Origin of the sequence: Hyphomonas sp., assembly GCF_036964145.1 — a bacterium.
Lineage (GTDB): Bacteria > Pseudomonadota > Alphaproteobacteria > Caulobacterales > Hyphomonadaceae > Hyphomonas.
Window position 1 is genome coordinate 55,229 of the sequence record NZ_JBALUC010000005.1, and the last position, 106,874, is coordinate 162,102.

At 61.2% G+C, this 106,874-nt stretch carries 124 protein-coding genes, 3 tRNA genes and 1 riboswitch (2 of these 128 running past the window's edge); of the genes, 74 read left to right on the top strand and 53 right to left on the bottom strand.

Annotation, left to right across the window (positions count from 1 at the left end; all coding sequences use genetic code 11):
• Together V7660_RS14490 and V7660_RS14495 are read right to left on the bottom strand one after the other, a co-directional pair.
• Positions 1-45, bottom strand: partial view of a M3 family metallopeptidase gene (locus V7660_RS14490; protein ID WP_335603767.1) — the start only. The gene continues 2,154 nt to the left of window position 1, outside the view; only the first 45 of its 2,199 coding nucleotides appear in the window; the start codon lies at positions 43-45; its stop codon lies beyond the left edge, outside the window.
• Between the two features lie 156 nt (positions 46-201).
• Positions 202-1,470 (bottom strand): Y-family DNA polymerase, encoded by a 1,269-nt coding sequence (locus tag V7660_RS14495; protein WP_335603768.1) that lies wholly within the window; start codon positions 1,468-1,470, stop codon positions 202-204.
• An 89-nt stretch (positions 1,471-1,559) separates the two neighbouring features.
• Between V7660_RS14495 and V7660_RS14500 the strand changes: the two genes are divergently transcribed.
• From V7660_RS14500 to rpoN, 7 genes are all read left to right on the top strand, one after another.
• A complete protein-coding gene (locus V7660_RS14500) occupies positions 1,560-2,012 on the top strand; it encodes a GNAT family N-acetyltransferase (RefSeq protein ID WP_335603769.1) in 453 nt (150 codons plus the stop codon).
• Positions 2,013-2,018: 6 nt separating this feature from the next.
• Positions 2,019-2,501: a YaiI/YqxD family protein gene (locus V7660_RS14505; RefSeq protein WP_335603770.1), complete on the top strand. Its 483-nt coding sequence runs from the start codon at positions 2,019-2,021 to the stop codon at positions 2,499-2,501.
• 57 nt (positions 2,502-2,558) lie between these two features.
• Positions 2,559-3,173, top strand: a complete 615-nt coding sequence (locus tag V7660_RS14510; RefSeq protein ID WP_335603771.1) for a ribonuclease D — start codon at positions 2,559-2,561, stop codon at positions 3,171-3,173.
• 88 nt (positions 3,174-3,261) lie between these two features.
• The gene (lptC, locus tag V7660_RS14515; protein WP_335603772.1) at positions 3,262-3,936 is read left to right on the top strand and encodes an LPS export ABC transporter periplasmic protein LptC; all 675 of its coding nucleotides are present in this window, start codon (positions 3,262-3,264) and stop codon (positions 3,934-3,936) included.
• Entirely contained in the window at positions 3,923-4,447 is a 525-nt protein-coding gene (locus V7660_RS14520) for an LptA/OstA family protein (RefSeq protein ID WP_335603773.1), read from the top strand. Before lptC ends, V7660_RS14520 begins: the two co-directional genes overlap by 14 nt.
• A 98-nt stretch (positions 4,448-4,545) precedes the next feature.
• Entirely contained in the window at positions 4,546-5,280 is a 735-nt protein-coding gene (gene lptB, locus V7660_RS14525) for an LPS export ABC transporter ATP-binding protein (protein WP_335603774.1), read from the top strand.
• Positions 5,281-5,300: 20 nt separating this feature from the next.
• Complete coding sequence (rpoN, locus tag V7660_RS14530) at positions 5,301-6,791, top strand: RNA polymerase factor sigma-54 (protein ID WP_335603775.1); 1,491 nt, start codon at positions 5,301-5,303, stop codon at positions 6,789-6,791.
• A gap of 3 nt (positions 6,792-6,794) precedes the next feature.
• On the opposite strand, the gene V7660_RS14535 is transcribed toward rpoN, so the two are convergent.
• From V7660_RS14535 to V7660_RS14545, 3 genes are all read right to left on the bottom strand, one after another.
• On the bottom strand, positions 6,795-7,598 hold the full coding sequence (locus V7660_RS14535; protein ID WP_335603776.1) for a S1/P1 nuclease: 804 nt from the start codon (positions 7,596-7,598) through the stop codon (positions 6,795-6,797).
• 86 nt (positions 7,599-7,684) lie between these two features.
• The gene (locus V7660_RS14540) at positions 7,685-8,521 is read right to left on the bottom strand and encodes a ribokinase (protein WP_335603777.1); all 837 of its coding nucleotides are present in this window, start codon (positions 8,519-8,521) and stop codon (positions 7,685-7,687) included.
• Positions 8,518-9,441, bottom strand: a complete 924-nt coding sequence (locus V7660_RS14545; protein WP_335603778.1) for a nucleoside hydrolase — start codon at positions 9,439-9,441, stop codon at positions 8,518-8,520. Before V7660_RS14545 ends, V7660_RS14540 begins: the two co-directional genes overlap by 4 nt.
• A gap of 86 nt (positions 9,442-9,527) precedes the next feature.
• Here V7660_RS14545 and cdd point away from each other — a divergent pair, with 86 nt between their 5' ends.
• A complete protein-coding gene (cdd, locus tag V7660_RS14550; RefSeq protein ID WP_335603779.1) occupies positions 9,528-9,935 on the top strand; it encodes a cytidine deaminase in 408 nt (135 codons plus the stop codon).
• Here cdd and V7660_RS14555 read toward each other — a convergent pair.
• Positions 9,932-10,477, bottom strand: a complete 546-nt coding sequence (locus V7660_RS14555) for a thioesterase family protein (protein WP_335603780.1) — start codon at positions 10,475-10,477, stop codon at positions 9,932-9,934. The genes cdd and V7660_RS14555 overlap by 4 nt on opposite strands.
• Before the next feature lie 281 nt (positions 10,478-10,758).
• A complete protein-coding gene (locus V7660_RS14560; protein WP_335603781.1) occupies positions 10,759-11,940 on the bottom strand; it encodes a hypothetical protein in 1,182 nt (393 codons plus the stop codon).
• Between the two features lie 223 nt (positions 11,941-12,163).
• On the opposite strand from V7660_RS14560, the gene V7660_RS14565 reads away from it, so the two are divergent.
• Both V7660_RS14565 and V7660_RS14570 read left to right on the top strand, forming a co-directional pair.
• The gene (locus V7660_RS14565) at positions 12,164-13,057 is read left to right on the top strand and encodes an acyl-CoA desaturase (RefSeq protein WP_335603782.1); all 894 of its coding nucleotides are present in this window, start codon (positions 12,164-12,166) and stop codon (positions 13,055-13,057) included.
• 195 nt (positions 13,058-13,252) lie between these two features.
• Positions 13,253-14,014 (top strand): VWA domain-containing protein, encoded by a 762-nt coding sequence (locus V7660_RS14570; RefSeq protein ID WP_335603783.1) that lies wholly within the window; start codon positions 13,253-13,255, stop codon positions 14,012-14,014.
• Positions 14,015-14,132: 118 nt separating this feature from the next.
• On the opposite strand, the gene V7660_RS14575 is transcribed toward V7660_RS14570, so the two are convergent.
• Entirely contained in the window at positions 14,133-14,912 is a 780-nt protein-coding gene (locus tag V7660_RS14575; RefSeq protein ID WP_335603784.1) for an SDR family NAD(P)-dependent oxidoreductase, read from the bottom strand.
• Positions 14,913-14,977: 65 nt separating this feature from the next.
• Here V7660_RS14575 and V7660_RS14580 point away from each other — a divergent pair, with 65 nt between their 5' ends.
• Both V7660_RS14580 and V7660_RS14585 read left to right on the top strand, forming a co-directional pair.
• Positions 14,978-15,376, top strand: coding sequence for a YkvA family protein (locus V7660_RS14580; protein WP_335603785.1), 399 nt, complete (start codon positions 14,978-14,980; stop codon positions 15,374-15,376).
• Between the two features lie 7 nt (positions 15,377-15,383).
• A complete protein-coding gene (locus tag V7660_RS14585) occupies positions 15,384-16,034 on the top strand; it encodes a lysoplasmalogenase (RefSeq protein WP_335603786.1) in 651 nt (216 codons plus the stop codon).
• Here V7660_RS14585 and V7660_RS14590 read toward each other — a convergent pair.
• Positions 16,031-16,867 carry a TauD/TfdA dioxygenase family protein gene (locus V7660_RS14590; protein ID WP_335603787.1) on the bottom strand — a complete coding sequence of 279 codons (837 nt, stop codon included), beginning with the start codon at positions 16,865-16,867 and terminating at the stop codon, positions 16,031-16,033. The genes V7660_RS14585 and V7660_RS14590 overlap by 4 nt on opposite strands.
• A 136-nt stretch (positions 16,868-17,003) precedes the next feature.
• On the opposite strand from V7660_RS14590, the gene V7660_RS14595 reads away from it, so the two are divergent.
• The 6 genes from V7660_RS14595 to V7660_RS14620 all read left to right on the top strand — a co-directional run bounded on the left by V7660_RS14595 (position 17,004) and on the right by V7660_RS14620 (position 23,198).
• On the top strand, positions 17,004-18,167 hold the full coding sequence (locus V7660_RS14595; RefSeq protein WP_335603788.1) for a phosphoserine transaminase: 1,164 nt from the start codon (positions 17,004-17,006) through the stop codon (positions 18,165-18,167).
• A 31-nt stretch (positions 18,168-18,198) separates the two neighbouring features.
• A complete protein-coding gene (gene serA / locus V7660_RS14600) occupies positions 18,199-19,794 on the top strand; it encodes a phosphoglycerate dehydrogenase (RefSeq protein WP_335603789.1) in 1,596 nt (531 codons plus the stop codon).
• A gap of 111 nt (positions 19,795-19,905) precedes the next feature.
• Positions 19,906-20,493 (top strand): flavodoxin family protein, encoded by a 588-nt coding sequence (locus V7660_RS14605; RefSeq protein ID WP_335603790.1) that lies wholly within the window; start codon positions 19,906-19,908, stop codon positions 20,491-20,493.
• Between the two features lie 66 nt (positions 20,494-20,559).
• Positions 20,560-21,141 carry an acyloxyacyl hydrolase gene (locus V7660_RS14610; protein WP_335603791.1) on the top strand — a complete coding sequence of 194 codons (582 nt, stop codon included), beginning with the start codon at positions 20,560-20,562 and terminating at the stop codon, positions 21,139-21,141.
• Positions 21,142-21,219: 78 nt separating this feature from the next.
• Positions 21,220-22,686: a flavin-containing monooxygenase gene (locus V7660_RS14615; RefSeq protein ID WP_335603792.1), complete on the top strand. Its 1,467-nt coding sequence runs from the start codon at positions 21,220-21,222 to the stop codon at positions 22,684-22,686.
• A gap of 263 nt (positions 22,687-22,949) precedes the next feature.
• The gene (locus V7660_RS14620; protein WP_335603793.1) at positions 22,950-23,198 is read left to right on the top strand and encodes a DUF1902 domain-containing protein; all 249 of its coding nucleotides are present in this window, start codon (positions 22,950-22,952) and stop codon (positions 23,196-23,198) included.
• Here the strand turns inward: V7660_RS14620 and V7660_RS14625 are convergent.
• Positions 23,195-23,389: a type II toxin-antitoxin system HicA family toxin gene (locus tag V7660_RS14625; protein WP_335603794.1), complete on the bottom strand. Its 195-nt coding sequence runs from the start codon at positions 23,387-23,389 to the stop codon at positions 23,195-23,197. The genes V7660_RS14620 and V7660_RS14625 overlap by 4 nt on opposite strands.
• Before the next feature lie 152 nt (positions 23,390-23,541).
• The gene (locus V7660_RS14630) at positions 23,542-24,246 is read right to left on the bottom strand and encodes a DUF5343 domain-containing protein (protein WP_335603795.1); all 705 of its coding nucleotides are present in this window, start codon (positions 24,244-24,246) and stop codon (positions 23,542-23,544) included.
• A 326-nt stretch (positions 24,247-24,572) separates the two neighbouring features.
• On the opposite strand from V7660_RS14630, the gene V7660_RS14635 reads away from it, so the two are divergent.
• From V7660_RS14635 to V7660_RS14650, 4 genes are all read left to right on the top strand, one after another.
• Positions 24,573-25,193 (top strand): hypothetical protein, encoded by a 621-nt coding sequence (locus V7660_RS14635; RefSeq protein ID WP_335603796.1) that lies wholly within the window; start codon positions 24,573-24,575, stop codon positions 25,191-25,193.
• Positions 25,194-25,351: 158 nt separating this feature from the next.
• A complete protein-coding gene (locus V7660_RS14640) occupies positions 25,352-26,644 on the top strand; it encodes an adenylosuccinate synthase (RefSeq protein WP_335603797.1) in 1,293 nt (430 codons plus the stop codon).
• Between the two features lie 87 nt (positions 26,645-26,731).
• A complete protein-coding gene (locus V7660_RS14645) occupies positions 26,732-27,178 on the top strand; it encodes a PA2169 family four-helix-bundle protein (RefSeq protein WP_335603798.1) in 447 nt (148 codons plus the stop codon).
• A 156-nt stretch (positions 27,179-27,334) separates the two neighbouring features.
• The gene (locus tag V7660_RS14650) at positions 27,335-29,422 is read left to right on the top strand and encodes a catalase (protein ID WP_335603799.1); all 2,088 of its coding nucleotides are present in this window, start codon (positions 27,335-27,337) and stop codon (positions 29,420-29,422) included.
• A 63-nt stretch (positions 29,423-29,485) separates the two neighbouring features.
• Here V7660_RS14650 and V7660_RS14655 read toward each other — a convergent pair whose 3' ends face one another.
• From V7660_RS14655 to cpdR, 4 genes are all read right to left on the bottom strand, one after another.
• Positions 29,486-29,761, bottom strand: coding sequence for a hypothetical protein (locus V7660_RS14655; RefSeq protein WP_335603800.1), 276 nt, complete (start codon positions 29,759-29,761; stop codon positions 29,486-29,488).
• Positions 29,762-29,825: 64 nt separating this feature from the next.
• Positions 29,826-29,900: transfer RNA gene (locus V7660_RS14660), tRNA-Val, on the bottom strand.
• 44 nt (positions 29,901-29,944) lie between these two features.
• The gene (locus V7660_RS14665) at positions 29,945-30,265 is read right to left on the bottom strand and encodes a hypothetical protein (RefSeq protein WP_335603801.1); all 321 of its coding nucleotides are present in this window, start codon (positions 30,263-30,265) and stop codon (positions 29,945-29,947) included.
• On the bottom strand, positions 30,265-30,624 hold the full coding sequence (gene cpdR, locus V7660_RS14670) for a cell cycle two-component system response regulator CpdR (protein WP_035554241.1): 360 nt from the start codon (positions 30,622-30,624) through the stop codon (positions 30,265-30,267). Before cpdR ends, V7660_RS14665 begins: the two co-directional genes overlap by 1 nt.
• A gap of 160 nt (positions 30,625-30,784) precedes the next feature.
• On the opposite strand from cpdR, the gene V7660_RS14675 reads away from it, so the two are divergent.
• The 3 genes from V7660_RS14675 (at position 30,785) to hisN (ending at position 33,248) form a co-directional block, all read left to right on the top strand.
• Positions 30,785-31,714, top strand: a complete 930-nt coding sequence (locus V7660_RS14675) for an N-formylglutamate amidohydrolase (RefSeq protein WP_335603802.1) — start codon at positions 30,785-30,787, stop codon at positions 31,712-31,714.
• A 289-nt stretch (positions 31,715-32,003) separates the two neighbouring features.
• Positions 32,004-32,399 (top strand): helix-turn-helix domain-containing protein, encoded by a 396-nt coding sequence (locus tag V7660_RS14680; protein ID WP_034816976.1) that lies wholly within the window; start codon positions 32,004-32,006, stop codon positions 32,397-32,399.
• A gap of 33 nt (positions 32,400-32,432) precedes the next feature.
• On the top strand, positions 32,433-33,248 hold the full coding sequence (gene hisN / locus V7660_RS14685) for a histidinol-phosphatase (protein WP_335603803.1): 816 nt from the start codon (positions 32,433-32,435) through the stop codon (positions 33,246-33,248).
• A 4-nt stretch (positions 33,249-33,252) separates the two neighbouring features.
• Here the strand turns inward: hisN and V7660_RS14690 are convergent, their stop codons facing one another.
• On the bottom strand, positions 33,253-34,254 hold the full coding sequence (locus tag V7660_RS14690; RefSeq protein ID WP_335603804.1) for a TraB/GumN family protein: 1,002 nt from the start codon (positions 34,252-34,254) through the stop codon (positions 33,253-33,255).
• Positions 34,255-34,385: 131 nt separating this feature from the next.
• Between V7660_RS14690 and V7660_RS14695 the strand changes: the two genes are divergently transcribed.
• Positions 34,386-34,462: transfer RNA gene (locus V7660_RS14695), tRNA-Arg, on the top strand.
• Positions 34,463-34,497: 35 nt separating this feature from the next.
• On the opposite strand, the gene V7660_RS14700 is transcribed toward V7660_RS14695, so the two are convergent.
• From V7660_RS14700 to V7660_RS14710, 3 genes are all read right to left on the bottom strand, one after another.
• Positions 34,498-34,968: a MarR family winged helix-turn-helix transcriptional regulator gene (locus tag V7660_RS14700; protein WP_335603805.1), complete on the bottom strand. Its 471-nt coding sequence runs from the start codon at positions 34,966-34,968 to the stop codon at positions 34,498-34,500.
• A gap of 10 nt (positions 34,969-34,978) precedes the next feature.
• On the bottom strand, positions 34,979-36,970 hold the full coding sequence (locus V7660_RS14705; protein WP_335603806.1) for a tetratricopeptide repeat-containing sulfotransferase family protein: 1,992 nt from the start codon (positions 36,968-36,970) through the stop codon (positions 34,979-34,981).
• Between the two features lie 86 nt (positions 36,971-37,056).
• A complete protein-coding gene (locus V7660_RS14710; RefSeq protein ID WP_335603807.1) occupies positions 37,057-39,627 on the bottom strand; it encodes a TonB-dependent receptor in 2,571 nt (856 codons plus the stop codon).
• A gap of 252 nt (positions 39,628-39,879) precedes the next feature.
• Between V7660_RS14710 and V7660_RS14715 the strand changes: the two genes are divergently transcribed.
• A complete protein-coding gene (locus tag V7660_RS14715) occupies positions 39,880-41,514 on the top strand; it encodes a BCCT family transporter (RefSeq protein WP_335603808.1) in 1,635 nt (544 codons plus the stop codon).
• Positions 41,515-41,591: 77 nt separating this feature from the next.
• Here V7660_RS14715 and V7660_RS14720 read toward each other — a convergent pair.
• The 3 genes from V7660_RS14720 to V7660_RS14730 all read right to left on the bottom strand — a co-directional run bounded on the left by V7660_RS14720 (position 41,592) and on the right by V7660_RS14730 (position 43,682).
• A tRNA-Arg gene (locus V7660_RS14720) sits at positions 41,592-41,668 on the bottom strand.
• A 68-nt stretch (positions 41,669-41,736) separates the two neighbouring features.
• Positions 41,737-42,690, bottom strand: coding sequence for a serine protease (locus V7660_RS14725; RefSeq protein ID WP_335603809.1), 954 nt, complete (start codon positions 42,688-42,690; stop codon positions 41,737-41,739).
• Between the two features lie 11 nt (positions 42,691-42,701).
• Entirely contained in the window at positions 42,702-43,682 is a 981-nt protein-coding gene (locus V7660_RS14730; protein WP_335603810.1) for a P1 family peptidase, read from the bottom strand.
• Positions 43,683-43,762: 80 nt separating this feature from the next.
• Here V7660_RS14730 and ggt point away from each other — a divergent pair, with 80 nt between their 5' ends.
• Both ggt and V7660_RS14740 read left to right on the top strand, forming a co-directional pair.
• Positions 43,763-45,586, top strand: a complete 1,824-nt coding sequence (gene ggt, locus V7660_RS14735) for a gamma-glutamyltransferase (RefSeq protein ID WP_335603811.1) — start codon at positions 43,763-43,765, stop codon at positions 45,584-45,586.
• Positions 45,587-45,591: 5 nt separating this feature from the next.
• A complete protein-coding gene (locus V7660_RS14740) occupies positions 45,592-46,191 on the top strand; it encodes a thymidine kinase (protein WP_335603812.1) in 600 nt (199 codons plus the stop codon).
• Here V7660_RS14740 and hemW read toward each other — a convergent pair.
• Positions 46,183-47,355 carry a radical SAM family heme chaperone HemW gene (gene hemW, locus V7660_RS14745; protein ID WP_335603813.1) on the bottom strand — a complete coding sequence of 391 codons (1,173 nt, stop codon included), beginning with the start codon at positions 47,353-47,355 and terminating at the stop codon, positions 46,183-46,185. The genes V7660_RS14740 and hemW overlap by 9 nt on opposite strands.
• Entirely contained in the window at positions 47,352-47,960 is a 609-nt protein-coding gene (rdgB, locus tag V7660_RS14750) for an RdgB/HAM1 family non-canonical purine NTP pyrophosphatase (RefSeq protein WP_348210611.1), read from the bottom strand. The genes hemW and rdgB overlap by 4 nt, the downstream gene beginning before the upstream one ends.
• A gap of 133 nt (positions 47,961-48,093) precedes the next feature.
• On the opposite strand from rdgB, the gene V7660_RS14755 reads away from it, so the two are divergent.
• The 5 genes from V7660_RS14755 to V7660_RS14775 all read left to right on the top strand — a co-directional run bounded on the left by V7660_RS14755 (position 48,094) and on the right by V7660_RS14775 (position 50,298).
• Complete coding sequence (locus V7660_RS14755) at positions 48,094-48,615, top strand: DUF2975 domain-containing protein (protein ID WP_335603815.1); 522 nt, start codon at positions 48,094-48,096, stop codon at positions 48,613-48,615.
• Positions 48,616-48,626: 11 nt separating this feature from the next.
• Positions 48,627-48,866, top strand: a complete 240-nt coding sequence (locus tag V7660_RS14760; protein ID WP_335603816.1) for a helix-turn-helix domain-containing protein — start codon at positions 48,627-48,629, stop codon at positions 48,864-48,866.
• Positions 48,867-49,253, top strand: a complete 387-nt coding sequence (locus tag V7660_RS14765; protein WP_335603817.1) for a hypothetical protein — start codon at positions 48,867-48,869, stop codon at positions 49,251-49,253.
• 42 nt (positions 49,254-49,295) lie between these two features.
• On the top strand, positions 49,296-49,793 hold the full coding sequence (locus V7660_RS14770; RefSeq protein WP_335603818.1) for a CreA family protein: 498 nt from the start codon (positions 49,296-49,298) through the stop codon (positions 49,791-49,793).
• A 76-nt stretch (positions 49,794-49,869) separates the two neighbouring features.
• Positions 49,870-50,298, top strand: coding sequence for a group III truncated hemoglobin (locus tag V7660_RS14775; protein ID WP_335603819.1), 429 nt, complete (start codon positions 49,870-49,872; stop codon positions 50,296-50,298).
• Here the strand turns inward: V7660_RS14775 and rph are convergent.
• The gene (gene rph / locus V7660_RS14780) at positions 50,295-51,020 is read right to left on the bottom strand and encodes a ribonuclease PH (protein WP_442910052.1); all 726 of its coding nucleotides are present in this window, start codon (positions 51,018-51,020) and stop codon (positions 50,295-50,297) included. The two genes, V7660_RS14775 and rph, sit on opposite strands and share 4 nt — an antisense overlap.
• An 88-nt stretch (positions 51,021-51,108) precedes the next feature.
• Between rph and V7660_RS14785 the strand changes: the two genes are divergently transcribed.
• The 3 genes from V7660_RS14785 to V7660_RS14795 all read left to right on the top strand — a co-directional run bounded on the left by V7660_RS14785 (position 51,109) and on the right by V7660_RS14795 (position 54,547).
• Positions 51,109-52,779, top strand: coding sequence for a formate--tetrahydrofolate ligase (locus V7660_RS14785; RefSeq protein ID WP_442910056.1), 1,671 nt, complete (start codon positions 51,109-51,111; stop codon positions 52,777-52,779).
• Between the two features lie 65 nt (positions 52,780-52,844).
• Positions 52,845-53,936 carry a heat-inducible transcriptional repressor HrcA gene (hrcA, locus tag V7660_RS14790; RefSeq protein WP_335603821.1) on the top strand — a complete coding sequence of 364 codons (1,092 nt, stop codon included), beginning with the start codon at positions 52,845-52,847 and terminating at the stop codon, positions 53,934-53,936.
• On the top strand, positions 53,933-54,547 hold the full coding sequence (locus V7660_RS14795; protein ID WP_335603822.1) for a nucleotide exchange factor GrpE: 615 nt from the start codon (positions 53,933-53,935) through the stop codon (positions 54,545-54,547). Before hrcA ends, V7660_RS14795 begins: the two co-directional genes overlap by 4 nt.
• On the opposite strand, the gene V7660_RS14800 is transcribed toward V7660_RS14795, so the two are convergent.
• On the bottom strand, positions 54,548-55,393 hold the full coding sequence (locus V7660_RS14800; protein WP_335603823.1) for a hypothetical protein: 846 nt from the start codon (positions 55,391-55,393) through the stop codon (positions 54,548-54,550).
• Positions 55,394-55,465: 72 nt separating this feature from the next.
• Positions 55,466-55,678, bottom strand: coding sequence for a DUF2061 domain-containing protein (locus V7660_RS14805; RefSeq protein ID WP_335603824.1), 213 nt, complete (start codon positions 55,676-55,678; stop codon positions 55,466-55,468).
• Positions 55,679-55,982: 304 nt separating this feature from the next.
• Between V7660_RS14805 and dnaK the strand changes: the two genes are divergently transcribed.
• Positions 55,983-57,896: a molecular chaperone DnaK gene (dnaK, locus tag V7660_RS14810; RefSeq protein ID WP_335603825.1), complete on the top strand. Its 1,914-nt coding sequence runs from the start codon at positions 55,983-55,985 to the stop codon at positions 57,894-57,896.
• Between the two features lie 73 nt (positions 57,897-57,969).
• Here the strand turns inward: dnaK and V7660_RS14815 are convergent, their stop codons facing one another.
• The 3 genes from V7660_RS14815 to V7660_RS14825 all read right to left on the bottom strand — a co-directional run bounded on the left by V7660_RS14815 (position 57,970) and on the right by V7660_RS14825 (position 59,772).
• Positions 57,970-58,278 (bottom strand): PilZ domain-containing protein, encoded by a 309-nt coding sequence (locus V7660_RS14815; protein WP_335603826.1) that lies wholly within the window; start codon positions 58,276-58,278, stop codon positions 57,970-57,972.
• 129 nt (positions 58,279-58,407) lie between these two features.
• Complete coding sequence (locus V7660_RS14820) at positions 58,408-58,707, bottom strand: PilZ domain-containing protein (protein ID WP_335603827.1); 300 nt, start codon at positions 58,705-58,707, stop codon at positions 58,408-58,410.
• Positions 58,708-58,782: 75 nt separating this feature from the next.
• Positions 58,783-59,772: an NADPH:quinone oxidoreductase family protein gene (locus tag V7660_RS14825; protein WP_290501670.1), complete on the bottom strand. Its 990-nt coding sequence runs from the start codon at positions 59,770-59,772 to the stop codon at positions 58,783-58,785.
• Between the two features lie 99 nt (positions 59,773-59,871).
• Between V7660_RS14825 and V7660_RS14830 the strand changes: the two genes are divergently transcribed.
• From V7660_RS14830 to V7660_RS14840, 3 genes are read left to right on the top strand one after another with little or no spacing between them, the layout of a single operon-like run.
• Positions 59,872-60,744 (top strand): isoaspartyl peptidase/L-asparaginase family protein, encoded by an 873-nt coding sequence (locus V7660_RS14830; protein WP_335603828.1) that lies wholly within the window; start codon positions 59,872-59,874, stop codon positions 60,742-60,744.
• On the top strand, positions 60,744-61,064 hold the full coding sequence (locus V7660_RS14835) for a hypothetical protein (protein ID WP_335603829.1): 321 nt from the start codon (positions 60,744-60,746) through the stop codon (positions 61,062-61,064). Before V7660_RS14830 ends, V7660_RS14835 begins: the two co-directional genes overlap by 1 nt.
• 1 nt (position 61,065) lies before the next feature.
• Positions 61,066-61,590 carry an RNA methyltransferase gene (locus V7660_RS14840; protein WP_290501676.1) on the top strand — a complete coding sequence of 175 codons (525 nt, stop codon included), beginning with the start codon at positions 61,066-61,068 and terminating at the stop codon, positions 61,588-61,590.
• Here the strand turns inward: V7660_RS14840 and V7660_RS14845 are convergent, their stop codons facing one another.
• Both V7660_RS14845 and V7660_RS14850 read right to left on the bottom strand, forming a co-directional pair.
• Complete coding sequence (locus tag V7660_RS14845; protein WP_335603830.1) at positions 61,591-62,250, bottom strand: ChrR family anti-sigma-E factor; 660 nt, start codon at positions 62,248-62,250, stop codon at positions 61,591-61,593. It lies immediately after the preceding gene.
• Positions 62,250-62,804 carry a sigma-70 family RNA polymerase sigma factor gene (locus tag V7660_RS14850; protein ID WP_335603831.1) on the bottom strand — a complete coding sequence of 185 codons (555 nt, stop codon included), beginning with the start codon at positions 62,802-62,804 and terminating at the stop codon, positions 62,250-62,252. The genes V7660_RS14845 and V7660_RS14850 overlap by 1 nt, the downstream gene beginning before the upstream one ends.
• 238 nt (positions 62,805-63,042) lie before the next feature.
• Between V7660_RS14850 and V7660_RS14855 the strand changes: the two genes are divergently transcribed.
• Complete coding sequence (locus V7660_RS14855; protein ID WP_290501681.1) at positions 63,043-63,558, top strand: invasion associated locus B family protein; 516 nt, start codon at positions 63,043-63,045, stop codon at positions 63,556-63,558.
• Here the strand turns inward: V7660_RS14855 and V7660_RS14860 are convergent.
• Entirely contained in the window at positions 63,498-64,328 is an 831-nt protein-coding gene (locus V7660_RS14860; RefSeq protein WP_335603832.1) for a 1-acyl-sn-glycerol-3-phosphate acyltransferase, read from the bottom strand. The two genes, V7660_RS14855 and V7660_RS14860, sit on opposite strands and share 61 nt — an antisense overlap.
• 24 nt (positions 64,329-64,352) lie before the next feature.
• Between V7660_RS14860 and V7660_RS14865 the strand changes: the two genes are divergently transcribed.
• The gene (locus tag V7660_RS14865) at positions 64,353-65,009 is read left to right on the top strand and encodes a DJ-1/PfpI family protein (RefSeq protein WP_335603833.1); all 657 of its coding nucleotides are present in this window, start codon (positions 64,353-64,355) and stop codon (positions 65,007-65,009) included.
• Here the strand turns inward: V7660_RS14865 and V7660_RS14870 are convergent.
• Positions 65,006-65,650 carry an OmpA family protein gene (locus V7660_RS14870; RefSeq protein ID WP_290501685.1) on the bottom strand — a complete coding sequence of 215 codons (645 nt, stop codon included), beginning with the start codon at positions 65,648-65,650 and terminating at the stop codon, positions 65,006-65,008. The genes V7660_RS14865 and V7660_RS14870 overlap by 4 nt on opposite strands.
• Positions 65,651-65,824: 174 nt before the next feature.
• Between V7660_RS14870 and rlmN the strand changes: the two genes are divergently transcribed.
• Positions 65,825-66,985: a 23S rRNA (adenine(2503)-C(2))-methyltransferase RlmN gene (gene rlmN / locus V7660_RS14875; RefSeq protein ID WP_335603834.1), complete on the top strand. Its 1,161-nt coding sequence runs from the start codon at positions 65,825-65,827 to the stop codon at positions 66,983-66,985.
• Positions 66,986-67,037: 52 nt separating this feature from the next.
• Here rlmN and V7660_RS14880 read toward each other — a convergent pair whose 3' ends face one another.
• Positions 67,038-67,553 (bottom strand): PadR family transcriptional regulator, encoded by a 516-nt coding sequence (locus V7660_RS14880; RefSeq protein WP_335603835.1) that lies wholly within the window; start codon positions 67,551-67,553, stop codon positions 67,038-67,040.
• Positions 67,554-67,865: 312 nt separating this feature from the next.
• Here V7660_RS14880 and V7660_RS14885 point away from each other — a divergent pair, with 312 nt between their 5' ends.
• The 6 genes from V7660_RS14885 (at position 67,866) to V7660_RS14910 (ending at position 72,751) form a co-directional block, all read left to right on the top strand.
• On the top strand, positions 67,866-69,992 hold the full coding sequence (locus V7660_RS14885) for a spermidine synthase (RefSeq protein WP_335603836.1): 2,127 nt from the start codon (positions 67,866-67,868) through the stop codon (positions 69,990-69,992).
• Between the two features lie 44 nt (positions 69,993-70,036).
• On the top strand, positions 70,037-70,792 hold the full coding sequence (locus tag V7660_RS14890) for a phosphodiester glycosidase family protein (protein WP_335603837.1): 756 nt from the start codon (positions 70,037-70,039) through the stop codon (positions 70,790-70,792).
• A 51-nt stretch (positions 70,793-70,843) separates the two neighbouring features.
• Complete coding sequence (locus tag V7660_RS14895; protein WP_335603838.1) at positions 70,844-71,224, top strand: hypothetical protein; 381 nt, start codon at positions 70,844-70,846, stop codon at positions 71,222-71,224.
• Between the two features lie 31 nt (positions 71,225-71,255).
• Positions 71,256-71,612, top strand: coding sequence for an ArsC/Spx/MgsR family protein (locus V7660_RS14900; RefSeq protein ID WP_335603839.1), 357 nt, complete (start codon positions 71,256-71,258; stop codon positions 71,610-71,612).
• Complete coding sequence (locus tag V7660_RS14905) at positions 71,576-71,971, top strand: MmcQ/YjbR family DNA-binding protein (protein ID WP_335603840.1); 396 nt, start codon at positions 71,576-71,578, stop codon at positions 71,969-71,971. The genes V7660_RS14900 and V7660_RS14905 overlap by 37 nt, the downstream gene beginning before the upstream one ends.
• A 69-nt stretch (positions 71,972-72,040) precedes the next feature.
• Complete coding sequence (locus V7660_RS14910; protein ID WP_335603841.1) at positions 72,041-72,751, top strand: hypothetical protein; 711 nt, start codon at positions 72,041-72,043, stop codon at positions 72,749-72,751.
• Positions 72,752-72,755: 4 nt separating this feature from the next.
• On the opposite strand, the gene V7660_RS14915 is transcribed toward V7660_RS14910, so the two are convergent.
• Entirely contained in the window at positions 72,756-73,559 is an 804-nt protein-coding gene (locus V7660_RS14915; RefSeq protein WP_290501701.1) for a hypothetical protein, read from the bottom strand.
• A gap of 147 nt (positions 73,560-73,706) precedes the next feature.
• Positions 73,707-74,684 (bottom strand): acyl-CoA thioester hydrolase/BAAT C-terminal domain-containing protein, encoded by a 978-nt coding sequence (locus V7660_RS14920; protein WP_335603842.1) that lies wholly within the window; start codon positions 74,682-74,684, stop codon positions 73,707-73,709.
• A 113-nt stretch (positions 74,685-74,797) separates the two neighbouring features.
• Positions 74,798-74,909, top strand: a riboswitch (TPP riboswitch).
• Positions 74,910-74,973: 64 nt separating this feature from the next.
• Here V7660_RS14920 and thiC point away from each other — a divergent pair.
• The 13 genes from thiC to V7660_RS14985 all read left to right on the top strand — a co-directional run bounded on the left by thiC (position 74,974) and on the right by V7660_RS14985 (position 83,685).
• Positions 74,974-76,860: a phosphomethylpyrimidine synthase ThiC gene (gene thiC, locus V7660_RS14925; protein WP_335603843.1), complete on the top strand. Its 1,887-nt coding sequence runs from the start codon at positions 74,974-74,976 to the stop codon at positions 76,858-76,860.
• A gap of 18 nt (positions 76,861-76,878) precedes the next feature.
• Positions 76,879-77,721 (top strand): hypothetical protein, encoded by an 843-nt coding sequence (locus V7660_RS14930; protein WP_335603844.1) that lies wholly within the window; start codon positions 76,879-76,881, stop codon positions 77,719-77,721.
• Between the two features lie 310 nt (positions 77,722-78,031).
• Positions 78,032-78,262 carry a SlyX family protein gene (locus tag V7660_RS14935; protein WP_335603845.1) on the top strand — a complete coding sequence of 77 codons (231 nt, stop codon included), beginning with the start codon at positions 78,032-78,034 and terminating at the stop codon, positions 78,260-78,262.
• A 60-nt stretch (positions 78,263-78,322) separates the two neighbouring features.
• On the top strand, positions 78,323-78,793 hold the full coding sequence (locus V7660_RS14940) for a phage tail protein (RefSeq protein ID WP_335603846.1): 471 nt from the start codon (positions 78,323-78,325) through the stop codon (positions 78,791-78,793).
• Positions 78,794-78,913: 120 nt separating this feature from the next.
• The gene (locus V7660_RS14945; protein WP_335603847.1) at positions 78,914-79,441 is read left to right on the top strand and encodes a hypothetical protein; all 528 of its coding nucleotides are present in this window, start codon (positions 78,914-78,916) and stop codon (positions 79,439-79,441) included.
• 147 nt (positions 79,442-79,588) lie between these two features.
• Positions 79,589-79,885 carry a hypothetical protein gene (locus tag V7660_RS14950; protein WP_335603848.1) on the top strand — a complete coding sequence of 99 codons (297 nt, stop codon included), beginning with the start codon at positions 79,589-79,591 and terminating at the stop codon, positions 79,883-79,885.
• 204 nt (positions 79,886-80,089) lie between these two features.
• Entirely contained in the window at positions 80,090-80,713 is a 624-nt protein-coding gene (locus V7660_RS14955) for a fasciclin domain-containing protein (protein ID WP_335603849.1), read from the top strand.
• A gap of 78 nt (positions 80,714-80,791) precedes the next feature.
• Positions 80,792-81,295, top strand: coding sequence for a crossover junction endodeoxyribonuclease RuvC (gene ruvC, locus V7660_RS14960; RefSeq protein ID WP_335603850.1), 504 nt, complete (start codon positions 80,792-80,794; stop codon positions 81,293-81,295).
• Positions 81,292-81,915 carry a Holliday junction branch migration protein RuvA gene (ruvA, locus tag V7660_RS14965; protein WP_335603851.1) on the top strand — a complete coding sequence of 208 codons (624 nt, stop codon included), beginning with the start codon at positions 81,292-81,294 and terminating at the stop codon, positions 81,913-81,915. The genes ruvC and ruvA overlap by 4 nt, the downstream gene beginning before the upstream one ends.
• Positions 81,912-82,940: a Holliday junction branch migration DNA helicase RuvB gene (gene ruvB, locus V7660_RS14970; RefSeq protein WP_335603852.1), complete on the top strand. Its 1,029-nt coding sequence runs from the start codon at positions 81,912-81,914 to the stop codon at positions 82,938-82,940. The genes ruvA and ruvB overlap by 4 nt, the downstream gene beginning before the upstream one ends.
• A 97-nt stretch (positions 82,941-83,037) precedes the next feature.
• Positions 83,038-83,280: a YdcH family protein gene (locus V7660_RS14975; RefSeq protein ID WP_335603853.1), complete on the top strand. Its 243-nt coding sequence runs from the start codon at positions 83,038-83,040 to the stop codon at positions 83,278-83,280.
• A 22-nt stretch (positions 83,281-83,302) separates the two neighbouring features.
• Positions 83,303-83,431 carry a hypothetical protein gene (locus V7660_RS14980; RefSeq protein ID WP_335603854.1) on the top strand — a complete coding sequence of 43 codons (129 nt, stop codon included), beginning with the start codon at positions 83,303-83,305 and terminating at the stop codon, positions 83,429-83,431.
• Between the two features lie 14 nt (positions 83,432-83,445).
• Positions 83,446-83,685, top strand: coding sequence for a hypothetical protein (locus V7660_RS14985; protein WP_335603855.1), 240 nt, complete (start codon positions 83,446-83,448; stop codon positions 83,683-83,685).
• A gap of 1,057 nt (positions 83,686-84,742) precedes the next feature.
• Here V7660_RS14985 and V7660_RS14990 read toward each other — a convergent pair.
• Both V7660_RS14990 and V7660_RS14995 read right to left on the bottom strand, forming a co-directional pair.
• Complete coding sequence (locus V7660_RS14990; protein WP_335603856.1) at positions 84,743-85,045, bottom strand: GIY-YIG nuclease family protein; 303 nt, start codon at positions 85,043-85,045, stop codon at positions 84,743-84,745.
• A gap of 308 nt (positions 85,046-85,353) precedes the next feature.
• A complete protein-coding gene (locus V7660_RS14995) occupies positions 85,354-86,451 on the bottom strand; it encodes an aromatic ring-hydroxylating dioxygenase subunit alpha (RefSeq protein WP_335603857.1) in 1,098 nt (365 codons plus the stop codon).
• Between the two features lie 165 nt (positions 86,452-86,616).
• Between V7660_RS14995 and V7660_RS15000 the strand changes: the two genes are divergently transcribed.
• Positions 86,617-88,206, top strand: a complete 1,590-nt coding sequence (locus V7660_RS15000) for an AbgT family transporter (protein WP_335603858.1) — start codon at positions 86,617-86,619, stop codon at positions 88,204-88,206.
• Between the two features lie 118 nt (positions 88,207-88,324).
• Here the strand turns inward: V7660_RS15000 and V7660_RS15005 are convergent, their stop codons facing one another.
• Positions 88,325-88,819 carry a YciE/YciF ferroxidase family protein gene (locus tag V7660_RS15005; protein ID WP_335603859.1) on the bottom strand — a complete coding sequence of 165 codons (495 nt, stop codon included), beginning with the start codon at positions 88,817-88,819 and terminating at the stop codon, positions 88,325-88,327.
• Between the two features lie 183 nt (positions 88,820-89,002).
• Here V7660_RS15005 and lepA point away from each other — a divergent pair, with 183 nt between their 5' ends.
• The gene (lepA, locus tag V7660_RS15010; protein ID WP_335603860.1) at positions 89,003-90,808 is read left to right on the top strand and encodes a translation elongation factor 4; all 1,806 of its coding nucleotides are present in this window, start codon (positions 89,003-89,005) and stop codon (positions 90,806-90,808) included.
• Here the strand turns inward: lepA and V7660_RS15015 are convergent.
• The gene (locus V7660_RS15015) at positions 90,805-91,233 is read right to left on the bottom strand and encodes a helix-turn-helix domain-containing protein (protein WP_335603861.1); all 429 of its coding nucleotides are present in this window, start codon (positions 91,231-91,233) and stop codon (positions 90,805-90,807) included. The two genes, lepA and V7660_RS15015, sit on opposite strands and share 4 nt — an antisense overlap.
• Positions 91,234-91,271: 38 nt before the next feature.
• Between V7660_RS15015 and V7660_RS15020 the strand changes: the two genes are divergently transcribed.
• Positions 91,272-92,147, top strand: a complete 876-nt coding sequence (locus V7660_RS15020) for a class I SAM-dependent methyltransferase (protein WP_335603862.1) — start codon at positions 91,272-91,274, stop codon at positions 92,145-92,147.
• Positions 92,148-92,169: 22 nt separating this feature from the next.
• On the opposite strand, the gene V7660_RS15025 is transcribed toward V7660_RS15020, so the two are convergent.
• From V7660_RS15025 to V7660_RS15045, 5 genes are all read right to left on the bottom strand, one after another.
• On the bottom strand, positions 92,170-92,472 hold the full coding sequence (locus V7660_RS15025; RefSeq protein ID WP_335603863.1) for a hypothetical protein: 303 nt from the start codon (positions 92,470-92,472) through the stop codon (positions 92,170-92,172).
• 179 nt (positions 92,473-92,651) lie between these two features.
• Entirely contained in the window at positions 92,652-92,789 is a 138-nt protein-coding gene (locus tag V7660_RS15030; RefSeq protein ID WP_335603864.1) for a hypothetical protein, read from the bottom strand.
• Between the two features lie 167 nt (positions 92,790-92,956).
• Positions 92,957-93,637: a hypothetical protein gene (locus V7660_RS15035; RefSeq protein WP_335603865.1), complete on the bottom strand. Its 681-nt coding sequence runs from the start codon at positions 93,635-93,637 to the stop codon at positions 92,957-92,959.
• A gap of 240 nt (positions 93,638-93,877) precedes the next feature.
• Positions 93,878-94,279, bottom strand: coding sequence for a globin (locus V7660_RS15040; protein ID WP_335603866.1), 402 nt, complete (start codon positions 94,277-94,279; stop codon positions 93,878-93,880).
• 37 nt (positions 94,280-94,316) lie between these two features.
• Complete coding sequence (locus V7660_RS15045; protein WP_335603867.1) at positions 94,317-95,174, bottom strand: hypothetical protein; 858 nt, start codon at positions 95,172-95,174, stop codon at positions 94,317-94,319.
• 75 nt (positions 95,175-95,249) lie between these two features.
• Here V7660_RS15045 and tsaD point away from each other — a divergent pair, with 75 nt between their 5' ends.
• Positions 95,250-96,359: a tRNA (adenosine(37)-N6)-threonylcarbamoyltransferase complex transferase subunit TsaD gene (gene tsaD, locus V7660_RS15050; protein WP_335603868.1), complete on the top strand. Its 1,110-nt coding sequence runs from the start codon at positions 95,250-95,252 to the stop codon at positions 96,357-96,359.
• A gap of 233 nt (positions 96,360-96,592) precedes the next feature.
• On the opposite strand, the gene V7660_RS15055 is transcribed toward tsaD, so the two are convergent.
• Entirely contained in the window at positions 96,593-97,207 is a 615-nt protein-coding gene (locus V7660_RS15055) for a TetR/AcrR family transcriptional regulator (RefSeq protein WP_335603869.1), read from the bottom strand.
• Between the two features lie 137 nt (positions 97,208-97,344).
• On the opposite strand from V7660_RS15055, the gene V7660_RS15060 reads away from it, so the two are divergent.
• Together V7660_RS15060 and V7660_RS15065 are read left to right on the top strand one after the other, a co-directional pair.
• Positions 97,345-97,641 (top strand): YciI family protein, encoded by a 297-nt coding sequence (locus tag V7660_RS15060; RefSeq protein WP_335603870.1) that lies wholly within the window; start codon positions 97,345-97,347, stop codon positions 97,639-97,641.
• Positions 97,638-98,318 (top strand): glutathione S-transferase, encoded by a 681-nt coding sequence (locus V7660_RS15065; RefSeq protein WP_335603871.1) that lies wholly within the window; start codon positions 97,638-97,640, stop codon positions 98,316-98,318. Before V7660_RS15060 ends, V7660_RS15065 begins: the two co-directional genes overlap by 4 nt.
• Here V7660_RS15065 and V7660_RS15070 read toward each other — a convergent pair.
• The 6 genes from V7660_RS15070 to V7660_RS15095 form a co-directional block, all read right to left on the bottom strand.
• The gene (locus tag V7660_RS15070) at positions 98,302-99,126 is read right to left on the bottom strand and encodes a sulfotransferase domain-containing protein (RefSeq protein ID WP_335603872.1); all 825 of its coding nucleotides are present in this window, start codon (positions 99,124-99,126) and stop codon (positions 98,302-98,304) included. The two genes, V7660_RS15065 and V7660_RS15070, sit on opposite strands and share 17 nt — an antisense overlap.
• A 59-nt stretch (positions 99,127-99,185) precedes the next feature.
• The gene (locus V7660_RS15075; RefSeq protein ID WP_335603873.1) at positions 99,186-99,725 is read right to left on the bottom strand and encodes a hypothetical protein; all 540 of its coding nucleotides are present in this window, start codon (positions 99,723-99,725) and stop codon (positions 99,186-99,188) included.
• 48 nt (positions 99,726-99,773) lie between these two features.
• Complete coding sequence (locus V7660_RS15080; RefSeq protein WP_335603874.1) at positions 99,774-101,930, bottom strand: PQQ-dependent dehydrogenase, methanol/ethanol family; 2,157 nt, start codon at positions 101,928-101,930, stop codon at positions 99,774-99,776.
• A gap of 99 nt (positions 101,931-102,029) precedes the next feature.
• Positions 102,030-102,929 carry an orotidine-5'-phosphate decarboxylase gene (gene pyrF, locus V7660_RS15085; protein ID WP_335603875.1) on the bottom strand — a complete coding sequence of 300 codons (900 nt, stop codon included), beginning with the start codon at positions 102,927-102,929 and terminating at the stop codon, positions 102,030-102,032.
• Entirely contained in the window at positions 102,926-103,747 is an 822-nt protein-coding gene (locus V7660_RS15090; protein ID WP_335604084.1) for a S1 family peptidase, read from the bottom strand. Before V7660_RS15090 ends, pyrF begins: the two co-directional genes overlap by 4 nt.
• A gap of 19 nt (positions 103,748-103,766) precedes the next feature.
• Positions 103,767-104,198, bottom strand: coding sequence for a DUF350 domain-containing protein (locus V7660_RS15095; protein WP_335603876.1), 432 nt, complete (start codon positions 104,196-104,198; stop codon positions 103,767-103,769).
• Positions 104,199-104,291: 93 nt separating this feature from the next.
• Here V7660_RS15095 and V7660_RS15100 point away from each other — a divergent pair, with 93 nt between their 5' ends.
• The 5 genes in view from V7660_RS15100 to V7660_RS15120 are tightly spaced (at most 54 nt apart) and all read left to right on the top strand, a layout consistent with a single transcriptional unit that may run on beyond the window.
• A complete protein-coding gene (locus tag V7660_RS15100; RefSeq protein WP_335603877.1) occupies positions 104,292-105,074 on the top strand; it encodes a 3-hydroxybutyrate dehydrogenase in 783 nt (260 codons plus the stop codon).
• 54 nt (positions 105,075-105,128) lie between these two features.
• Complete coding sequence (locus V7660_RS15105; protein ID WP_335603878.1) at positions 105,129-105,485, top strand: hypothetical protein; 357 nt, start codon at positions 105,129-105,131, stop codon at positions 105,483-105,485.
• Between the two features lie 47 nt (positions 105,486-105,532).
• Positions 105,533-106,180, top strand: a complete 648-nt coding sequence (locus tag V7660_RS15110) for a hypothetical protein (protein WP_335603879.1) — start codon at positions 105,533-105,535, stop codon at positions 106,178-106,180.
• Positions 106,181-106,199: 19 nt separating this feature from the next.
• Positions 106,200-106,589: a heavy-metal-associated domain-containing protein gene (locus V7660_RS15115; protein ID WP_335603880.1), complete on the top strand. Its 390-nt coding sequence runs from the start codon at positions 106,200-106,202 to the stop codon at positions 106,587-106,589.
• Positions 106,586-106,874 carry the 5' portion of a hypothetical protein gene (locus tag V7660_RS15120; protein ID WP_335603881.1) on the top strand. It continues 98 nt past the right edge of the window, so 289 of the gene's 387 nt are visible here — the first part of the coding sequence; its start codon is at positions 106,586-106,588; its stop codon lies beyond the right edge, outside the window. Before V7660_RS15115 ends, V7660_RS15120 begins: the two co-directional genes overlap by 4 nt.

Here is a 106,874-nt window from a genome sequence, read left to right on the forward strand (position 1 = left end):
CGCGATCGCCGCAGCGCCGCCTGACAGGAGATATTTTATCTGCATAATGTCCTCGTGAGTTGTTTCATACCGTTTAGCGATAAAATGCAGCAAGAACCAGTCACCAATTCCCCTCCTTCTGGAAGATATTACGCATTCGCACGATACTTGGCCGTCCCGCGCTGATCTTGGGCGCCCCATGAGCCCCTGACCTGGCGGCCCCTATCGGTCGGTGCGGACAACAAGGAAGTCATCGAGATCGGGCACCCGGCCGAAGGCAATCTTTGCGCCTGCATACCCGCCGGGCGGCTCTTTCCGCGGGCCAAGCGACACAACACACCCGCCATTGCGGGAATTCAGGACATCCATGGCATCCGTCACACGCTCCCACCGGGAGCGTTCAGCGGCCTTGTTGGCGTGCTCGAAGAGATCTGCACTGACCTCGCCGGGCTGACTGATATGGTGGAGCATCACAGAGACCTTCTTCAGGCGTCGCCCCTCCAGTGCCCTGATTCCGGCATCGTAAACTTCGCAGGCCTTCCGGAGAAAGGTGTGATCGTCCCGCGCCGGAAAGAAGGTCGTCTCTCCTCCCCAGCGCATCCCGTCCTGTGTGCCGATGGAAACGTGCAGCGCGCTGGCCAGATACCCTTCCCGGCGCAGGCGTCGGGCCGCCTTGGCCGTCAGCAATCGCAGGCAGTCACGGGCATTTTCCGGCTGGCGCCAATCCGATGAAAGGATACGCCCGTGCCCGAACATGCGGCGCACGGTTTCCGGCCGTGCCACCGCATAGCCTCGCAACTGGGCCCACATACGCTCACCCTCCACGCTGTTCCAGATGGCGCGCGCCTGCTTGGGCGAGAGGTTCCAGAGCTGTTCGACCGTATAGATCCCGGCGCGCTCAAGCCGGGCATGCATGCGGCCTGAAATACCGGGAAGGTCTTGCAGTTCCAGTTCGAACAACCGGCCTGGCAGGTCTTCCGGGCGCAGCATGACGAACCCTTCTGGCTTGTTCATTTCTGCCGCGACTTTCGCCAGGAACTGGTTTGGCGCGAGGCCGATGGAGGCGGTCAGGCAAGGTCCGACATTCTCCTTGAGGCCCCGGCGGATATTCGCGGCGATCTCCTCCCCCCGCCCCCGCTCGGACCCGATCAGGGTGCATTCCATTTCATCGACAGACCAGACTTTCCGGACCGGGACATGCCGGTCGAGCTCTTCAAGGATCTTGTGGTGAAGCTTCACATACTCATCATGCCGGGCGACCGGCAGGGCGATCTCCGGGCACAGCGCGCGGGCCTCCTTTACGGATGTCCCACGCTTCAGGCCAAACGCCTTGGCCAGATAGCACCGGGCAATCAGGCTCGTATGGTCTGACGCCAGCGGCACCACCCCGACAGGACGGCCGCGCAGCTCAGGGCGCAGGTGTTTTTCCGCATTTGCAAAAAAGGCATCAAAGTCGATATAGAGAGACTCAATCTCTGTCGGCAAACGCATGGCTATATCCCGGACACAAAAGTGAACATAAAGAGAACATTTGCCCGGTCAGAGTCAAGCGACATCCGCGCCCCGAAAGGATTTCCGGCATGATCCTGAGACCGCCCAATGCGGACGAGCTGCAGTCCCTGTCGGACATGTGCCTCCGGTCGAAATCGGTCTGGAACTATGACGATGCCATGCTCGACGCGTTTCGCAGTGAACTCACCCTGACCGAAGAGGATCTGGAAAAAGACGCCATCGTCGTGGCCGAGGACCGGCGCGGCGTGGCCGGGCTGGCCGAGATCTCTGTCGATGAGACTGGCAGGAGCCATCTCGACAAATTGTTCGTGGAGCCGACCCGGCTTGGGGAAGGCACGGGCAAGATGCTGTATGTCTGGGCCTGCCGCTTTGCGCAGGGCCTCGGCGCATATGAATTGGTGATCGACGCGGACCCGGACGCAGCGCCCTTCTACATCCATATGGGCGCCGAACAGACTGGCGAAACCGAGTCCGGCTCCATTCCGGGACGCTACCTGCCCCGGCTGGTTCACAGGCTGTAGGAACGGATGACCGACCCCCACGCGCCCCTGCCCCAGATCCTGGTTGATGCGGATGCCTGCCCGGTCAAGGACGAGGTCTACAAGGTCGCGCTGCGCCATGATGTGCCGGTGGTGATCGTCGCCAATTCCTATATCCGCATCCCCGAGCACCGGCTCGTCAGCCGCAAGATCGTCTCCGACGGGTTCGATGCGGCGGATGACTGGATCGCGGAAGCCTCCACGCCGGAGTCCGTGGTCATCACGGCGGACATCCTGCTGGCGGACCGGTCCCTGAAAGCGGGCGCCACCGTTATCTCGCCCACAGGCAAGCCGTTCACCGATGCGTCCATCGGCAATGCCGTCGCGGTGCGGGCCATTCATTCCGACCTGCGCGCTGGTCTGGGGGACGGCATTGCGCGCGGCCCTGCCCCCTTCTCCAAGGCGGATCGGTCGCGGTTTCTCTCCGCGCTGGATGTGGCGCTGGTCGCCCTGAAGAAAGCCCATCGCTGATCGCGTGCAGCGTGCTGAGACACTTGCCCTTAACGCCTGAAGTGCTACAGCCTCGCCATGAACGGCATTACTCTTCACAAGGGCGACCTGCCCGCTGGTATCGACTTTGGCCCGGTTGTGGCGGTCGACACCGAGGCCATGGGCCTGAACCTGTTGCGCGACAATCTCACGCTCGTCCAGCTCTCGTCCGGCGACGGCACGGCGCATCTGGTGCAGCTGGATCGTGATTATGACTGTCCGAACCTCAAAAGAATCCTGACCGATCCCGACGTGCTGAAACTGTTTCATTTCGCCCGCTTTGACGTGGCGATGATGAAACGCTGGATGGGCATTGATTGCGCGCCGATCTGGTGCACCAAGATCGCCTCCAAACTGGCGCGCACCTATACCGACCGTCATGGACTGAAGGATGTGGCGCGCGAGATCGCCGGCGCCGACATGTCCAAGGCCCAGCAGAGCTCCGATTGGGGATCGCGCGAATTGTCCGATGCGCAGCTCCAATATGCCGCGTCCGACGTGCTCTACCTGCACAAGATCAAGGATGGTCTGGAGGCAATGCTGAAACGCGAAGGCCGGCTCGACTTGGCCGAGGCCTGTTTCGCGTTCCTGCCGATCCGTGCAGCGCTTGATCTGTCGGGCTGGGGCGAAACGGATATTTTCGCGCACAGCTGACGCGCTCGCCATGCCTTCGCCGCTTTTGTTTCAGAGGCTGGTCCGCTAAACGTCCCCGTGTAGTTACAGAAGCAGGCCCCTCTTATTCATGGACGCCGTCAAGCATCACGATCCGGCATCATTATGGGCTCCGCGGCGCCAGCTGACACTGGCCCAGGCGCGCAAGCGGTCGCAGGGTGTGCGTCTCCTGCGCCTCGCCTTCTCGGCCTGCGCAGCGATTTCGATCGGCCTGTTCCTCGGTTACATCGTGCGCAGCGCCATCGCGAAGGATGCAACCCCGGTCCAGGTGGCGCAGGGCGAAACCGTTACCATGCTGAACCCGCGCTTTTCCGGGCGGGATTCCGTTGGCCAGAGCTTCAACATCACGGCAGATGCCGCGCGGCGGCGCCAGACCACCGGCACACTGGTCGACCTGGTGAATCCCATCCTTACGGACCAGACAGGCAGCGAGATCCGCGCGCCCTCCGGCATGTATGATCGCGACGCCGGCATTCTGGAACTCTATGAGGATGTCCGCATTTCGGATGCGAACGGGTTCACCTTCATGACATCCGGCGCGCGCGTCTTCGTCGATGAAGGCCGCGTCGAGGGTCTATCGCCGCTGCAAGGCAGAGGCCCCCTTGGCGATATCAGCTGTGACTCGTATGAAGTTCTGGAGGATGGCAACCGCGTCATCTGCAAAGGTAATGTCAAAACGGTGCTGTATCCTGCCCCGGCAGACACAAATGAAACGAATGAAGGTGAGACAGATGGCTCTCAATAAGGTTCTTGTTTCGCTGGCCGCCCTGGCAGCCTTCACGCTGCCGGCGATGGCGCAAATCTCGTCGGAAGGCGGTCCGATCTATATCAATTCGGAGCGTACCGAGAGCCTTGAGCGCGAACGCAAAGTGCTGCTGATCGGCAATGTCGACATCCAACAGGGCGATGCCCGGCTGCGCGCCGACACGGTCACCATGATCTTTGCCGAGAGACCGGCGGGCGCCACGCAGACCACCAGCGTCGGCGGCGGCTTTGGCCAGGTCCAGACCATGATCGCAGAGGGCAACGTCTTCTACATCACCGCCGACATGAAGGCGAAGGGTGATCGCGGCGTCTATGACGCGGCCAGCGACATCATCACCATGACCGGAAATGTGGCCCTGTTGCGCGAGCGTGACGTGGCCGAGGGCGCTGTCCTGCGGGTCGAGATCGGCAACCGCCGAACCACGCTGGATGGCGGCGATGGCCGCACCCGCATGGTGATCGATCCGGACAATCAGCCCGCAAACAACTGAATAAATTTTAGCGGGATCGTGAAGCCGATCTTAAGTATGTAAGGGTATGCCTGTTTCCGGGTGGCAAAATCCCAGTGGATTGAGGGAATTTAGCAGAGATGACGGATTCGGCCGAAGGCCTTGTCGTTAACAATATTGCCAAGTCATTTGGCAAGCGACAGGTCGTGCGAGACGTATCTCTGAGCCTTCAACGCGGGGAAATTGTCGGCCTGCTTGGACCCAATGGGGCCGGCAAGACGACCTGCTTTTACATGATCATGGGCCTCATCAGCGCAGATTCGGGAACGATCTCGATTGATGGGGAAGACGTAACCCGTCTGCCCATGTACCAACGCGCACGCCTCGGCGTGGGCTATCTTCCTCAGGAAGCCTCGATTTTTCGGGGCATGACGGTGGAAGAAAATGTGATGGCCGTTGCGGAACTGGTCGAAAAAGACCGGGCGAAGCGAATGGCTCAGGTCGATAGCCTGCTCAGCGAATTGCACGTGGAACACCTTCGTGGCCAAGCGGCCACATCCCTGTCCGGAGGCGAACGCCGCCGGGTGGAGATTGCCCGTGCGCTCGCATCCCGTCCGAGCTTCATGCTACTGGATGAACCGTTCACCGGTATCGACCCGCTCGCCATTTCCGACATTTCCGATCTTGTCCGCTATCTGAAGCAACGCGGCCTGGGTGTCCTGATCACGGACCACCAGGTGCGCGAAACCTTGCAGATCGTCGACAAGGCCTATGTGATGTATGAAGGTGAAGTCCTGTTTGATGGTACGCCGGAAGACGTGCTGACGAATGAAGACGTGCGCAGGGTCTATCTGGGTGAACAGTTCGCCGCTTGAGGAAAGGCGCGGGCTTGGGAATGAAACAGTCACTCGACATGCGCCAGGGCCAGTCCCTGGTTATGACGCCGCAGCTCCAGCAGGCGATCAAGCTGTTGCAGCTTTCCAATCAGGAACTCACCGAATTCGTTGAAGCGGAGATTGAGCGCAATCCCCTGCTGAACAAGGCCGAGGAAGACACGTCCAGCGAGTCCGAAAGCCCGAAGGCGGACAATCGTGAACAACTCTCACTGGATGAATCCTCCGGTCTGGGCGCCGCGCGCGACCAGCTTGATGCGCCGGGCGAGGACGTCTACGAACCGGGCACAGGCTCTGACGCCGCAATGCCCGCCGGCAGTTCCGGCCCATCCGCCAAAACCGACTGGTCAGGCGCCAGCGGGGGGGGCTCCGGCGAGGATTTCGACTACACGGCCAATGTCAGCTCCGAAATATCCCTGCACGAACATCTGCACACGCAGCTGAACCTTGCCGGCCTGTCCGCAGCTGACCGCCTGATCGCGGCGCGCCTGATCGACGAGACAGACGATACCGGCTATTTGCGCGCCGACCTTGATGAAGTGGCCACGGCGCTCGGCGCCGACATCGCGAATGTCGAGGCAGTGCTGAATATCTGCCAGGGCTTTGACCCGACCGGCGTGATGGCCCGTTCAATTCCGGAATGCCTCGGCCTGCAGCTGAAAGAGCTCGGCCGCTACGATCCGGCCATGGAAGCCATGGTCAAGAATTTGCAGCTTGTCGCCAAGCACGATCTCAAGGGCCTTGCCGAGATCTGCGGTGTCGACAAGGAAGACCTGCTCGACATGATGACCGAGCTGCGCCAGCTGTCGCCCAAGCCGGGATCGAATTTTGCGGGCGATGCCTCCGTGGCGGTGACGCCGGACGTGTTTGTGCGGGAAATGCCGAATGGCATGTACGCGGTGGAGCTGAATTCCGAAAACCTTCCGCGTGTCCTGATGGACAAGGCCTATTACGCGGAAGTCACGGCCCTGCCGATGCGCGACAAGGAGAAGGAATTCATTTCCGAATGTGCCGCCTCCGCCACCTGGCTGATCAAGTCGCTCGACCAGCGCGCACGTACCATTCTGAAAGTGGCCAGCGAGATTGTGCGCCAGCAGGACGCCTTCTTCGCGCATGGCGTTGCGCATTTGCGTCCGCTGAACCTGAAACAGGTGGCTGATGCCATCGAGATGCATGAATCCACGGTCAGCCGTGTGACGACGAACAAATACATGTCGACCCCGCGCGGCCTGTTCGAGCTGAAATACTTCTTCTCCGCCTCGATTCCGGCAACGGGTGGCGGCGAGGCCCACTCGGCCGAGGCCGTCCGCCACCGGATCAAGATGCTGATCGACAGTGAAGAGCCGGACAATGTGCTCTCCGACGACCAGATTGTGGAAATCCTCACCGGCTATGGTGTCGATATCGCCCGCCGGACGGTGGCAAAGTATCGCGAGAGCCTGAACATTCCCTCCAGCGTCCAGCGCCGTCGCATCAACCGCGCCAGCGCCTAGGCCCTATTCTGCCTTTGGCACCTCTGTCATCGCCGGATCAAACATCGCATTGAGATATGCGGCGAGACGAACGCCGCCCTTGCTCATCTGCTGGTTCAGGATTGGCCGGGCCATATAGGCATAATCATAGGACAGGATTTCGGACTCTGGATAGATGGTGTCGCGAATGGCCGCGCTCTCGTCGGCCCACTGCGCTGGCATGGCAGCGCCCCACTCTCCAAGATTCGCCGGGGTGATTTTCTGGATCAGCCAGTTGGCCCATTCGGTATAGGAGAGCTCTTCATACTGAATGAGCTTTTCGTCCCAGACCTCGTGCAAATTCGACATTTCTTCAAAGAAGACGACATCGACCCAGTTCCCGCCCCGGTCGGTGCCGTTGCCGGCGTGAAGTGGTTGCTGGAGATCCCCGACAAGGTGCACGATGAACCGCAGCGCCAGCTGGCGCTCCTCAAGGGACGCGGCAGGATCGAGCACAGTGGCCCGGAAATTCGCGAGCGCCGTGATGGCGTCTCCGTTCGCGGGGGGCGTCACATCCGCATAGGTCTGCCCTTCCGGGATCGTGACATAATGCCAGGGATTGGCTTCCGAGCGCCAGAAGGAGTCGGGATTGGAACGCATATAGTCTGGCCAGTCGGCAGCTTCGGCGAGCCCTTCCGGCCCGAGAATGTCTTCGATGGCTGTTGCAGCGGGTTCGCTGAGATAGGTCGTGGCGACCTCTCCCACGATCCGGTGGCCAGTCTTGCCCCAGGCCGATGCCGGAAGGGCGAGCGCCGTCACAGCCAGCGCGCTGACAATCAATCGAAACATGGGAATCCTCCAACCTTCAAAACCAAATCCCAGAAAGCCCTAGCGGGGGCATACGTCAATTGCATGAAGGCGCCTGCGCCTGATCCTCAGAGATAGGGGTCGAGATCGAGGCGCTTCGGCAGACTGGGTTGTGCGCCGGGCCTGGTGCAGGCCACGGCCCCCGCAGCAACCGCAAAGGCGAGCGCCTCCTGAGGAGACTGGCCTTCAATCAGGCCGACCGTGAGGGCTGCGGTAAACGTGTCCCCTGCCCCGACCGTATCGACCACAGTCACTTTCGGCGGAGTTGCCCGGGCAATCTCCTTACCCTTTCGCCAGAGCGTCGCGCCTTCGCTGCCGAGCGAGATGGCGATGCAGGCCTCAAGCTGATGCAGCGCGCCGCCATAAAAGGCGGCTTCGGTCTCATTCACGCTGATCAGGTCAGCTTCGGCGAGCAATTCCTCCGGCACCTCCATGGCGGGCGCGAGGTTCAGGCTGACAAAGCCCGTGGCCTTGCGCGCCGCAGCGAGCAGCGTGTCCGCGCTGACCTCAAGCACGCCCATCATGTGTTCGGTCTCCACGAATTCGACATCTGCCGGGCGCAAGACGGCATTCGCGCCGGGGCAGACCACGATCTGGTTCTCGCCATCCATGGACACAGCGATCAGGGCAACGCCGGTTGTCTCCCCATTCACGTGCTGGACGCTGGACAGGTCAACGCCGCCTGCCTGCAGGAGTTTCAGCGCCTCCCCGGCCATCTCGTCAGCGCCAACCGCCCCCACGAGGCGAACATCTGCGCCAAGCCGCCGCGCGGCCAGCGCCTGGTTCGCGCCCTTCCCGCCCGGATGGCGCGCAAGCTTTGCGCCTGTCACGGTCTCGCCCGGCCGGGGCAGTTTCGGCCCGGTGGCCACGATATCGAGATTGATGGACCCAACGACGGTAATCATGACGCCTCCAGCAAATTCTTCACCAGCGCAAAGAAGCCATCCGCGTCTGCCTTGGTGATCCAGGTATGGCGACCGGCTTCAAGTCTGGACGGACGCGTCTGACCAAACCGCGCCCCGGACTCCGTTTCGACCGTCACATCTGCCTTGCGGCCCTCAAACAGATGCGGCGCGAGCAGGTAGGCAATGGTCGAAGGATCATGCATCGGAGTGCGCTTGCCCTTCCATTTCTGTTCCAGGGCATTCGCGGCCTCCAGCAGCTGGACCATGATGCGCGGCCGGTCGCCATCCAGTGTGCGGAAGGGGGCCAGATGGGAGTCGAGCGCCCGAACCTGATGCGTCACATCCAGAGAGAGAATTGTGGCTGACGCCTCACTCCCCAGAACAACAGCCGCCGCATGGGGGTCTGCAAAGACATTGAATTCGGCAAAGGGCGTGATGTTGCCGCCCTCGCTGTCAGCGCCGCCCATCAGGACCAGTTGGTCGATATTCGCCGCAATATCCGGCGCCATGATGAGCGCCGTCGCGAGATTGGTCATCGGCCCCGTCATCACAATCGACAGGCCCTTCGGCCCGGCGGCGCGGAGCAGATCGATCAGCGCGTTGACGGCATGCGCTTCGGCAAGCGGCGTTTCCGGCTCAAACGGTTCAAGCCCGGCAATCCCGCTTTCACCATGGAAATCCTCCGCAGTGACCGGCGTGCGCACCATCGGACGCGGGCACCCGGCATGGACCGGAATCTCCTTGCGGCCCATCAGGTCGCACATCATGCGCGCATTCCGGCTGGTCAGGTGCAGCGGGACATTGCCCGCCACCGCCGTGATCGCGCGTACATCGAGATCGGGGCTGGCCAGCGCCATCATCAGCATGACGGCATCATCCACACCAGGATCACAATCAATTATAAGAGGAATACGAGACATCTGGCTCCGAGGGATCAGGCAATCGAGTGACAAGACTGACGACAATGCCTAAGCAGGAAGCCCGCACTTGGCCAGAGGATACCTGCGTGACCAACCCCTCCCCTTTCCTGATCGAGCGGCTGCAGGCCGCCGCCAGTGCTGCACGCGAACACGCCCATGCCCCCTATTCCAAATTCAAGGTTGGCGCCGCCGTCCTTGATGATCAGGGGCGCGTTTTCGCGGGATGCAATATGGAGAATGCGGCCTATCCGCTTGGCACCTGCGCCGAAGCTGTCGCGCTGGGCGCCATGGTGGTGGCGGGCGGCAAGACCTGCACACATGTGCTCGTCATCGGCGGCGAGGGCGACCTGTCCCCCTGCGGCGGTTGCCGCCAGCGGATCGCCGAATTGTGCAGCCCGGACTGCGTTGTGTACGCGCTTGCCGCGGACGGAACGGCGCTCAAGGAATGGAAAATGGCAGACCTGCTGCCACACGCCTTTGAGCTTGATCGCTAGATGTTTTCGGCTTCCCGTTCGGCGTCGCGCGCCTGAAGGTCTGCGATGGCGTCAAGGTAACGCTGGCTGAGCTCCGGGCTTTCCAGGTCCAGTCCCATCGCCTCCAGCGCCATTTGCGTCGTCACCTTCTGCCGCCGCCGTCCCATGAGACGCGCCACCATACGGCTTTCCGCGATGAGTTTGCCCTTGCTGTGAAAGCGATGGCGGAAGCAGATGTAGCAATCCTGCCAGCCCACCAGCTGGGTCGTCAGCTCGAATTTCTGCGGGAATTTCATCATCCGGTAGAAGGTGATGGATTCATGCTGGATGATCGGGCTCCAGCCGCGCTTGCGGTAGGTCATCAGCGCGCCCGTCCGGCCCATATAATTCATGGTCCCCAGATCGGTGAAGGACGAATAGCGCGAATTCGTCATATGCCCCAACGGATCCTGATCGCCGATCCAGACGGCCGACCGGATCGTGTGCACATCCATCAGCCCCGTCCGGTTCTTCGTGAAGAAGGCGGGAAGAAATATACGAAGAAACCTGAAGAACAGATTCATGGACTTACTCTACCTCGTGCACACCAGATCATGGTAAACAGAGATTTCGTCCTGAAGCATCAGATCACGCTGCGTCATTGGGATCCCCTCGTCTTGCGCGCTCACCTGTAACGGAGTGAGCCGGCACAGAGGGCCTCAGCAAGTCGCGGGCCAGAATTGCAGTAAACATTACGCAAGGCAGAAAAAAACCGGCACATTCTGTGCCGGTTTCAGTCTTGATGGAGAAGCACCAGAGCGTTGCTTCATTTAGTCTATGCGTGAGAGGCCTCCCGGTTCCTTTTTCAGGAAATGCCTTGGTTAACGGGCCCCTCGCCGGCATTAACACGCGACCGGCCATACAGGATCAGGAGCGCAACCAGCCCGATGGAAGTGCCCTGACTGGAAAAAAGTTCGAGCATGAGCGCGAAGAACCAGCCGGGAATGGAGGTGCGTGTCTGGGCCTCGACGAGGATGTCACCCGTGCCGGTGCCGAGCAGTTCGGCATTGGCTGTTTCGATCCGAACCAGGAGGTCGTCGCGTCGGCGCGCCAGACCCAACTCGTTCTGGGCATCCCGATAAGGCTTCTGGTGTGTCCGCCCCACGCGCTCGACTTCCTCAATATAGGCTTCCAGCCCCTCAACCGAGCGCGTTTCGGGCGGTATGCCCTCCAGCTGACGCCGCCAGTCGGCGATCTGTGTTTGAAGAACGTCCCGGTTTGACCCGGCACGTACCAGCTCCGCCTCGGCCGCCTGATTGTTCGCGGCGATGTACATTTGCGTTCCGACAATGGACGTCCCGCCACCAGCAAGCGCAAACAACAGCGCGCGCACGCCTTCTTTCATCCGGTGATTGGCGCTGTGCCAGTAGAAGAAGGTGAAGCCGCCGAACGAGATGATCGCCGCAATCACGCCGGTCCATCCCCACACGCCCGACTGGAGCGGATCCGCGACCGATTGGGAAAAGGCCTGGTAGTTTGCAAAGCCGGACAGGGCAGCCGCAGCGAGGCCCGCCCCCAGGAAGACAAGCGCCAAGAGCGTAATGATAATTCGCTCGCCCATATTACGGCCCTCGCGGGCTGCCTTGCGCGCCTGCTTTTCCTCCTGCCGCATTTCCTTTTCGGACCGGACCCGCTGCCCTTCCCCCAGATGCATCACCTTGGGCTCAGCCCGCACCACGGCCTGGGTCGCGCGAACAGGCGCTTCGGAGAACTCGGCATCGAGTATGGCCGGTGCCTGGGCTTCATGCGCCAGGTCACCGCTCTCCAATGCGCGGACAAGGTCGCGGAACGAGCCGGACTGTCCGCAATTGCTGCAATGGAATCTTTCGGTTCGCTGGTTCAGCGTGAGGCTGTTGTCGCCAGCCTCGATACAGTCCTGCGTCAGACGGCAGACGCTTTTCAGCTCGGCCTCATCCTGGCTGGAATCCAGATCCAGCCCGAGGTCGCGGAGCCGTTGCAGATCAAATTGGCGACGGTCGTCCGCCATGCAGCGCCTCCCACAATAGCCCGGCACATGTTCCCGACGTGTTCTAGCGGGTTCAGGGCCGGTTCGTCACCCCCGGACCGCACGTTCCGGTCACGACTGCGTCAACGATGAGGTTCCATCTTTACGACAACCGTCTTGCGGCTTTAAGTCTGTGTTAATCCGGCCCGCCGGACATTTCTAAAAAACCAGGGCCCGCACAAGTGAGCTTTCAGGAGGAACTTCAATGACACTGCCGCGCTCGCTCGCCATTCCAAAGACATGGAAGAATTTCAACCATGCGAGCTTCTTTTCGGCCTTTGGCTATCCGGCGCTCGGCCTCGCCCTGTTCATCACCATGGTCGTGCTCGGCCTTGCCCTGACACAGCTGACCTTCCACTGGTGGTACGTTCCGCTGGCCATCGCCGTGATCGGCGCCTCGATCTTCGTTTGCAATGCCGGCATCGGACCGCTTCACCGCATCCTGCAGCATCGCGCAGGCGAACTGGCAATGCCCGGCCAGATCGTGACCATGCTGAATCTCGTTATCGCCATGCAGGGCAATGTGAAGGACTGGGTGAACTATCACTCCCAGCACCATCGCTTTTCAGACAAGCCGGGCGATCCGCACAATCCGTTCGAGTCCAAGCGCTGGGCATGGGTCGGCTGGATCCTTTGGCGTGACCACCGCGACACCCAGCGCCCTCTGGCAATGTGGTTGAAGAACCAGCCTGCTGTAGTGTGGATGGACCGCTTCTATAATGAGATCAGCCTCGTCGTTCATCTTGTGATCCCGGCCGCGATCTATCTGATCGTCTGGGCCGCTGGTGGCTCATTGCTGCTAACTGCACTGATCCATGCGTCGGTTGTGATTGGCCGCGCCATTCAGTTCCATGCCACCGTTTATGGCATCAACGTGCTGGGCCATCTGAAAACCCCAATCTGGGCTGACCATATGATGGCGCTGTTGACAGGCGGCGAAGCCTTCCACGACCATCACCACGACCAGCCCATCAGCGCGCTACACCGTCCGCGCCGCGGCGTCTGGAACCGGATTGTCGACTATAATGGCACGATCCTTCTGGTCATGGAAAAGATCGGATGGGTGCGAAATCTGAAAATCGCGCCCCAGTTCGCCTGACTCGTCGATCCTGAAATTTCAGGTCAGGGCAGCGAAAATGAACAGCTGCTCATATTCACCGGGTGCGGACAGTCGTTCGCACCCGATTTCCTTTCTAACAACGCGTTAATGCCACATGTGCGCCTGATTTCGCCCGGAGATTAACTTGCATCAGGCCGGGTGGCCCGATGTAGATTTCTGGACAGGGACGCACGCATGAAAAAGCTCATCACAACACTCGCCGCCGGCGCAGCCGCCATCGCCCTGATGGGGCCGGCTTCGGCCAAGATACCTGCCCCGGAGCCGGATGATGATCCGGGGGCGGTGCATTCCTACATCCTGCTCGACCGCACCGGCTCGATGAGCAGCATCTGGGACGAAGCCCTCACTTCGGTGAATGCCTACGCAGCCAGCGTCGGTGAGGCCGAAGAAGGGGAGATCGAGGGCAGCGACATCGAAACCGATGTAACGCTCGCCGTTTTCGATTTCCAGGACGGGATGCAATTCGATGTCCTGCGTGAAAAGGTCATCGCCGAGGACTGGAGCGATGTCACCAATGAGGAAGCCAATCCGCGCGGCATGACGCCGCTCTTCGATGCCATCGGGCGCATGGTGTCGCTGGCGGAAGCCGACGATCCAGAGAAGGCCGTCATCGTCATCATGACGGACGGGCTGGAAAACTCCTCTCGCGAATTGACCCGGGACGGCGTGAAGGCCGCACTCGACCGCGCCGAAGCCAAGGGCTGGGAAGTCGTTTTTCTCGGCGCCGAGTTTGCCCGCTTTGACGATGCCGAAGCCGTTGGGGTCTCCGCCTCGAAAACCATGGCCGTCGGCCAGGGCTCGATGCAGGATTCCATGTCGGCGCTGGCCAAGAAATCCCGCGCCTATGGCAAGGGCGAGGAAGCAGAGATCATCTTCAATGACGAAGATCGCGCGATTGCTGACGAGGAAGGCGTAAAACAACGCAAGGGACAGTAAAGGGGACGACCGGGAGCCGGGCTCCCTTTCCGTCCTCGTAGCCCGCTTCCATTAAAGAGGCCCGCCCCCGAGAACCGGGAGCGGGCCTTTGAAGCGTTTCTGAAACGGCGTGAACCGATCAGCGCGGAGCCATGCGAATGGAACCGTCGAGGCGCACGTCTTCGCCGTTGAAGTAGCCATTGGTGATCATCTCGCAGGCGAGCGATGCATACTCGTCCGGATTGCCGAGACGGGCCGGGTTTGGCACCGAGGCGGCCAGCGCCTGTTTCACATTGTCCGGTGCGCCCTGCATCAGCGGGGTGTTGAAGATGCCCGGCAGGATCGTGTTGACGCGGATCAGTTCGCGGGCAAGATCGCGCGCGATTGGCAGGGTCATGCCGACCACACCGCCCTTGGAAGCCGAGTAGGATGCCTGTCCCATCTGGCCGTCTTCCGCGGCAACAGACGCCGTGTTCACGATTGCGCCGCGCTCGCCTTCAATTGGATCCAGCGTCATCATGCCAGCCGCAGACTTTGCGATGCAGCGGAATGTGCCGACAAGGTTGATCTGAATAATCATGTTGAACTTGTCGAGCGGGAAGTGGGTGATCTCGCCTGTCTCGCGGTTGCGGCTGGCCGTCTTGATGGCGTTGCCCGTGCCGGCACAATTGACGAGGATGCGTTCCTGGCCGATGGCGGCGCGGGATTTGGCAAAACCGGCGTCTACAGACTCTTCATCTGTGACGTTCACCTTGCAGAAGACACCACCGAGTTCCTTGGCGAGAGCTTCGCCCTTCTCTTCATTGAGATCGAAAAGAGCGACTTTGACGCCCTGCGAAGCCAGTTTACGAGCGGTTGCAGCACCGAGGCCGGACGCGCCACCTGTAATAACGGCAGAGATATTCGAGTTCAGTTCCATGGGCTGCTGCCCTCCCTTGTTTTTGTTGATACACTGTTGGTCTATAGTGCTGACAGGAGTTCGCAATGTCTGACGCAGCGGAAATTATCAACATGGTTCAGGATGCCGAGGGACGGTTCACGCCGCAATCGGTTGAGCGCATGGAACGTCGCACGAAAGGTCTCGTGCCCAAGCTGCTGCGCGTTGCCGGAAAGATCCCGTTCGCGGATGACCTTGCGGCAGCCTATTTTGCTGCGCGCGATCCGAGCACGCCGCTGAAGGCCAAAGGCGTGCTGTTTGCCGCCGGCGCCTATTTCGTGATGCCCGTCGATTTGCTGCCGGATTTCCTGGCCGGGCTCGGCTTCACCGATGATGCGACCGTGTTGGCCACCGCCCTCGGCATTGTCGGTATGCATGTCAAAGACAGGCATCGCGGCATGGCGAGACGCCTGCTCCGCTTGCCGGAACCGATAAAGCAGGACTGATTTCCTTATGACCCCCGACTTTCTTGCGCTGGCAGGCGCCATCGCGCTTGGCGTGCTTTTCTGGGTCTTCTGGTGCTGGCGCGACGGAAGCAGCATTCCGCGCGTGGTCGTGAAGACAGGCTCGACGACTCTTCTGGCCCTGTTCGCGTATCTGGCCGGGGGACCACTCCTGCTCGTAGCGGCGCTGGCGCTCTCATCGCTTGGGGATGCGTTTCTCGCTCTGGACGGTGAGAAATGGCTGAAGCCCGGCATGGCGGCGTTCTTCCTCGCACATGTCGCCTATGTTGTCCTTTTCTGGGGCCTGCCCCTGGCGGAGAAGAACTGGCTCGTTCCTGCGGCGCAGTTCGGGCTTGCGCTTGGCGGCGTGGCCTATGTGCGCTGGCTGTCCCCTTCCCTGGGCGACATGCGCATCCCGGTATTTGCCTATACGGGCATCATCCTGCTGATGGGTGTGCTCGCGCTCCGGCTGGACCCGCAATACTTGCTGGTGACGATTGGCGCGATGATGTTCGTCGCCTCCGACACGATCCTCGCGCGGCAGCTGTTCACGCGGCCCGAAGGCGCGCCGCCACAGCTCGTTTCGTCGCTTCTGGTCTGGGGACTTTATTTCTTTGGTCAGGCCCTGATCGCCTGGGGCATGATTGCCGTAGCAGCCTAACGCGGCTTGTCGCCATTGATCGTGGCCCGGCGCATGTGGCGGCGGTGGCCGTGATAATCATTCAGCGCATAATGCCAGACACAGCGATTGTCCCACATCGTCACGTCGCCTTCCTGCCAGCGCACGCGGCAGGTGTTGCGCTCTTCCCGTGACAGGTCGAACAAATAATTGAGCAGCGCCCGGCTTTCCTTGCGGCTCCAGCCGGCAAAGCGCAGCGTGAAAGCCGGGTTGATGAACAGGCCCTTGCGGCCCGTCTCCGGATGCGTGCGGATGACGGGGTGTTCGTATTCCGGCGCATCGGGGGCGGCTTTGGCATCCATCGACTGGCGCACGGCGGCGGAATAGCCATCGGCGCCGTATTCCTTGCTGGCCGTATGGATGGCGGTCATCCCTTCGAGGGTCTTCTTCAAGCCATCGGACAGACGGTCATAGGCGGCCTGCTGGTCAGCGAATAATGTGTCCCCACCATAGGGCGGCACGTCGATGGCATGCAGGACCGAGCCGAGCGCTGGCTCCTCAAGGAAGCTCATGTCGGAATGCCAGCCACCGCCAAAATTGGTTTTCTCGTCCGGTTCCTTGATGATTTCCATCAGTTCCGGATGGTCGTCCATGCCCTTCACATAGGGGTGGATGTTCAGCGTGCCGAACCGACGAGCAAACGCCTTCTGCTGGTCTGGCGTCAGGCCATTCTGCCCGCGCAGGACGATCACCTTGTGATCGAGAAAGGCCTGATGGATTTCATCAAAGGCCGCGTTGGAGAGATCGCCGATGAGGTCAGCCCCATGGATTTCTGCGCCGAGTGTGCCCGACAGGCGGTGAATGGTGAGGGTCATGAGCTGAAATGAAGCACCCCGCTGCGCGGGACGCAATAATGTCATTTGCGCCCTCCATGGAAATGTGAGACAGACGCGGCGGGCCAGGCGCCCCCAACGGCGCCCAGCCTATCTGTGAGGATAGGAGTAAAAACAGATGACGAATGTCGCCAAACCCGGCGTGCTGCCAGCATGCCCGCACTTTTCTTCCGGCCCGACCGCTAAGCGTCCCGGATTTTCACTCGAAAAACTCGAAACTGCCGCTCTTGGCCGCTCGCACCGTTCCGGCGATGCGAAGAAGAAGCTGAAGGCCGCGATTGACCGGTCCAAAGCCATTCTCGGCATTCCGGACGACTATCGCGTGGCCATCGTGCCTGCGTCTGACACCGGCGCCGTCGAAATGTGCATGTGGTCCATGCTGGGCGCGAAGCCCGTGGACGTGTTCGCCTGGGAAAGCTTTGGCCAGGACTGGGTCACCGATGCCACCAAGCAATTGAAGCTGCCTGAGTGCGAAACATATGGCGCCGACTATGGCGAGCTGCCGGATTTCTCCAAGGCGCGCGATGATGCGGACATCATCTTCACGTGGAACGGCACGACCTCTGGCGTGCGCGTGCCGAACGCCGACTGGATCAAGCCGAACCCCGACCGCGTCGTGATCTGCGATGCGACTTCGGCCGCCTTCGCGCAGGATATCGAATGGGCCAAGCTCGATGTCGTGACCTATTCCTGGCAGAAATGCCTCGGCGGTGAAGCGGCCCACGGCATGCTGATCCTGTCACCGAACGCCGTGCGCCGTCTCGAAACCTATACGCCGGACCGGGCCCTGCCGAAGCTGTTCCGCATGACCAAGGGCGGCAAGCTGAACGAAGACCTCTTCGCTGGCGCCACGATCAACACGCCCAGCATGCTGTGCGTGGAAGACTATCTGCAGGCGCTCGACTGGTGCGAAAGCCTGGGCGGCTGGAAGGGCATGAAAGCCCGCTCCGATGAGAGCCTTGCACATCTCACGGACTGGGTCGCCAAGACCGACTGGGTCGATTTCCTCTGTCCGGATGCGGATGTCCGCTCCAATACGGGCGTGACCTTCAAGATCGTTGATCCCCGCGTGGCCGGTCTCGACGAGGACGCCCAGCGCGCCTTCGTGAAGGCGATGATGAAACGGCTGGAAGCCGAGAATGCCTGCTTTGACGCGGCCGGATACGCAAAGGCTCCTCCGGGACTGCGCATCTGGTGTGGTGGTTCCGTTGAGCCGTCCGACGTCGCCAAGCTGACGCCGTGGCTCGACTGGGCCTTCGCCCAGGAAGCTGCAACGCTCTAGCCCGCGCACCTATTCAAAAGAGATACTGAACATGACCAAAGTTCTGATTGCTGACAAACTCAGCCCCGCCGCCGTGGACATCTTCAAGGCCCGTGGCATCGAAACCGACATCAAGGTCGGCCTGTCCAAGGACGAGCTGATCGAAATCATCCCGCAATATGACGGCCTCGCCGTGCGGTCGGCCTGCAAGCCGGACGCCGACGTGATCGCCGCCGCCGACAAGCTGAAAGTCATCGGCCGCGCCGGGATCGGCGTCGACAATATCGACATCAAGGCGGCCACCGCCAAGGGCGTGGTCGTGATGAACACGCCGTTTGGCAACGCCATCACGACGGCCGAGCACGCCATTGCGATGATGTTCGCCGCTGCCCGCCAGATCCCTGCCGCGAATGCCGAGACGCAAGAGGGCAAATGGCCGAAGTCTGGCTATATGGGTACGGAGGTCTCCTACAAGACCCTCGGCCTGATCGGCTGCGGAAACATCGGCAGCCGCGTCGCCGAGCGCGCCATCGGCCTGAAGATGAAGGTCGCCGCCTATGATCCGTTCCTGACGGATGAACGCGCCGTGGAACTGGGGGTCGAAAAGGTCGAACTCGAAGACCTCCTCGCCCGCGCAGACGTCATCACACTGCACGTTCCGCTGACGGAGCAGACCAGGAATGTCCTTTCCCGCGAAGCGCTGGAGACCACAAAGAAGGGCCTGATCCTGGTCAATTGCGCACGCGGTGGTCTCGTCGACGAGGAAGCCGTGAAGGACCTGCTGGAAAGCGGGCATATCCAAGCCGCTGCCTTTGACGTGTTCGCTGTAGAACCCGCCAAGGACAATGTTCTGTTCGGCACGAAGAACTTCATCGCCACGCCGCACCTTGGCGCGGCCACGGCCGAGGCGCAGGAGAATGTTGCCCTGCAGGTCGCCGAACAGATGTCGGACTATCTTCTCTCCGGCGCGGTGACCAATGCGCTGAACATGCCGTCGATCACCGCCGAGGAAGCCCCCCGCATCAAGCCGTTTGCAGCGCTGGCGGAAAAGCTCGGCAGCTTTGCCGGACAGATTTCGGATTTCGGCTATGATGAAGTCGTCATCGAATATGAAGGCGAAGTCGCCGACCTGAACCGCAAGCCACTCACGGCGGCCTTGCTGGCCGGCATGCTGCGCGCCTCGCGCGGTGATGTGAACATGGTGTCCGCCCCGGCGATCCTTGCCGACAGCGGCGTCAAGCTGACCGAGACCAAGACCGAGGACAGCCCGGTCTATGACAGCCTGATACGCGTCAAGGTGAAGACCAAGGCCACGAAGAACGCCCCCGAGGGCGGCTGGCGCACACTGGCCGGCACGATCATCGCCGGACAGCCCCGCATTGTCGAAGTGAAGGGCATGGCGCTGGAAGGCGATTTCTCGCCGGTCACGCTCTACGTCAACAATCTCGACAAGCCGGGCTTCATCGGCGCGCTCGGCCAGTTGCTGGGCGAATCCGGCATCAATATCGCCACCTTCCATCTGGGCCGCACGGCGGCCGGCGAAGAAGCCATTGCGCTGATTGGCATTGATGCGGCGCCGCCCGCAGACATGATGGAAACGCTCGAGGCCCTGCCCCAGGTCCGTTATGCGAAAGTGCTGACCTTCTAGGGCTTCACGCCGCGTTTCATACCGGACGCGCATAAATCCTATTCAATCAGAGCGGGCTGTTCCACGGAATGGCCCGCCTTATTTGCTCCTTTCAACATGAAAGGGTTTCCCATGGCGAAGATCGCAATCGTTTATCATTCCGGCTATGGCCATACGGCCAAAGTCACCGAACATGTCCGCAAGGGCGCTGCAGAGGCCGGGTCAGACGTCACCCTCTACAAGGCAGAGGATCTGGCTTCCCCGGAGAGCGGCCCCTGGGATGAGCTCGCAGCCGCCGACGCCATCATCTTTGGCGCGCCAACCTATATGGGCTCCGCCTCTGCCCCGATGAAACAATTCATGGACGCCTCCTCCAAGGCCTGGTTCACGGATGCCTGGAAAGACAAGATCGCCGCAGGCTTTACCAATTCCGGCTCTCTGGCCGGCGACAAGTCCGGTACGCTCGCCCAGTTCGCCACCCTCGCCGCCCAGCAAGGCATGATCTGGGTGAATTTCGGCATGAAGTCCGGCTTCAATGCCTCCAGCCACCAATTCGGTGAAGCGCTCAACCGCGCCGGTCACTCCAACGGTCTCGCCACTCAGGCCCTGACCGATCTGTCGGCCGAGGACGGCCCCGACGCCGCCGACCTGAAAACCGCTGAACTGTTTGGCGAGCGTGTCGCAAAAGCCACCCTTCGCTGGGTTCGTGGCAAGGCGTAACGGAACGCGCTTGACGGCGCGGCGTTGACTTCCATCTTGGGGATTAACCTTACAAAGGGGTAATGAATGAACCGCGCCGTCACTTTCCTTCTCTCGACACTTGCCTTCACCGCCGGAACCGCACAGGCAGACATTGTCAGCGAGGCCCGGCTGGGCGTCATGCAGGAGAATATCTGCGTCCTCGACTGCGACAATGCCGACAAGGAGCCGGGCCAGAATATCAGCGCCGAACTCCTGTTCGCCTCCCCCGATTTTCTCGACCTCATCTGGAGCCCGAAGCCTTATGTCATGGGCAGCCTGAACACGCAGGGCGATACGAGTTTCGGGGGCTTTGGCCTTCACTGGTCGTTCCAATTTGCGGACAAATGGGCCTTCGAGCCAAGCTTTGGCTATGTCGTGCATGACGGGGAACTGGCGAGCCCCTTCCCCCAAGGCGATCCTCAAGGCGACGCCTTCACCGAAGAGCATGTTCTGTTTGGCTCGCGCGACCTGTTCCGGACAACCTTCGGCCTCCACTACGACATCAACGAGACCTGGGGCACGGAACTCATGTATGAGCATCTGAGTCATGGCCAGGTCCTCGGAAACGGCCGCAACCAGGGCATCGACAATATCGGTGTCCGGGTGTCCTACACGTTTGACGATTAGGGCTCGCGCTGCGGAACCCCTTGTGAAACGCAGGCATCGTGACACTCTCTCCCCAAAATATAATGGGAGAGAACACGCATGCCGGATAAGCATATTGTCATCATCGGGGCTGGCCTTGGCGGCCTGACTGCGGCCATCAAGCTGCAGGAGGCCGGCTACGCCTACACGATCCTGGAACAGGCAGACCGCGTCGGCGGGACGTGGGCGCAGAATACGTATCCCGGATGCGCCTGTGACGTGCCGGTGGCCGCCTACCAGCTCTCCTTCGCGCAATCCATGAACTGGACGCGCGTCTTCCCGCAACAGGCGGAAATCCAGGCCTATGCCGAAGAAATCACCGACCGCTACCAGCTGCGCCCGAACCTCCGCCTGAACGAGTCCGCAGAGGAAGCCGTCTGGAATGAAGATACAAAGACATGGAGCGTCACGACCTCCAAGGGGGACACGATCGAAGCGGACGCTGTCATCGGCGCGCTCGGCCAGCTGAACCGCCCCTTCTGGCCGGACATTCCCGGCAAGGACAGTTTCAACGGCCCGGTCATGCATTCGGCTGAATGGGACCATTCGGTCGACCTTGAGGGCAAGCGTATCGCCATTATCGGTTCAGCGGCCAGCGCGGTTCAGATCATTCCGGAAGTCGCCAAGACCTGCGCCAAGGTCGGCGTGTTCCAGCGCTCGCCCAATTGGGTGATCCCGCGCAATGACCGCTTCATTGCCCCGGAAGAAATGGCGCTGATGTTCACCATTCCGGAAAAGGCGATGGAATTCGCTGAAATGAACCGCAAGCTGATCTACGAGAATGCCGACTATTTCTTCTGGCAAGCCTTCCAGTGGACCCCCGAAGGCCGGGCGCACTTCACGCGCCTTGCAACCGACCATCTGCACGAACAGGTGCCAGACGAGGCATTGCGCAAGAAGCTGACCCCGGATTACCCCGTCGGCTGCCGCCGCATCCTGATTTCGGACGATTACTTCACCACGCTGATGGAGCCGAATGTCGAGCTGATCACCGAGCACATCGCGGAGATCGTGCCGGAGGGCATCAAGACCGTGGACGGCAAAGTGCATGAGTATGACGTGATCGCCTTTGCCACCGGGTTCGAAACGACCGGCTGGCGCTGGTCGGTGGATGTGGTCGGGCGGAAGGGCCAATCCATCGCCGATGCGTGGGAAGACGGTCCGGAGGCTTATCTTGGCATCACCGTGAACGGGTTTCCGAACCTCTTTGTCCTCTATGGCCCGAACACCAATCTCGGCCACAACTCCATCACCTTCATGCTGGAACGTCAGGTCGAATACACGATCAAGGCCCTGCAGGCGCTCGACGAGAAAGGCGCCGCCGCCCTCGTTCCGACCGAAGCGGCGCAGGAGGCCTTCAACAAGGATCTGCAGGAAAAGCTCTCGAAAACGGTCTGGGCCGATCCCGCCTGCAACAGCTGGTACAAGACCGGCTCCGGCAAGATCACCCAGAACTGGGGCGGCCACACCCGCGCCTATGCCGACGCCGTCGCCGAGGTGAAGCTGAAGGATTATGAACTGGTGTGAGGGGCTTACGAGAGGTTTGTTTCTTCACCTCCGGGAAGACAGTACAAAATAGGAGATGGCGTAATGAATTCGCCTTACAAGCTCCGCTCGTACACTTCGGAAAATCGCCCAATAAACTAATTTTGTTGCAACTGGGTTCACAAATAGGCGTTTAAGGTTGCATAGAAAGCCACAATATGACGGCATAGTCGTCATCAGATGGAAACTATTGGTTCCCATTATCGGAATTGCCGATATATTGGAAACGTGAAGGAGCACACCCAATGTCATCGCAAGAATACGTAGTTCTCACCCAATGGGACGAAGAGGAAGGCGTATGGTTTGTTAAAACTAGCAACATCCCCGGCCTAGTTGTCGAAGCTGAGACATTGGAGCAATTCCGGCAAGTCGTTTGCGATGTCGCAGCAGAACTGATCGACGCTGCGGATGGAGATGATGGCTGTGGCGATATTCCTATCCAGGTTAAGGCTGAGGCGGTTGCCTGCGCTCCCCGCAAAGCGGTTGCAGCTTAGATCTTTTCTTTGATTTTCGCTTGTTTCAATGCGTCGTTTGCGGTCGCCCTGCGTTTAACGTTGGACGGGAATGATATTTTCCGCCCATCTAGGCCGATCCACATTTCATGGCTGCCTTTGCACTGCCGGTGAAATTCCCAGCCATGTTTTTTGAGAATTCCGGTTAATGGTTTGTAAAAGCCCTTGGCCATGATGGCCCTCGTAGTTGCATATGAAACGGTCTAGCAAGCGTTTGCTATTCTTCGCGGTGTACGCGAATTGCTCTCGCACTTGGCGCTCTGGCCCCCTAAAGTGCGTGCCGACCCAGCAGAAGTGTGATCTCAACCGGGGTGAAATATTTAAATCATTCTTCGGCCTCCCCGTTTACTTCCCGTGTCTGCAGCCAAGTGATTACGGTTACGATGGCGCTCATAACTTGAGTGTCACCAGCGGCCTCCTTCATCAGATCGACTAATCGGTACTCCAAAGCCTTCTCTGTAATTACGTTTGCCGCTGGCGAAGAAGGCGGCGGGGGCTGCAAAGCTGCGTCATCATCCCCGCCTTTTTTGCGCTGCCTCGAACTCTTACGGGAGCTAGGCGAGGAGTATGCGGCCTTCCTTTTGGCAATATGGGGGGAAATCTCAATTCCGGAGAATTTCGCCGCGCCGATGAAGAAGGTCGCCACCTTGTCAACGGTAGACCCCTGAATTTCAAACTGGGTGCGCAGATGCTCATCAAATTCACCTGAAGTGGCCTTTGTCAGGTCGATTCCATCCGCAAAGAGAGTAGGATAGCCGGCCTTTATGATGCTGGCCAGTATTGCGGGTCGCTCATCATCTGATGCGCTCGCAAATGCCTTGAACCGGTCATCGGGTTTGCCTTCTTCATCAATCAGCTTGAGGTACTTTAAGGCAGCAAGCACACTATAGATGATGCTGCCGGAGGCGTTGCCGAAGACCGATGGATCAATCCGACTGGGCACACCAGATTCTTTTAACTTATTGAAAATATTTATAAAAGAGCTGAAAGAGGCGTAAGGCGGAGAGATTGAGGGGGACTTGTCAGACATCGACTCTTCTTTCTGTGTGGCGTTGCGTGGCGACTTTGTATGATATCGCCACACAGAGGTCAACAGAGAAGTATCGCAGCGGCGCAGAATCTCAAAAGCCTCATCCGCGTCGGGCGGATGGGCTGGGCGCTTTCACGCGTATGTCCGCATGGACGAGGGCGTCGCCCTCGTTTGCCTTTTGCGCCGTATAAAGATGTGGAGAATCAGACTGTCGAGTTTTCCATGAGGGGGGAGCCTCGCGATGTGGTAATGAATGGAGTCCTTCCTCCCGTGAGATAAGCACCCCCCCAATTCGTCTGACGCACATCGCCCTCACACTTGGGCCCATGAGTGTTGACCGGTCTTTCCTCAGCATGGGGCTGGAAGTTGCCGAGCGCGCGCTGACCGATCTGGTCGCGCGGGACAATCTGCATCTGCGGCCCGAAAAGATGCCGCGCACGCGCCGTGCCAAGGCAAATGGCCGCCTGAAACAAATTGAACAGATCGTCCGGCGGCTGCTCACCCTCATGGCGCTCAGCCTGCACATCGTGTTCGCGCCGCCGCGCAAGCGCGCCCCGGCCCCCGGCCTGCCGGAGGGCGTCGAACTTGTCACCTTCCCCGGTGTGGCAGACTCCTGTTTCGCGCTGCTGCCCCGTGCTGGCGGCCCATTTCCGTCTGGACCAGTTATGGACACTTTCGGGACCTCTTATGGACCACAAGGACCGGTCCCGACCGCAAGACTGCTCGCACGCATCCAGGCGATCCGCCGCGTCCTGAAATCCCCGGACAGCGCCGCCAAGCGCCTTGCCCGGTTCATCCAGCGCCTCAAGGCCAGGGGCGAACCGAGGCCCATGGCAGGACATGCGCACAGCGCGTTCCGGCTGTCCCCGGAACTCGGGGCGCTGTCCACGGCGCTGCCGGGGCTCCTCAATGCCTCGCTTGAGGCAACATGGGAGGAGTCCGGCTGAGCCCGCGCCACATGCAGACCGATTGCCGGAGCGCAGGCCGCGTGTCCGGATAGGGGCGCATCCGCGCCCGCCTGCGACAAAGGGATTTCATTCCCCCCTCTTGCAATTGGTGGCCAAATCCTGCCCATGTCGCCGCGGACTTTGCAGGAGCAGGAATCATGGCCGGAGTAGTGGTTGTCGGGGCCCAATGGGGCGACGAAGGCAAGGGCAAGATCGTCGACTGGCTGTCCAGCCGCGCCGATGTGGTCGTCCGCTTTCAGGGCGGTCACAATGCCGGCCACACGCTGGTCATTGACGGCAAGGTTTTCAAGCTGGCCCTGCTCCCCTCCGGCCTCGTGCGCGGCGGCAAGCTCTCGGTCATCGGCAATGGCGTCGTGGTTGATCCGTGGCACATGCTGGAAGAGATAAAGGGCATCCAGGCCCAGGGCGTCGAAGTGACACCTGAGACGCTTGTGCTCGCCGACAATGCCTCCCTCATCCTCCCCTGGCACAAGGATATTGACGCGGCCCGCGAAGGCGCGCTCGGCGCCAGCCAGATCGGCACCACGAAGCGCGGCATCGGCCCGGCCTATGAAGACCGCGTCGGCCGCCGCGCCATCCGCGTCGCAGACCTTGCAGACCCCGCCGCCCTCGACATGAAGATCGAGCGCCTGCTGGCCCACCACAAGCCGCTGCGCATCGGTGTCGGCCTGCCGGAGCCGGACGGGGAAGCCCTGAAGGCCGAACTCCTGAAGATCGCGGACCAGATCCTGGCCTATGCCAAACCCGTCTGGAAACTGCTCGACGAACAGGTCCGCGCCGGCAAGCGCATCCTGTTCGAAGGCGCGCAAGGCGTGATGCTGGATGTCGACCACGGCACCTATCCCTTCGTCACATCGTCCAATGTGGTGGCTGGTAATGCCTCTGCCGGGTCAGGTGTCGGTCCCGGCGCGATCTCCTATGTGCTGGGCCTCGCCAAAGCCTACACGACGCGCGTCGGCTCAGGCCCCTTCCCCACCGAACAGGATAATGAGATCGGCGACCGCCTCGGCACCGTCGGCCGCGAAGTCGGCGTGAACACAGGCCGCGCCCGCCGGTGCGGCTGGTTCGACAGCGTCATGGTGCGTCAGGCCTGCGCGACCTCCGGCGTTACCGGCCTCGCCCTGACCAAGCTCGACGTGCTGGACGGCTTTGACGAGATCAAGGTCTGCGTCGCCTACAGGCTGAATGGCGAGACGATTGACCACTACCCTGCCGGCCTGACCGATCAGGCCGCTGTGGAGCCCGTCTATGAGACGCTTCAGGGCTGGAAAGGCTCAACGGCTGGCGCGCGCTCCTGGGCCGACCTTCCGGCTGAAGCGGTCAAATATGTTCGCCGCCTCGAAGAACTGGTCGGCAAACCCTGCGCCCTCGTCTCCACCTCACCGGAGCGCGAGGACGTGATCCTGATGAAGGACCCGTTCGAGGGCTAGCAGACGGTTGCCATCTTTTTAGGTAGCCCAGCTGGAACTGACACGCCGCGACCTTGTTGATCAGGACAGACAACAAGGAGACCGGACATGTCCGACACTATGAACAAGACTGAAATCGACGCCCTCAATGACGTCACCAAAGTGCTGATCGATAGCCAAAAGGGCTACGAGAAGTGCGCTGATCTCACGGACGAAAGCTTCGGCTTTCGCGCGCAGTTCCAGCAACGCGCCAGTGACCGCGCGGCCCTGATCAGCCGCTTCCAGCAGCAGGTGCAGACACTTGGCGGCGAGCCTCAGACAGATGGTGGCGCCATGGGCGCACTGCATCGCGGCTTCACGGACTTCTCTTCCCTGTTCCGCGATGACAAGAAGGCAGCGCTCTCAGCCATTGATGATGGCGAAGAGCACCTCGCAAAGGCGATCAAGGACCGGCTGGAAAAGTCCGAAGTTCAGGGCCAGGCCCGCGCGCTGCTCGAAGAAGCGTATTCAAGCGCGCGTGAAGGCGAGAGCTTTGCTGACAGCATGACCTCATAAGAGGCCAAATGCAGCAGAAATATCGGGGCGGCCCCTTTTCGGGGCTGCCCCTTTTTGTTTTTCAGAGGGTAACTCAGAAAGCCGCCTGCCATGAGGAACCAACCGCGCCTTGGCGCCGTTAGAAATAGTATTCCTCTTAACCAACGGGATTCTCTCATGTCAGACAAACCAGACCTTCACCTCGACGAGGGTGGCGCACCTCATCAGACGACTGAGGATGGCCACGAAACCATGACCACCCAGCAAGGCGTCCCAATCGCCGACGACCAGAACCATTTGAAGGCTGGTGCGCGCGGGCCGATGCTGACCGAAGATTTCATCTTCCGTGAAAAGATTTTCCACTTTGATCATGAGCGCATTCCTGAACGTGTCGTGCATGCCCGAGGCTATGGCGCGCACGGCTATTTCGAGACGCTTGACACGTTGGAAGACATCACCACGGCAGACATTTTCCAGAGAAAGGGTGAGAAGACGAATGTCTTTGCCCGTTTCTCCACGGTGGCTGGCAACAAGGGCTCGCCCGATGTGGCGCGCGATGTGCGTGGGTTTGCCGTGAAATTCTACACGAAGGAAGGCAACTGGGATATTGTCGGCAACAACATCCCCGTCTTCTTTATCCAGGATGCCATCAAGTTTCCGGATTTGATCCATGCAGCCAAGCCTGCCCCGGATCGCGGCTTCCCGCAGGCCCAGACGGCGCATGACAATTTCTGGGATTTCATCTCCCTGTCGCCGGAATCCATGAACATGGTGATGTGGATCATGTCAGACCGAACCATTCCGCGTTCATTCCGGTTCATGGAAGGCTTCGGCGTCCACACATTCCGGTTTGTGAATGCAGACGGCAAAGCGACCTTTGTGAAGTTCCACTGGAAACCAAAACAGGGCCTCCAATCGGTGGCCTGGAACGAAGCGCTCAAGATCAATGGCGCCGACCCGGATTTCCACCGCCGAGACCTGTGGGATGCCATCCAGATGGGTGACTATCCTGAGTGGGAGCTCGGCGTGCAACTGTTCGACGAGGAATTTGCCGAGAATTTCGAGTTCGACGTGCTCGACGCGACCAAGATCATACCCGAAGAACAAGTGCCGGTTCGCATTGTCGGGCGTATGGTCTTGAACCGTGTCGTCGATAATTTCTTCGCCGAGACCGAACAGGTCGCCTTCTGTACCCAGAACATTGTGCCCGGCGTCGACTTCACGGCCGACCCGCTGCTGCAGGGCCGCAACTTTTCCTATCTGGACACCCAGTTGAAGCGCCTTGGCGGTCCGAACTTCACGCATATCCCGATCAACCGTCCGCAATGCCCGATGCGCCACTTCCAGCAGGATGGACATATGGCGATGGAGAACCCCAAGAGCCGCGCCAATTACGAGCCCAACAGCTGGGGACCGGAAGAAGGCGGCCCGCGCGAAGATCCGGCCAAGGGATACCGGTCCTACGCCGAGTCCGTCGGCGGAGAAAAGACACGCCTGCGTCCGGAATCTTTTGCCGATCATTACAGCCAGGCCCGCCAATTCTATGTCAGCCAGACCAAGGTCGAGCAAAAGCACATGGCAGATGCCCTGACCTTCGAGCTCAGCAAGGTTCAGAAGATGGAAATCCGTCTTCGCATGCTGTCGCACCTGCTGAACATTGATGAGGATCTGGCAAAGAAAGTGGCGGATGGCCTCGGCGTGTCCGACATGCCACCAGCAGCTGACCCGGCGAGCCCGCCCATCACGGATCTACCTGCCTCCGATCCCCTGAGCATCCTGAAGAATGCTCCGGGCAGTTTCGCTGGCCGCAAGCTGGGGATCTTTGCCACTGACGGCGCGGATGCAGACCTTCTGAACGCGCTGAAAGAGGAAGTCACCTCGGCAGGCGGAATGACGATGCTGATCAGCCCGAAAGTGGGCGGGATCACGCTCAGTGACGGATCCCACATGGCGGCCGACGAAAAGATCGATGGTGGTCCATCAGTGCTCTTCGATGCCGTCGCCCTGCTGATCTCAGAAGACGGCGCGGACATGGTGAAGAACGACGCCCCCAGCCGGGATTTCGTGGCGGATGCGTTCGCGCATTGCAAATTCATCGGCTATGTCGAAACGGCCCAGCCTCTCATGGAGAAGGCCAGCGTCTGGGATGCCAAGGATGAGGGCTGTATCGCACTCAGCAAGACCGGAGATGTACCTGGTTTCGTGAAGACACTCGGCAAGCTCCGCCATTGGGATCGCGAACCGATGGTTGACCTTGACGGCTAGGGCAAGGCCCAGCCCTGGAATTGAAACGAACATCAAGGAAGGCGGCCAGGTCGCCTTCCTTTTTTATGTGTCCATTACACGGCGGACCCATTTCGTGGTGCCTTCTTCCATGCCTTTGAATTTGGGCAGGGAGTCCAGGCGACCAACGAACAGGGCGTCCGGCTGGGCGAGGCGTTTGACGTGGTGGTAGAGCCTGGCCTGCGTCTCCGGCGTTGAAACAAGAAACAGACGTTCATCCAGCTTCCGGGTCATCAGAGAGATATTGGAGGCCTGCAGCATTTTCCCGCCCGTGTAATAGACGACAAACATATCGGCGTCCGGCAAATCTGGATCAATCATGGAAACATCCCGTCATTTTTGAAATAACGCGGCAGGCTTCAGGAGGTTTCGAAAGACTTCGGAATGGTGGGCGGTACAAGGTTCGAACTTGTGACCCCTACGATGTCAACGTAGTGCTCTACCACTGAGCTAACCGCCCGATCCATTCGGAAGCAGGGGTAATGGATAATTCGGCGCGCGCCGTCAAGACGGGTTTGGCGGTGTAACGACGCAGAGGGCAATTTTCTGCAGTATTGGCTCCGGCGTTTCGGGATCTTCAGCGAAAAACCAGACCTCCCCAAACGGGTCATTTGCAGAAAATGCATGCTCTTCCAACTGGAATGAAAACCAGTGGCCAAGTTCCGAGGGCGTCAGGGAGACGATGTTCAGACCCTCAAGGGTGGAAAGGCGCAAAATGCAGTCGTCGAGGCTCATGGCTGCTGGCGCATCGAAGAAATGCCGGCCAGCATCATGGGATATGGATTTCAGCAGCTTGGGAGGCTCAATGTCAGAGCCCTCCCCCATCAGGCCGCCATCACCTTGTCGACTTCGTCGACGATCTCGCGAAGATGGAACGGCTTTGACAGCACCTTGGCGCCAGCAGGGGTCGGCGCCCCGGAGGACAGTGCCACGGCCGCAAATCCCGTGATGAAGACGATCTTCATGGCCGGGTCCAGTTCGGCGCCGCGGCGCGCGAGTTCGATGCCATCCAGGCCCGGCATGACGATATCGGTCAGCAGCAGGTCGAAGACTTCCCGTTCGAGCGCAGACAGGGCACTTTCACCGTCGGCATAGTCCTGGATTTCGTGCCCGGCGCGGCGCAGGGCAGCGGCCAGGAACATGCGCATGGAGTCATCATCTTCGGCCAGCAATATCTTGGTCACGCGGAAAGCCCTCTTCTCGGTAGAACCCTAAGCATAAAGACCTAGTTCGGTAAATCAGGCGTGAATACGCAGCCGGGCAAAGCCGTAAATTTGCGCCGCAACTGTCCGGTGATCGGCAAAAAGGCTTGACCTTCAGGCAAACAGGGAAACGATGTGGTGGATGACAGACGCCCCCCAATTTCTTGACAGGCCTGAACATTTTGAGCGGTCGCCCCTTCTGCCGGAGAGCGCGTCGACGATGGTTGGGTATGAAATCCCCTATCGGCTAGAAATACCGGAAAAAATGTCTGCGCCGGTTGTTTTTGCGTCGCCGCATTCCGGCAGCCTCTATCCGGGCGACATGCGCGAGGCCCTCTGTGTGCCCCTCGAGACCGTTCGCCGGACGGAAGATGCGTTTGTAGATGAGCTGTTTCGCGCAGTCCCTCACAAGGGCGGCATCCTTGTTGCGGCGAAATACGCCCGCACGGTCGCAGACCTCAACCGGGACCCAAGGGAACTGGACCCGGACATGTTCAGCGACGGCGTCCCTCGCCCATGCGGCATGCCGACCGCCCGGGTCGATGCCGGGCTGGGCTGCCTGCCCCGCGTCGCGGCCCGGGGAGAAACCATTTATGGCCGCCGCCTCACCCGCGCGGAGGGCGAAGCGCGCCTGTCCGGCATCCACGACCTCTACCATCAATGCCTCGCGACAGAGCTTGGCAGTCTGAAAGAACGCAATGGCCGCGCTTTCCTGATCGACTGTCACTCCATGCCCAGCGTCCAGCCCGGACGACGAAACCTGGCAGACATCGTGCTGGGCGATCGGTTCGGCTCCAGCTGTGACCCACGCCTGACCGGACGGATTGAGCGGGCATTCCGGGCGCACGGATTCAGCGTGGCGCGCAATGCCCCCTATGCCGGCGGCTATACGACACGCCGCTATGGTCGGCCCAAACGCGACTTCCATGCTGTCCAGATCGAGATCAATCGCGGTCTCTATATGGATGAGCAGGCCGTGGCGACGAATTCGGGCTTTGAGCAGTTGCAGCAGACCCTGGCCGGCATTGTCGACGAGATCCTCTCAGTGGCAGACCAGATCGGCCAACGTTGATCTGACGGACCCCCACCTACTCCAATGCCTTGTTTTCAAAAAAAAGGCCGCGCTACGAGAGCGCGGCCAAGGTCAAAGGGAGGAAACGCCAGAGGCGTCTGCACCGGAGTGCATGACCAGATTTATGTTGCGGCGCACAAAACGCAACAGTTGAATTCGTAAAAGTCTGCATTTTTGAAAACCAGCCCAAATTTTAGGCAAATCTGCTTATCGGCACGCCGTTTGCGTAGGACCAGTCCGAACATCCCGTTTTGGGACTGATACCGGTCCCATGCGCAAGGAGCTGAACATGGCTGATGAAACAGACCTGCACGTGGGCAAACGCCTTCGCCGCCGCCGCCGACTGCTTGGCATGACCCAGCAGGACCTTGCGAGCCAGGTGGGTGTGCGTTTCCAACAGATCCAGAAATATGAGTGCGGCGCGAACCGCATTACGGCATCTCGCCTCTACGAATTGGCCAAGGCCATGAACGTATCGGTGCAGTATTTCTTTGATGGCATTCCCGCTGCCGACGCTCCGGACGCCGCCAATGATGCCGAACGCATGGAAGGCGACATCCTCTCACAGAAAGAGACGCTGGAACTGGTCCGCGCCTATTACCGCCTCGGCGAACGCCCGCGCAAACGCCTGCTGGAACTGGCCAAGGCGCTGGAAGGCGACACGAGCAGTACAGGCGTCGCTTGACGACCTCTGCCGGGCGGGGCAAGCCCTGCCCGGATGACAAATTCCTTCTCCCTTGAAGATGAGCTGGCCTTCGCAGGCCGTCTCGCAGATGCGGCCTGGACAGCCATCCGGCCGCATTTTCGTGCGCTGGATGCGGTCGACAACAAGATCACCACCGCCCAAGCCATGTTTGACCCGGTCACGGCCGCCGATACGGGCGCCGAAACCGCTATGCGCGCCCTGATCGAGGCGGAGCGGCCTGATCATGGCATCATCGGCGAGGAATTTCCCGCTAAACCCTCGAAGAACGGGTTCACCTGGCTGCTCGACCCGATTGATGGCACGCGCGCCTTCGTGGGCGGGTTGCCGACCTGGACGACGCTGATCGCCTTGTGTGACGAAGCCGGCACGCCCCTCATCGGCATCATTGACCAGCCGGTTCTGGACGAGCGTTATCTCGGCTGGCCGGGCGGCGCAGCTCTTCAGCATGCGGGCGAGCAAAGCCCGATCCGGGTGTCTGATTGCCGCGATCTGCGCGAAGCGGTCATCTCCACGACGGATCCATTCATCCTGAACCCGGCCGAACAGGGCGCCTGGACGCATTTGCGTGCCACCGCCCGGATCAGCCGCTATGGCCTTGATGCCTATGCCTATGCCCGGCTCGCCGCTGGCACGATCGATCTTGTGGCGGAAAGCAGCCTGAAGGCATGGGATGTGGCCGCGCTGATCCCCGTGGTACGCGGCGCAGGCGGCCTCGCTACAGATTGGCGCGGCAATCCGCCGAAGCTCGGGGGCCAGATCGTCTGCTGCGCCAGCGCGGAAATCCTCGAACAGGCCCTGCTGGCGCTCCGGCGATCCGCCGACACTTGAGCGCCTAGGGGCCCTCGACCTCATATCCTTTGGCTTCCAGCATCTCGATGACGCTGTCTTCACCCGCCAGATGGCCAGCGCCCACCGCGATCAACCGCGTGCCGGGCTCATCCAGCATGGCTTCGATCTTTCCGACCCAAACTTCGTTGCGCGATTTCAACAACGCCTCATAAACCTCGTCTGAGCCCATCATGTCCGGATTGGACATGAGCAGGCCAATGCCATGCACATCGCCATCGACCCATTCGGAGACCAGCGTGTCGAGCACGTCGCCGCCTTCCTCGATCGACTCCGCAGAGCTGACCAGAAAATCCACTTGAACGTCGGTCGGCATGTTGGCAAGCCGGCCAAGCTGCTCGTCAATCGTCTCCAGATAGGCAAATGACTTGCCCGCCGCGCGCGCCTCAGCGCCCAGCACGGTCTCAACGCCGGAATTCGGGTCGAAGCCCTCTTTCTTGATCTGCAGCACGGACAGATTGACCGCCGCCCACCAGGGCCGGAACGGCTCTATCGCGCCGAGCGGCAGGCCGACATGGTCCAGCGCCTTCTGCAATTCGGCACGCTCCAACTCGCTGAGCAGGCTCGACAATTGCTGGCCGCCTTCGAGCATACCTTCGTTCGAAATGAATTTCATCATTTCGGAAGCGGCCGCCTGGCTCGTTACATCTGCTTCAAACACGATTGTGTCGGCCTCGGCAAAGGCGGAATCCATCTCGTCACTGCGCCAATCCAGATCCGGGCGAAGCAAATGCACTGTGCCGAAAATATAGAGCGTCGTGTCTTCGTCACTGAGCGTCCAGAGCGCGGGCTCCCCTGCCCCGCGAGACGCCTCGGCTTCAGCCAGGGCGTCTTCATAGGCGGCTTTCTGGGCTTCCAGCTGCGCGGCGCGGTCGGCGCCCTCGTCTCGCGAAATTGGCTTTTCGGCCCCTTCATCAGGCCCACAGGCCGTAACGCCGAGCAGCAGCGCCATCGCTGCCCCTGTCATGACAGTGGAAAACTTCCGCATCTCTGACTCCTGAAATTATGTCTGTTCCAGACCTATCCCAATCGGACCGAGGCGCAAGCGCCGAGCGCCACGCAAACCGCATTCCGGCGTTGCACTCGGCGGCAGCTTGCCGTATTCACCGGCTTCGGTTTGCACCCATAGCTCAGCTGGATAGAGCGCTGCCCTCCGAAGGCAGAGGTCAGAGGTTCGAATCCTCTTGGGTGCGCCATATTCCCGGTTAATTGTTCGCACCCACGGTCTCGATCAGCCCAATTCCCCAACATCCAGATATGGTGCGGCATCAAGCGCCTCGGCGTCGAGGAGGCCCGCGGCGCGTTCGAGGGCGGCGACGAGCATGGCTTGTTCCCAGTCTGGCAGCGTGTCGAAACGCACTGCAAAGGTCTCGTGCAGCGGGTCCGGCGCGACAGACAGCGCCTCCTTTCCCTCCGGCAAGAGGTTCAGCCAGACCCGGCGGCGATCCGTGTCACAGCGGCGCCGGGCAATCAGGCCGCGCGCTTCCAGTTTGTCGACGAGGCTGGTGATGGTGGCGTGCTTGAGCTGAGTTCCCTCCGCGACATGGCCGGCGGAGACCTCCCCCTGCTCGTCCAGCATACGCAACACCGTCAATTGCGACGGGGTCAGCCCGGCCGTCTGGGCAAGGCGTTTGGAGGCGAGTTCGGTCATGCGCTGGATCTTGCGCAGCGCAATCAAGGCATCATCGGACCGTGTGCTCACATGAGAAACCCTATTCAGGCGCGAGGTCTGGCCCCAGCGCGGCTTTCAGAGGCTGAAGGTGTGCCTCATAGGGGCGCCATTGTTCAAGTCCGCTCTTGTTGATCGGGCGGCGTACCTGTTCGGAGCTCGCCGTGCGCACAGCCCGGTCAGTCTTGTGAAAGTCGACACAGGCCCGGTCGAAGGGCAGGCCGCAATAGTCGAGGATACGCCGTACCTGGCCTTCGAGGTCATCGAGCACGTCTTCATGCTGGACCCGCAGGATGCGCCCCTCTGGCAGGACGCTGTCCCAATGCGCCATCAGGTCGACATAGCCGCGATAATAATTGCCGATATCGTCCAGGCTGTAAGTGAATTCCTGGCCTTCCGCGAACAGCTGCTTGAAGCCGGACCAGCAGCAATCCATCGGGTTGCGCCGGGCGTCGATGATCCTGGCATTTGGCAGGATCAGATGGATCAGGCCGATATGCCGGAAATTGTTCGGCATCTTGTCGGTGAAGAAGGCCGCGCCCTGACGGTGGATGCGCGTCGTTTCGATATATTCCTCGCCAAGCGCCTTGAACTCCTCCGCTGGCAGTTCATGCAGGATGCGGGGATAGCGTTCCCGATCCGTCAGCTGCTTGCGCCCGCGCAGGCGGTGGGCGAGCGACAGGATATTGGGCAGCTCCAGCGTTCCGTCCACGTCGGGATGCGAGGCAAGAATCTGTTCGATCAGGGTTGAGCCGGCGCGCGGCAGACCGAGAATGAAGATCGGGTCCGGTGCAGCGCACCCTTTCCCGCCCTGGGCCTCGAACAGATCGGCCGTGCAGATGGCTTTCTGCGCGTCGAACTCGGCATGCATCTGCTCGGTCGTGTAGCGCACCGTCTGGTGCTTCAGTGCATTGCCTTGTGCATAGGCCGTAAAGGCGGCGTCATGATTGCCGCGATCTTCCTGCGCCTTGCCAAGGGCAAAGGCGATGTGGATGCGGGACATGTGGTCAATGTCCGGCGCCGCGAACTGAGCCTCGAGCCGGGAAAGTTCATCATCGCCGAATGTATAGGTCTTCAAATTTGCGAGACCATACCAGGCATCCCCCTGCCCCGGCGCAATCTCGGTTGCAGCCTGGTAGGAGGCGATCGCATCCTCCGTACGCCCATAGGTCTTCAGGGCATGTCCGCGTGAGACAAGCGTGGCCGGATCGTTCGGAATTTTCTCGAGAACGCGCTCAAAATAATCCAGCGCCGTTTCATAGTCGCCCGCCTGCATGCTTTCGATAGCAAAGTGCGACTGGAACAAGGGATTGTCCGGGTCGCGCGCCATCAGCACTTTGGCCTGCTCAAGCGCCTCGGCGAATTTCTGCCGCTTGCGCAGCACCTGGATATAGTCGAGCCGGAGCTGGATATTATCGGGATCGAGATCGACGGCACTTTCCAGCAGGAAGTCTGCATCTTCCTGGACGCCTAGACGCGAGCCGATATCAGCCAGCAAACGCATGCCCTCGACATGGGTCGGGTGACGCTGAAGAAACGCACGCGCGATTTCCTCGGCGCGAAAGACGCGGCCTTCATGAATATGATTGGTCACGGCTTGCAGGTCACGCGGCAGAGCGCGGACTCGCTCAGTCTGCGCGCGGGCATTGCTGGCTGCGTCGTTATTGCCCGCCTGCTGGTACAAGTCGCCCAGCGCAGACCAGCTGGCAATGAGCGCCGGGTTGTAGCGCGTTGCGCGCTCATATGCGCCGATGGCACCGGGCATATCTCCGAGCTTTCGTTTGAGGTGACCTTCTTCCTGATAGGCCCGGCCGAAATCCGGAGATACCGCCTTCAGGGTTGCAAGATGTGCAAGAGCGTCGGCGCTACGGCCCTCATAGCGCGCGCAGACCGCCGCCATGTATAGCGCATCCTTGTGAGTGGGATCGCCTGCCAGAATTGTATCGGTGATCCGCGCGGCGGCAGCGAAGTCGCCTGCCTGAATGGCTTTTTGCGCGTCCCGAAGGGCGAGGTCCGGATCGGCCGTGGCGGTCATGGCGTGGCGTAAAGCTCCAGTCAAAATGAAAACAGCGCCCTGAACCTGTCAGGGCGCTGTGTCTGTATCAAGTAGGCGCCTGTGTCCTAGTAGTCGTAGGAGACGCGGATCCCGATCGTGCGCGGGCGCATCGGCGTGATGCGTTCGCGGTCATAAACGAAGCTGCCGCTGAGCTCGGCATATTCATTCGTCAGGTTCGAGGCGAAGATCTCCGCGCCCCAATTGTCGCCCGTAACGCCCATAGAGCCGCCCAGGGTGACATAGCCATCAAGGTCCATCTTGTTGATCTCGATGACATCGCTGACGGAGTCGTCGGAGAACACGATCTGCGGCATGACATGCGCGGTGAGGCGCTGACCGGCCACTTCCTGCTCGAGGTCCCATTCATACCGAACCCGCAGATTGCCCTGATAGGCCGGCGCGAAGGCAAGGTCGGACCCCTCCACGACATCATCTGTCGGAACGAGCACTTCGGTGATTTCCGTATCCAGCAACGAGAACGCGCCCGCAATGGTCAGGCCGTCAACCGAGGCCGGTGCCCAGGTGAAATCGCCTTCGAGGCCCTGGATCTCGGCATTGGCCGCATTGTCGGAGAAGAACAGATTCACGATCGAGGGGTCGAAGATTGTGGTCTGCAGACCTTCGATGTCTACGAAGAAAGCCGATCCGTTGAAGCGCAGCGAATTGTCGAACAGTTCGGTTTTCCAGCCGAGTTCGTAATTCTTCACTTCGTCCGTATCGACCGCATATGGCACTGTGTAGCTGCCTGGGCCGGATGCACCGCCTGGACGGTTCAGCAGGCCGGCACGGAAGCCTTCGGAATACGTGGCGTAGAACATGACGTCATCGGTTGGCGTCCATTCCCCGGTCATCTTGTAGATCATGCCGTCGGTCGAGGCCTTGTCCGGCGCCTCTGCAGGACCGTCCGGGCCATAGATGAACGAAATGTTCGTTCCGAAGACCTGCTGGTCGCTTTCCGTGAACAGATTGTAGAAGGACGAATTGGCGCTGCCTTCCAGATCGACTTCGACATCATAATAGCGCGCACCAACCGTAAGGGCGAACTGATCGGAAATGTCGAACGTCGTTTCCCCGAACAGACCCATCTGCTGATCGGTCCGCAGGATATCATTGCGGAAGATCACGCCTTCCGGGAACGGACCGGCATCGCTGTAATAGCCAGGATACACGCTTCCGATCTGACCGACAGCATCCACATTTGTCAGTGGATAGTTTGGCGCAAAGCCAATTGTGCCATCCGTATAGGCAACTTGCGTTGAGCCCGGATAGGTAAAGTCGTTGCGCTCCGCCAGTTCCAGATCGCTGTAGAAGGCGCCGAAGGTGGCGCGCCAGCGATTCTCGCTGGGCGTGTTGAAGCGCAGCTCATGCGTCTGCACCTTCGTCTCACTGTGCGAATTCACGAACAGGTTCGGCGCATAGCAATTGCCCGTCGGCGCACCGGCCGGATAGGTGACCGAGTAGTCACAGATATAGTAAGGCAGGTACTGGCCGACGAAGAGATAGTCGGAATAGTCGACCGTCTGGTCCGTAGTGCGGTCCGTGTACGCGCCTGTATAGAGCGCTTCGAGCGCGCCGAGGCGGCCTTCCAGCGTCCACGAGGTGTTGTGGAACTTGTCTTCGATGTTCTCAGGCGTGAAGCGGACAATATCGTAATCATCCAGCTCTGGATCGGCGGCGAAGACACCATCGGATTCGATCTGCTGCTGAGCATGCGTAATCAGCAGGTCCCAGTCTTCATTGATCTCGTACATGCCGCTCAGGCGGAAGCCCTGATAGGTGACATCATTGATGTCATTTTCGACAATGTTGCTGTTGTTGGCGTCGATAAAGTTGACGCCGGACAGGTCCGCGCCTGCCTGGAAACCCTCGCGCTGCGCGCTGACTGGAACGCCATTGGCCCGAACGGTGCCCTCAGAGCGGAAACGGGCAGAATCCCGAACCGACAGCATGCCACCGACATTGTCGATATAGCCGCCCTGGGTGTCATTATAGACGACACCGCGCAGGGCCAGCTTGTCATTGACGGGAACGTTGATCATCGCTTCGACGCTGTTGCTCATCTCGCCGCCATCGGTGAATGATGTCGACGCGCTGAAACCCGCATCAAAGCCGCTGAAGGATGGCTTGTTCGTGATCATGCGGACCGTACCGGCCTGCGAGCTGGAGCCGAACAGCGTGCCCTGAGGCCCGGACAGGACCTCGACGCGCTCGATATCGGCGGCATAGACATCCAAATTCCGGCCCGGCTGGGCCAGCGGCTGTTCGTCGAGATAGAAGCTGACATTTGGCGCGAGACCGGCGACGCCGGCAACCGTCAGGTTTGGCGTCGTTGAGGCGAGGCCGCGAATATAGATCGTGTTCTGGCCGGGGCCGGATCCGCCTGCCGTGACCCCCGGCAGCTGGACCAGATAATCGGAGAAATTCTTCACGCCGAGTTCGCGGAGCTGCTGTTCGCCAAGTGCCGTAACAGCAACCGGCACGTCCTGCGCGCTTTCTGTCCGCTTGGTGGCGGTAATGGTCACCGTTTGAAGGCGTTTTGCGCTTGCCGGCTCCGCCGGAGCGTCCTGCGCCAGAGCAAGCGGCGCAACGAGTCCGGCCATCGCAATCAGCGAGGCCCCGTACTTGAGTTTGTTCATAGGTCTTCCCTTTGGGTCGTCTCCAGCCATGGCGCGCCAGGAATTGCGGCGCAGCTCGGAACTAATGGCTGCTCGATGCGTCCGGCCTACTAGGTTATTTCGATCATAGAAAGGTTTTGCCCGGTCATTGAACTGTCACGCACGCCAAACTCGTAGAATGTGTTGCATCAAGAGCGCACTTCTTGCTTCGGACGCGCAGATTTCCTCAGATCAATGCTTTGATAATCGACGGATTTGCGGCAGAAGCCCGGCATGGACACAGATACTTCCGACACGCCTTCTGCCCTTATCACCGAGGATGAAGAGGCTCTTTTCGTATACGAAACCGACTACGAAATCGGACAGGACAATATCGAAGTCGCCGGGCTCAACATTCATAATCCGGTCTTTTTCCTGAGCGCGGGCCTGATCATTGTCTTTTCAGGCATCAGCCTCCTGTTTCCGCACATTTCTTCCGAATACCTGACCGCCGCCCGCACATGGACACTGCAAAGCGCGGACTGGCTCTTCGCCCTGACGGCTGTCCTCGTCTTCTTCTTCTGCATCGCCCTGACCATCAGTCCGCTCGGCAAGATCCGGCTGGGCGGGCCGACGGCGACACCGGATTTCACCATCATGTCCTGGGTGGCCATGCTGTTCGCCGCAGGCGTAGGCGTCGGATTCATGTTCTATGGCGCGGCTGAGCCGCTCGCCTATTATACTGACTGGTACGGCATGCCGCTGGATGCCGACCCCCTTTCAGCCGAAGCGGAACGCCTTGCCTATAGCGCAACCATCTTCCATTGGGGCCTCGCCCCCTGGGCTATCTATGCCATTGTCGGTCTCGCGCTCGGTTTCTTTGCCCACAATAAAGGCCTGCCGCTCAGCATCCGGTCGGCCTTCTATCCCCTTCTGGGAGAGCGCGTCTGGGGCTGGCCGGGACACATCATCGACCTGTTCGCCGTCGTCTCGACGGTTTTCGGGCTCGCCACGACAATTGGGATCGGGGCCACGCAGGCCACCAGCGGCCTCGCCTATCTGCTCGGCTTCGAACCGAATGTGGGCATCCAGATCCTGCTGATCGCCGTGATGACAGGGCTTGCGGTCCTGTCCGTGCTGCGCGGCCTGGATGGCGGCGTGAAGCTGCTCAGCAATATCAATATGGGCATCGCTTTTGCCCTCTTGCTGTTCGTGATCATTGCCGGCCCGACCATCCTGATCTTTACCGGGATGGGCGAAAACCTTCTCGCCTACATGACCGACACACCGGCGCTGACCAATTGGGTGCGCCGTACCGACATCGCCTGGTTCCATGACTGGACCATTTTCTACTGGGCCTGGTGGATTTCCTGGTCGCCTTTCGTCGGCATGTTCATTGCGCGCATCTCGAAGGGCCGGACGGTCCGGGAGTATTTCGCGGTCGTCCTGTTTGCGCCTGTCACCATCGGCATCATCTGGTTCACGGCATTCGGAAAGACAGCGATCGCCCAGTTCAAGACCGGCGAGGGCGAACTCGGCGAGGGCATGAGCAGCGCCTCGCTTGTCCTGTTCCAGATGCTCGCCGATCTGCCGCTTTCCGCCATCACATCCACGGCGGCCATTCTGCTTCTGGTCGTGTTCATCGTGACCTCGGCCGATTCCGGCGCATTGGTCGTCGACACGATCACCAGCGGAGGCAAGACCGATTCTCCCCGCCGCCAGCGTGTGTTCTGGGCCTGCCTGATCGGCCTGACGGCTTCGGCCCTGCTCTATGGCGGCGGCACAGACGTGCTGCAGTCGCTACAAGCGGGCACGATCACCGCCGCCCTGCCCTTCACGCTGATCCTGCTGACCTGTTGCCTCAGCCTCTATATTGGCATGCGGGACGAATATCGCAGCATGAATGAGAGCGACGCCACCGGGCTTTAGACCAGTCATGGCATCATACGCCACGTGCTCTAGGGGCGCGGATCAGGTCTGTTTTGGGAACAAATCAAGGGAAGAGATGGCACACCCGGAGCGATTCGAACGCCCGACCCCCAGATTCGTAGTCTGGTGCTCTATCCAGCTGAGCTACGGGTGCCTGCCTTGATGAAGGCGGACACATACAGTGAGGAATCGGGGGATGCAAGCCTGTTTGCCACGGAACTGTCATTCCTCTGCAGTGGGCTTTCCAGCAACCGGCGCAATGCCCGTAACCGTGCTGATCCAGCCTGAATATGCACTGACCCGCATATAGATTCCGGGGCTGTCCGGACGGGCACATCCCAGCCCCCAACTGACCACTCCGATCTGGACAGGACCGTCCTCATAATTGCGGAGCATGAGGGGGCCGCCGCTGTCCCCCTGGCACGAATCCACGCCGCCCGCGCCAGCACAAATCTGCGTCGCCGGATCGACCGCCACCCCGGCAAGATCATCCTCAAGTCCATAATCCGCGATGCGGGCAGCAGTCTGCTTCTGGCAATCCTCCACGTCGACCAACGGCACATACCCCTCTTGCAGGATCAGGCTCGGCGCCGTCACGTGGCGTCCGGTACGGCTCGTCCCGTCTTCGCTCTGCGCGGTCTCGCCGATTTTGCCATATCCGGCCACCAGCGTGTCAGCATAGGATCCGGTCGTATCGACCGCCCCCGCCGTCAGCCCCTCCAGTGGCGCGACCTCCCCATCCCAGCGACCTTCGATGCGCAACAGCGCCAGATCATGTCCCCGCTCAGGATTGCCGGAATCATAGTCCGGATGCAGGACAACCTCGGACACAGGGAACAGGGCCCTGGAAGGAACATCCATCAGGGAGCCGCGACCAATGGCAAGCCCGACAGGGCCAAACCGCTCCATCGTCCGTCCCGTCGCATCGGGGAAATACTGCGCAGCGCGCCCATTGCTCTCGACGCGGATGCCTTCAACGCAATGTCCGGCTGTGATCGCCCATTCCGGAGAAATCATGGTCGCGCCACACTCGTGATAGACCGACCGGCCTTGCAGCGCCTGTAGTGAGGCCATGCCCGGCCAATCCGCCGGGTCTGCATCTTCGCCGCCGACCACACAGGCCGTGGCAAGCGCCAACAGCCCCGCACCGAGTCCAATTTTCCACCCCAGCCCCATATCGTCCCCCGTCAGCGATTGGCTTCAAACACGCCCCGTGCGATTGCCCGGGAAAGCGTGGAGGCCGCCAATTCTCCGATCCTTGCGACAAGTATGGCACGCTTCTCCTGCGAGGCAATCCGGCCCGACGACATCACGAAAAGTGCGTCCCCGTCAAAGGGTGCGAAGACAGGCCGGATGGCGCGGGAGAAGCCGGACAAGGCCATCTGCGCGACCCGCTTGGCTTCACTGGCCGTCAGGATGACGTCTGTGGCAACGCAGGCAATTGTCGTGTTCTGACCGAGCGCTGGATTGGCCTTGGCGGCCCCCCAATCCTCGGCGTCGGCAGCATAATCTTCCGGCGGGCGCTTGCCGCCGAATTCGCCATCGACCTCGAAGGGCCAGGCCCAGAAAGCGTCCGTTCCGGGCATGTAAGCCGACCCGAAACAGTTCACACCCGCAAGTGCCCCGACCGTGATGCCGTCATGCGTCACGATGCTGGCAGAACCCGTCCCGCCGGCAAAGGCCCCTGCCCGGGCGCCATAGCCCGCGCCCGTCCGGCCAAGCGGCACATCCGTTCCACGCGCGCGATAAGCGGTGAGACCAAGCGCCGCATAAGGAGAGACGTCGCCCCAGGATTTATCGCCACCATTGGCGAGGTCGTAGAGGATCGCCGCAGGCACAATGGGCGTCCGCGGCACGCTGGTCAGGGGGACGAGCGCAAAGCCTCGGCCTTCCTGTTTCAGCCCGGATGCGACACCGTCCGCAGCCGCCAGCCCAAAGGCGCTACCGCCTGACAGGCAGATGGCATCGATGCCATCGACCAGCATGCCGGCAGACAGGAGGTCCGTTTCGCGCGTACCCGGTCCCCCACCGGAGACGGCCACAGCTGCAATCGCTGGCGCGTCCGGCACAATCACGCTGACGCCTGTGCGGACGCTGGCATCCTCTGCCTGCCCAACCTTTATGCCCGGCACGTCGGCAATGGTGTTTCTTGCGCCTGGTTTCGCCATAAGCTGTCGCCCTACCTTTCCCTCATGAGGGATGTTTCATAAGGTCTGCCGCAACACACGCCAAGCCGAAGGGGCACCTTATGAGACGTTTGCCGATTCTCCTCACCTGTATTGGACTCTCCGCCTGCGCGCCGGGCGGCGATGGCCAGTTCAATGCAACCGAAGAGGCTAGACGAGCGGCCGAAGCCGCCGAGCAGGCCAGATCAGCCGAAGAAGGTGTGGCTGAGGTCGACCAGCCAGCCCAAGAGGCCTGGACCAAGGGCGCCATGGTCGCCGCAGCAGACCCACGGGCCGTCGAGGCCGGTCTCGAGATGTTGCGTCAGGGCGGATCAGCGATTGATGCGGCCATCGCGGTGCATTCCGTACTGGGTCTCGTCGAGCCGCAAAGCTCCGGCCTCGGCGGTGGGGCCTTCATGGTCTATTACGACCATGCCAGCGATGAGATCACGGTCTTCGATGGCCGGGAAGTTGCGCCCGCCTCCACCACGCCCGACCATTTCATGAAGGATGGCAAGCCACTGGGCTTCCTCGAAGCCTGGCAGTCCGGCAAGGCCGTCGGCGTGCCGGGCCAAATTGCCCTCTACAAGACGTCTCACGAGGCCGCCGGCAAACTCGATTGGGAAACCCTGTTCCAGCCCGCCATCAAGCTGGCCGAAGACGGGTTCGAAGTTTCGCCGCGCCTTGCCGAGCTTCTGGCAAATCCGCGCCTGCGCGGTGTGGTGCGGCTGGACGATCTGGCCGTGTCCTCTGAATATTTCTATCCGGGCGGCGAACCGCTTCCCGCAGGCTTCAACCGGACCAATCCGGACTATGCGGCCACGCTGACAGCCATCGCGGCGGAAGGGCCTTCCGCTTTTTATGAAGGCGAAATCGCGCAGGCGATTGTTGATGCCGTGAATAGTGATGCGACGCCCGGCAATATGAGCCTTGAGGATCTCTCCGCGTATTCGGTGAAAATCCGCCCTGCCCTGTGCGGTGATCGGGCGGATGGCTACCGCATCTGTTCTGCCCCGCCCCCCTCTTCCGGCGGCGTGACGCAGAACATGATCATGGGACTTTACGACCTGCTTGAGCCAACGACTGAGGCCGATATGACCGAAGAGGGCTATTTGAAGGCCTTTGTTGACGCCCAGCGTCTCACCTATGCCGACCGGGACCATTATGTTGCGGACGCCGACTTCGTGCCGGTGCCGTCAAAGGATCTGATCAACCCGGCCTATCTCCGCGTCCGCGCAAAAGAAGCCTTCGCCCCCGATGCGGCGAGCTTCCCCGGCGATCCGGGGGTTGCGCTTGGCCGCGATCCGATCCGCCCGCTCTGGGGTGAGGACGCCACCGAGCATGCGCCGGGCACGACGCATATCTCGATCGTGGATACAGAAGGCAACGCGGTCTCCATGACCGCGACAGTCGAAGCGGCCTTCGGCACCTCCCTCATGGTGCACGGCTTCATGCTAAACAATGAGCTGACGGACTTTTCGCGCGAGCCCACCAAGGGTACCAAGCCGGTGGCCAATGCGCCCGGCCCGCTGAAACGCCCTCGCAGCTCGATGTCGCCCACCATCGTTTTTGATCCTGACGGCGATCTGTTCATGGTCACCGGCTCGCCGGGCGGCAATTCCATCGTGGCCTATGTCTCAAAGACTCTGGTCGGAGTGCTGGAATGGGGCAAGACGGCACAGGAAGCGATCAATCTGCCGAACATCATCGCGCGCGGGGACACTGTCGGGGTCGAGATCGACGTGCCGGGCGGTATGGAAGCCGCCGACGCCTTACGCGAAATGGGCTATGATGTGGAAGAACGAGAGGGCGAAAATTCCGGTCTGCACGTCATCATCGTGCGGGAAGACGGCCTCGAAGGCGGCGCCGACCCACGCCGGGAAGGGGTTGCGAAGCCTCTGGAATAGGTCTCATGGCCAAGCTCTATTTTTCCTATGCCGCCATGAATGCGGGCAAATCGACGATCCTGCTGCAAGCGGCCCACAATTATCGCGAGCGGGGGATGGAGGTCCTGTTGCTGACCTCCGCCCTCTACAAGGATGACGCGGACGGGCACATCTCTTCCCGGATCGGGATTGGCGCTGATGCCATTCTCTATACGGAGAAGACAGATTTGTACGCCCTCGTCAGCGACGCGATCAGCAATCACAAGATCAGCGCCGTTTTCGTGGATGAAGCCCAGTTTCTGACCAACGGACAGGCCTGGCAACTGGCCCGCATCGCAGATCATCTGAACGTGCCGGTGCTGTCCTATGGCCTGCGCACCGATTTCCGGGGCGAATTGTTCCAGGGCTCAGCGGCCCTGCTGGCCATCGCCGACTCCTTGCGCGAAATCCGGACGATCTGCGAATGCGGTCGCAAGGCCACGATGGTAGTAAGGCTGGGCCCGGACGGTAAAGCCCTGACCGAAGGCGAACAGGTCAGCATCGCGAAGGCGACCTATCTGTCCCTTTGCCGGCGTCATTGGGAGGAGCGGATGGGCCGCTTCCCCCCCGCCCCTGTGTCAGGGTGACAGTTCCGCCGTCAGGGCGTCGGCCAGCAGCCGCCCTTTCGCGGTAAGAGCGATCCGCGACCCGTCCTGCACCATCCAGCCTTCATCGACGAACACATCGATCTTCGCCTGCGGCAGCGCTCGGTCAGCCACGGTTTCGATCCGACGTCGGTCTATTCCGGTGGCCGGCCTCAATCCCATCGCCAGCAATTCCCGCGCATTGTCGATTGGATAGAGCTTTGAGGCATCGGACCAGCCCGACGCCAGCGCCTGCACATTCGCGATATAGGCAGCCGGCTGGCGCTCCGCTTCCGACGCATACCGGTTGCCGCCCACGCTGAGCCGCCCGTGCGCGCCTGGACCCACCCCGATCCAGTCCCCGCCATTCCAGTATGTCTTGTTATGCCGGGACTGGTACGCCTCGGACACGGCATGATTGGACACTTCATAAGCGGGCAGGCCGGCAGACGACAGCACATCCTGCGTCAGCTCATACAAATCGGCCTGGTCGTCATCTTCCATCGGCGTCATCTGGCCCCGGGCCGCCGCCTTGCCGAACGCGGTCCGTTCCTCAATGGTCAATTCGTACAAGGATATATGCGGCGCGCCAAAATCCAGAATTTCTTCCAACTCGGCCTGCCACTCATCATGTGACTGGCCGGGGCGGGCATAGATCAGGTCGATTGAACTGTTCCGGAACACTTTCATCGCGCGCGTCATGGCCATGCGTGCGATTTCGCTGTCATGGTCGCGGCCAAGGAAGGCCAGGGCGTGGTCCCGAAGAGACTGCACACCGATGGACAAGCGGTTGACACCAGCCGCCTTCAGCCCTTCCAGATCCATCCGCAGGATGTCGTTCGGATTGGCTTCGAGGGTGATCTCGGCGTCCGGCTTCAGGCCAAAGCTGTTCTCTGCGGCGGTCACAAGGCCCGCAATGTCGTCTGGTGCCAGCAGGGATGGCGTCCCGCCCCCCAGATAGAGACTGTCGGCCTTGCCATGCTCCGGCATGCGCGGGCGGTGGATCTCGAGATCCTTCCGGATGGCGCTGAGCAGAGGGGAATTGTCCCGATCCTTGGCGGCATACACATTGAAGTCGCAGTAAGGGCAGATCTTCGTACAGTACGGCCAGTGGACGTAGATGCCAAATCCATATTCCGGACCGAAAGGGTTGGGCGCCTGACTCATGAAAGCAGCGCGGCTTTCAGCTTGGCGACAGCATTCGCGCGGTGGCTCATGGCGTGCTTCCGCTGCGGCTCCATCTCTCCGAATGTGATGGATTCGCCATCTGCAATAAAAACCGGATCATAGCCGAACCCCTTGTCGCCACGCGGCGGCCAGGTCAGTTCACCATGCACTTCCCCCTCGAAGACTTCGGCATGACCATCCGGCCAGACCACGGCCAGCGCGCAGACGAATTTGGCTGACCGGTCGGCGGTGCCAATGTCATCCAGCTCACGCTGGACCTTCTCCATGGCGCGGCTGAAATCGCGCGGCTGTCCCGCCCATCGGGCGGAGTAGATGCCGGGCGCGCCGCCCAAAGCTGTAACAGACAGGCCAGAATCGTCCGATAAGGCCGGGGCGCCGGTGGCCTCGGCCGCCGCGCGCGCCTTGAGAATGGCATTGCCGGCAAAGGTGGCTTCAGTCTCTTCCGGTTCGGGCAGATCCAGTTCAATGGCCGAGACAACATCAAAGCCGAGCGGCTCGAACAGATCCTTCAGTTCCGACACCTTGCCCTGATTATGGGTCGCTGCGACCAGCCGCCCGGGCGAGAGCCTTCGAATCATGCTAATTTCACCCATTCTGTAATGGCCCTATTCTTGCTTTTGTCAGTAATGTATATATCGTTATTCGGTAAGCCCTGCGTCTTTAGCGATAAAGTTAACGGGGTCCAAGTCAACAAGGCCGGAAGGTAGATAGAGACGCATGAGTACAAACGCGGGAAATTCCATGGCCGCCATCATGACCGTGCTGGTGACGATTGTCATGTGGATGACTGCCCTCATCGGCGCAATCGTTATCCTCGCAGGCGGGGTGGAATTAATTTCCATGCTGTCCGGCAATCCGATCAGCATCGGCGCCGTCAAGATCGACGACCATGATATCACCCTTCAGGAGCTCAGCGCTGGCCTGCTGGGCGCCATCGTGGTCGTCGCAGCCGTCATTTTCGTCTGCCTTGAACTGCGCAAGATCCTGGCAACGCTCACGGCTGGCGACCCTTTCGTACCGGATAATGCCGTCCGATTGACGCGAATCGCCATCGCGATTGCGGTGACGCAATTGATGCGCTACGCGATCGCGCTGGTAATTGGACTGTCCGTCGAAGGGGCCAAGATACAACTCTCCTTCGACCTTATCGCATGGGCATCGGTTGCGGCGCTCTTCATCCTGTCCCAAGTCTTCCGGGAGGGCACACGCCTTCGCGACGAAGAAAAAATGACCATATAGGAGCACAGGATATGTCCATACGCGTGACCCTCGACCGAGTGCTTCTTGACCGCCGCATGTCCCTGACAGAGCTGTCGGAACGCGTCGGCGTAACGCTCGCCAATCTCTCAATCCTGAAAACCGGCAAGGCAAAGGCCGTTCGGTTCTCGACGCTTGAAGCGCTCTGCCGCGAGCTGGAGTGTCAGCCGGGTGACCTGCTCACCTTCGATGACGAAGATTCAGCCGACCATGAACAGGTCGCGGCCGAGTAGATGGACCGCCGGCGCGCCCTGCCCTTCAATCCGGGCGATGTGGTCTCAGTCAGGTTTGGCGCGGTCCTGTCGCATTATGGCGTGGTAACGTCCCGCGGAACCATCATCAGTAATTCCCGCCTGCATGATGGCGTGATCGAACAGCGCCCGGAAGACTTCGCCACGGGCCGCACCATTCGCCTGCATCGCCGCTATAGCTCGCTCGACGGCCATCTCGTGGAGGGCCGCGCTCGCCGCCAGCTTGGCCGTGATTACGATCTGTTCGGCTCCAATTGCGGCCATCTCGTCCGCCACGCGCATCGCCGCAGGCCGACGCCCCTGCAGATTGGCGCGGCGACTGTGCGGGCGCTCGGCGACATGCTATCCAGCACACGCAATCCTTACTGAACCAGACGGGGAACGCGGGCGAGAGCCCGGCGTAACTGCTGCATGACCCACAAAATTGCCTGCGCGATGCTCGCCCTGATTCTTCCCCTCACAGCCTGCGGTGGGGACAAGGAAGTCGGCGAATTCAAGAATGACTGGCTCGGCAATGAGATCAAGATAAAGCAATTGGAGGATCCGAAGATTGAAGGCGTCGTCTGTCATCTCTCCTATTTCGATCGCGGCGTCTGGGACCGGATCGGCAAGGGCAACTGGTTCGAAAACCCCTCCAATTCCTCAATCTCCTGCCTGCAGTCTGGCCCGATCCGCATCGGCCGGATTGATCTCGACAAATCGGGCGAGGAAGTGTTCGACCAGAATCAAAGCCTCGTTTTCAAGCAGCTCGCCGTGCGCCGCATCTATGATGCGGACTCCGACAGCCTGATGTACGTTTCCTACAGCCGCAAGATCGTGGACGGCTCGGCCAAGATGAGCCTGTCGACCGTGCCCCTGTTTGACCGCGACGTGACCTGGCAGAACGGGAAGCCGGCTTCCGGCGACTAGGCCGTTCCGGTCCAAATCGCAGCCTTTCGGATTTCACGTATGGACGCCGCCCGATCAGGCGGCCATCTGGCAAGGCATGACCCTTCGTATTCGATCCGCAGAAGATCGCCGCCGCGAGATTCAGGAAAATGCCGCCCGTCTTGGCATCGACGAGGCGTTCATCTCGGACCTTGTCGATGCTTTCTATACGCGCGTGCGACCCCATCCGCTGCTCGGCCCCGTCTTCGAGGGCGAGATCGGGGACCATTGGGGCCCGCATCTCGCCACGATGAAGGATTTCTGGTCGTCCGTCGCGATGAATACCGGGCGGTATTCCGGAAAGCCCTTCCCGGCACATATGAAATTGACGGGCATCACGCCCGCCCATTTCAATATCTGGCTCGCTCTGTTCAGGCTGACCCTGGAAGACCTGACCAGCAATGCCGAAACGGTCGACTATTTCATGGAACGCGCCAACCGGATTGCCCGCAGCTTCCAGCTCGGCATGTTCGAACTGGGCACCTAGCCCAGCGCGGCCCGCTGGGCCTCGAACAATTCCATGCAGCCCTTTTCGGCAAGGCGCAGCATTTCATCCAGTTCCACGCGCGTCATTGGGCGCTCTTCGCCAGTGCCCTGGACCTCGATGAACCCGCCATCGGAACTCATGACGACATTCATGTCGGCTTCGCCGCGTGAGTCTTCCGGATAGTCCACATCCAGGACCGGATTGTCCTGATAGATGCCGACCGAAATGGCCGCCGCCTGCTTGGCGATCGGGTTCGCCGAGATGACGCCTTCAGCGCGCAGATAGCGACACGCCATCGCCAGGGCCACAAAACCGCCGGTGATTGAGGCTGTCCGCGTGCCGCCATCGGCCTGCAACACGTCACAATCGATCGTGATCTGGTTTTCGCCGAGCGCCTTGAGGTCACAAACCGACCGCAGGGAACGCCCAATCAGGCGCTGGATTTCCTGCGTGCGGCCGGATTGTTTGCCGGAGGCGGCTTCCCGGCGACCACGTGTATGCGTCGCGCGGGGCAGCATGCCGTATTCCGCCGTAACCCAGCCCTTGCCCTGCCCTTTCAGCCAGGGCGGCACACTCTTTTCCCAGCTGGCCGTGCACAGGACATGCGTATTGCCGAATTTGGCGAGACATGATCCCTCGGCATAGCGGGTCACATTGGTCTCCAGCGTCACCTCGCGGAGCTGGTCAAAAGCGCGTCCGGACGGACGGATAAGCGTGCTCATCTTGAAATCCTCTTTGCTGCCCTGCCTGATTGCGGGTTTTGGCGCGCCTGTCTACACCGGGAAAGAGGTTCACTACTGGTGGGGAAACATGCCGACAGATATCGAGATTGCCCGGAACGCGAAGAAGCGGCCCATCCACGAACTGGCCGAGGCGCTCGAAATCGATGTGGCCAACCTTATCCCCTATGGGCACGACAAGGCGAAGATCGCCGGCGATCATCTCGCCGCGATCAAGTCAAAGCCCGATGGCAAGCTGATCCTGGTCACTGCCGTCAATCCCACGCCCGCCGGCGAAGGCAAGACCACCACCAGCATCGGCCTGACTGATGCAATGAACCGGATTGGTGAACGGACCCTGCTCTGCCTGCGCGAGCCTTCCTTGGGCCCCTGCTTCGGGATGAAAGGCGGCGCGACAGGCGGCGGACAGGCACAAGTGGTGCCGATGGAGGACATCAACCTCCATTTCACCGGCGACTTCCACGCCATTACATCCGCCCACAATTTGCTGGCGGCCATGATCGACAATCATGTTCACTGGGGCGGGGAAAGCGGCATCGATCCCACACGGATCAGCTGGCGGCGCGTCATGGACATGAATGACCGCAACCTCCGCAATGTCGTCACCGGCCTGGGCGGCAGCCCGAATGGCACGCCGATGGAAACGGGGTTTGACATCACTGTTGCCTCGGAGATCATGGCCATCCTCTGCCTCGCCAAAGATGCCCACGACCTTCAGGACCGGCTGGAACGCATGGTCATCGGCTATCGCCGCGGGCGCGTGGCGGTCACAGCCAAGGAAATGAACGCCGTCGGCGCCATGATGGCCTTGCTGAAAGACGCCATGCTGCCAAACCTCGTCCAGACCCTGGAAGGCAACCCCGCGCTGATCCATGGCGGCCCGTTCGCCAATATTGCGCATGGCTGCAGCTCGGTCATCGCGACACAGGCCGCGCTCAAGATGGCGGATTTCGTCGTCACCGAAGCCGGCTTCGGCGCGGATCTTGGCGCCGAGAAATTCTTCAACATCAAATGCCGGCAGGCAGGCCTCGCGCCCAGCGCAGCCGTGCTCGTCGCCACCGTCCGCGCGCTCAAGATGCATGGCGGCGTGTCCAAGGAAGACGCCGGAACGGTCAGCTATGACTCGCTGGAAAGAGGCCTCGCCAATCTCGGCCGCCACATCGAGAATGTGAAACAGTTCAATGTTCCGGTCGTGGTCGCCATCAATCGGTTCACCTCCGACACCTCCGGAGAGATTGCAGCCATCGAAGCCTATTGCGCCCAGCAGGACGTGCCCGTGTCCATCTGCACGCACTGGGCCGAGGGCGGCCACGGCGCCGAGGAACTTGCCCGCACGGTTACCCGCCTCGCGAACGACACGCCCTCCAGCTTCGAGCCTCTCTATCCGTCGGACATGCCCCTGTTCGAAAAGATCGAGACGGTCGCCCGCCGCATCTACCGCGCAAGTCATGTCGAAGCAGCTCCCAGAGTCCGCAACCAGCTCGAACGCTGGGAAAAGGCAGGCTTTGGTCAGTTCCCGGTCTGCATGGCGAAAACGCCCTACAGTTTCTCAAGCGATGCAAAACTGGTCGGCGCTCCAGAGGATCATGTGCTCCATCTGCGCGATGTGCGCCTGTCGGCGGGTGCCGGCTTTGTGGTGGGTATTTGCGGCGACATTGTCACCATGCCGGGCCTGCCGCGCCAGCCCGCCGCCGAAGGCATGCACCTGAACAGCAGCGGCCAGATCGAAGGCCTCTCCTGATCGGCACTCAGTATGGGATGTGAAACCTGTTGAACGCGGGGCGACGCGCGCCTAATCAATAAGGGATGATCCAGCCACTCGACACGCACTCCCTGTTGCAGCGCCTCGACCAGCGCTCGCGCGACATTTTCCGGGAGATTGTCGAAGGCTACCTGACCACGGGCGAACCGGTCGGCTCCCGCACGCTGTCGAAAAGCGGTATTGCCCTGTCCCCTGCGTCCATCCGCAATGTGATGGCAGATCTGACCGAACTCGGCCTGCTGGAATCGCCCCACATCTCTGCCGGACGCGCCCCCACCCATACCGGCCTGCGCCTGTTCGTGGACGGCTTCCTCGAAATCGGCGAGCCGAGCCGCGACGACCGGATGGAAATCGACGACCGGCTGAAATCCGCAGGCACCGACATCGAAGCCGTCATGGGCGAAGCCTCGAACATCCTCTCCGGCCTGACCGGGGGCGCGGGCCTCGTCTCGTCCCCGACCCGCGACGCGGTGGTAAGGCACGCCGAATTCGTGCCGCTCGGCGGACGCGAAGCGCTGTGCGTGATTGTCACCGAGGATGGAGATGTCGAGAACCGCATCGTCGAAGTGCCCGAGGGCCTGCCAGCCACCACACTGATCGAGGCCGGCAATTATCTCTCGACTCGCGTGCGCGGCCGGACCCTGTCGGAAGTCGCCAGCGATATCCGTCTGGAATTGCGCTCTCATCGCGCCGCGCTGGACCAGGCCGCCTCTTCCCTTGTCGAACAGGGGCTCGCGCAATGGAGCGGTGATGCGCCCGGACGGGGACGCTCCCTGATCGTGCGGGGCCGCGCGAATTTGCTCGAAGATGCACAGGCCGCGGAAGACCTTGACCGGGTGCGCCAGCTGTTCAACGAACTTGAACGCCAGCAAAGCCTGCTTGATATCCTCGATACGACCCGCGAAGCCGATGGGGTTCGCCTTTTCATCGGGGCGGAGAACCAGCTTTTCCCGCTATCGGGTTCAAGTGTGATTGTAGCTCCCTATATGGGAGGCGGAAAACAGGTTATCGGCGCACTTGGCGTGATTGGCCCCACCAGGCTGAATTATGCCCGCGTGATACCCATGGTGGATTATACGGCGAAAGTGGTCGGGCAGCTCCTGTCCACACGCCGCAAGAAGGAAACAAATGGATGAGCGACGAAACCAAACCCGGCGAAACCGCTGAAATCGATTCCAATGCCTCCAAGGCAGACCTGAAAGCGGCTGCGGACGATATCCTGAAGTCTGCGCCCAAACAGGCGGATGAACCTGAAACGACGGCGGACATTGATCCTGTGCAGCGACTTGAAATCGAGAAAGAAGAGCTGCGCGAGCAATTGTTGCGCACGCTGGCTGACCTAGACAACACGCGCAAGCGCGCCGAGCGTCAGGTTGCGGATGCCCGCATCTACGCTATCGAAAAATTTGCCGGCGACCTGCTCAGCGTGTCGGACAACCTTTCCCGCGCCCTCGCAGCCTTGACGGATGACGACCGCGCCGCCCTGTCAGAGGCGGGCCGGAACCTGTTCGAAGGCATCGAGATGACGGAAAAGGAGCTTCACACAGCCCTCGCCCGTCATGGCGTCACGGTGATTGCCGCCCTGCCCGGCGACACATTCGATCCGAATTTGCATCAGGCCGTTGCAAACATTCCGTCTGACCAGCCAAACGGCACCATAGCGTCCTGCTTCCAGCCCGGCTGGAAGATCGGCGAACGCACCCTGCGCGCCGCCATGGTGGCCGTTAGCGCCGGCGCGGCGAACTGATCAACGACTGACTTTCCAGACAGTCACTGTATTCTGCCCCCAATTGGGTACGATCACTGTATCGCCGATCACGGTGAGGTCATTCTGCATGACCTCACCATCGACCAATGTCGTGACGACGCCGTCCTTACCGACATAATGGATCTGGCCGGGCCACGAAGAAACCAGGTAGCCGCCGCCGGGGACGAGTCCGATCCCGTCGGCATTCTTCATGCCGGACGCAATTTCGGTCAATTCGCCTTCCGCGGTCACGCTGAACAGACTGCCGGTGGTCATGGTAGAAACAAGCATCCGGTCACCCTCGCCCAGAAGGCCGTTCACGCCTGCGAGCCGCTCGTCCTGCAGCCAGAGCTCAGCCGCGCCGTCTGAAATCCGGTAGATCGCGGCGTCGCCGGAATCCGAAACATAGATCGCGCCATCCCAGGGCGTGGCATCATTCAGGAATTTGGCGCCCTCGATGCGTACTTTTCCGAGACGCTTGCCGTCGGCGACCCCGAACATGACCACATTATCGATATCAGTCGCGTATAGCGCGCCATCCAGCACAGCCATGCCTTTCGGGGCATCCAGCTTCGCGGCCCAGTAGCGCTTGGTGATGACGCCGTCATGCGAGAGGTGCGCGATATAGCCATCTCCATCCTTTACGCTCCCCTCCCCGACCACATTGGAGATGAAATATCCGCCATCCGGGGCAGCAGCCACGCCTTCGGGACTTTCAAAGCCCTCGGCACTCCAGGCTTGCTCAATATTGGGGATCGACAGAGCAGCCGCTTCGGGCTCGGCCGGTGCTTGCACGCAGCCCGCCGCAAGCAGGATGGCTGTTATCGGAAGAAATCTGCGTAACATCTGTCGTCCCCTCTTTGCTTTTGGGCACTATGCCCAATGGGAGACAGGAACGTCCAGCCTTTCCGAGGCCCCTCAGCCCATAGGTTCAAGCGCGTTGCGTCTGCGACCCGGCAGGCGGGCCCACAGCCGCTCATGGAAGGTGTAGGCAATTGTCTGCACCGCAGGCTCGATCAGGCCGATGGCGAGGGCAGCATGCCAGTTGCGCGTCAGGGCAAACGCCACGGCAATGGCAACCGTCAGATGCATCAGGCTATAGGTCATTGTCTTGATAAGTTGGCGCGGCATGGAATTTCCTTTCACACCGATTGATGTAGTGCGAGTGAGAACCATTATCAAATAAATAGACATGGAAGCTGCCATAGGGCCGATCTATCGCAGCTAAGCACCAAAATCCTGTACAGCTACGTATTGCTACCCCCTTGAGACACGCTAAACCCTTCCCATATCGCAAGTCGAACCGGCGCACGGATGAAACCCGTTACCGCCGCCTCATTTGAACCCTTGGAAAGAGCCACTGGCTGTCCGGGGCTGCTGAGCAGACCGCAACAGAACATGGCCCGTGGCGGCTTGATAAAAAGAGAGATGCAACATGAGCAAAATCATTGGTATTGACCTTGGAACCACCAACTCCTGTGTCGCCGTCATGGAAGGCGGACAGGCAAAGGTCATTGAAAACGCAGAAGGCCAGCGCACGACCCCGTCCGTTGTCGCCTTTACCGAAGGCGGCGAACGCCTGATCGGCATGCCGGCCCGGCGCCAGGCTGTCACCAACCCGGATTTCACCTTCTATGCCATCAAGCGCCTGATCGGCCGTCAGTTCGACGATCCGACCGCGCAGAAGGACAAGGAGATTTCTCCGTTCGAAATCGTCAAAGGCCCTGCAGGCGACGCCTGGGTGAAAGGCCGTGACAAGGATTATGCCCCGCAGGAAGTATCTGCCTTCATCCTGACCAAGATGAAGGAAACGGCGGAAGCCTATCTCGGCAGCGAAGTGACCCAGGCGGTCATCACCGTTCCGGCCTACTTCAACGATGCGCAACGTCAGGCAACCAAAGACGCCGGCAAGATCGCAGGCCTTGAAGTCCTGCGGATCATCAACGAGCCAACAGCCGCAGCGCTCGCTTACGGCCTCGACAAGGACGAACAGTCAAAGACAATTGCCGTCTACGACCTTGGCGGTGGGACGTTCGACGTCTCCCTGCTGGAAATCGGTGATGGTGTTTTCGAAGTGCTGTCCACCAATGGTGACACCTTCCTCGGCGGTGAAGACTTCGACCTCCGGATCGTCGACTTCCTCGCAGAAGAGTTCAAGAAGGATCAGGGCATCGACCTGAAATCCGACAAGCTTGCCCTCCAGCGCCTCAAGGAAGAAGCCGAGAAGGCCAAGAAGGAACTCTCCTCTGCCAGCCAGTATGAAGTGAATCTTCCCTTCATCACGGCCGATGCGACGGGTCCGAAACACCTCAACATCAAGCTGACGCGCGCCAAGTTCGAAAGCCTTGTCGAAGACCTGGTCAAGCGCACCATCGAGCCGTGCAAGAAGGCGCTCGCAGATGCTGGCAAATCTCCTGCCGACATCGACGAAGTTGTGCTCGTTGGCGGCATGACCCGTATGCCGGCTGTTCAGGAAGCGGTGAAGAAATTCTTCGACCGCGAGCCGCACAAGGGCGTGAACCCGGATGAAGTCGTGGCTATCGGCGCGGCCATTCAGGGCGGCGTGCTGCAAGGCGACGTGAAAGATGTGGTCCTGCTCGACGTGACCCCGCTGTCGCTGGGCATCGAAACCCTCGGCGGCGTGTTCACGCGCCTGATCGACCGCAACACGACGATCCCGACCAAGAAGTCCCAGGTCTTCTCGACGGCTGACGACAACCAGCCAGCCGTGACGATCAAGGTCTTCCAGGGTGAGCGCGAAATGGCCGTCGACAACAAGATGCTCGGCCAGTTCAATCTCGAAGGCATCCCGCCGGCACCCCGCGGTGTTCCGCAGATCGAAGTGACTTTCGACATCGACGCCAACGGCATCGTGTCCGTGTCCGCCAAGGACAAGGCCACCGGCAAGGAACAGCAAATCACCATCCAGGCAGATGGCGGCCTGACGGACGACGACATCAAGAACATGATGGCCGACGCCGAAGCCAATGCCGGCGCCGACAAGGCCCGCCGCGAACTCGTGGAAGCCAAGAACCAGGCCGAAGCGCTGGTGCACCAGACCGAGAAACAGGTCGAAGAGCATGGCGACAAGGTGTCTGACGAGGTGAAAGCCGAGATCAAGACAGCCTCTGACGAACTGAAAGAGGCCCGTGAAGGCGACAACATCGCTGACATCCAGGCCAAGCATCAGGCCCTGATGACGGCTGCCATGAAGCTCGGCGAGGCAATCTATGCCAGCCAGCAGGATGAAGCGGCTACTGCGGACGCAGCCGCCGATGCGGCAGCCGACGGCGACGATGTGGTCGATGCCGACTTCGAGGAAGTCGATGGCGACCAGAAGTCAGCTTAAGGCGGCTGACCACACCTAAAAGAAAAACCCGCCGGATCGCTCCGGCGGGTTTTTTCTTGGTCAGTTCAGCTATTCAGGATCCGGCCGGCCGAACAAATTGCGCGCCCACCAGAATGCCGGTCTGCCACCGCCTCTGACACGGCACGACCAGCTCCACGGCTCCGCTCGGCGACAGCAGCTGCAGGTCGAACTCTGTCGGCACCATCCAGATTTCCTGGAGCTTCAGCTTGGCCCCGGTCGCGGACAGGTCACGCACCACCACATCAACTGAACTGTGACGACGGTTCATGACAATTCGCCCCCGCCGCAATGTGCGCAGGCGCTGGGTCGCGCGATCCTGTGAGGGTTGTTCGTCGGTATCTTTGGAAGTGTCTTCAGTCATGCGGGATTTATGCGTGAGAATTGGTTCGGTTCAGCGGCCGACTGCAATTGGCACGACAGTCGGCCGAGTGTGTTGAAACGCGCCGGAGCGATCCGGCGGCGCACTTACGAGAAACGAAGACAGAAGCGATCAGGGCGCGACATACTGGGCGCCAAGATGATCGCCGCTTTGCCATTTCTTCTGGCACGGGACGATCGTCTCCACCGTGCCCAGAGGCGTGACAATCTGCAAGTCGAATTCGGTGGGGACGGCCCATACCGTGGGCAGTTTCAATTGCGCCCCGCCTTCCGATACATCGCGGACAAGGGCGTCAAACGTACTGTAGGAATTGTTAACGACCACGCGGGCACGGCGGAGGGTACGCCGCCGCGCTGCCCCGCGTCGCTCAGAAGAAGCGGCGGGAAATGTCTGTGCAAGATTGTCTGCCATGCCTCAGCATTACAGAGAACTCACAGGAATTTCCCGCCGGGATAGCAGTGTATCAGCAGTTGTCCCGGAATGGGACTAGATCACGACGACAACCTTGCCCTGCGCTTTCCGGTCCATCAGCTCCTGAATCGCATCGGCTGATTTCTCGAGCGGATAGGTGTTTGAGACGTGTGGCCGGATCTTGCCTTCGCCGTACAGCTTGAACAGTTCCGCCACATTCTGCTGGTGCGCTTTCGGATCCCGCGCAACCGCCGCGCCCCAGAACACGCCCCGGATGTCGCAGCTTTTCAGCAGAGTGAGGTTCAGCGGCAGTTTCGGAATGCCGGCCGGGAATCCAATCACGAGGAAACGGCCTTCCCAGTTCATCGCCCGCACGGCCGGTTCGGCGTAATTGCCGCCCACGCCATCATAGATGATGTCGACACCGCCACCTGAGACTTCCTTGATGTCGTTTGAAAAGGCTTTCTGGCCGTCCCGATCCAGTTCACGCGCATAGACGAGGCCCTTGTCGGCGCCTTTCGAGAGACAGAAATCCACCTTTTCCTGGGTGGAGCAGGCTGCGATCACTTCCAGGCCCATCGCCTTGCCAAGCTCGACGGCCGCAATGCCAACACCGCCCGCGGCGCCGAGGACGAGCAATTTTTCGCCCGGTTTCGGGTCAGCGCGATCCTTGAGCGCGTAATAGCTGGTGCCATACGTCATCATGAAGGCTGCCGCCTCTTCGAACGGCATCCCTTCCGGAATGGGCATCACGGCGTGCTGTGCCGCGACGGCATATTCCGCCATGCCGCCATTGCCAATCGACGCCAGCACGCGGTCACCTGCCTTCACATGCGAAACGCCTTCGCCGACTTCCTTGACGAAACCGGCGATCTCACCACCGGGGGAGAATGGGCGCGGTGGCTTGAACTGGTACATGTCCTGGATGATCAGGGAATCCGGGAAATTCACCCCGCACGCCTTAACTTCGATCAGGACCTGACCCTTGCCGCATTCCGGCATGGGCGCCTCTTCCAGCACCAATGTGTCCGGTCCGCCTACTTCCTTGGAGAGCACTGCTTTCATGCCTGCAACTTCCTTCCCGTCTTGTTGTTTCTGCTCGCAGACGGTAGCGGTGTGGCCGATAAAAGTCCAAGCCTGACGTAGCGGAGAGGTAGCACTCAAATGGCAAAGAAATGGGCCCTGGCCCTGCATGGCGGCGCCGGGCCAATCCCCGGACACGACTATTCCCTGCAGGAAGCCCATTTGGCGACCCTGCTGAAGAATGGTGCCAACCGCCTGCAGGATGGGGAAGCTGCGCTCGACGTGGTCGAAATCATGGTCCAGGGGCTCGAAGAATCCGGCCTTTACCTTGCTGGCAAGGGCGCTGCGCCAAACCTTGATGGCGCCTATGAGCTGGACGCCGCCATCATGGATGGCCGCAACCGCACGGCCGGCGCCGTAGGGGCCTTGCAGGGATACCGCAATCCGGTCTCCTGCGCGCGCGCGGTCATGGAACAGACGCCCAATGTCCTGCTGATCGCCGATGGTGCGCGGAAGCTGCTCGCCAATTCCGGTCTGGAAATCATCGAAGACCCGGAAGCGTATTATGACCCAGTCGAAGAGATGACGAGTCAGGACATGATCACATCGACCGGAACGGTCGGCGCGGTCGCGCTCGATATTTATGGTGACCTGTCCGCAGCCACCTCAACCGCGGGCATTCGCGGCAAGACTCCGGGCCGTCTCGGCGACACCCCCCTCGTCGGCGCTGGCACATGGGCAGACGAGCGCTGCGCCGTCTCCTGCACGGGACTGGGAGAATACTTCATCCGCGCCGCTGCGGCGGCAGATGTGTCTGCCCGCATCCGCTATGGCGGCGCCCAGCTGGAAGCTGCTGTCCAGGGCGCACTGGATGATGTCCGCATGCTGGGGGGCCAGGGCGGCATGATCGCGGTGTCCGCCAATGGCGACATCTCCGCCCTCTGGAATTCGTCCGGCCTGAAACGGGCCATGGCAGATTCCAACGGCAGATTCGAAGTAGGAACATTTGGCTGATGGATATTATCCTTTTCATCCTCCTGGGTCTGACCGTTTTCATCCTGCTACTGGCGCTGCAAATGCGCTGGATGATTTCGGTCGCATTGCGCCGCGCCCTGACAGAAAAGTTCGGCGGTCTGCCCTCCGATACCGAATACTGCCAAGGCGTTGCGGATGCAGGCCGCCGCGTCTCGCACACGGAAATCGCAACTCACCTCAACGAAACCTATCCGAGCCAGCTCGGACACCTGCGCCTCGCGCGGCGCGTGTCGGTCTATACGCTGCCCGTGATGATCGGCCTGCTCGCGATCCTGAGGTTCGGACTGGAGGCCTTCTGATATGCGCGGCTATTTCGCCATCGGCTCTGAACGTATTTCGAAGCCCATGAACCTGGGGGCGCTGATGCGTACCGCCAATGCGTTCGGGGCCAGCTTTGTATTCTCCATCAACGCCGAACATCGTTTGCGGGCCGCCTATCAGGCCGACACATCAAAGACGGCGGGACAGGTCCCCTACTATCAATGGGACAATGTGGACGAGATGCAGCTGCCGCGCGGCTGCCAGATGGTCGGCATCGAACTGACCGACGATGCCGTCATGCTGCCGACCTTCCGACATCCTCCGCAGGCAGCCTATATTCTCGGCCCGGAAAAAGGCGACCTCTCGCCGGATATCCTCGCGCGCTGCGATCATGTCGTGAAGATTCCGACGAAATTCTGCATCAATGTCAGCCTTGCTGGCGCGCTCGTCATGTATGACCGGCACCTGTCCATGGGCGGCTATGCCCCGCGCCCCATCATGCCCGGCGGTACGGGCGGGGATGGCCTGACCGATACATATGTTCCGGGCCGGGACCGAAAATAGTTATTGGCCCAGCACACGCTGGATCAGCCCCATCACGCCAGGGAACCGCAGCCCCGCATCCCGCACGGCCAATGCGAAACAGACTTCGCCCGCATCCCCAACCGGCTGATGTGTATCCTCCGGACCCTTCACGGCCAGGTCACCGGGTCCGAAGCTGCCGGTCTCATCCGAGAACCCGCCTGAAACCACCAGCGTGAATTCCTTGCCGCCATGCGTGTGGCGCGGCACTCTGGCACCCGGCTGTATGCGGTAGAGTTCAACCTCAAGGTCGCTGCCCACATCGAGCTTCATCCGGCGAATGCCCGGCGCGGTGCCCTGCCATCCCTTCGCGCCTAACGCATCCAGAACCGGGTCGCGCAGAGGGGCGGGCAGGTCCGCAAGCTCATCGTCGTGCATGGGGGCGCGCGTGGCGGGAGTCTCCTCAGCCTCGAGCGCATCGATCAGGTCCAGCGCGCGGGCCCCTGCCCCGGCTGACATCTGAACCGGCTCAGCCGATTCCAGCAGGCTGCCCGAAATCGCTTCACTGACGGCCAGCGCGCCGCGCACATCCGGGCGCAACATGCTCTGTGTCTCCAGCAGCAGGGCAAAGGCCGGATCGAGCCGGCCCGCCGCATAGGCTGAATAGAGTTCGCTGAAGGATGACGTGGATGGGTTCTGCATCAGGTCATGTCCCGTTCAATATGGTCTGGCGCCCCGTCGGCCGGGTCCAAGCGTCCGCGGAGCCGGCCAAAGGCTAACCGGATGCGCGACTTCACGGTGCCGAGCGGCAGATTGAATTTCGTGGCGATCTCGGAATGCGACAAGCCCTCATAGAAAGCGGCCTGCAACAATTCGAGCTGTTCCGGGGGCAGTTTCACCAATTCGGCCCGCACCGTCTCCTCGATCTGGACGCGATGAAAGGCGGCTTCAGGCTGTTCGATGTCCGGTGGGCGCAGCATGGGCTCGTCCGCGTCCAGATCCGGCCGGGTTGTCTGGCGGAATTTGTCGATGCGCCGGTTGCGTGCCACGCGAAAAATCCAGGTCGAGACCGAAGCCTGCTTGCGATCATACATGCCGGCCTTGCGCCAGACAGTCACCATGACGTCTTGGGCGAGATCCTCCGCTTCGATCTCGTTCGCTCCCAGCCGCAGCATGTAACTCTTCACGCGCGGGGCGTAGAAATCGAACACTACCGCAAAGGAGTCCCGACACTTTTTCGCAGCGATCTGTGCCATGCAATCTGCATGATGCGCCCTCATGCCTGGCGAAATGGTCGGTGTTACAGTGTCGTTCACACAAGAACTCGCATGTTGCGCCAACCTTCACTATCGGGGCGCGCCGCATGGAACGCAACCATCGGACCGAACAAGCAAGTGTGATCAGCCAGAAGAGCTGACATGCCGTAGTTTAGCCTTAACCCTGTTGTCTCTATGATACCGGGAAAGCTCCGCGCAAATGGGAAATGTATAGAAGATGCACACACTGAGACTCAGCCGGAAAACACTGACCATGCTGGCGATCGTGACGGCCCTTGCCATACCCACCGCCTCAGCCAGCCCGACAGCCATCGGCCGCTACAAGGATTGGTCGGTCTTCACCGACACCGCCAATGGCGAAACCATCTGCTACGCGGCTACGCAGGCGACCGATAAGGCCCCCCGCGCCGCCGATCATGGCGATGTCTGGTTCTATGTGACCAATTGGAAATCGGGCCGGGCACGCAATCAGCCCAGCCTGAAAGTTGGCTTTGATCTGCGCGAGGACCTTGCGCCGAAAGCCAGCATCGGCCGGTCGTCCTGGGCCATGTTCGGGATTGGCCGCGAAGCCTTCGCCGATGATTCCGACGATTCCCGTATTGTCTCGGCTCTGAAAAAGGGTTCGGAGTTGCGCGTGGAAGCCGTTTCCCAGCGCAATACGCAAGTCGCCTATCACTTCTCGTTAAGCGGGTCGGCAGCTGCTATCGACAAGGCCTCTGCCATCTGCCGCTGAATAGTATCGTCTGGTAAGCAGAAGCGCTCCGGATGGCGGCCTTTCGCATCACGATAGTGCGAAATAATCACGTCCATATCGGTCTCGATGTCACCACCGGGCATGATCGGGCCTTCCAGCCGCATTTCCTTGGTTCCGAAATCAAGCACGGCGCTGAACAAGGGTACACCGGCCGTTTGCGCGATATGCCAGAACCCTGTTTTCCAGACCGGATTGGCATTGCGCGTCCCTTCGGGCGCGATCGCGAGGTGCAGGGTATCCGTCGCATCGAACGCTTCCTTCATCAGCGACACGACATCCTTGGACCTTGACCTCTCAACCGGCACGCAGCCCGCCCGCCTGAGCAAACCGCCAAACGGCCCTCGCACGAGGGAAGCCTTGCCCATCCAACTGAGCTTTTGTCGGTACCAGCCCGCAATGGCGAGCATGACCAGCCCGTCATAGTTGGAGGTGTGAGGCGCTGCGATGATCACGGATTTGGAAACGTCCGGCCAGTCTGTGGCGACATGCCAGCCAGTCGCTTTCAGGAACACCCAGGACAGCCCGCGAATGCCTTCGGAGAAGACGCCGCGATAAGGCGCTGGCTGACCGAAGCGGCCTCGCGGGTAAGGAGTCGGAACGGGGCCCTGCATGTTCCGATCCTCTTCGCGCTCGGTCTTGGAGGCCTGTATAGGTGCTGCTGTCAGGAAAGTCGTGCAAATATCGACCGGGGTCGCGCCGCCGGACTCGCTACGGCGTGTGGCGACTGCTATCGATACCGGGATCACCATCTAGAGCTGGAATCGGAGTGCATCATGAATATCGGATTTGTCCTCTTTCCGAACGTGACCCAGCTCGATTTCACCGGCCCGCTCCAGATCCTGCATCGCATGCCGGGCGCGAAGACGCATATCTTCGCGAAGACGCTGGATCCCGTTCCGAGCGATTGCGGTCTGAGCCTCGTCCCGACGGGCACATTCGCGCAGGCGCCCCCGCTCGACATGATCCTCGTGCCCGGCGGATTTGGCGTGGTCGACGCCATCGGTGACGAGGAGACGATAACGTTCGTGCGAGAGGCCGGCACGGCGGCTACCTATGTAACCTCGGTCTGTACCGGCGCCTTCATACTGGGAGCGGTGGGACTGCTTCAGGGCAAGAAAGCGACCACGCACTGGGCCTATCATCATTTGCTGCCCCTGGTCGGCGCGGTCCCGAGCGAGGGACGATGCGTGCGCGACGGAAATATCTATACAGGCGGTGGGGTCACTGCCGGCATCGACTTCGCGTTTGAAATTGTAAAAGAGATTTCCGGTCCCAAAGCCGCCGAGGGCATCCAGCTGGCGGTCGAGTATGATCCGGCCCCGCCGGTGAATGCCGGGCATCCCTCCAGGGCAAACGAGCAGCTCCTCGCCGCCATGAAGAAACGGTATGCAGACCCCATCGAAGCGATGAGGTCTGCGATTACAGCTTAGTAGCTTTCTTCAGTGATCGGCGTCAGGATGATTTCAACCCGGCGGTTGGCTGAGCGACCTTCGGCAGTCGCATTGTCCGCGATCGGCTGGGTCTCACCCATACCAACAGCTGCAAGACGCACCGGTGTCACCCCCTGGTTCACCAGGTAGGAGCGAACGGACTCGGCGCGGCGGCGGGACAGGTCCATGTTGTAATCATCGGGACCATCGGAACTGGCATGGCCAATGATGTCGACGGCCGTCGATGGATAGTCGACCAGCGTTGCGCTCACATCATTCAGCGCGCTGTAGAAGTTCGGCTGGATCGTGGCGCTGTTCACCGAGAAGGTGATGTTCGACGGCATGGTGAGAGCGATCTGGTCGCCCTGACGCTCAACGCCAATGCCGGTACCCGCAGTCTGCTCGCGAAGGCGGCGTTCCTGCTTGTCCATGTAGCCACCCGCAGCGGCGCCAGCAATTGCGCCCACGGCTGCACCGATTGCAGCGTTGCGGCCATCGTCGCCACCCGCAAGGGTACCTGCGCCGGCGCCAAGGATGGCCCCTACACCTGCACCGGTCAGGACCCGTTGGCTGGGCCCGGTTTCACAGGCAGGAAGGGCAATCAAGGGAAGCGCGAGCAGCGCATAGGAAAGGCGTTTCATATCATCAGCTCCTTTGGAAAGGACAGCCCGGTATTGGGCACGCATATCAACGCGTGGGCCAGTCTTTCCGTTCCTTCGATGACAAAACAATGGCGACACTCATTAACTCCCCGTAATGTGATGCCTGCAGCGAACAATTCCTTGAACGGCTTCAGCGTGTTATAGGCGCCCATCATGAAAACCGAACTCGACCTCACCCGGCGTGCCGACGCCGCTTCCCCTGCCCCCCGTTCGCTGGCGGGCATGTCCCTGCCTGCCCTGAAGGCGGAGATGGAAGCGCTCGGTCTGGAACCCAAGAAAGCCGGCATGCGCGCCAAGCAGCTACGCCGCTGGATTCATCATTTCGGCGTGCAGGAATTCGGCGGTATGACCGACATTGCCAAGGATTTGCGCGAACAGCTCAGCGACAAATTCATCCTGACCCGGCCCGAAATCACGGACCACCAGGTTTCTCGCGACGGCACCCAGAAATGGTTGTCTCGGTTTGGCCCCGGCATTGAAGGCGAAAGCGTCTATATTCCAGACGTCGGCAAGGCGGGCGCGCTGTGCGTTTCCAGCCAGGTCGGCTGCACCCTGAACTGCACCTTCTGTCATACGGGTACCCAGAAACTGGTCCGCAACCTGACCGCGCAGGAAATCGTCGCGCAGGTCCTGACCGCACGGGATGCACTGGATGGCTGGCCGAGCGACGAGGAAGATCGCCGCCTGACCAATATCGTCTTCATGGGCATGGGCGAACCGCTCTACAATCTCGACAATGTGGCTGAAGCAATCGACACGATCAGCGATGGAGACGGTATTGCGATTGGCCGCCGGCGGATCACCGTTTCCACCGCCGGTGTTGCGCCCAAGATTGCAGAGCTTGGCGAGCGCACGAACGCCATGCTCGCCATCTCCCTGCACGCGACGAACGACGATCTGCGCAACGAACTTGTGCCCATCAATCGCAAATACGATTTGAAGGAACTCTTCGCGGCGATCCGGGCCTATCCCGGCATTGGCAATTCCCGCCGGGTGACGTTTGAATATGTCATGCTGAAAGGCGTCAATGACAGCCTTTCCGAGGCGCGCGACCTCGTCCGCCTGCTGAGGGGCGTCCCAGCAAAGATCAACCTCATCCCATTCAACCCGTGGCCGGGCAGCCCGTATGAGTGTTCCGACTGGGATACGATTGAGGAATTTGCCGAAGTGCTGAATCAGGCGGGCTATGCCTCTCCGATTCGTACGCCGCGCGGCCGCGACATCCTTGCCGCCTGTGGACAATTGCGCTCCGAGAGCGTCAAGAAGTCTGCCGCCGAAAAGCGCCGCGAAGCGCTGGAAACAGCCGCTGAATAAAAAAAAGGGGAGACATCGCCTCCCCTTTCCGTTCGATCAGGATTTCAGGCGATCATTCGCCCTTCAAGGCCGCAATCCGTTCCTGGGCATCGGCCAGAATGTCCGAGATCGCCTTGCGCGTATCTTCATCATTCGACCCGGCCCGGACAGTATCCCGCACGGTATGGCGCAGCCGGTGCATGGCCCCGCGTACATCCTGCGGGTCTTCCGGCCGCTCGCTTTCCTGCAAATCTGCCAGACGGGTCTCGATCCCTTCGATGATCTCCGCAGAGGCTTCGCGCTCCTTGCGTCCTTCCTGTGTCAGGCGGAATGTGCGGCGCTGGCCATCCATTTCCGCTTCGACCCAGCCAAGATCCAGCAAGGCTTCAAGCGCAGGATAGATCACACCGGGGCTCGGCACATAGGCGCCACCGGTACGGGTCTCGATCTCGCGGATCAGATCGTAACCGTGACGCGCCTCATCTGACACCAGTTCAAGGATCAGCAGGCGAAGATCGCCATGGTTCAGGGGCCGGCGGCGTCCGCCGCGATGCCCATGTCCCCGCCCCTCACCGCGTCCATGCCTCATTCTGCGTCGTCTCCCGCACATCTGGTCAAAATCTTCGTCACCTCGGCCTGCGCCGCGGCGGTGTTTCATGTCTCTGTTGCGATACACCATGTGGTTTCCTTTCGATATATCTAAATCTTATATATTTTAGATATATCGAAAATCAAGCTTCGTTATATCGAAAAGTTGAAGAGAGGGCCTATGGCCGCTATCAAATGCTTAACCAGACCTCACGGCCCATCAATCAATTCATCCTAACCGCTGACGTGCGTTTAACTTCGACCGCGCACACTGCAGGCTGGTCCCGAAGACGAGATATAAGGGTGCGTGTCCATGCAGATTGCGGAAACTGCGAAACAACATGGCCTCGCACCTGCCCTGATCCAGAGGCTGGGCGCCCGGCCTTGGGTCGCCACCGTCTTCTTCTCGGCTGCGTTGATCTTCCTTGTCCAGCCCATGTACGCCAAGATGACGACCCCACTCATGGGTGGCGCGCCCGCCGTGTGGAACGTCTCGCTTGTCTGTTTCCAGGGGGCCCTGCTGGGGGGCTATGCCTATGCGCACGTGCTGGGCCGTCTCAAGTCCCTGCCCCTGCAGGTCGGCATTCATGGCGCCCTGCTCTGCCTTGCCGCCCTCGCCCTGCCGCTGTCCATTTCAGGCCTGTTCGGTGCACCGGACCCGGAACATCCGGCCCTCTGGCTAACCGGCACCTTCCTCGTCTCGATCGCGCCGCCTTTCGCCATTCTCTCCGCGACCGCACCGCTGATCCAGCATTGGTACGCCCGCTCCGGCCGGCATGACGCCGAAGACCCCTACCATCTCTATTCGGCATCGAATGCCGGCTCCCTGTTCGGCCTGGTTGCCTATCCCCTGCTGATGGAGCCTTTCTCGGCGCTCAGCGCGCAGTCCCTGCTGTGGAGCGGCGGATACGGACTTGTCGCCCTGCTTCTGGTAACCTGCGGCCTGATCGTCATCGCCCGTCATCGCCAGCCTGCAACAGAGGCAGCCATGCCAGCGCCAACACACGACTCCGTCAGCTGGAAGGAAAAGGGATACTGGCTGCTACTCTCCGCCATCCCGTCCGGCCTGTTGTTGGCAACAACCTCCCACATCTCGACCGACATCGCCTCGGCGCCTTTCCTGTGGGCCCCGCCGCTGATCGCTTATATCGCCACTTTCATCATCGTGTTTGCCAAGACACCGCTGCTCTCACCAGCGGTCGCCGACAAATACCTCCTGTTCGCAGTCGGCGCGGCGCTCCTCATGCTGAACGTCCCGATCTTCAATTCGCAAATTGTCCTTGTCGGGCTTGTCGTACATATCGGCGCCCTGTTCATGGCTGCGCTCTGCCTGCATGGCGTGCTGGTCTCCCGCAGGCCTGCCGCCAGCGGGCTGACAGAATTCTACCTGCTCATGTCACTAGGCGGCGTGCTCGGCTCCGCCTTTGTCGCCCTGGTTGCGCCGCAGATTTTCAACGACATCCACGAATACCCGCTCCTGCTTGGCGCGGCGCTCCTGCTCAGCCCGCGCTTTCTCGGCAAGGGCATCAAGCTGACCCTCGACCGGCGCACCCTGGCATTTGCCGCGGTGTCACTTCTCGCCATCGGGCTTGCCTACGCGTACGTCACCCTGACTCGCTCCAGCCACAGCGACACCATGGTCACCCGGCGCGGCTTCTTCGGCGTGGTGAAAGTCTACTCTCCCGAAGACCAGGACCTGACCCTCATGCAACATGGCAACACGATTCACGGCGCGCAGATCCGCAGCCAGACCGACCGGCCCACACCCCTCGCCTACTACAATGCCGCCACGCCCATCGGGCAGGCCTTCACGCGCCTCTCCGGCAGCGCGACCCATATCGGTGTGGTGGGCCTCGGAGCCGGCGGCGTCGCCTGCCATGCCCATCCGGGCCAGAGTTTCACTTATTATGAAATCGACCCCATCGTGGTGGACCTGGCGACGGATACGGACCATTTCACCTTCCTGTCCAGTTGCACACCGGATGCGCCGATCATTCTGGGCGACGCCCGGATCACACTTGGACACGCGGCGCCGAAACAGTTCGACCTCCTCCTGCTCGATGCGTTCTCCTCCGATTCCATTCCGGTCCATTTGCTGACCCGCGAAGCGATGCAGCTCTACCTGTCCCGGCTGAGCGATGATGGCGTGCTGGTCTTCCACATTTCCAACCGCCATATAGACCTCGTGCCGGTCCTGGCCCGGATCGGCGCCGCCGAACAGGCGGTCATGCGTCACCAATTCTACATGCCCACGCCGGAAGAAGCCGCGCAGGGCGTTCAGCCAACCAATGTCATGATGTTTGCGAAGTCGGAGACCGCGCTGTCGCCCCTCGCCGAAGACGCCCGCTGGCAACCCGTCACGGCCGACGACCAGCGCCCCTGGACCGATGATTATTCCAACCTCGTCGGCGCAATGCTGGAAACCCACATGGCAAATTGAACTTGCCCGTGGCGCGAGGCCCGGCCACTCGCTAATCTGGCGACATGCGCCTTCTTCTCACTCTCTTCGCCTGCACCCTTCTGATTCATGCCTGCGCCCGAGCGGAGACCCGGTCTCCCTGCGCGCTGGTCATGCATCTTGGCCAGCCTTATACAGTCTGCGCCTTCGACGCGGGCGAACAGGCACGGCTCTGGCTGAACCATCCGGATGGGACCCCCTTCGGCCAGTTCGACCGGCTGGCCGCGCATGTGTCAGACGAGGGCCGTGACCTCGTCTTCGCGATGAATGCCGGCATGTATCATGACGACCGCCGCCCGGTCGGGCTCTATATCGAGAACGGCGAAGAGGTCGCGTCCATTGTCACGCGCGAAGGTCCCGGCAATTTCGGCCTGCTGCCCAATGGGGTCTTCTGGATCGATGCAGAAGGCGCCCCACATGTCACGGAAAGCCTGGCTTTCGAGGCACTTGCAGCGGAGGCGCGCTTTGCCACCCAATCCGGCCCGATGCTGGTCATTGAGGGGGAGTTGCATCCAGCCTTTAACGAAGACGGCCCGAGCCGGAAACGCCGCAATGGCGTCGGCGTCAGCGATGACGGACAGACACTCTATTTCGCGATCAGCGATGTGCCGGTCAACTTTCATAGCTTCGCCACCCTGTTCCGCGACGAACTGGACACGCCCAACGCCCTGTTCCTCGATGGCTATGTGTCAAAACTCTACGCCCCCGACCTCGGACGCAATGAGGCGGGGCTGGACATGGGCCCCATTGTGGGGGTGACGCGCCCCTCCGATACCGACTGACCATTTCTGTACGGCGTGCTATAGTGACAGGCGTTTCCAAGGGAGTCCGCCATGGTCGCAAACACTGCTCTCCTGCTGTTCGGCATGTACTGGATAGCGTCCGGCATTGGCCTGCTGACAGGCCCCGCCCGGATCGCACGGCTCATCGACGAGTTCGAAGCCAGCCCTGCGCTTGGCTTCCTGTGTGGCGCGACCATGATCTTCGCAGGCGGCGGAACCTTGTCGGTTCAGAACAGTTTCTCGGGCGTGGCCGACGGCCTCGCAACCCTTCTTGTCGCTGGAGTGCTGGTCGAAGGCCTGCTGCTGGTGGCCTGGCCGAAGCCGCTTTGGGCGCTCGCCCATTGGATGATGCCAGACGATGACCACCTGAAAGGGTTTGGCATCGTGGCCGTAGCCCTCGGAATGGTTGTGTTTGCCATCGGTGCAATCTAGCCCTGTCGGGCAAACATCTTAGGAGACCCATATGTCGGCTGGCCCGGTAACGATTTACGGCTTGAAGAATTGCGATTCCTGCAAGAAGGCGCTGAACGCCCTCGAAGCCTCCGACCGCGAAACCGCGTTTGTCGACATCCGCGAGGACGCTGACCTCGACCGGCTCCTTCCGGCCTGGCTGAAGGGGGTCGGCGCAGAGAAGCTGGTCAATCGCCGCTCGACCACGTGGCGCACCCTGTCGGACGAGGACAAGTCCGGCGCCCTCGGCCCGAAGGCGGAAGCCATCCTGAAATCCTACCCGACCCTCATCAAGCGCCCCGTGATCGATACCGGCGCGGAAATCCTGGTCGGATGGGACAGCGGCACGCAGCAGGCGCTGGCGCGGTGACACTGGAAGACTACAATACCTATTGCGACGGTCTCGGCCAGACGACCCATGTGGTCCAATGGGGCGGCTCGCATGTCTGGAAGATCGGCGGCAAGATCTTCGCCATGGGCACGCCGGATGGTGACCACCTCGCTGCCTGCACATTCAAGGTCCGTCCGATCAGCTTCCATATATTGAAGGAACAGCCCGGCTGCCAGGGCGCGCCCTACCTCGCCTCGCGCGGCATGAAATGGATCCAGCGTTTCTCGGACGAAACGCTCTCCGATGACGATCTCAAGGATTACATCACGGAATCCTTCCGGCTGATTGGCGGCGCGCTCAGCAAGAAGAAGCAACGTGAACTCGGCCTGATCGAATAGGCCCAGGCAGGCGTGTCGCATTGACTTGCCCCCTCCCCTGTGGCGAAGCCCGCCTAACAGGAGACATGCATGCCAAACCCGCTCACCATCCTCATTCCGGCCCAGTTCAATGGCCCGCCCGGCTCCGCAAATGGCGGTGTTTCGGCTGGCCTCGCAGCAAGCCGGATCGACGGCCCGGCGGAAGTTTCGCTGCGCGCCCCGCCGCCGCTCGACGAGTCCATGGACATGGTCGAGGTGGACGACGGATATGAGATTCGTCACGGCAACCAATTGGTCATGACCGCGCGTCCGGCCGCGCCCCTCGCCCCGCCTCCACAAGCGCCAGACTATGAAGTGGCCCGGACCGGCCCTGATCGCTTCCCGCCTGCGGAAACCCATGCCTTTCCGCACTGCTATGTCTGCGGCCCTGAGCGCACCGAAGACGGGCTCTGTCTCTTCACGGGCAGGCCCGACGGCTATGACGGCGTAACCGATGTCTGGACGCCCGATGAAAGTCTCGCAGGCGATGACGGCCTTGTCCGACCGGAAATCCTGTGGGCGGCGCTCGATTGCCCCGGCGCGTTTGCAGTTGGCTTCCAGGACAATCCGATGGTGCTGGCACGGATCACGGCGCAGATACATGAGCGCCCGTCCCCCGGCGCTGACCTCATCGTCGCGGGCTGGTCCCTTTACGATGATGGCCGCAAGCATGGCGCCGCCACTGCGCTGTTTACGCGCGATGGCCAGCTGCTGGCGCAGTCAGAGCAATTATGGATCGAGTTGAAGGCGGCTGCGGCCTGAGAGGTCAGCGCCGACGGCGCGGGTTCAGGTAGAGATTGCGTTCCTGCGTGTCGAGCTGGCGCACGGCCCGCCCGAGATGGAGCTGTTCAACCTCTTTCGCCACATGCCGACGGGCGGCGCCGTTGAATTTCAGCAGGGCACAGAACATCTGCAACACAGCTTCAAGCTTGGCATAGCTTTCCGCCGCATCCACTTTCACGATCCATGAGCCGCCGAGATTGATGATCCGGTGATCGAGCTTGCCGATCTTCCGGCCCCGGTCATCATACAGGCTGTAATCCGCGCCGATGCCGATGACATTGCGGCGCAGGCGGTAGAAGCGCGGGCCTTTTGTAGTGTCGATGAAGAAGGAGAATTTCTCCGGGAAGAGCGGCCATTTCTGCGCCGAACGCTCCAGCTGGATGATCTGGTCGTGGCGGCTGATATTGACCGAATAGGACGGCACCGGCGTGCCCTTGGCGCCAATGCTCAACTGCAGCGACCGCCCCATCAGCAATTCCGCCGTGCCGCGCCAATGCATACCCTCGGAAAACAGTTTCAGAACGAGGCGGCGTTTCATGCCCTCCTCGGTTTTCCACATCTCCTTGCGATAGGCGAGAATGCCTGTCCGCTCGCGGCCATCCTTGACCTGCCCGAAGATCTCCATGTCCTTGGTGAACTGGTCCGACGCGGCCTCATGCTGGGTCTGCTTCATGATGCCAATTTCAGTCGGGTTCAGATCCGTCGCCCAGAGGTCCACCTTGAAGGTCTTGTATTTCGGCTTTGCCTTGGTCTCTTCAGCACCGCCGAATGTTGCAGTAAAGGCCATGAGGCACGTCTCCGAATCCGCGTTCCAATATGCTGGAACCGTCTCAGATCAGGGTCGAGATAAGGTTAACAAAAGCGGGGAAACGCTTAATCAACTGCATTTTAAGGCTGGCGCGCCCCTTGGCCGGTCCCCCGCCCCACGCCTGGATCAGTCGCCAGAGTCCCGGAGTGCATCATCGAGGAAGCCAAGAATCTTCGGCCAGCTGTCCATCTGGGAAGCATGATTGGTCACCGTCGTGCCGCCATATTCAGAGTCTTCAGCCTCCGAAGGCTCCTCTGCGGGCACACCGGCTACGAAATGGCCTGCCTCCGGATAGGTCAGGATGGTCACGTCAGACCGCTCGCCTGCCCGCGCCCGAATCTGCTCCGACATGTCACAGGACGGCCACAACATGTCCGCACCCCCGCAGATCAGCAACATGGGCGCGCCAATCTGTTCCACCGGAATAATGGCGGGGGAATTCTTGTCCAGCGCGGCGAGGCCATTGGCATACAGGGAATAGAGTCCCAGCTCCGGGTCCCACGCTCCGTAGGGCACGGCAGGATAGGCCTCTCCGTTCAGGGACCATGAGGACTCTGCGGGCCGCCCGTCAAAGGCCCAGTTGATCCCGGTCCACGAAACGCTCGAAGGTACAGCCGCGACGATCGCGGCAATCTCGCGATGGCGCGACGCCACGATCAGGGCGGCCTCGGCCCCCTTCGACGTGCCGTAGATGCCGATATGGCCAGCCTCCACCTCTTCCCTGTCCTGAAGCCATGCCAGCGCATGATCAAAGGTCTCAAGCGGGACCCGTTCCAGATTTTCCAATTGCCCCGGCGCGCGATAGAACGACACTTGCAGGACATTGTAGCCATGATCCCGCAGCGCCAATGCATCCCGCCTGGCACCGCTGCCCAGTCCGCCCTCGGACCCGCCCAGCAGCAAGATGGCCGGCCCGGCTGAAGCGGCCCTGGCCGGGAAATAGTCGGCGTACAAGGTCTCCGTGCGCAGCTGCTGGTCTTTGCGAATGTCCACTGTCAGGTCCGTATTCACAGCAGGTATGGGCGCCGAATGCATACAGGCCGCCATAACGCCCATCAGGGCCAGCAGGGAAAGTCGGCGCGACGCGCCACGCAAAAGCTGCATGATCGAACTCCATTCTTGGTGCCCATGCAGCTTCCCGCCGTTCGAGGCCTCTGCCAAGGGGGCTCATGGCGCACATGCCGGGTTTGCAGCCACCCCGATTTCAGGCTATGCAAGACCTATCCGAGGGGCGCGCATGGCAAGCGCTGAGATGGAGCCGACACCGCTCCAGCACCCTTTGAACCTGATCCGGTTTGCGCCGGCGTAGGGACGGAATGAAATCGCGGCCCCTACGGCCCGGATTCCCTCTCTATTCCCTTGGTGCAGGCCTCAATGCTCGCGAGGATGCGCCATGAACAAGCCCACGGACCAAAGCCAGTTCGAGACCCCCAAAGTCACCACCGGCGCCCTGCCCGCCAGCCGCAAGGTCTATTCCCACCCCGCTGACGCGCCGGACATTGCCGTGCCGCATCGCGAGATCGACCTTCACCCCAGCGCCAATGAGCCCGCCGTGCCGGTCTATGACACGTCCGGCCCCTACACCGATCCGTCGGTTACCATCGACGTGGAAAAAGGCCTCGCCCGCGACCGGCGTGCCTGGGTGCTGGAGCGCGGCGGCGTCGAGGAATATGACGGACGCCATGTGAAGCCCGAAGACAATGGCGGCGCACAAGGCAAATACCTTGCCCGCGAATTCCCGGTCACGCACAAGCCCCTGCGCGGCCTGCCGGGCCACAAGGTCACGCAATACGAATTCGCCAAGGCCGGCATCATCACGAAAGAGATGATCTATGTCGCCACGCGCGAGAATATCGGCCGGGCCCAGGCCGCCGAAGGCGCCGCCGCACAGATCGCGCAGGGCGAGAGTTTTGGCGCGCACATCCCGGAATTCATCACGCCGGAATTCGTCCGCCAGGAAATTGCCGCTGGCCGCGCCATCATCCCGTCCAACATCAACCATGCCGAGCTGGAGCCGCAGATCATCGGCCGCAACTTCCTTGTGAAGATCAATGCCAATATCGGCAATTCGGCCGTGACCTCGTCGGTCGAGGAAGAGATTGACAAGATGGTCTGGGCGATCCGCTGGGGCGCCGACAATGTCATGGACCTGTCGACAGGCCGCAACATCCACAACACGCGCGAATGGATCATCCGCAACAGCCCCGTGCCCATCGGCACGGTGCCGATCTACCAGGCGCTGGAAAAGGTCGACGGCGTCGCCGAGGATCTCACCTGGGAAGTCTATCGCGACACGCTGATCGAACAGTGCGAACAGGGCGTCGACTATTTCACCATCCATGCCGGTGTGCGCCTCGCCTATATCCACCTCACCGCCGACCGCGTCTGCGGCATCGTCTCGCGCGGGGGCTCGATCATGGCGAAATGGATGCTCGCCCATCACACCGAAAGCTTCCTCTACACGCATTTCGAGGAAATCTGCGACATCATGCGCGCCTATGATGTCAGCTTCTCATTGGGCGACGGCCTGCGCCCCGGCGCCATTGCCGACGCCAATGATGCGGCCCAGTTCGCGGAGCTGGAAACGCTCGGAGAACTGACGAAAGTGGCCTGGGCCAAGGGCTGCCAGGTCATGATCGAAGGGCCGGGCCATGTGCCGATGCACAAGATCAAGGTGAACATGGAGAAACAGCTGCGCGAATGCGGCGAGGCCCCCTTCTATACCCTCGGGCCCCTCACCACCGACATCGCGCCCGGCTATGACCATATCACCTCCGGCATCGGCGCGGCGATGATCGGCTGGTATGGCACGGCCATGCTCTGCTATGTGACGCCCAAGGAGCATCTCGGCCTGCCTGACCGCGACGATGTGAAAGTCGGCGTCGTCACCTACAAGCTCGCCGCCCATGCGGCCGACCTCGCCAAGGGCCACCCTGCCGCGCAATACCGCGACGACGCCCTCTCCCGCGCGCGCTTCGAGTTCCGCTGGGAAGACCAGTTCAACCTCTCCCTCGACCCCGAAACCGCCCGCGACTTCCACGACCAGACCCTGCCCAAAGAGGCCCACAAGGTCGCCCATTTCTGCTCCATGTGCGGCCCCAAATTCTGCAGCATGAAGATCACCGCCGAAGTGCGGGAATATGCGGCCGGCATGAGCGAGAACGAGCGGACCGATCTTGAAAAGCAGGCCGCCGAAGCGCGCAAGGGGATGGAAGAGAAGAGCCGCGAGTTCATGGACAAGGGCGGGGAGATTTATGTGGGGGAATCGGACAATGTGTAAGATGCAAGAGGTTCAATTATGAGCGAACCTCCCTCAGAATACGAGAAACGCATTGTACTTTTTGTAGACTTCTTGGGCTTCAAAGAGCACGTGCATCGAACTTTGATTGATGCCGAGCATATCTCTAGAGTCTCCGACGCAATGAAGTTGCTTGGAGAGATTGGCGATATGTATATAGGCTTCGAAAGCAAGAAAGTTTCGCAATTCTCTGATTGTCTTGTCGTTTCGTATAAGATCAATGAGGAATCAGCGGTCTTCTGGTTAGTGGATGCCATCGCCACCCAACTCATCACCCTTGCCTATCAGGGATTTTTGGTCCGTGGTGCTATTACAGTTGGCCAGCTTTTTCATACGAATGAACAAGTTTTTGGACCCGCGCTCGTTTCTGCATATGAACTCGAATCCAAGGCTGCTGTAGTACCTAGAGTTCTTATTGACAGTTCGGTGTATAAAGCCGCGCGCACCGGTAAATCTTGGCAAAACACGGCGGACCAAGAGGAAGAATACGTCAAAAGTTTCATTGTAACTGATGCAGATGGACGTGATTACATCGACTATGTGTCTTGGAAAGCCGTAGTGGAGTCGGTCGGCCATGAACCCGACCTACATCCAGGATACCTTGCAAGCATTAAAAACTTGATCGAATGCGGATTAACTCACTCCGACCCAAAGGTGGCTGGTCGTTATGTCTGGCTTCAAAGGCAACTCCGAGCAGCAATCGAGCAGGTCAAAAACCTACCGATCGATCACCCATATCGGGTCGAAAACCCGAACAATTGTGCGGTTGTCGAATCTTTGGACGACCTTGAAGAACTTGCAGAAAAAATCGACATTTCGATTTTGCCGACATGGATACAGTAGGCTTGAGGTGTGTCACTTAAGCGGCCAGCCCAGCCACCGCAACATCACCTGCACACGCTTCATCGCGCTCACGAAATTACTCTGCAAGTAATCCGGCTCGCTGACGGCGCGGATGTTTGGGAACTTCGTTGGCAAGCGCAGAGTGGGTTGAGCGGAGCGATACCCACCGTGCCGTGTCTGCGGCGAGTCCGGTTGGTGGGTATCGGCGTTGCCCGGGCCCACCCTCCCCCCGCACATTGCCGCCGCAGCCACTGTCACCGCCCACCGGCTCGACATTGCCACGCCCCGCCTCCAGCGCTAATCCCCCCTCATGACTGACAGCCCTTCACCAGACTCCGCCCGCCTCGACGAGCTTGAAATGCGTGTGGTCCATCAGGACCAGACGATTGAGGATTTGAACGCGGCCATCACCGCGCAATGGAAGCTGATTGAGCGGCTGGAGCGGCAGGTTGCGCGCCTCGCCGAACGCGTCGCCGACAGCGAGCAGTCAACCGGCCAGGCGGCCCCCGTGGACCGGCCCCTCATTACTAAGGGCGCATGACGAGCTTGCCACGCCCGCACAGCGTCATAGAGTGAATCCTCCATATTGGGAGGACACGGAATGATTCAGAAATTTGCACTCACGGCAGCCCTGACAGGCGCACTCATGGCGGGGGCTGCGCCTGCAGCCCATGCGGGCCCGGACGCATATCTCGGCGAGATCATGACGGTGGGCTTCAATTTCTGTCCACGGGGCACGCTGGAAGCCGATGGCCGCCTGCTGCCGATCAATGAGAACACCGCCCTCTTCTCCCTGCTCGGAACACTCTATGGCGGCGACGGGCGCACGACGTTTGCCCTGCCCGATCTGCGCGGGCGCGTTGTGGTGGGCGCAGGCCAGGGCCTCGGCCTGACCGACCGCCGGCAGGGCGCGCGCGGCGGCACGGAGTCTAACATTGCCGGCCCGGCGCTTGCGCATGATGGCGCGGCAAACCCGCTCGGCGACTCCGCCGCCGGCAACAATATGCCACCACCCTGGCTCGCGCTGAAACACTGCGTCGTGACGCAAGGCATTTATCCGTCGCGAAGCTAGGCGGGCCGGCCCGGGAGATTGCGAGCCTGCTGGATACATCCCGCGCTCTCCTCATGCGTCACCCCCGGCCGCGATAGCGGTCTGGGGGCCCAACTCTGACCACGGCGGCGGGCGCGTCATGTGCCGCCCCGCGCGCAGGCGCTGCAGAAAGCGCCGCGCGCTGCTGTGGCGAATTCAGGAGATGGGTCTCCGGAGGGCCTCCCCATCGCGGAGGATGACGGAGGCAAGATATCCGACAGGCCTCCCCACCATGCCACACTCCGCCGCATGGACCCGGCCTATCGCCCCTTCTTTGCCCATGTGTGGGCCTTCTGCTGGCCGTGGCTGTGGTGGAACCTTGCGCGACTGACGGCCTGGCGCAAACGCACGGGGCGGCGCGTCTTCGTCTCGGTCGATAAATACGGCAATGTCTTCATCCGCTATATCGGCGATGCGCCGAGGCCGGACAATGCCTACACCTACACGCCGCCGCGTGTGCCGCGCTGGCAGAACCCGTCGCTGGCAAGCGACCTGCCCTGCGGCCTCGATGTACCGTCCGATTTTGTAAGGACCACTCCGTACATCTTATGGACACTTTATGGACCAGTTCGGGACCAGTTCGGCAACGCGCTGATCAGCCGGGTCAGCCCGGCCCGCGCACCGCCCTGACCGCTGCCTTCCTGTAATTCAGCCTATATAACCGGACGGCCCCGCCGCTCCGGGCACAGGTGCTGGCCGGAACGATTCCATTACACCGCCGTTATCTTCGCGAGCCGCGCCTTTTGCGGCACAGTAACAAGAAGGAAACTCTCGCTCATGAGTACAGGAAAAGTCGTAGGAATTGTCGTCGCGGTCGTTGCAATTGTCGGGGCCGTCTGGGTCGCCACAACGCTGATCGATGTGGACCAGACCGAACCGGGCAAACTGCCGGATGTGGATGTCGCCATTGACGCCGAAGCCGGCAAGATCCCCGAATATGATGTGGACACCGGCGAAGTGGAGGTTGGCACCGAAACCGAGACCGTCCTCGTTCCTGAAGTCGTGATGGTCGAAGAAGAGGTCGACGTGCCGACCGTCGATGTGGAAGAACCGGAAGACGACCGCGAGGAATAATCGCGCACATTTGAGCCGGACGCCCTGAACACGGGGGCGCCGCAGGAATTCGGAACGGCGGGCAATGAAACTTGCCCGCCGTTTCCGTGTGCGCGGCACAGTCAGCGCGCATTGGGGCCGCGAAATTTTGATCCAGGCCGCTGAACCAAAGTCTGCGGCGCGCGTTGAGTGCGCAGTGTCTGCCGGAGGAAAGGATCCCCGCTCATGAAACGCTCCCTGCTTGTTCCCGCTATGGCCGCCCTGTTCCTGGCCGCCTGTTCCGATGATGCCCCGGAAACCCGGACTGCGCCGCAGGACCCGGTCCAGCCCTATGCGGATGATGTCGACATCGCCCCTGCCCCGGATGAAGAAGAGACCTTCACCGACACGATAGACCGGGAAGACATGGTCGCCTCCGGCCCGAATCTTCTGGACGCCGTAGCCGCCGATCCGCGCCTGTCCACGCTGTATGGCGCCATCGAAGCGGCCGGTCTCGACGAGACCCTCGCCACAGGTGGGCCGTATACGATTTTCGCGCCGACCAATGACGCCTTCGACGCCCTGCCTGAAGGCCAGCTCGAAGACTATCTGAAGCCCGACAATACCGACAAGCTGGTCCGGATGCTGGAATACCATATTGTCGAAGGCGAAGTGCGCGCTTCCACTGTGCCACCTGCCGAAGAGGGCGTGCCCACGGCCAGCCTGAACGGGCTCGACCTGTCGGTGCGGGACATGGGCGGCGGCCAGCTGATGATCAACCAGGCCAGCATTCTCGAAACCGATGTCGAGGGCGGCAATGGCATCGTCCATGTCATCGACTCCGTGCTGGTGCCGCGCGAGACCGAATAGGTTTGCGCTGCAACGCATGTGAACAAATAGAGAAAATGCAAGGTGTCATTAACCCATCCCGCTGATAGGATGGGCGCCATGACCGTCACGATTCGTATTCTCGGAATTGATCCCGGACTCCGCCATACCGGCTGGGGCGTGATCGAGCAGACCGGCGCCCGGCTTGCCCATATTGCACATGGCGTGATTTCGGTTGACCCCGGCCTCGCCATGTCGGAGCGGCTTGGCGGCATCTTCGAGGCGGTCGGCGAACTGGCCCGGCATTACGGCCCGCATGCCTCGGGCGTGGAGGAAACGCTGGTCAATGCCAATCCCCGCTCGGCGCTGAAGCTTGGCCAGGCACGCGGCGCAGCCATGGCGGCGCTGTCCATGGCCGGTGTTCCCGTCGCCGAATTTGCCCCGCGCAAGATCAAGCTGGCTATTGTTGGCACGGGCACGGCCGACAAGGACCAGGTGGCCTTCATGGTCAAACGCCTGCTGCCCCGCGCTGGAGAGATGAAATCGGACTCTGCTGACGCCCTTGCCTGCGCAATCTGTACCGCCCACCATCTGCCGCTGGACCTGAAGCGGGGCGCGGCATGATCATTGGCAGGCTGACCGGGACCGTCGCCGCCCTCGGCACGGACAATATCCTGATTGACGTCAATGGCGTCGGCTATGTTTGCATGGCCGGCACACGGCTCTTGTCCAAGGTCCATGTCGGCGAGACCAGCGTGCTGCATGTCGAGACCAAGGTCAGCGAAGCGGCAATCACGCTCTATGCCTTCGGCTCGGATGAGGAACGCGCCTGGTTTGTCCGCCTGCAGGATGTGCATGGCGTGGCTGGCAAGGCCGCAATGGCGATCCTCGATGCAATCACGCCAGCGGAATTGATGGATGCCATCGCGCTCGGAGATGCCTCCGTGCTGACGCGGGCGAAGGGCGTCGGCAAGAAGCTGGCCGAGCGGATCACGGGCGAACTGGCTGGCAAGCCGCCGCCGATGGGCCGGTTCGGCAAGTTCGAGACTGCGCAAGTCGCCGGCCTAGCCAGCGCGCCCGTCGCCGCAACCACTGGCGTGCGGAGCGAGGCGATCTCGGCGCTTGCAAACCTCGGCTATGCCCAGTCCGATGCTGCCCGCGCCGTGGCCAGCGCCGCGAAGGATGCCGGGGACGATGATGTCAGCCTCCTGATCAAGGCGGCCCTCAAGGAACTCGCACGATGAGCCGTGAGGGCACCGTTTCTGATCCCAATGCGCAAGGTGGCGACGCGCTGGACCGCGCGCTGCGCCCGCAGGCGTTTGATGATTATGTCGGGCAGCGCAAGGCAAAATCGAACCTCAAAGTCTATGTCGATGCGGCCCGCAAACGCGAAGAGGCGCTGGACCATGTCCTCCTGTTCGGCCCGCCGGGGCTCGGCAAGACGACGCTGGCGCAGATCCTTGCCCGTGAAATGGGCGTCGGCTTCCGCGCGACCTCCGGCCCCGTCATTGCCAAGGCGGGTGACCTGGCGGCGATCCTGACAAATCTCGAGCCCAATGACGTCCTCTTCATTGACGAGATCCACCGCCTGCCGCCGGTCGTGGAGGAAATCCTTTATCCGGCGATGGAGGATTACGCCCTCGATATTGTCATCGGCGAAGGCCCGTCCGCGCGGTCGGTGCGGCTGGACCTGTCCCCCTTCACCCTTGTCGGCGCCACCACCCGGGCCGGCCTGCTCGCAACGCCGTTGCGTGACCGGTTCGGCATCCCGATGCGGCTCGAATTCTATGAGCCGGAAGAACTGGCCCGCATCGTCATGGCCGCAGCGCGCAAGCTGACCGCGCCGATCACGGAGGAAGGCGCCGTCGAGATCGCCAGCCGCGCGCGGGGCACGCCGCGTATCGCGCTGCGCCTGCTGCGCCGGGTACGGGACTTTGCCGAGGCCGATGGCGGATCTATCACCCAGGAATCGGCGGCGAGCGCGCTGAAACGGCTGGAAATCGATTCCGATGGCCTCGATGCGCTGGACCGGCGCTATCTCCATGCGCTGGTGAAAACCTATGCCGGGGGGCCGGTCGGCGTGGAAACGCTGGCGGCGGCCCTGTCGGAGGCGCGCGATGCGGTGGAAGACGTGATCGAGCCTTACCTGATGCAGAAAGGCTATGTCGCCCGCACGCCGCGGGGCCGGGTTGCGGCGCCTCTGGCCTATGAACGCCTTGGCCTCCCGAGTCCTGGCGGGCAGCAGACGGGCCTGTTCGGCGAAAAATAGCCCCCTGCCCGGCGGGGTACGTAGTTTTCCCGATTCCGCGCGGCTGCGCCCCATGTCCTGATAGGGTCAGACACACCAGATCAGGGAGCCTATCCACATGTCTCACACCCCCCACGAACTCGTCGAGGAATTCCCGGACGCCGCCGAGCGCATCCATGCGCTGAAGGAGACCGACGGACATTTTGCCCGCCTCGCCGACGACTATCATGAGGTGAACCGCCAGATTCACCGCATCGAGACAAATGTGGAGCCGGCAAGCGATGCCTTCCAGACCCAGCTGCGCAAGCACCGCATGGCGCTCAAGGATGAAATTCACACCATCCTGACCGCCCCCGCCTGAGCGGATATGAGGGAACCGGATCATGGGTAATCTGAGCGTTGATGCCCTGGCCATTGCCGCCCTTTTCGGCTTTGCCAGCCTGTTGCTGATCGGGGCCGGCCTGACGGCGTGGCTGTGGAAACAATCCGGCAAGTCCGAAGGGGATTTGTAAGCGGAGCCGAGAACATGACGCACCATATCGGAGAACTGGTCGGCGAGTTCCCGGACGCCGTGGACCGCATTCTCGAACTGGAATCGACCAATCCGAGATTCTCGGATCTGGCCGATGCCTATGATGAGACCATGGACGCCCTGCAACAGCTCGAATGCCGGCTGGACCCCGCCGCCAGCGAGGAGGAATGCGCGCGGCTGCACCGCCGCGAAGTGGAACTCCTGCAGGAACTCTGCACCCTCCTCGTGAGCTGAGATTGTTCGGAGACAGAGATATTTGTCATCCCGGAATGTGCGCCAGCAAATAGCCGGGAGCCTGCGCCGATAGCTTCGTGCGCACCCGTCATCCTTCAACTTCGCTCAGGATGAGTCCTTGCTTTATGCGCGCTCATGCTGAGCGAAGTCGAAGCACGGACGCGGGCTGTGGCCGGATAAGCGCGGTGCGCTTTCCGGGATGACAGGATTGCGGGGTTGATGTCCTCCCTGCACAAACATCCGGACTGGCACTCGCCATCCGGGTATCCCTCATTCCAGCTCCGCGAGGCGAAGCCGAGGCGCGGCGGGCGCCGTGGCGCTCCGCCTTGAGTTTGGAATGGCTACGGAATGGAGCGTTACCGCCCGCCGCGCCGGCCAGGAATTTCGGCGAGCACCCTCAAGGGGGCCCATGGTCCCGGGTCTTCGTTACCGGCGCCGCGCGAACGGATCCATCGTGCTTTCCCACGCATGGCCCATCCGGGGATTGCTCCCGGGCTGCCGGACGAGGCGGATTCCCAACTTGCTTTCGCAAGCCCACCCTGGCCTGACCTGCCTAGGCGCGCATCGGACCGTCGCCCCGACCCGCACCCTCCTGACCCTGCCCCCACAACCAGAACGGTACCTGATCCGGCTCCTGTGAGAGCAGATGCTTAGTATGGGGTAAGGGGGTATCAGGCGGATACGGGATCAAAACCTCACCTCCGAAGATACCTGCGAATGCAGGTATCCATCTCCTGCTGCTCCCTCATGCACAGGAGGAAACATCCGGAGATGGGCCCCTGCCTCCGCAGGGGCCTGCGGGGAAGCCTATCTCTCTCCCACAAACACCGCTTCCCCGGCATGCGCCGGAGAGGCGGGGAGAGGAAACCGTCTTTCCTCACGCGTCATCCCCGACGCGCAGCGTCTGGGGACCCATCTCTGAAAGATGCCCCCGGAACGTCCTGCGCGGTGAAGGGATTGCGGGCGTGCAATGCCCCTCGCTCATATGGCGTCGTCCCGTGATGCCCCCCAGACCGCCAATGCGGTCGGGGGTGACGCCAGGAGTGCAGACCGCTCCCTACCCCGTGATCTCGAACCACAAATCCTTCCAATGAGGATTGCGCTCCGTGATCAGATTGATCTTGCTCTTCCGCCGATAGGATTTCAGGGATTTCTCACGCGCAATCGCTCTGCTGATCTCATCATGCAGTTCGTACCAGACAAGCATCCGGCAGCCATGCGTCTTGGAAAAGCCCCGGAACACGCCTTCGCGGTGTTGCCAGACGCGCTGGACAAGGTGGGACGTGACCCCGGTATAGAGCGCGCCCTGCTTGCGATTGGCCATCATGTAGACGGCAATTATGCGGTCCTCATTGGCCATGCCCAGCTCCCTTCCCAAACCTCCCTACACAAGAACAAAAATTGCGTCATGCCCGATGGCCGCAGGCCATCTGGGAACCCATCTCTGAACGATATTACAGAGAACGTCATGCGCCGTGTGGAGAAACTCGCACGCCCCCGCACCGGACGCATCCGGTTGCCCCGTTCAGCGATGGGCCCCCAGACGCTGCGCGTCGGGGGTGACGCCAGGAGGAGAGGATGGCCCCTTCACTTCCCTGCTAGGGCAAAATAAAAACTCTCCAACCGACAGCCACAACGAGCCATAACCCAATAAACGATCTGAGCTCCCTAACTCATCCACCTCAACACCCGCGCCTCAATCGGGTTCGCGAAGTCGCGCCCTTCTGTCCGGCATTCCGTCCACTCACGTTTTAGCCGCTGGTACCATTTGGCCTGGATGTCGATGTCGTCGATCCACATCATGGCTTTCTGGTGGGCCATGCCCTGATTTTGCAAATCCACCATGTCGCCATCCTGGCGCAGGAATTTGCGGGCCATCGGCTTGGCGATGGGCACGGCGAGGTGGAGCAGCGGCGCGCCGGTCCACCAGGTGAACTGGGTGATCCGTGTGCGTTTCGGGGCCTCAGGCGTCAGGCAGGTGAGCGTCAGCAGGCGGGCCTTGTCATTCGAGATGATCTCCCAGCGATAGCCGGGCAGCTGGAACCGGATCTCGGTTTCCACATCATCCCCGAAGACCCAGCGATACAATTTCGAGTTCGAGCTGGGCGGATGGCGGTCAATCGCCCAGCCGCGCTCCGTCGGGATGAAGGGCTTTTCCTTCAGCTTCAGGCCCACGGAAGGCGGACGCCACCACCATTGATTGTGCACGAAGGGCACATGGGCCGGGTCCATCAGGCCGACCACGGCATCATCCATATGGGCGTTGAACACGTCATGGATGACAAAGCCGGGCTTGTCCGGCAGCGGGCCGAATTCCGGTGGCGGCACGGCGGGGGGCGTGTCCGCGCGGGGATTGTGGGCGACATAGAGATAGACCGCGCCATTGGCCTCATGCACCGGATAGCGGCGCACTTTTACCCTGGACGGGTCATAGGGGCTGTCGTCGGTGAGGGACGGCATCAGCTTGCAGCCGCCATCCGTGCCAAAGCGCCAGCCATGATACGGGCATTGCAGCGTCCACTCGCCATCGGTCTCCAGCTGCTGGCCCGCAGACAGCGGCACGAGGCGGTGGGGGCAGATGTCGCGCAGGGCGAACGCCTCCCCTGCCGGGGTGCGGCCGACCACGACAGGCTCTCCCAGCACCATGATGCGATGCTGCTTGCCCGGGGCCAGGTCGGTCGACGGGGCCGCGAGATACCAGCTGTCGGTGAGGTAGCCCTCCTCGGTGATGCCCGTCTTGGGCGCGGTGTGTTGTGTATCTGGCATGGGCAGGACCGGTCTTGTGACGATGGTCCCTGATTACCGCATTTGACCGGGGGGAACCAGAGCGCGGGCTGTCGCGGGACTGCGCCCCGATCCGGGCCGAATATTGCCAGCGCGGCGATTGGCAATAAGGTGTCGCCTTTGGTGAGGACACTGAGGGGGAGCGGCATGGCCGAGACAGCAGTCAACAAGGGATTCCTGGGATGGGTGGAGAAGACAGGCAACCGCCTGCCGGACCCGGTGTTCCTGTTCTTCTATTTGATTATTGCCCTGATGGTGATCTCGCAGATCGCGGCCTGGGCCAGCCTCACGGCGCCGCACCCGACCCAAATAACCGAGGCAGGCACGCCGCTGGTGATCGAATCGGCGAGCCTGTTCTCGGCCGAGAACATCCAGCGCCTCTGGGTGGAGATGCCGAAGACGTTCACCCACTTCCATCCGCTCGGCTATGTTCTGGTCGTGATGCTGGGCGCGGGCGTGGCCGAGCGCTCAGGCCTGTTCTCCAGCGCGATCCGCGCGGCGGTGCGCAATGCGCCGAAATTCCTGCTGACGCCGCTGGTGGCGCTGGTGGCGATGCTGTCGAACCATGCCGCCGATGCCGGCTATGTCGTGATGATCCCGCTGGCGGGCATATTGTTCGCCTCGGCCGGGCGCCATCCGCTGGCCGGGATCGCGGCGGCGTTTGCGGGCGTGTCGGGCGGGTTTTCCGCCAATATCTCACCGGGCCAGTTGGACGCGCTCCTGTTCGGCATAACTGAGGCAGCCTATGGCGCGAGCAATATCGACGCCGGATGGGCCATGAACATTGCCGGCAACACCTATTTCATCATCGCACTGCTGGTGATCTACCTGCCGGTTATCTGGTATGTGACCGACAAGATCATCGAGCCTCGCCTTGGCACATGGATTCCGGGGCCGGAGGCCGCCGTGCAGGCGGGCGATGAGGACAAGCCCCTCACCCGGGACCAGCAAAAGGGCCTGCGCATGTCAGGGCTGGCTGTGCTGGGCGTGTGCGCGCTGTGGGCGTTGATGACGTTCGGGCCGGGCACGCCGCTGCTGGCCGATGGGCCGGGCACCGAGGGCGACCCGTGGTACCAGAAGGCCGGACCGTTCTTCCGTTCCCTCGTCGCAGGGTTCCTCGTCCTGTTCCTCGCCGCAGGCTGGGCCTATGGCGCGGCGGCCAACACGATCAACAATCACCGCGACCTTGTGAACATGATGGCCGAGGCAATGAAGGATATGGGCTATTATCTCGTGCTGGCCTTTGCGGCGGCGCATTTCGTGGCGATGTTCGGCTGGTCGAACCTTGGCCTGATCTCGGCCGTGCACGGGGCCGATGCGATCCAGAACAGCGGCCTGCCGCTGCCGATCGTGCTGGGCCTGATCGTATTATTCTCGGCGTTGCTGAACCTGTTTGTCGGCTCGGCGAGTGCGAAATGGGCGCTGCTGGCGCCTGTGCTGGTGCCGATGCTGATGCTGCTGGGGATCAGCCCGGAAGGCGCAACGGCAGCCTATCGCGTCGGGGATGGCGCAACCAATATCATCACGCCGCTGATGGTCTACTTCCCGCTGATCCTGGTGTTCGCACGGCGCTGGCAGGATGATTTCGGCCTGGGCAGCCTGACAGCGATGATGATTCCCTATTCGGTCTGGATGCTGCTGACGGGTGTCGTGCTGATGATGGGGTGGATTTTCCTCGGCATGGATTTCGGGCCCGGCGCCCCGGCGCATATCACCGTGCCGGGTACGGGCGGGTAGCTAAGTCAGACAGGGCAAACCCGGCCTGGCAGATGCCAGACCGGGCTCCCACCCCGGCGACCGGCCGGAGTTATGGGGCAGCCGACCACCGTCTATGGGGTGAAATTGTGGGTCGGGATCAGGCCGCTTCGCGGTTCACTTCGCCTTCGGCCAGTTGCGACATCTCGCGGTCACCTGAATAGGTATTGTCGAGACAGGTCTGCAGCTGGTCGGCGTCGTCTGTCAGTTTGAGGCGGCGAGCAAAGGCCAGCACGGTGCCGTAGCCGGCCAGCGCGTAGTGCGTCATGCGCTGGTATTGGGAGATGATGGAGGCGTCGCGCACGTCGCCATCCTCGATCTCGGCGTCGATGGCATGGGCCTTGGCCTCTTTGACGAGACCTTCCATGCCCTGGCAGAATTCCCCGCGCGGATCTGCCTTGTGCTTGCGGATCAGCCCTTCGACGGCGTTGATCCCGTCATTGATGCCACTGACGCCGCGCTTCAGTGCGTCCTGCAGCTTCGGATTGTGGGCCTTCTCGGCGAGCTTTTCGGTCACCTTGAGAGATTGACGATTGGCGCTGTAGAGATCCTGCAGCTGGTCGATATAGAGGTCCTGGAGGGTCGTGATGCTCATGGGGAAATCCTTCCTGAGTACGTGTTCGTGATACGCAGAATCAATGGAAGGCCTGCCCGTTCGTTCCGGAGTTTCCTGATTTTAATGGAAAACCGCGACATTCTGCACCTGACGGCGCCAGAACCGGGCCCCGCCTGAACGAGAACGCTTCCCGCGAGGCCAAAGCGCGGTTATATCCCGCCCATGACACCACGCGACAAAATCCGGAATTTTTCCATCATCGCCCATATCGACCATGGCAAGTCGACGCTGGCCGACCGCCTGATCCAGACCTGCGGCGGCCTGACTGACCGGGAGATGAAGGAACAGGTGCTCGACTCGATGGATATCGAGAAAGAGCGCGGCATCACCATCAAGGCCCAGACCGTGCGTCTGGAATACACCGCCCAGGATGGCGAGACCTATACGCTGAACCTGATGGATACGCCGGGCCATGTCGACTTTGCCTATGAAGTCAGCCGGTGCCTTGCAGCCTGTGAAGGTTCGCTGCTGGTCGTGGACGCCTCGCAGGGCGTCGAGGCGCAGACGCTGGCAAACGTCTATCAGGCAATCGACCAGAACCATGAGATCGTGCCCGTCCTGAACAAGGTTGACCTGCCAGCCGCCGATGTGGAGCGCGTGAAGGCCCAGATCGAGGATGTGATCGGGCTTGATGCCTCTGATGCCATCGAGACGTCTGCCAAAACCGGCCTCGGCATCGCCGAAACGCTGGAAGCCATCGTGACGCGCCTGCCCGCCCCGAAAACCGGCGAGGTCGATGCGCCGCTGAAAGCTGCGCTGGTGGACGCCTATTACGACCCGTATCTTGGCGTGGTGGTGATCGTGCGCATTCATGATGGCGTTCTGAAGAAGAAGGCAAAGATCAAGATGATGCGCACCGGCGCAGTCTATGAAGTGGACAAGGTCGGTACGTTCAATCCGAAGATTACCGAAACCGACGCCCTCGGGCCGGGCGAGGTCGGCTTCCTTGTCGCCTCGATCAAGGAAGTTGGCGAAACCGCCGTCGGTGATACGATCACGGAAGAAAAGCGCCCCTGCGACAAGCCTCTGGCAGGCTATAAGGACGTTCAGCCGGTCGTGTTCTGCGGCCTGTTCCCGATGGATGCGGGCGACTTTGACGATCTGCGCGCCGCGATGGGCAAGCTACGCCTGAATGATGCGAGCTTTACGTGGGAGATGGAAACATCTGCCGCGCTCGGCATGGGCTTCCGCTGTGGCTTCCTCGGCCTGCTGCATCTCGAAATCATCCAGGAACGTCTCAGCCGCGAGTTCGACCTCGACCTGATCGCCACCGCCCCCAGCGTCGTCTATGAAATGACGATGACGGACGGCACCGAGATCGAACTGCACAACCCCGCCGACATGCCGGATGTGGTGCGCATCAGCGAGATTCGCGAGCCGTGGATCAATGCGACGATCTACACACCGGACGAATATCTTGGCGGCATCCTCAAGCTCTGCCAGGACCGGCGCGGCATCCAGACCGAACTGTCATACGTTGGCGGACGGGCGATGGTGAAATACGAACTGCCGCTGAACGAAGTCGTGTTCGACTTCTATGATCGCCTGAAATCGATCAGCCGGGGCTATGCGAGCTTTGACTATGAGATTGTCGGCCACCGCGCCGAGAACCTCGTCAAGCTGCAGATTCTGGTCAATGACGAGCCGGTCGATGCGCTCGCCATGCTGGTCCACCGTGACCGCGCCGAAAGCCGGGGTCGTCAGATGTGCGAACGTCTGAAAGACCTCATCCCCCGCCAGATGTTCAAGATTCCGATCCAGGCCGCGATTGGCGGCAAGGTGATCGCGCGCGAAACCCTCAGTGCCATGAGGAAAGACGTGACGGCAAAATGCTATGGCGGTGACGCCAGCCGGAAACGGAAACTGCTCGACAAGCAGGCCGCCGGCAAGAAACGCATGCGCCAGTTCGGCAAGGTCGAGATTCCGCAGGAAGCATTTGTGGCCGCGTTGCGGATGGATGGGGACTAGCCCTTCCGGCCTGTCAGCCCAACAGGACTAGCCTTCGGCGAAATCCGCCCCGTCATGGCGGCGCGGAGGATGCGGCGGAAGGTGGGGCATTCCATATGGCTGGGCGCGCGGCACTTGGCGGCGTGATGCAGGCCATCGCGCATGATCGTCATTTGACGGATCTTCTTGTCCAGTTCGTCGGCCTTGGCGATGAGGGCTGCGCGTTCGATGCGCGGGCCTTCCGGGGACATCATCGCGGCAATCTCGTCCAGTGTGAAGCCCGCCGCGCGGCCGAGCGAGATGAGGCCCAAACGCTCCAGCACATCCGCATCAAACAGGCGCCTGAGCCCCCGCCGCCCCGTCGAGCGGATCAGGCCGCGCTCTTCATAATAGCGCAGGGTGGACGCCGGGATTCCGGATTGTTTGGCAACGTCGGAAATTTCCATGATACACTCTTGACCTCAAGTCGGCTTGAAGTGGCAGGATGCCTCCACAAGATCGCAAAGACAAGGAGCGCGGCACGATGAGCATGGCGAACAAGGATCAGGAAGAGATGTGGAACGGCGTGGGCGGCAAGGCCTGGGTGCGGGCCCAGACCCTGCTGGATACGGCGTTCCAGCCCTTCGCGGACATTCTCGTCAAGGCGGTGACGGCGGCAGGCGCGACGTCTGTGCTGGACATCGGGTGTGGCACGGGCGCGACAACGCTGGCCATGTCTGAGGCGCTGGGGCCGGACGCGGACTGTCTTGGGCTCGATATTTCCGAAACCATGATCACCCATGCGAGGAAACGCGCTGCCGAGACCGGATCGACGGCGGAGTTCATCGTCGCCGACGCGCAGACCCATCCTTTCGAGGCCGGACGGTTCGGCATGATCACGTCCCGGTTCGGGGTGATGTTCTTTGAAGACCCGGTCGCCGCCTTCCGCAATCTGAACCGCGCCGCGCAGCCGGGCACAAACCTGATCATGTTCAGCTGGCGCGGTCCGGAGGAGAACCCGTTCATGACCGCCGCCGAGACCGCCGCCCGTCCCCTGCTGCCCGGCCTGCCGGAGCGGGAGCCGAACGCGCGGGGCCAGTTCGGCTTTGCCGATAGCGCGCGGGTGGAGCGCATCCTGTCAGAGGCCGGGTGGAGCGATGTTGCGAGCGAAAAGATCAACGTGCCCTGCCGCTTTCCCCTCTCGACCCTGGACCTCTATGTCTCGCTGATGGGACCGGTCGGCTATGCGATGGCACAGGGCGTGGACGAGGAGACCCGCGACAAGGTGATCGAAGCGGTCCGGGGCGCGCTGATGGAATTTGTCGAGGGGGCCGAGATTGTCTTCACGGCTGCTTGCTGGAAAACGACAGCTCAATCATGATGAACCTTCGCAGTGAAGCGGGTCAGAGGCCGCCTTTTTGCATGCCTTCATTCCCGGCACGCGCGATGTCGCGGTAGTCATTCGCTATTGCGGATTCCAGATCTGCCGGGTCGATCGGAATAAAGCGCGTAGTTCCCGTCTTGCCGGATGGCGGCCGGATGATGAGGGTCGTACAAATGCGGCGAAACGCCCGGAATGCCACGCCGTCGATCGGTTCCTCTTCGGTCTCGACCGTGTAGTCGCCAGCAGGGTATTCGCCATCCAACTCGCCCAGGCAGAAGGGATTGCGAAAGGTGACCATGTTCTTGGTAATGCGATTGACCATTAAGTTGTCTCCCTATTTGAAGCGCATGGAAACGTGCCCGAGGATTCGGATCACGCTTTAATCAATCTTCTGAGTTTTCAGTCAGGGAAGAATAACCATCTCCGGGGCCATTTCCGGCCCCGGAGCTGAATCACTACCGCTCTGAGGCCGCCCGGTGGACGCCATCAAGCGGTCCAGTCCTATTTCTTGGCTGGATTGGCATTCGGAGCACTCGGCTGGGATTTGCCAGCCGCGGGAGCTTGCTGCTGAGGTGCTTTCGGAGCCTCGGCGCTCTTGACGGATTTGTCCTGGTTCTTTTCGTTCTTATGGTCGGACATGATATTGTCTTTCGGTTTTCACGGAAATGATGTTCCGTCTCCCTAATATGGGGGACTCAAGCGAACATACATCAGGCCAGAAATAATATAGTTTCCTTACGGATTTTTATGCATCAATTACAAGGTGCGCGGGCTACAGCGTTCAGAAAACTAACCTGTTTTCCAGTCTATCTTGCCGGCATCTCGCAGATCGTGCCCAGTTGCTCGTAGGGGCGATTGCAGGCCCAGCCATCCCCCGCATAGTTGAGATGCGCATTCGTCGGCATCACCACAGGTACGCAATTGCCTCCGGACTTCTGATATCCGCGTTCACATTTCCACCGCTCGCCATAGGCGCTGCTGGAGAGGTAGCCATATTCGGGCACCTTGATCTTCTCACAGGCGTCCCTGCTCTCTGCGTATCCGTGTTCGCATTCCCAACCTGACCCATATTCGGTGTCCGTCAGGTGAGCGTTCGGCGGCACGGTTATCTTGGCGCAAATCGACCCGTCTGAATCATAGCCCCGGGCGCAGGACCAGCTTGTCCCGAAGGAATCGAGATACGCGTTCGTCGGCACCGTGATGGCGGTGCAAATCGCATCTTTCCGGGCGAAACCGTAATGACATTCCCAGCCGCGCCCGTAAGCGGAGTCGGTGGCATAGGCATGGTCCGGCACGGGGATCTTTGTGCATTCATCGCCCTCTGCCCTGAACCCGGCATTGCAGGCCCAGCCATCCGCATAAGATCTTTCACTGGCATTATCGGGGATGGTCGTTTGGGCCTGCGCAATCGGAGCAAGCCCCAACACACCCCATACAGCCAGTCCGCCAAGCATCTGGCCGACGGATATTCTACTCGTGTTTTTCATCAAAATGTTCCCGGTACGGAGCACAAGAAAGATGCCCGTGGCGAAGCTGCCCGGAAGGGGCTTGCAATGCTGTGTCATGTGGCAGGCGCGTGACGCCTCCTCAACAGCTCTGCCACCCCTGCCTATGCGACAGGGCTGGAAGACATGATGGGGTTCGCTTCCACGGATGTGTTCGTAGCATCTATATGGGGTGGGGAAGCGAATTTACATCCCGGCCCCGCACTGGATGGCTCAGGGCAGTCAGACCTCCTGCAGGCCGATGGTCGCCAGCCGCGCCAGCAATTCGATCCAGCTTTCCTCGATCGCGGGGGTCCACGCTTCAGCAAGGGCCTCGCGGCACGTATCGCGGATAGCAATGAATACTGCATCAAGCTGGGTTTCCGAAACGCCATAGCCCTCATGCGTCATGCGGGCAGCCTGAAGTTCGTACTTCGGCAGGTCGTTGCCTTCGGCGATGCCAATGATGCAGTCAAAACAGGTTGCCAGCATGGAGCCACGCACGCCGCCATCTGTGTCCATGGCAAACAGGTCTTCATATTCGGGATGCTGGGCGAACAAACGCGTGTAAATGCGCGATACGGGGTCGCCACAGAGCTCGCCGAAGTGTTCGAGCGAGGCAATGATGAGGGCGGTCTGAGTCATAAGCAATCCTACCGGGCGACCGCCCGGCGTGGCAAGCTCATCCGCCGCGTAGTTTGAGGACGAGGCCCCGTGTGGCGCGCTGGCGCATCTTGTGGTGGCGGGCAATGCGGCGGGCGAGGGTTTGGCGTTCCTCCCGCGTGCGGCCGAGGTCATAGAGCTGGACGGCGATATCGAGCGCGGCCTGCTGGTCGCGACTGGGGCGGCGCGCGCCGCCGGTCTCTTCGGCCCAGCGGCCCGGATGGAAGGAGGCCGTTACTTTGGGCTGGTCATTACCGAGATAGTAGAGAAACGCCGCCGGGGCCGACACATTGCGGATGATCGTGTCCGGAATGAAATGCAGCCAGTCCTGATGTTGCTGCCAGCGCCATGTATTGGGCGCGTTCTTGGTCCGCACACGCAGGGCGATGATTCGCAGGCGGCGCTGGACAGCGGTCCAGTCCTGTCCTTCCCGCTCGGCCTGCAGTTTCATGAGGCGGATCACGCTCTCCATCGTCCCGCCCGTCGCCACGAAATCGACAAGGGCAATCGGGCGCGGACCCGAGGCGATGGCCTTGGGGCCAAGACCTTCGGAATTGAGATAGTCGAACAATCCCGCAAGGGCAGGCTCGGGGATCTGATTGATCGACCCGGCATTGCGCAGGGAATACTGGACCAGGTGAAGACTGGGCACATCGCGCAGGCCCTCGAAGCATCCGGACAGGTAATCATAGAGGCTTTCCGGCGTCCGGCCGATAAAAGCGAGGTCTGAAGTATTGGCATGGGCCAGCACCCGCGCCGCCGTCGAGCGCAGGGATTCGAGGAACATGTCGTTGAGCGGCGCGCCGGGCGCGAGACCGCTGATGAGGCCGCCCAGCTGTTCCCGCCGGGCGACATTCCACCGGAAAGGTGTCGCCAAGATCGTTTCTCCCATTGTTTTGATTGAGTATAGGGCCTGCGGGGCAAGCTTTCCAAATCCTGCGCGGGGGCTTACATGCCCCCTATGAGCCAAACGCTGACACTTCTGGGCATCGAGACGAGCTGCGACGAGACCGCCGCCGCCGTGCTGCGCCTGCAGGATGGGCGCGCCGAGCTGGTCTCCGACGTAATCCGCACGCAGCTGGACGAGCATGCGCCGTATCTGGGCGTGGTGCCGGAAATTGCCGCGCGCGCGCATGCGGAACTTGCCGACCTGACCGTGAAGGCCGCGATGCATGAAGCGGGGATTTCCTATTCAGAGCTCGATGGGGTGGCGGCCACAGCCGGCCCCGGCCTGATTGGCGGCGTGCTGGTTGGCATGATGACCGGCAAGGCGATCGCGCAGGCGGCGGGCAAGCCCTTCGTAGCGGTGAACCATCTGGAAGGGCACGCGCTGAGCCCACGGCTCGGCAATGATTGCCCCTTCCCCTATTTGCTGCTGCTGGTTTCGGGCGGGCATTGCCAGTTCCTGGAAGTACGCGGCCTCGGAGACTATCGACGGCTCGGCTCGACGATTGATGATGCGGTGGGCGAAGCCTTCGACAAGACGGCCAAGACGCTGGGGCTCGGCTTTCCGGGCGGACCTGCGGTCGAGCGCCTCGCAGAGGGTGGCAACCCGCAGGCCTTTGCCCTGCCCCGCCCGCTGCTGAACCGGCCGGGCCTCGACATGAGTTTTGCAGGGCTGAAGACGGCTGTTGCCCGCGCAGCAGCCGAGAACACGATGAATGATAACCGGATGAAGGACCTCTGCGCGAGTTTCCAGACCGCAGTCACCGACATCCTTGCGACTAAGGCCGCGATGGCACTGGAGGCGTTTGATCCGGGTGGGGATGGCACGAAGCGATTTGTCGTGGCGGGCGGCGTCGCTGCCAACAAGGCCATCCGCGCCGCGCTGGACGACGTGGCCAAAGGCGCAGGTGCGCGCCTGATTGCGCCACCGCTGAGACATTGTACGGATAATGCCGCCATGATCGCTCTGGCCGGAGCGGAAAGACTGGCGGCGGGCCTCGTCGAAGGCGAGGCCGGGGACCTTGGCACCGGGGCGAGACCCCGCTGGCCGCTTGATGAAGCGGCGGCGAACTCAGCGCCTGTCTACACAACGGGCCGCCGGGGCGCCAAGGCCTGATCAGGCCGCACTTCTATACTGCAAATTCAGCAAGCGAATAGGTCGCCGCCAGGATGGCGATTGCCATCGGGAGCGCCGCAAGCAAGGCGGCCAGGGACTGGCGAGCTTCGGTCTTGGAGAGAGTCATTGATCTGGTCTTTCAGCGTTTCAGGCAGCAACCATCGTTGCCTGTGATGGCCATATAGCAAGCACGTGAACACTAATCAATGAATAATTTCAAAATCGTTCAGTAATTAATCTATGTGCCGCTCCGGCACGGTCGCCCCGACGGACAATCCCGCGAGAACCAGATCCATCACACCGGCCAATTCCCGCTTCAGTTTCGGCAAGGTCAGGTGCGAGAACATCTGGGGAAAGCGGAACTTCATCATCGAGGCCTGGATCATCTCGGCCACCTCTTCCTTGCGGTCGAGTGGACGGAATTCCCCCGCTTCAATGCCGTTTTCGAGGATCTGGACGAGGTAGACCCGCTCCTGCGCCAGCTGTTCATTCATGAACAAGGGCCGCTCATCGGCCAGCGTCTCGGCCAGCTCGACAAGCTTGTCCTTCTCTTCCAGCGCCTCATAGGTGCGCTCCATGCTGAACTCAAAGAATTGGCGCAGCCGATCCGCCGCCGTATTCTGCTTCCGGCATATGCCTGCATAGGTCTCATAGAGTTCCGAGTTGAACTTCCGGCCAATGGCCTCGGCAATGTCGAGCTTGGAGGCGAAGAAGCGGTAGATGTTGCCGGCGGACATGTTGCAGTCCTTGGCGATCTCCGACATCGTGGTCTTGGAATAGCCATAGTGAACGATGCGTTCCATCGCGGCTTCCAGAATCTGCTGGCGGGTGTCTGTTATATCATTCATGGCGCCACCTTACTCGCTGATACTGAAGGATCAACGATTCATTCAGCCCATCGGTTCCTCTTTTTGGGAGTATGGGCACGTAGGTGGCAGTGTGGCATAGGAACGGAAGACACAGACCTAACCTGGAGCCGCCGCGCATGCCTCTTTTTTGCTTTCACAATCTCGACAATGAAACCGATGGGGCCGAATTGCGCGCCGCCACCCGGTCTGCCCACCTCGAATGGGCGGCAGGACTGGGAGACCGGCTGCGCATGGCCGGGCCGCTCCTGTCGGAAGACGGCGCCATGATCGGCTCCCTGTTCCTGGTGGAAGCAGAGGACCTCGCCTCGGCGCAGGCGCTCGCCACTGAGGACCCCTATGCCAGGGCCGGCGTGTTCGCGCGCGTCGACATCCGCGAGACGAAATGGCTGATCGGAGAAGGCAAACGGACATGAGACAGTTCGTCCTCGGAAATCTGAACTATTCCAGCTGGTCGATCCGGCCATTACTCGTGGCCCGGCGGGTGAATTTGCCCGTCGAGGAAGTGATCGTGCCGCTCGACTTTCCGGACACGTCAGCCAAGCTGAAGGAAATCAGCCCGACGGCGAAGGTGCCGCTGCTGATCTGGGACGATGTCACGGTCTGGGAAAGCCTGGCGATTACCGAATGGATTGCGGACTGGGCCCCGGCCGGAGATGTCTGGCCGGAAGATGCGGGCAAGCGCGCCATTGCGCGCGCCGTGACGAGCGAGATGCATGCGGGCTTCCCCGCGCTGCGCAAGGCGTGCCCGATGGACATTCGCGGCCGCGAGCCCGCGCCGGAGATGACCGAAGCGCTTGAGGCGGACATTGCCCGTATCCAGACAATGTGGAACGAGTTGCGCGCCGGACATGGCGAGGGCGGCCCATTCCTGTTCGGCAAATGGAGCGCGGCGGACGCATTCTATACGCCTGTAGTCACGCGCTTTCGCACCTATGGCCTGCCGCTGAGCGGTGCAGCCGCAGAGTATTCTGCCGCCATTCTGGAAGACCCGCTTTTCCTTGAGCTGGAGCAGCAGGCGGAATCCGAGTCGTGGTGGATCAAATATACGGCTGACGGGCGCTCAAGCGGTTATCTCACGACGGAAGAGTGAGCAGATCATAGTCGAGATCGTGCCGGAACAAGGTCCGGATATGATCCGTATAGATATCCATCGCCTCGCCGGTGAACAGTTCCGATAGTGACGTTTTGCGATTCTGCAGAACGTTCGGCTCCGCATCCGGATCAATCTTTTGCGCCATGGCGTCCTTGGTGCCAGCAGCGAGTGCGACGTCAATGGCCTCGGGCGGGAGGTCAAGCGACCAATGGTCTGACACGGCTTGCAGCACGGCGCGGGGATCTTTCTGCGTTTGCTCATACTGGACGACATGGATCGTGTCGCTGTGACGGGCGCGAATGTCGCCCCAGCGATTCCAGAAGCGCGCGAGCCAGTACAGGTCACAGCGATATTTAGACCCGCCGGGGTCGCCCTTCAGATAGGTCAGCCAATCAACCTGGATGTCATATTCCCATTTGGCGTGATGGCTGGCGAGGATGGCCATGGGATGGCGCACGGCGAGCACATAGGGTGGCAGGTCGGCCAGGCTGCGTGCCCATCCCCACTCTGCAAGCTGGTGCGGAATCGTGTGGCTGAAAGCGAGAGACGGCAATTCCGCAAAGGTTGCATCGTCCTTCGGCCAACCGATGTAGGGGCGTACAGCGTTCTCTGAAAAATAGGTCGGGTGGGGAATACCGTGAGTTTCTGCAAGCGCGACCGCCAACATGTATTTGAGCCAATGCGTGCCGGAATTCTTTGACGTGACGAGCATGCCGTCAAACCGGCCATGGCGGAGAACCGAGAAATTCGTCCAGGATTCATTGCGAACCTTGGCGCGATACTCGCGGGGAAGTGACTCTGACATGACCACAATCCCTATTGCGCGCCAGCGGGGGGCGCAAGCGCTGTTCAGCTGTTGGGACTTCAGGTCTTCAGGCCTGCCTTGTCTCTGAACACCTGCAGCAGGGCGAGCTGTTCGCGCGTTGGCACGCCTTCGGCCTCCGACACGGCAACCAGCATGGCATCAAGATCGACGATCTCTTTCGGGCCGAGCTGGGGCGCGCTGACCACCAACTGGCTCAGCTTGCGCATGGCGGCCTGCGGGTCCGGCGCGGAATTGGTAACCCAGGCAGCATGGGCGGACAATTCATCGGCCTCGGCCTGGGTGAAGTTGAAATTGCGCATGATCTCTTCATCGATGGTGCGGGCCTGCCGCTCGGTCAGGGGCCCTTCCCGGCCGCGGGCGACTTCCATCATCATGATGGCGGCGGCTTCGCGCGGATCCTCGATCAGGCCGATGCCGCCCCGTCCGGCCTTGTACCTGAAGGTGAAGCGGCGCGGCGCATTAGTGATCGTGCGGGCCGTGTCCATCGCGACCTTCGCGCCACGGCGCGCCATCTGGATCCGCCACGACCAGATGCCGATCGTCGTCAGGATACCCAGAATGAGAAGCAGGATGTGCATGACTGTGTATGTAGCGCGGCCCGACAGACCGCGCTACTCACAATACGATCAGTTGTCGCCAGCGTCTGCCGGCACGGCGGCATAGGCCTGCGCCAGAACATAGGCGCGGATCGATTCCACCTCTTCCGGGGTCAGATGGTCGGCGAACGACACCATGCCATTGGCGGCAAGGTTGCCGTCGATCACGACGCCCTTGAAGGATTCGGCATGCCCAGAGATGGCTGACCAGCGCAGGTCCGGAAGCACGCCGGAGCTGACCGCCAGCGGACCGTGGCAGACGGTGCAGTTACGCGCATAGTGAACCGCGCCTTCGGCAATCAGGGCCTCATCCCCGAACGCTTCGCCCTTCGGCGTCTTGTCGATCATCGGGAAGTCCGGATCGGCGATTTCGCCCGTGCCACCCAGCTTGAAGGTGACCACTTTGCCAACCGTGGACGGAACCGTCTCGTCATAGGCAAAACCAGCCGAGAGGCCAAAGGCACTGCCCCATCCGGTCGTGATGGTGACATATTGCTCGCCATCAATCATGAACGTGCCCGGACCGGACGCGCCGCCGGATTTCAGGTCATGGCTCCAGAGCTTGTCACCGGTCGCCGCATCATAGGCTGCGAAGTCACCATTCAGCTTGCCCTGGAAGACGAGACCGCCCGCCGTGGAGAGGACGCCGCCATTCCAGGCATTGTCATGCTCGACCGACCAGCGCGCTTCGCGGGCAATCGGGTCCCAGGCAATCAGGCGGCCCTTCAGGGTCGAGCGCAGGAATTTGGCAACTTCCGGCGGCGCGATCGGTGGCACGCCAGCGGCGAAGTCTGCGCCGGTATTCCAGCCGACCGGCTGGGTCTCGAACCGCGAGTCGCGGGCATAGGACTGAGGGATTTCCTGCGCGGGGATATAGGCGAGGTTCAGATCCGGATTGAACGCCATTGGGTGCCAGTTATGGGCGCCGAGCGGTCCCGGCAGCTGCTGGTAGGGCACCGTGCCATAGCGGGCGTCGGGAATTTCAATCGGCCGGCCATTCTCATCGAGGCCGGTCGCCCAGTTCATCGGCACGTAGGCATCGCCGGACAGGAACTCGCCGGTTTCGGCATCCAGCACGTAGAAGAAACCATTCTTCGGGGCCTGCATGGCCACGCGGCGGCTTTCGCCATCTTCACCAACCGGCAGGTCTGCCAGGATAATTGTCTGCGTGGCGGTATAGTCCCAATTGTCTCCCGGCGTGGTCTGGAAATGCCATTTGTACGTGCCCGTGGCGGCATCAACCGCAACGATGGAGGACAGGAAGAGATTGTCGCCAGCGGACGGATCGCGGAACTCACGGTTCCAGGGCGAGCCATTGCCAACGCCGAAAATGATCTGGTCGTTGACGTCATCATAGACAATGGAATCCCAGACCGTACCGCCGCCGCCATCGGTGACCCAGGCGCCTTCATCACCCCAGGTCACATTGCCGATGTCTTCAAAGGCGGCGTCGGATATCTCGCCGTCGGGCTGTTTCTCCGGGTTCGGCACAGTGTAGAAGCGCCAGACCTTGTCGCCGGTGGTGGTATCATAGGCGGTGAGATAGCCGCGCACGCCCAGCTCTGCGCCGCCATTGCCGATCAGCACCTTGCCATTCACCACGCGCGGCGCGCCGGTGATTGTGTAGGGCTTCGACTGGTCGACGGTGATCTTGCTCCAGACGACTTCGCCCGTCTCGGCGTCAAGCGCCTCAAGTCGGCCATCAATCACGCCGACAAAGACCTTGCCGTCATAGACGGCCACGCCGCGGTTCACGACATCGCAGCAGGCCTTCACACCGACGGCGCGGTCGACATCCGGATCATAGACCCACAATTCCTCGCCGGTCTTGGCGTCGAGTGCATAGACCAGCGACCAGGCAGAGGTCACGTACATCACGCCGTCCACGACAATGGGCGTCGATTCCACACCGCGATTGGTCGCAAGATCATACGTCCACGCAACACCAAGGTCCGAGACCGTTTCCGTGTTGACCTCGATCAGGCTGGAATGGCGCTGCTCGTCATAGGTGCCGCCATAGGTGAGCCATTCGTCACCGGCGCTCGCCGTGCTGATGCGGTTGGTGTCGACGGCCGCGAAGGCTTCCGGCTCCGCTGCGGGTTCGGTGTCTGCGGTTTTTGCCTGCCCGCAGGCAGCAAGGATTGCGAAGGATGCTCCCGCAATCAAGGTGGACTGCCAGTTCGCCATGGCCGTTTCTCTCCCCGGTCTGTTTCTGCAAACGGTCTGATGCCGTGCTCGATGAGAAGAGTAGAGAAGGCAGGCCGATTGTCGAGACCTGTCTTTGGGTCAGGCGGGGGCCACGCGGGCCTGACCCGTATGGACCGAAAGGTCTGCCTGCGCGGCTTCGATGGCCGCCTCGATCAGGACGCGCCACTCCGCCTTGCTGGCTGCCGTGTCGGACCCAGCCGGGAATGTGACCGAGCGGGACGCATTCACAACGCCGCCTTCGAGGCGGTTTCCGACCGATTTGAACCCAGCCAGCGCATCCTCTGCGCCGCCGCCTTGCGCGCCATAGCCCGGCACGAGGAAGAGCGCGTCCGGGGCGAGCTGCCTCAGCCGACGTGCCTCATCCGGCCCGGTTGCGCCAGCGACCAGCATCAGGCTGGACCAGTCTTCGCTCCCCTTGAGGCGCGCGATGGCCGGAGCCAGCGCTTCCACGACGCGCGCATAGAGCGGCGCGCCCTCAAGGTCTCTTGCCTGGAAATCGGCTGAACCGGGATTGGACGTGCGGGCGAGCACCACGACCCCCTTCCCGTTCGCCTCGGCTTGCTCAATGAATGGCTCCAGCGTGTCGAGCCCCATATAGGGGTTCACCGTCACGGCGTCTGACGGGAAAGGCGCGGCGTCTGACAGATAGGCCGCCGCATAGCCCTTGGCTGTCGTGCCGATATCGCCCCGCTTGGCATCTGCAATGACGAGAAGGCCCGCGTCTTTCGACGCTTCACACACATGTTGCAGGGCGCGCATGCCCTCCGGCCCGTGGCGCTCGAACAGCCCCACTTGCGGCTTCACCACGCAGGCGCGATCCGCGGCAGCGGCCACGACGGCTTCGCCCCAGGCCGCAAGACCGTCCGGCGTATCGCCGCCGAACAGATCCGGGATGCGGCCGGGATGCGGGTCGATCCCGACGCAGAGCGGACCAATCTGGCGGGCACCAGCGATGAGACGGGAGGCGAAACTCGTCATGGCGTCACCCGGCAGGCGACTTTCACGACCTGCAGGCGGCGGCGGGCATTGTCAGACATCGGGCCGTAGGTCTCCTCGGCAAAGGTCTCGGTCGGGCCATCCTCGCGTTCGACGCTGAGGCTGGTCAGGAAGGCGTCCAGAGAGGTCGGCGCGGCGGTATAGATACGGCCCCGGCGCGGGCTTTCCGCCACGATCACACCCCGGACCGTGCCCCAGGCATCGAAAACAGGCCCCCCGGAAATGCCGCCCAGTGACCCGGACAGGCCGCGTGTCCGGCCAATTTCGGCCCAAGCAAGGATCGGTTCGGCGCCTTCGCGGCGACCACGCGTGATCAGTTTGGAGCGGGACATGAGTTTCGTGGCTACCTCACCCGGCCGCCCCTGCGGATAGCCGACATGATAGCCAGCCGTACCGATGCGGAGGGGAGAATTCAGGTCCAGCTTGACCGAATTCGGGCTGCGCCCCGTCGACAGGAGGGCAAGGTCATGGTCCGGATCGACCACGATGCTATCAACCGGCACATACTGGCCCGGCGCCACCAGCAGGCCGACGGAATTGCATCCATCGACCACGTGCCGGGCGGTGACCCATTGGCCATTCTTGTTGACGGCAAAGGCCGTGCCGATGCCATCCTTGGGCTCGCTGACCTGGACCAGCACTTGCTCATCCAGCGGAGAGGGCGGCGGCAGCGTCGGGCCTTCGGATTCAAGAACGCTCGGGGGCGGCTCCGGCGCGTCAGCCTGCGGATCCTGCGAGAACATGGTCCAGACGACAACGCCCAGAACCAATGCGTAGATCACCCAGTCAAACGAACGCATCACAGCCGGTGCACCTCCGTCAGAACCTTTGCAGGACCGGGTCCCAGAGACCCGCTGCAATAATCATCGCGGATGCCAGCTTGGCGGAGACGAGGACGACTGCAGCGCCGGCCTCCTCCTTCTCGATCCGTTTGGGAATATCGGTCAGCAAGACATCAACGAGGCGATAGACCAGGAGCTGGATCAACAAGGAAACGATCCCCCAGATGGCGAGGTCGATCAGTGTGACACTTGAGGCGAGGCAGGAAGCAATTGGAATGGCAAGCCCCACAATTGCACCAGCAAGCGCGAAGCCCGCGGCCGAATTGCCCTCCTTGACGAGCGCCAGCTCCTTCCACGGCGTCAGGAGCACGTATATGGTGCTGGCAATGGCCAGCATCGCGCCAGCCGCCGCGGTCCAGATCAGAAAGCGTGGGAATGCCTCGACAAAGGCAAGAGTTTCACCGCCCATAAACGCTCGCTATTTCCTCGGTTACAAATCAGCCCTATCTGGACCAAACCTATCCCTACCCATAGCACGCCACAGCCTCAAGGAGACATATTCATGATCAAGGGGAAAACCGCCCTCGTTACCGGCTCCACCAGCGGGATCGGGAAGGCCATTGCGGACCGGCTTGCGGGCGCAGGCTGCGATGTCGTGCTGAACGGGTTTGGCGATGCTGATGAGATCAAGGTGCTACAGGTCGAGATGGAACAGGAACACGGCGTACGGGTCGGCTATTCCGGCGCTGACCTGACCAAGCCGGAGGCCATTGAGGAAATGATGGCCTATGTGACCGCCGAATTCGGTGGCGCGGACATCCTCGTCAACAATGCCGGAACGCAATTCGTGTCGCCGCTGGAAGACTTCCCTGTGGCCAAGTGGGATCTGATCATGGCGCTGAACCTGTCAGCGGCTTTCCACACGACCCGCCTCGCCATCGGACCGATGAAGGCAAAGGGTTGGGGCCGCATCATCAATACGGGCAGTGCCCACGCCAAGGTCGCCTCGCCGTTCAAATCCGCCTATGTCGCCGCCAAGCACGGCCTGTCGGGACTGACCAAGGTGACGGCGCTGGAGGGTGCGGAACACGGCGTACGGTGTAACCTGGTGTGCCCCGGCTATGTCCACACGCCTCTGGTCGATGGACAGATTGGCGACACTGCCAAGGCGCGCGGCATGACCCGCGATGAAGTTGTGAAAAACGTGCTGTTGGCCGCCCAGCCGACGAAGGAATTCGTCACGGCGGAGCAGATTGGCGGCTTTGTCGCTTTCCTTTGCTCGCCCGATGCCGACCAGATCAATGGCGCCGACCTCTCCATGGACGGCGGCTGGGTCGCACAATAACTCACTGAAAGGTCATTTGACGCCGCGGCGTCATTACGGAATACGTATCGACTGATGTTCCACAGGATCGCCCTTCTCTGCCTCAGCCTGTTGCTGATCGCATCCGGCACGGCCAGCGCCGCGCAAGGGAGCTGCCCTGCGTCCGATGCCCGCCAGATGGCGCATGTCATGCCGGCCATGGATGCCGACTGCGACATGGGCATGGGGGCGATGGACTCGTCGCACCCGGCGGATAAGGACGGGTCTTCCCACGACACGGCCTGTTGTTGCCCGGCCATCGTTGCAGCGCTGCTGAGTGCCGCTGTCCCTGAAGGCCGTAGCGACCTTTACCCGCCGCTGTTCAATATTCCCCTTGATGCCTCCCCTCTTTCGGTCGCATCCGTTCCGGAGCCGCCTCCTCCCCGGGCCTGATGATCCTCGCATAATTTCAGGATCAACCCGGAATAAAGGAGAAGGCCTTGTCCTTCCTTTCCCGCGCCGCGCCTTTCGCGGCCTGCCTCACATGGGCAGCACTCGCTCCCATGGCCGAGGCCCGTCCCGTCTCCTACCCAGGCGGCTGGACGGTCATGCAGATGAACAATGGAGATTCCTCCTCGCTGCATGCGCATTATTCGCCCACCGCATCGGACTCGATCGGGTTCTATGCAGAACGCAACTGGGCCGAAGACGTCCAGTTCACCGGCCTGCAATACAACCGGCTGCTGAAACGCTGGAATGGCCCCTCAAGCCAGGCGAACACCTATCTGAAGCTGGGCGTCGGCCAGGCGGATCCCTTTGGGGATGCGTCTGCCGAACTGTCCGGTTTTGCCGGGTTCGCTGCCGACTGGGAGACCCGCCGCTGGTTCGCCTCGTATGAGGCAAAGGCCACCGACTATGCGGGCAACAAGAGCGTGCGCCACAGCGGCCGCGTCGGCGTTGCCCCCTATATCGGCGATTACGGCGACCTCCACACGTGGCTGATGCTGCAGGTGGACAACCATCCCGAGGGCGATGAGCCCATCACCACAACCCCCCTCGTCCGGTTCTTCAAGGGCGTCCAGATGGTCGAGCTCGGCTACACGCTGGAAACCGAAGAACTGCTTGCGAACTGGATCATCCGGTTCTGATTTCCAAAGGATATTACTCATGAAACTGATCAAAACCGCTTTCGCCTCCGTCGCCCTCAGCCTGCTTGCCGCTCCGGCCATGGCGGAACATCATATGGAGCATTCGAAGATGGACCATTCGGCGCATGCCGACATGGTCGCTGAGCCCAATACCGATGCCGACCCGGCCACTTCCGCCCAGACCGTCACCGCCAAGGTGAACGGCCTTGTCTGCGATTTCTGTGCACAGGCCGTCCGCAAGGTGTTCAAGAAGCAGGACGCCGTCGAAAGCGTCAATGTCGACCTCGACTCAGGCGAGATCGTGCTTGGCCTGAAAGCTGGCGCAACGCTGGATGACGAGACCATCGGCAAGCTGATCCGCAAATCCGGTTACTCGCTGGTCAGCATTGACCGGGGAGAGGGCGCATGAGCGAAGACGTAAAATCGCCGAGCACGCTGCCGGCTTTCCTGTCGCTGTTCACCTCGACCGGCACACTGGTCTGTTGTGCCCTGCCGGCCCTGCTGGTCAGCATCGGCGCCGGCGCCGTGATGGCCGGACTGATCGAGGCCGTGCCGCAGATCACATGGCTCGGCAGAAACAAGACGCTGGTGTTCAGCATCGCGGCCGTCATGATCGCGCTGGCCGGGGCCTGGCAATGGCATGCAAGGTCCCTGCCCTGCCCGATTGATCCGGTGAAGGCGCGGGCGTGTACGC

What these genes read in the sequence shown, in the direction of transcription:
- V7660_RS14495 (WP_335603768.1), bottom strand. Translation starts at nt 1,470, where the DNA reads ATGCGTTTGCCGACAGAGATTGAGTCTCTCTATATCGACTTTGATGCC.
- V7660_RS14500 (WP_335603769.1), top strand. Translation starts at nt 1,560, where the DNA reads ATGATCCTGAGACCGCCCAATGCGGACGAGCTGCAGTCCCTGTCGGAC.
- V7660_RS14505 (WP_335603770.1), top strand. Translation starts at nt 2,019, where the DNA reads ATGACCGACCCCCACGCGCCCCTGCCCCAGATCCTGGTTGATGCGGAT.
- V7660_RS14510 (WP_335603771.1), top strand. Translation starts at nt 2,559, where the DNA reads ATGAACGGCATTACTCTTCACAAGGGCGACCTGCCCGCTGGTATCGAC.
- lptC (WP_335603772.1), top strand. Translation starts at nt 3,262, where the DNA reads ATGGACGCCGTCAAGCATCACGATCCGGCATCATTATGGGCTCCGCGG.
- V7660_RS14520 (WP_335603773.1), top strand. Translation starts at nt 3,923, where the DNA reads ATGGCTCTCAATAAGGTTCTTGTTTCGCTGGCCGCCCTGGCAGCCTTC.
- lptB (WP_335603774.1), top strand. Translation starts at nt 4,546, where the DNA reads ATGACGGATTCGGCCGAAGGCCTTGTCGTTAACAATATTGCCAAGTCA.
- rpoN (WP_335603775.1), top strand. Translation starts at nt 5,301, where the DNA reads ATGAAACAGTCACTCGACATGCGCCAGGGCCAGTCCCTGGTTATGACG.
- V7660_RS14535 (WP_335603776.1), bottom strand. Translation starts at nt 7,598, where the DNA reads ATGTTTCGATTGATTGTCAGCGCGCTGGCTGTGACGGCGCTCGCCCTT.
- V7660_RS14540 (WP_335603777.1), bottom strand. Translation starts at nt 8,521, where the DNA reads ATGATTACCGTCGTTGGGTCCATCAATCTCGATATCGTGGCCACCGGG.
- V7660_RS14545 (WP_335603778.1), bottom strand. Translation starts at nt 9,441, where the DNA reads ATGTCTCGTATTCCTCTTATAATTGATTGTGATCCTGGTGTGGATGAT.
- V7660_RS14555 (WP_335603780.1), bottom strand. Translation starts at nt 10,477, where the DNA reads ATGAATCTGTTCTTCAGGTTTCTTCGTATATTTCTTCCCGCCTTCTTC.
- V7660_RS14560 (WP_335603781.1), bottom strand. Translation starts at nt 11,940, where the DNA reads ATGGCGGACGACCGTCGCCAATTTGATCTGCAACGGCTCCGCGACCTC.
- V7660_RS14565 (WP_335603782.1), top strand. Translation starts at nt 12,164, where the DNA reads ATGACACTGCCGCGCTCGCTCGCCATTCCAAAGACATGGAAGAATTTC.
- V7660_RS14570 (WP_335603783.1), top strand. Translation starts at nt 13,253, where the DNA reads ATGAAAAAGCTCATCACAACACTCGCCGCCGGCGCAGCCGCCATCGCC.
- V7660_RS14575 (WP_335603784.1), bottom strand. Translation starts at nt 14,912, where the DNA reads ATGGAACTGAACTCGAATATCTCTGCCGTTATTACAGGTGGCGCGTCC.
- V7660_RS14580 (WP_335603785.1), top strand. Translation starts at nt 14,978, where the DNA reads ATGTCTGACGCAGCGGAAATTATCAACATGGTTCAGGATGCCGAGGGA.
- V7660_RS14585 (WP_335603786.1), top strand. Translation starts at nt 15,384, where the DNA reads ATGACCCCCGACTTTCTTGCGCTGGCAGGCGCCATCGCGCTTGGCGTG.
- V7660_RS14590 (WP_335603787.1), bottom strand. Translation starts at nt 16,867, where the DNA reads ATGACCCTCACCATTCACCGCCTGTCGGGCACACTCGGCGCAGAAATC.
- V7660_RS14595 (WP_335603788.1), top strand. Translation starts at nt 17,004, where the DNA reads ATGACGAATGTCGCCAAACCCGGCGTGCTGCCAGCATGCCCGCACTTT.
- serA (WP_335603789.1), top strand. Translation starts at nt 18,199, where the DNA reads ATGACCAAAGTTCTGATTGCTGACAAACTCAGCCCCGCCGCCGTGGAC.
- V7660_RS14605 (WP_335603790.1), top strand. Translation starts at nt 19,906, where the DNA reads ATGGCGAAGATCGCAATCGTTTATCATTCCGGCTATGGCCATACGGCC.
- V7660_RS14610 (WP_335603791.1), top strand. Translation starts at nt 20,560, where the DNA reads ATGAACCGCGCCGTCACTTTCCTTCTCTCGACACTTGCCTTCACCGCC.
- V7660_RS14615 (WP_335603792.1), top strand. Translation starts at nt 21,220, where the DNA reads ATGCCGGATAAGCATATTGTCATCATCGGGGCTGGCCTTGGCGGCCTG.
- V7660_RS14620 (WP_335603793.1), top strand. Translation starts at nt 22,950, where the DNA reads ATGTCATCGCAAGAATACGTAGTTCTCACCCAATGGGACGAAGAGGAA.
- V7660_RS14625 (WP_335603794.1), bottom strand. Translation starts at nt 23,389, where the DNA reads ATGGCCAAGGGCTTTTACAAACCATTAACCGGAATTCTCAAAAAACAT.
- V7660_RS14630 (WP_335603795.1), bottom strand. Translation starts at nt 24,246, where the DNA reads ATGTCTGACAAGTCCCCCTCAATCTCTCCGCCTTACGCCTCTTTCAGC.
- V7660_RS14635 (WP_335603796.1), top strand. Translation starts at nt 24,573, where the DNA reads ATGAGTGTTGACCGGTCTTTCCTCAGCATGGGGCTGGAAGTTGCCGAG.
- V7660_RS14640 (WP_335603797.1), top strand. Translation starts at nt 25,352, where the DNA reads ATGGCCGGAGTAGTGGTTGTCGGGGCCCAATGGGGCGACGAAGGCAAG.
- V7660_RS14645 (WP_335603798.1), top strand. Translation starts at nt 26,732, where the DNA reads ATGTCCGACACTATGAACAAGACTGAAATCGACGCCCTCAATGACGTC.
- V7660_RS14650 (WP_335603799.1), top strand. Translation starts at nt 27,335, where the DNA reads ATGTCAGACAAACCAGACCTTCACCTCGACGAGGGTGGCGCACCTCAT.
- V7660_RS14655 (WP_335603800.1), bottom strand. Translation starts at nt 29,761, where the DNA reads ATGATTGATCCAGATTTGCCGGACGCCGATATGTTTGTCGTCTATTAC.
- V7660_RS14665 (WP_335603801.1), bottom strand. Translation starts at nt 30,265, where the DNA reads ATGGGGGAGGGCTCTGACATTGAGCCTCCCAAGCTGCTGAAATCCATA.
- V7660_RS14675 (WP_335603802.1), top strand. Translation starts at nt 30,785, where the DNA reads ATGACAGACGCCCCCCAATTTCTTGACAGGCCTGAACATTTTGAGCGG.
- V7660_RS14680 (WP_034816976.1), top strand. Translation starts at nt 32,004, where the DNA reads ATGGCTGATGAAACAGACCTGCACGTGGGCAAACGCCTTCGCCGCCGC.
- hisN (WP_335603803.1), top strand. Translation starts at nt 32,433, where the DNA reads ATGACAAATTCCTTCTCCCTTGAAGATGAGCTGGCCTTCGCAGGCCGT.
- V7660_RS14690 (WP_335603804.1), bottom strand. Translation starts at nt 34,254, where the DNA reads ATGCGGAAGTTTTCCACTGTCATGACAGGGGCAGCGATGGCGCTGCTG.
- V7660_RS14705 (WP_335603806.1), bottom strand. Translation starts at nt 36,970, where the DNA reads ATGACCGCCACGGCCGATCCGGACCTCGCCCTTCGGGACGCGCAAAAA.
- V7660_RS14710 (WP_335603807.1), bottom strand. Translation starts at nt 39,627, where the DNA reads ATGAACAAACTCAAGTACGGGGCCTCGCTGATTGCGATGGCCGGACTC.
- V7660_RS14715 (WP_335603808.1), top strand. Translation starts at nt 39,880, where the DNA reads ATGGACACAGATACTTCCGACACGCCTTCTGCCCTTATCACCGAGGAT.
- V7660_RS14725 (WP_335603809.1), bottom strand. Translation starts at nt 42,690, where the DNA reads ATGGGGCTGGGGTGGAAAATTGGACTCGGTGCGGGGCTGTTGGCGCTT.
- V7660_RS14730 (WP_335603810.1), bottom strand. Translation starts at nt 43,682, where the DNA reads ATGGCGAAACCAGGCGCAAGAAACACCATTGCCGACGTGCCGGGCATA.
- ggt (WP_335603811.1), top strand. Translation starts at nt 43,763, where the DNA reads ATGAGACGTTTGCCGATTCTCCTCACCTGTATTGGACTCTCCGCCTGC.
- V7660_RS14740 (WP_335603812.1), top strand. Translation starts at nt 45,592, where the DNA reads ATGGCCAAGCTCTATTTTTCCTATGCCGCCATGAATGCGGGCAAATCG.
- hemW (WP_335603813.1), bottom strand. Translation starts at nt 47,355, where the DNA reads ATGAGTCAGGCGCCCAACCCTTTCGGTCCGGAATATGGATTTGGCATC.
- V7660_RS14755 (WP_335603815.1), top strand. Translation starts at nt 48,094, where the DNA reads ATGAGTACAAACGCGGGAAATTCCATGGCCGCCATCATGACCGTGCTG.
- V7660_RS14760 (WP_335603816.1), top strand. Translation starts at nt 48,627, where the DNA reads ATGTCCATACGCGTGACCCTCGACCGAGTGCTTCTTGACCGCCGCATG.
- V7660_RS14765 (WP_335603817.1), top strand. Translation starts at nt 48,867, where the DNA reads ATGGACCGCCGGCGCGCCCTGCCCTTCAATCCGGGCGATGTGGTCTCA.
- V7660_RS14770 (WP_335603818.1), top strand. Translation starts at nt 49,296, where the DNA reads ATGACCCACAAAATTGCCTGCGCGATGCTCGCCCTGATTCTTCCCCTC.
- V7660_RS14775 (WP_335603819.1), top strand. Translation starts at nt 49,870, where the DNA reads ATGACCCTTCGTATTCGATCCGCAGAAGATCGCCGCCGCGAGATTCAG.
- rph (WP_442910052.1), bottom strand. Translation starts at nt 51,020, where the DNA reads ATGAGCACGCTTATCCGTCCGTCCGGACGCGCTTTTGACCAGCTCCGC.
- V7660_RS14785 (WP_442910056.1), top strand. Translation starts at nt 51,109, where the DNA reads ATGCCGACAGATATCGAGATTGCCCGGAACGCGAAGAAGCGGCCCATC.
- hrcA (WP_335603821.1), top strand. Translation starts at nt 52,845, where the DNA reads ATGATCCAGCCACTCGACACGCACTCCCTGTTGCAGCGCCTCGACCAG.
- V7660_RS14795 (WP_335603822.1), top strand. Translation starts at nt 53,933, where the DNA reads ATGAGCGACGAAACCAAACCCGGCGAAACCGCTGAAATCGATTCCAAT.
- V7660_RS14800 (WP_335603823.1), bottom strand. Translation starts at nt 55,393, where the DNA reads ATGTTACGCAGATTTCTTCCGATAACAGCCATCCTGCTTGCGGCGGGC.
- V7660_RS14805 (WP_335603824.1), bottom strand. Translation starts at nt 55,678, where the DNA reads ATGCCGCGCCAACTTATCAAGACAATGACCTATAGCCTGATGCATCTG.
- dnaK (WP_335603825.1), top strand. Translation starts at nt 55,983, where the DNA reads ATGAGCAAAATCATTGGTATTGACCTTGGAACCACCAACTCCTGTGTC.
- V7660_RS14815 (WP_335603826.1), bottom strand. Translation starts at nt 58,278, where the DNA reads ATGACTGAAGACACTTCCAAAGATACCGACGAACAACCCTCACAGGAT.
- V7660_RS14820 (WP_335603827.1), bottom strand. Translation starts at nt 58,707, where the DNA reads ATGGCAGACAATCTTGCACAGACATTTCCCGCCGCTTCTTCTGAGCGA.
- V7660_RS14825 (WP_290501670.1), bottom strand. Translation starts at nt 59,772, where the DNA reads ATGAAAGCAGTGCTCTCCAAGGAAGTAGGCGGACCGGACACATTGGTG.
- V7660_RS14830 (WP_335603828.1), top strand. Translation starts at nt 59,872, where the DNA reads ATGGCAAAGAAATGGGCCCTGGCCCTGCATGGCGGCGCCGGGCCAATC.
- V7660_RS14835 (WP_335603829.1), top strand. Translation starts at nt 60,744, where the DNA reads ATGGATATTATCCTTTTCATCCTCCTGGGTCTGACCGTTTTCATCCTG.
- V7660_RS14840 (WP_290501676.1), top strand. Translation starts at nt 61,066, where the DNA reads ATGCGCGGCTATTTCGCCATCGGCTCTGAACGTATTTCGAAGCCCATG.
- V7660_RS14845 (WP_335603830.1), bottom strand. Translation starts at nt 62,250, where the DNA reads ATGCAGAACCCATCCACGTCATCCTTCAGCGAACTCTATTCAGCCTAT.
- V7660_RS14850 (WP_335603831.1), bottom strand. Translation starts at nt 62,804, where the DNA reads ATGGCACAGATCGCTGCGAAAAAGTGTCGGGACTCCTTTGCGGTAGTG.
- V7660_RS14855 (WP_290501681.1), top strand. Translation starts at nt 63,043, where the DNA reads ATGCACACACTGAGACTCAGCCGGAAAACACTGACCATGCTGGCGATC.
- V7660_RS14860 (WP_335603832.1), bottom strand. Translation starts at nt 64,328, where the DNA reads ATGGTGATCCCGGTATCGATAGCAGTCGCCACACGCCGTAGCGAGTCC.
- V7660_RS14865 (WP_335603833.1), top strand. Translation starts at nt 64,353, where the DNA reads ATGAATATCGGATTTGTCCTCTTTCCGAACGTGACCCAGCTCGATTTC.
- V7660_RS14870 (WP_290501685.1), bottom strand. Translation starts at nt 65,650, where the DNA reads ATGAAACGCCTTTCCTATGCGCTGCTCGCGCTTCCCTTGATTGCCCTT.
- rlmN (WP_335603834.1), top strand. Translation starts at nt 65,825, where the DNA reads ATGAAAACCGAACTCGACCTCACCCGGCGTGCCGACGCCGCTTCCCCT.
- V7660_RS14880 (WP_335603835.1), bottom strand. Translation starts at nt 67,553, where the DNA reads ATGAGGCATGGACGCGGTGAGGGGCGGGGACATGGGCATCGCGGCGGA.
- V7660_RS14885 (WP_335603836.1), top strand. Translation starts at nt 67,866, where the DNA reads ATGCAGATTGCGGAAACTGCGAAACAACATGGCCTCGCACCTGCCCTG.
- V7660_RS14890 (WP_335603837.1), top strand. Translation starts at nt 70,037, where the DNA reads ATGCGCCTTCTTCTCACTCTCTTCGCCTGCACCCTTCTGATTCATGCC.
- V7660_RS14895 (WP_335603838.1), top strand. Translation starts at nt 70,844, where the DNA reads ATGGTCGCAAACACTGCTCTCCTGCTGTTCGGCATGTACTGGATAGCG.
- V7660_RS14900 (WP_335603839.1), top strand. Translation starts at nt 71,256, where the DNA reads ATGTCGGCTGGCCCGGTAACGATTTACGGCTTGAAGAATTGCGATTCC.
- V7660_RS14905 (WP_335603840.1), top strand. Translation starts at nt 71,576, where the DNA reads ATGGGACAGCGGCACGCAGCAGGCGCTGGCGCGGTGACACTGGAAGAC.
- V7660_RS14910 (WP_335603841.1), top strand. Translation starts at nt 72,041, where the DNA reads ATGCCAAACCCGCTCACCATCCTCATTCCGGCCCAGTTCAATGGCCCG.
- V7660_RS14915 (WP_290501701.1), bottom strand. Translation starts at nt 73,559, where the DNA reads ATGGCCTTTACTGCAACATTCGGCGGTGCTGAAGAGACCAAGGCAAAG.
- V7660_RS14920 (WP_335603842.1), bottom strand. Translation starts at nt 74,684, where the DNA reads ATGCAGCTTTTGCGTGGCGCGTCGCGCCGACTTTCCCTGCTGGCCCTG.
- thiC (WP_335603843.1), top strand. Translation starts at nt 74,974, where the DNA reads ATGAACAAGCCCACGGACCAAAGCCAGTTCGAGACCCCCAAAGTCACC.
- V7660_RS14930 (WP_335603844.1), top strand. Translation starts at nt 76,879, where the DNA reads ATGAGCGAACCTCCCTCAGAATACGAGAAACGCATTGTACTTTTTGTA.
- V7660_RS14935 (WP_335603845.1), top strand. Translation starts at nt 78,032, where the DNA reads ATGACTGACAGCCCTTCACCAGACTCCGCCCGCCTCGACGAGCTTGAA.
- V7660_RS14940 (WP_335603846.1), top strand. Translation starts at nt 78,323, where the DNA reads ATGATTCAGAAATTTGCACTCACGGCAGCCCTGACAGGCGCACTCATG.
- V7660_RS14950 (WP_335603848.1), top strand. Translation starts at nt 79,589, where the DNA reads ATGAGTACAGGAAAAGTCGTAGGAATTGTCGTCGCGGTCGTTGCAATT.
- V7660_RS14955 (WP_335603849.1), top strand. Translation starts at nt 80,090, where the DNA reads ATGAAACGCTCCCTGCTTGTTCCCGCTATGGCCGCCCTGTTCCTGGCC.
- ruvC (WP_335603850.1), top strand. Translation starts at nt 80,792, where the DNA reads ATGACCGTCACGATTCGTATTCTCGGAATTGATCCCGGACTCCGCCAT.
- ruvA (WP_335603851.1), top strand. Translation starts at nt 81,292, where the DNA reads ATGATCATTGGCAGGCTGACCGGGACCGTCGCCGCCCTCGGCACGGAC.
- ruvB (WP_335603852.1), top strand. Translation starts at nt 81,912, where the DNA reads ATGAGCCGTGAGGGCACCGTTTCTGATCCCAATGCGCAAGGTGGCGAC.
- V7660_RS14975 (WP_335603853.1), top strand. Translation starts at nt 83,038, where the DNA reads ATGTCTCACACCCCCCACGAACTCGTCGAGGAATTCCCGGACGCCGCC.
- V7660_RS14980 (WP_335603854.1), top strand. Translation starts at nt 83,303, where the DNA reads ATGGGTAATCTGAGCGTTGATGCCCTGGCCATTGCCGCCCTTTTCGGC.
- V7660_RS14985 (WP_335603855.1), top strand. Translation starts at nt 83,446, where the DNA reads ATGACGCACCATATCGGAGAACTGGTCGGCGAGTTCCCGGACGCCGTG.
- V7660_RS14990 (WP_335603856.1), bottom strand. Translation starts at nt 85,045, where the DNA reads ATGGCCAATGAGGACCGCATAATTGCCGTCTACATGATGGCCAATCGC.
- V7660_RS14995 (WP_335603857.1), bottom strand. Translation starts at nt 86,451, where the DNA reads ATGCCAGATACACAACACACCGCGCCCAAGACGGGCATCACCGAGGAG.
- V7660_RS15000 (WP_335603858.1), top strand. Translation starts at nt 86,617, where the DNA reads ATGGCCGAGACAGCAGTCAACAAGGGATTCCTGGGATGGGTGGAGAAG.
- V7660_RS15005 (WP_335603859.1), bottom strand. Translation starts at nt 88,819, where the DNA reads ATGAGCATCACGACCCTCCAGGACCTCTATATCGACCAGCTGCAGGAT.
- lepA (WP_335603860.1), top strand. Translation starts at nt 89,003, where the DNA reads ATGACACCACGCGACAAAATCCGGAATTTTTCCATCATCGCCCATATC.
- V7660_RS15015 (WP_335603861.1), bottom strand. Translation starts at nt 91,233, where the DNA reads ATGGAAATTTCCGACGTTGCCAAACAATCCGGAATCCCGGCGTCCACC.
- V7660_RS15020 (WP_335603862.1), top strand. Translation starts at nt 91,272, where the DNA reads ATGCCTCCACAAGATCGCAAAGACAAGGAGCGCGGCACGATGAGCATG.
- V7660_RS15025 (WP_335603863.1), bottom strand. Translation starts at nt 92,472, where the DNA reads ATGGTCAATCGCATTACCAAGAACATGGTCACCTTTCGCAATCCCTTC.
- V7660_RS15030 (WP_335603864.1), bottom strand. Translation starts at nt 92,789, where the DNA reads ATGTCCGACCATAAGAACGAAAAGAACCAGGACAAATCCGTCAAGAGC.
- V7660_RS15035 (WP_335603865.1), bottom strand. Translation starts at nt 93,637, where the DNA reads ATGAAAAACACGAGTAGAATATCCGTCGGCCAGATGCTTGGCGGACTG.
- V7660_RS15040 (WP_335603866.1), bottom strand. Translation starts at nt 94,279, where the DNA reads ATGACTCAGACCGCCCTCATCATTGCCTCGCTCGAACACTTCGGCGAG.
- tsaD (WP_335603868.1), top strand. Translation starts at nt 95,250, where the DNA reads ATGCCCCCTATGAGCCAAACGCTGACACTTCTGGGCATCGAGACGAGC.
- V7660_RS15055 (WP_335603869.1), bottom strand. Translation starts at nt 97,207, where the DNA reads ATGAATGATATAACAGACACCCGCCAGCAGATTCTGGAAGCCGCGATG.
- V7660_RS15060 (WP_335603870.1), top strand. Translation starts at nt 97,345, where the DNA reads ATGCCTCTTTTTTGCTTTCACAATCTCGACAATGAAACCGATGGGGCC.
- V7660_RS15065 (WP_335603871.1), top strand. Translation starts at nt 97,638, where the DNA reads ATGAGACAGTTCGTCCTCGGAAATCTGAACTATTCCAGCTGGTCGATC.
- V7660_RS15070 (WP_335603872.1), bottom strand. Translation starts at nt 99,126, where the DNA reads ATGTCAGAGTCACTTCCCCGCGAGTATCGCGCCAAGGTTCGCAATGAA.
- V7660_RS15075 (WP_335603873.1), bottom strand. Translation starts at nt 99,725, where the DNA reads ATGCACATCCTGCTTCTCATTCTGGGTATCCTGACGACGATCGGCATC.
- V7660_RS15080 (WP_335603874.1), bottom strand. Translation starts at nt 101,930, where the DNA reads ATGGCGAACTGGCAGTCCACCTTGATTGCGGGAGCATCCTTCGCAATC.
- pyrF (WP_335603875.1), bottom strand. Translation starts at nt 102,929, where the DNA reads ATGACGAGTTTCGCCTCCCGTCTCATCGCTGGTGCCCGCCAGATTGGT.
- V7660_RS15090 (WP_335604084.1), bottom strand. Translation starts at nt 103,747, where the DNA reads ATGCGTTCGTTTGACTGGGTGATCTACGCATTGGTTCTGGGCGTTGTC.
- V7660_RS15095 (WP_335603876.1), bottom strand. Translation starts at nt 104,198, where the DNA reads ATGGGCGGTGAAACTCTTGCCTTTGTCGAGGCATTCCCACGCTTTCTG.
- V7660_RS15100 (WP_335603877.1), top strand. Translation starts at nt 104,292, where the DNA reads ATGATCAAGGGGAAAACCGCCCTCGTTACCGGCTCCACCAGCGGGATC.
- V7660_RS15105 (WP_335603878.1), top strand. Translation starts at nt 105,129, where the DNA reads ATGTTCCACAGGATCGCCCTTCTCTGCCTCAGCCTGTTGCTGATCGCA.
- V7660_RS15115 (WP_335603880.1), top strand. Translation starts at nt 106,200, where the DNA reads ATGAAACTGATCAAAACCGCTTTCGCCTCCGTCGCCCTCAGCCTGCTT.